At 62.7% G+C, this 108399-nt stretch carries 114 protein-coding genes and 3 tRNA genes (2 of these 117 only partly in view); 61 read left to right on the top strand and 56 right to left on the bottom strand.

Translation table 11 applies throughout. The annotated features are described in order from the left end of the window. From AC1D1L_RS08870 to AC1D1L_RS08845, 6 genes are all read left to right on the top strand, one after another. On the top strand, positions 1–58 hold the final stretch of the coding sequence (locus tag AC1D1L_RS08870) for a hypothetical protein (RefSeq protein ID WP_477340526.1). The gene continues 227 nt to the left of window position 1, outside the view; 58 of the gene's 285 nt are visible here — the last part of the coding sequence; the start codon falls outside the window, past its left edge; its stop codon occupies positions 56–58. Between the two features lie 81 nt (positions 59–139). After that, on the top strand, positions 140–508 hold the full coding sequence (locus AC1D1L_RS08865) for a hypothetical protein (RefSeq protein ID WP_477340525.1): 369 nt from the start codon (positions 140–142) through the stop codon (positions 506–508). A gap of 3 nt (positions 509–511) precedes the next feature. After that, positions 512–808 (top strand): hypothetical protein, encoded by a 297-nt coding sequence (locus tag AC1D1L_RS08860; RefSeq protein WP_477340523.1) that lies wholly within the window; start codon positions 512–514, stop codon positions 806–808. Next, the gene (locus AC1D1L_RS08855) at positions 809–1054 is read left to right on the top strand and encodes a hypothetical protein (protein ID WP_477340521.1); all 246 of its coding nucleotides are present in this window, start codon (positions 809–811) and stop codon (positions 1052–1054) included. 35 nt (positions 1055–1089) lie between these two features. After that, positions 1090–1797 carry a hypothetical protein gene (locus tag AC1D1L_RS08850; RefSeq protein ID WP_477340519.1) on the top strand — a complete coding sequence of 236 codons (708 nt, stop codon included), beginning with the start codon at positions 1090–1092 and terminating at the stop codon, positions 1795–1797. Between the two features lie 278 nt (positions 1798–2075). Continuing rightward, positions 2076–2387, top strand: coding sequence for a hypothetical protein (locus AC1D1L_RS08845; RefSeq protein WP_477340518.1), 312 nt, complete (start codon positions 2076–2078; stop codon positions 2385–2387). Here the strand turns inward: AC1D1L_RS08845 and AC1D1L_RS08840 are convergent. After that, positions 2384–2686 carry a hypothetical protein gene (locus tag AC1D1L_RS08840; protein ID WP_477340516.1) on the bottom strand — a complete coding sequence of 101 codons (303 nt, stop codon included), beginning with the start codon at positions 2684–2686 and terminating at the stop codon, positions 2384–2386. The genes AC1D1L_RS08845 and AC1D1L_RS08840 overlap by 4 nt on opposite strands. Positions 2687–2737: 51 nt before the next feature. Next, positions 2738–2989, bottom strand: coding sequence for a helix-turn-helix domain-containing protein (locus AC1D1L_RS08835; RefSeq protein WP_477340514.1), 252 nt, complete (start codon positions 2987–2989; stop codon positions 2738–2740). A 265-nt stretch (positions 2990–3254) separates the two neighbouring features. Between AC1D1L_RS08835 and AC1D1L_RS08830 the strand changes: the two genes are divergently transcribed. Beyond that, entirely contained in the window at positions 3255–3641 is a 387-nt protein-coding gene (locus AC1D1L_RS08830) for a hypothetical protein (protein WP_477340512.1), read from the top strand. Continuing rightward, positions 3638–3871: a hypothetical protein gene (locus tag AC1D1L_RS08825; RefSeq protein WP_477340510.1), complete on the top strand. Its 234-nt coding sequence runs from the start codon at positions 3638–3640 to the stop codon at positions 3869–3871. Before AC1D1L_RS08830 ends, AC1D1L_RS08825 begins: the two co-directional genes overlap by 4 nt. Before the next feature lie 135 nt (positions 3872–4006). Here the strand turns inward: AC1D1L_RS08825 and AC1D1L_RS08820 are convergent. Beyond that, a tRNA-Pro gene (locus tag AC1D1L_RS08820) sits at positions 4007–4083 on the bottom strand. 144 nt (positions 4084–4227) lie between these two features. On the opposite strand from AC1D1L_RS08820, the gene AC1D1L_RS08815 reads away from it, so the two are divergent. Both AC1D1L_RS08815 and AC1D1L_RS08810 read left to right on the top strand, forming a co-directional pair. After that, positions 4228–5196 carry a glycosyltransferase family 8 protein gene (locus AC1D1L_RS08815; RefSeq protein WP_477340508.1) on the top strand — a complete coding sequence of 323 codons (969 nt, stop codon included), beginning with the start codon at positions 4228–4230 and terminating at the stop codon, positions 5194–5196. Positions 5197–5244: 48 nt separating this feature from the next. Beyond that, entirely contained in the window at positions 5245–6228 is a 984-nt protein-coding gene (locus tag AC1D1L_RS08810) for a glycosyltransferase family 8 protein (protein WP_477340506.1), read from the top strand. Positions 6229–6263: 35 nt separating this feature from the next. Here AC1D1L_RS08810 and AC1D1L_RS08805 read toward each other — a convergent pair whose 3' ends face one another. The 4 genes from AC1D1L_RS08805 to AC1D1L_RS08790 form a co-directional block, all read right to left on the bottom strand. After that, positions 6264–7571 carry an O-antigen ligase family protein gene (locus tag AC1D1L_RS08805; RefSeq protein ID WP_477340765.1) on the bottom strand — a complete coding sequence of 436 codons (1308 nt, stop codon included), beginning with the start codon at positions 7569–7571 and terminating at the stop codon, positions 6264–6266. 5 nt (positions 7572–7576) lie between these two features. Then, on the bottom strand, positions 7577–9112 hold the full coding sequence (locus AC1D1L_RS08800) for an undecaprenyl-phosphate glucose phosphotransferase (protein ID WP_477340504.1): 1536 nt from the start codon (positions 9110–9112) through the stop codon (positions 7577–7579). 85 nt (positions 9113–9197) lie between these two features. Then, entirely contained in the window at positions 9198–10328 is a 1131-nt protein-coding gene (locus AC1D1L_RS08795) for a glycosyltransferase (protein ID WP_477340502.1), read from the bottom strand. 7 nt (positions 10329–10335) lie between these two features. Beyond that, positions 10336–10899, bottom strand: coding sequence for a polysaccharide biosynthesis/export family protein (locus tag AC1D1L_RS08790; RefSeq protein WP_112561792.1), 564 nt, complete (start codon positions 10897–10899; stop codon positions 10336–10338). 264 nt (positions 10900–11163) lie between these two features. Here AC1D1L_RS08790 and AC1D1L_RS08785 point away from each other — a divergent pair, with 264 nt between their 5' ends. Then, the gene (locus AC1D1L_RS08785; RefSeq protein WP_477340500.1) at positions 11164–13380 is read left to right on the top strand and encodes a GumC family protein; all 2217 of its coding nucleotides are present in this window, start codon (positions 11164–11166) and stop codon (positions 13378–13380) included. A 120-nt stretch (positions 13381–13500) separates the two neighbouring features. Here the strand turns inward: AC1D1L_RS08785 and AC1D1L_RS08780 are convergent, their stop codons facing one another. The 6 genes from AC1D1L_RS08780 to AC1D1L_RS08755 form a co-directional block, all read right to left on the bottom strand. Continuing rightward, positions 13501–14337: a GNAT family N-acetyltransferase gene (locus AC1D1L_RS08780; protein WP_477340498.1), complete on the bottom strand. Its 837-nt coding sequence runs from the start codon at positions 14335–14337 to the stop codon at positions 13501–13503. 3 nt (positions 14338–14340) lie between these two features. Continuing rightward, positions 14341–15087, bottom strand: a complete 747-nt coding sequence (locus AC1D1L_RS08775; RefSeq protein WP_477340763.1) for an aspartate/glutamate racemase family protein — start codon at positions 15085–15087, stop codon at positions 14341–14343. Positions 15088–15089: 2 nt separating this feature from the next. Further along, a complete protein-coding gene (locus AC1D1L_RS08770) occupies positions 15090–15908 on the bottom strand; it encodes an ABC transporter permease (protein ID WP_477340496.1) in 819 nt (272 codons plus the stop codon). Between the two features lies 1 nt (position 15909). Then, on the bottom strand, positions 15910–16824 hold the full coding sequence (locus AC1D1L_RS08765; RefSeq protein WP_477340494.1) for an ABC transporter permease: 915 nt from the start codon (positions 16822–16824) through the stop codon (positions 15910–15912). Between the two features lie 83 nt (positions 16825–16907). Beyond that, positions 16908–18197, bottom strand: a complete 1290-nt coding sequence (locus tag AC1D1L_RS08760) for an ABC transporter substrate-binding protein (RefSeq protein WP_112561348.1) — start codon at positions 18195–18197, stop codon at positions 16908–16910. A gap of 34 nt (positions 18198–18231) precedes the next feature. Further along, positions 18232–19320 carry an ABC transporter ATP-binding protein gene (locus tag AC1D1L_RS08755; RefSeq protein WP_477340491.1) on the bottom strand — a complete coding sequence of 363 codons (1089 nt, stop codon included), beginning with the start codon at positions 19318–19320 and terminating at the stop codon, positions 18232–18234. A gap of 264 nt (positions 19321–19584) precedes the next feature. Between AC1D1L_RS08755 and AC1D1L_RS08750 the strand changes: the two genes are divergently transcribed. After that, positions 19585–20298, top strand: a complete 714-nt coding sequence (locus AC1D1L_RS08750; protein WP_112561350.1) for a GntR family transcriptional regulator — start codon at positions 19585–19587, stop codon at positions 20296–20298. Positions 20299–20301: 3 nt separating this feature from the next. On the opposite strand, the gene AC1D1L_RS08745 is transcribed toward AC1D1L_RS08750, so the two are convergent. Beyond that, complete coding sequence (locus AC1D1L_RS08745) at positions 20302–21531, bottom strand: GNAT family N-acetyltransferase (protein ID WP_477340489.1); 1230 nt, start codon at positions 21529–21531, stop codon at positions 20302–20304. A gap of 92 nt (positions 21532–21623) precedes the next feature. On the opposite strand from AC1D1L_RS08745, the gene AC1D1L_RS08740 reads away from it, so the two are divergent. Next, entirely contained in the window at positions 21624–22682 is a 1059-nt protein-coding gene (locus AC1D1L_RS08740; protein WP_477340487.1) for a polysaccharide deacetylase family protein, read from the top strand. Positions 22683–22730: 48 nt separating this feature from the next. Here AC1D1L_RS08740 and AC1D1L_RS08735 read toward each other — a convergent pair whose 3' ends face one another. Continuing rightward, positions 22731–22946, bottom strand: coding sequence for a DUF2842 domain-containing protein (locus tag AC1D1L_RS08735; protein ID WP_142868027.1), 216 nt, complete (start codon positions 22944–22946; stop codon positions 22731–22733). Between the two features lie 257 nt (positions 22947–23203). Between AC1D1L_RS08735 and AC1D1L_RS08730 the strand changes: the two genes are divergently transcribed. Further along, entirely contained in the window at positions 23204–24295 is a 1092-nt protein-coding gene (locus AC1D1L_RS08730) for a COX15/CtaA family protein (RefSeq protein WP_477340485.1), read from the top strand. A gap of 137 nt (positions 24296–24432) precedes the next feature. On the opposite strand, the gene argC is transcribed toward AC1D1L_RS08730, so the two are convergent. Both argC and speB read right to left on the bottom strand, forming a co-directional pair. After that, positions 24433–25359, bottom strand: coding sequence for an N-acetyl-gamma-glutamyl-phosphate reductase (gene argC, locus AC1D1L_RS08725; protein ID WP_477340483.1), 927 nt, complete (start codon positions 25357–25359; stop codon positions 24433–24435). Between the two features lie 49 nt (positions 25360–25408). Then, positions 25409–26410, bottom strand: coding sequence for an agmatinase (gene speB, locus AC1D1L_RS08720; RefSeq protein ID WP_352560339.1), 1002 nt, complete (start codon positions 26408–26410; stop codon positions 25409–25411). A gap of 277 nt (positions 26411–26687) precedes the next feature. On the opposite strand from speB, the gene AC1D1L_RS08715 reads away from it, so the two are divergent. Beyond that, positions 26688–27740 carry a glycerophosphodiester phosphodiesterase family protein gene (locus AC1D1L_RS08715; protein WP_477340480.1) on the top strand — a complete coding sequence of 351 codons (1053 nt, stop codon included), beginning with the start codon at positions 26688–26690 and terminating at the stop codon, positions 27738–27740. A 179-nt stretch (positions 27741–27919) separates the two neighbouring features. Here the strand turns inward: AC1D1L_RS08715 and AC1D1L_RS08710 are convergent, their stop codons facing one another. Then, positions 27920–28789 (bottom strand): aldo/keto reductase family oxidoreductase, encoded by an 870-nt coding sequence (locus AC1D1L_RS08710; protein WP_477340478.1) that lies wholly within the window; start codon positions 28787–28789, stop codon positions 27920–27922. Between the two features lie 91 nt (positions 28790–28880). On the opposite strand from AC1D1L_RS08710, the gene AC1D1L_RS08705 reads away from it, so the two are divergent. After that, positions 28881–29780, top strand: a complete 900-nt coding sequence (locus tag AC1D1L_RS08705; protein WP_352591147.1) for a LysR family transcriptional regulator — start codon at positions 28881–28883, stop codon at positions 29778–29780. Between the two features lie 254 nt (positions 29781–30034). Here AC1D1L_RS08705 and rpsI read toward each other — a convergent pair whose 3' ends face one another. The 3 genes from rpsI to AC1D1L_RS08690 form a co-directional block, all read right to left on the bottom strand. Then, positions 30035–30517, bottom strand: a complete 483-nt coding sequence (gene rpsI / locus AC1D1L_RS08700) for a 30S ribosomal protein S9 (RefSeq protein WP_112561361.1) — start codon at positions 30515–30517, stop codon at positions 30035–30037. A 1-nt stretch (position 30518) separates the two neighbouring features. Then, positions 30519–30983, bottom strand: a complete 465-nt coding sequence (rplM, locus tag AC1D1L_RS08695) for a 50S ribosomal protein L13 (RefSeq protein ID WP_112561362.1) — start codon at positions 30981–30983, stop codon at positions 30519–30521. Positions 30984–31205: 222 nt separating this feature from the next. Continuing rightward, on the bottom strand, positions 31206–31670 hold the full coding sequence (locus tag AC1D1L_RS08690; RefSeq protein ID WP_477340476.1) for a PaaI family thioesterase: 465 nt from the start codon (positions 31668–31670) through the stop codon (positions 31206–31208). A 153-nt stretch (positions 31671–31823) separates the two neighbouring features. Between AC1D1L_RS08690 and AC1D1L_RS08685 the strand changes: the two genes are divergently transcribed. The 7 genes from AC1D1L_RS08685 (at position 31824) to AC1D1L_RS08655 (ending at position 37044) form a co-directional block, all read left to right on the top strand. Beyond that, positions 31824–32645: an enoyl-CoA hydratase gene (locus tag AC1D1L_RS08685; RefSeq protein WP_477340474.1), complete on the top strand. Its 822-nt coding sequence runs from the start codon at positions 31824–31826 to the stop codon at positions 32643–32645. 3 nt (positions 32646–32648) lie between these two features. Next, positions 32649–33071 (top strand): VOC family protein, encoded by a 423-nt coding sequence (locus AC1D1L_RS08680; RefSeq protein WP_477340472.1) that lies wholly within the window; start codon positions 32649–32651, stop codon positions 33069–33071. 9 nt (positions 33072–33080) lie between these two features. Continuing rightward, a complete protein-coding gene (locus AC1D1L_RS08675) occupies positions 33081–33857 on the top strand; it encodes an AAA family ATPase (protein ID WP_477340470.1) in 777 nt (258 codons plus the stop codon). Between the two features lie 7 nt (positions 33858–33864). After that, complete coding sequence (locus AC1D1L_RS08670; RefSeq protein ID WP_477340468.1) at positions 33865–34626, top strand: GNAT family N-acetyltransferase; 762 nt, start codon at positions 33865–33867, stop codon at positions 34624–34626. Next, positions 34623–35144 (top strand): CoA-binding protein, encoded by a 522-nt coding sequence (locus tag AC1D1L_RS08665; RefSeq protein WP_477340466.1) that lies wholly within the window; start codon positions 34623–34625, stop codon positions 35142–35144. Before AC1D1L_RS08670 ends, AC1D1L_RS08665 begins: the two co-directional genes overlap by 4 nt. Positions 35145–35325: 181 nt before the next feature. After that, on the top strand, positions 35326–36606 hold the full coding sequence (locus tag AC1D1L_RS08660; protein WP_477340464.1) for an O-acetylhomoserine aminocarboxypropyltransferase: 1281 nt from the start codon (positions 35326–35328) through the stop codon (positions 36604–36606). Between the two features lie 90 nt (positions 36607–36696). Next, positions 36697–37044: a cupin domain-containing protein gene (locus tag AC1D1L_RS08655; protein WP_477340462.1), complete on the top strand. Its 348-nt coding sequence runs from the start codon at positions 36697–36699 to the stop codon at positions 37042–37044. A 3-nt stretch (positions 37045–37047) separates the two neighbouring features. On the opposite strand, the gene AC1D1L_RS08650 is transcribed toward AC1D1L_RS08655, so the two are convergent. Together AC1D1L_RS08650 and AC1D1L_RS08645 are read right to left on the bottom strand one after the other, a co-directional pair. After that, the gene (locus AC1D1L_RS08650; protein WP_477340461.1) at positions 37048–37767 is read right to left on the bottom strand and encodes a transporter substrate-binding domain-containing protein; all 720 of its coding nucleotides are present in this window, start codon (positions 37765–37767) and stop codon (positions 37048–37050) included. Then, positions 37764–39026, bottom strand: coding sequence for a cytochrome P450 (locus AC1D1L_RS08645; protein WP_477340459.1), 1263 nt, complete (start codon positions 39024–39026; stop codon positions 37764–37766). The genes AC1D1L_RS08650 and AC1D1L_RS08645 overlap by 4 nt, the downstream gene beginning before the upstream one ends. Positions 39027–39129: 103 nt before the next feature. Between AC1D1L_RS08645 and AC1D1L_RS08640 the strand changes: the two genes are divergently transcribed. Continuing rightward, positions 39130–40224: an NAD(P)/FAD-dependent oxidoreductase gene (locus AC1D1L_RS08640; protein ID WP_477340457.1), complete on the top strand. Its 1095-nt coding sequence runs from the start codon at positions 39130–39132 to the stop codon at positions 40222–40224. A gap of 1 nt (position 40225) precedes the next feature. Here the strand turns inward: AC1D1L_RS08640 and AC1D1L_RS08635 are convergent, their stop codons facing one another. Next, positions 40226–40816: a hypothetical protein gene (locus AC1D1L_RS08635; RefSeq protein ID WP_477340455.1), complete on the bottom strand. Its 591-nt coding sequence runs from the start codon at positions 40814–40816 to the stop codon at positions 40226–40228. 315 nt (positions 40817–41131) lie between these two features. On the opposite strand from AC1D1L_RS08635, the gene clpP reads away from it, so the two are divergent. From clpP to AC1D1L_RS08615, 4 genes are all read left to right on the top strand, one after another. After that, the gene (gene clpP / locus AC1D1L_RS08630; protein WP_192253416.1) at positions 41132–41761 is read left to right on the top strand and encodes an ATP-dependent Clp endopeptidase proteolytic subunit ClpP; all 630 of its coding nucleotides are present in this window, start codon (positions 41132–41134) and stop codon (positions 41759–41761) included. A 294-nt stretch (positions 41762–42055) separates the two neighbouring features. After that, positions 42056–43330, top strand: a complete 1275-nt coding sequence (clpX, locus tag AC1D1L_RS08625; RefSeq protein ID WP_023682305.1) for an ATP-dependent Clp protease ATP-binding subunit ClpX — start codon at positions 42056–42058, stop codon at positions 43328–43330. A 274-nt stretch (positions 43331–43604) separates the two neighbouring features. Next, positions 43605–46016, top strand: coding sequence for an endopeptidase La (lon, locus tag AC1D1L_RS08620; protein WP_477340451.1), 2412 nt, complete (start codon positions 43605–43607; stop codon positions 46014–46016). A 301-nt stretch (positions 46017–46317) separates the two neighbouring features. Beyond that, positions 46318–46590 (top strand): HU family DNA-binding protein, encoded by a 273-nt coding sequence (locus tag AC1D1L_RS08615; protein ID WP_112392385.1) that lies wholly within the window; start codon positions 46318–46320, stop codon positions 46588–46590. Positions 46591–46698: 108 nt separating this feature from the next. Here AC1D1L_RS08615 and AC1D1L_RS08610 read toward each other — a convergent pair whose 3' ends face one another. Continuing rightward, complete coding sequence (locus AC1D1L_RS08610; RefSeq protein ID WP_477340761.1) at positions 46699–47721, bottom strand: aldo/keto reductase; 1023 nt, start codon at positions 47719–47721, stop codon at positions 46699–46701. A 176-nt stretch (positions 47722–47897) separates the two neighbouring features. On the opposite strand from AC1D1L_RS08610, the gene AC1D1L_RS08605 reads away from it, so the two are divergent. The 3 genes from AC1D1L_RS08605 (at position 47898) to AC1D1L_RS08595 (ending at position 49767) form a co-directional block, all read left to right on the top strand. After that, positions 47898–48464, top strand: a complete 567-nt coding sequence (locus AC1D1L_RS08605) for an SIS domain-containing protein (RefSeq protein WP_477340449.1) — start codon at positions 47898–47900, stop codon at positions 48462–48464. 5 nt (positions 48465–48469) lie between these two features. Next, a complete protein-coding gene (locus AC1D1L_RS08600; RefSeq protein ID WP_436259656.1) occupies positions 48470–49213 on the top strand; it encodes a creatininase family protein in 744 nt (247 codons plus the stop codon). 71 nt (positions 49214–49284) lie between these two features. Continuing rightward, a complete protein-coding gene (locus AC1D1L_RS08595) occupies positions 49285–49767 on the top strand; it encodes a hypothetical protein (protein WP_477340447.1) in 483 nt (160 codons plus the stop codon). A gap of 31 nt (positions 49768–49798) precedes the next feature. On the opposite strand, the gene AC1D1L_RS08590 is transcribed toward AC1D1L_RS08595, so the two are convergent. From AC1D1L_RS08590 to AC1D1L_RS08580, 3 genes are all read right to left on the bottom strand, one after another. Next, complete coding sequence (locus AC1D1L_RS08590) at positions 49799–50716, bottom strand: carbohydrate ABC transporter permease (protein ID WP_112561378.1); 918 nt, start codon at positions 50714–50716, stop codon at positions 49799–49801. Positions 50717–50725: 9 nt separating this feature from the next. Continuing rightward, positions 50726–51841, bottom strand: coding sequence for a carbohydrate ABC transporter permease (locus AC1D1L_RS08585; RefSeq protein WP_477340445.1), 1116 nt, complete (start codon positions 51839–51841; stop codon positions 50726–50728). A gap of 97 nt (positions 51842–51938) precedes the next feature. Next, positions 51939–53603, bottom strand: coding sequence for an ABC transporter substrate-binding protein (locus tag AC1D1L_RS08580; RefSeq protein WP_352591096.1), 1665 nt, complete (start codon positions 53601–53603; stop codon positions 51939–51941). A 274-nt stretch (positions 53604–53877) separates the two neighbouring features. On the opposite strand from AC1D1L_RS08580, the gene AC1D1L_RS08575 reads away from it, so the two are divergent. Genes AC1D1L_RS08575 through rbsK form a run of 3 tightly spaced genes read left to right on the top strand, consistent with a single transcriptional unit; the run spans position 53878 to position 56359 of the window. Continuing rightward, positions 53878–54930, top strand: coding sequence for an ABC transporter ATP-binding protein (locus AC1D1L_RS08575; RefSeq protein ID WP_477340443.1), 1053 nt, complete (start codon positions 53878–53880; stop codon positions 54928–54930). A gap of 42 nt (positions 54931–54972) precedes the next feature. Then, the gene (locus tag AC1D1L_RS08570; RefSeq protein WP_112561382.1) at positions 54973–55425 is read left to right on the top strand and encodes an RbsD/FucU family protein; all 453 of its coding nucleotides are present in this window, start codon (positions 54973–54975) and stop codon (positions 55423–55425) included. Positions 55426–55429: 4 nt separating this feature from the next. Next, the gene (rbsK, locus tag AC1D1L_RS08565) at positions 55430–56359 is read left to right on the top strand and encodes a ribokinase (RefSeq protein WP_477340441.1); all 930 of its coding nucleotides are present in this window, start codon (positions 55430–55432) and stop codon (positions 56357–56359) included. 25 nt (positions 56360–56384) lie between these two features. On the opposite strand, the gene AC1D1L_RS08560 is transcribed toward rbsK, so the two are convergent. Continuing rightward, positions 56385–56708, bottom strand: coding sequence for a hypothetical protein (locus AC1D1L_RS08560; protein WP_477340439.1), 324 nt, complete (start codon positions 56706–56708; stop codon positions 56385–56387). 325 nt (positions 56709–57033) lie between these two features. Between AC1D1L_RS08560 and AC1D1L_RS08555 the strand changes: the two genes are divergently transcribed. Continuing rightward, a complete protein-coding gene (locus AC1D1L_RS08555) occupies positions 57034–57282 on the top strand; it encodes a hypothetical protein (RefSeq protein ID WP_477340437.1) in 249 nt (82 codons plus the stop codon). A gap of 125 nt (positions 57283–57407) precedes the next feature. Here the strand turns inward: AC1D1L_RS08555 and AC1D1L_RS08550 are convergent. Further along, positions 57408–57484 (bottom strand) — tRNA-Asp (locus AC1D1L_RS08550). A gap of 217 nt (positions 57485–57701) precedes the next feature. Between AC1D1L_RS08550 and AC1D1L_RS08545 the strand changes: the two genes are divergently transcribed. Next, a tRNA-Val gene (locus AC1D1L_RS08545) sits at positions 57702–57777 on the top strand. Between the two features lie 123 nt (positions 57778–57900). Here AC1D1L_RS08545 and AC1D1L_RS08540 read toward each other — a convergent pair. After that, positions 57901–58518, bottom strand: a complete 618-nt coding sequence (locus tag AC1D1L_RS08540) for a hypothetical protein (protein WP_477340436.1) — start codon at positions 58516–58518, stop codon at positions 57901–57903. Between the two features lie 313 nt (positions 58519–58831). On the opposite strand from AC1D1L_RS08540, the gene AC1D1L_RS08535 reads away from it, so the two are divergent. Beyond that, positions 58832–59458: a M15 family metallopeptidase gene (locus AC1D1L_RS08535; RefSeq protein WP_477340434.1), complete on the top strand. Its 627-nt coding sequence runs from the start codon at positions 58832–58834 to the stop codon at positions 59456–59458. A gap of 98 nt (positions 59459–59556) precedes the next feature. Here the strand turns inward: AC1D1L_RS08535 and AC1D1L_RS08530 are convergent, their stop codons facing one another. The 6 genes from AC1D1L_RS08530 to AC1D1L_RS08505 form a co-directional block, all read right to left on the bottom strand. Beyond that, positions 59557–59757: a hypothetical protein gene (locus AC1D1L_RS08530; protein ID WP_477340432.1), complete on the bottom strand. Its 201-nt coding sequence runs from the start codon at positions 59755–59757 to the stop codon at positions 59557–59559. 172 nt (positions 59758–59929) lie between these two features. After that, positions 59930–60700 (bottom strand): SDR family oxidoreductase, encoded by a 771-nt coding sequence (locus AC1D1L_RS08525; protein ID WP_477340430.1) that lies wholly within the window; start codon positions 60698–60700, stop codon positions 59930–59932. Between the two features lie 13 nt (positions 60701–60713). Continuing rightward, a complete protein-coding gene (locus AC1D1L_RS08520) occupies positions 60714–61709 on the bottom strand; it encodes an ABC transporter permease (RefSeq protein WP_142868064.1) in 996 nt (331 codons plus the stop codon). Positions 61710–61877: 168 nt separating this feature from the next. Beyond that, entirely contained in the window at positions 61878–62918 is a 1041-nt protein-coding gene (locus AC1D1L_RS08515; protein ID WP_477340428.1) for a sugar ABC transporter substrate-binding protein, read from the bottom strand. A gap of 41 nt (positions 62919–62959) precedes the next feature. Beyond that, positions 62960–63724, bottom strand: a complete 765-nt coding sequence (locus AC1D1L_RS08510) for an ATP-binding cassette domain-containing protein (RefSeq protein ID WP_477340426.1) — start codon at positions 63722–63724, stop codon at positions 62960–62962. Beyond that, positions 63721–64887: an ROK family transcriptional regulator gene (locus AC1D1L_RS08505; protein WP_477340424.1), complete on the bottom strand. Its 1167-nt coding sequence runs from the start codon at positions 64885–64887 to the stop codon at positions 63721–63723. Before AC1D1L_RS08505 ends, AC1D1L_RS08510 begins: the two co-directional genes overlap by 4 nt. Positions 64888–65097: 210 nt before the next feature. Here AC1D1L_RS08505 and AC1D1L_RS08500 point away from each other — a divergent pair, with 210 nt between their 5' ends. Continuing rightward, positions 65098–66279, top strand: a complete 1182-nt coding sequence (locus tag AC1D1L_RS08500) for a M24 family metallopeptidase (protein WP_477340422.1) — start codon at positions 65098–65100, stop codon at positions 66277–66279. A gap of 46 nt (positions 66280–66325) precedes the next feature. Here AC1D1L_RS08500 and AC1D1L_RS08495 read toward each other — a convergent pair whose 3' ends face one another. The 6 genes from AC1D1L_RS08495 to AC1D1L_RS08470 form a co-directional block, all read right to left on the bottom strand. Continuing rightward, the gene (locus AC1D1L_RS08495) at positions 66326–67081 is read right to left on the bottom strand and encodes an ABC transporter permease (protein ID WP_477340420.1); all 756 of its coding nucleotides are present in this window, start codon (positions 67079–67081) and stop codon (positions 66326–66328) included. After that, on the bottom strand, positions 67078–67878 hold the full coding sequence (locus AC1D1L_RS08490) for an ABC transporter ATP-binding protein (protein WP_477340418.1): 801 nt from the start codon (positions 67876–67878) through the stop codon (positions 67078–67080). Before AC1D1L_RS08490 ends, AC1D1L_RS08495 begins: the two co-directional genes overlap by 4 nt. Positions 67879–67946: 68 nt before the next feature. Further along, positions 67947–68975: an ABC transporter substrate-binding protein gene (locus tag AC1D1L_RS08485; RefSeq protein WP_477340759.1), complete on the bottom strand. Its 1029-nt coding sequence runs from the start codon at positions 68973–68975 to the stop codon at positions 67947–67949. A gap of 87 nt (positions 68976–69062) precedes the next feature. Then, positions 69063–69500, bottom strand: coding sequence for a VOC family protein (locus tag AC1D1L_RS08480; RefSeq protein WP_112561397.1), 438 nt, complete (start codon positions 69498–69500; stop codon positions 69063–69065). 2 nt (positions 69501–69502) lie between these two features. Continuing rightward, positions 69503–70246 carry a FadR/GntR family transcriptional regulator gene (locus AC1D1L_RS08475; RefSeq protein WP_112561398.1) on the bottom strand — a complete coding sequence of 248 codons (744 nt, stop codon included), beginning with the start codon at positions 70244–70246 and terminating at the stop codon, positions 69503–69505. Then, the gene (locus AC1D1L_RS08470) at positions 70243–71679 is read right to left on the bottom strand and encodes an FAD-binding oxidoreductase (protein ID WP_477340415.1); all 1437 of its coding nucleotides are present in this window, start codon (positions 71677–71679) and stop codon (positions 70243–70245) included. The genes AC1D1L_RS08475 and AC1D1L_RS08470 overlap by 4 nt, the downstream gene beginning before the upstream one ends. 189 nt (positions 71680–71868) lie before the next feature. Between AC1D1L_RS08470 and AC1D1L_RS08465 the strand changes: the two genes are divergently transcribed. After that, positions 71869–72159, top strand: a complete 291-nt coding sequence (locus tag AC1D1L_RS08465; RefSeq protein WP_352591749.1) for a ribbon-helix-helix domain-containing protein — start codon at positions 71869–71871, stop codon at positions 72157–72159. Beyond that, complete coding sequence (locus AC1D1L_RS08460) at positions 72146–72472, top strand: type II toxin-antitoxin system RelE/ParE family toxin (protein WP_477340413.1); 327 nt, start codon at positions 72146–72148, stop codon at positions 72470–72472. The genes AC1D1L_RS08465 and AC1D1L_RS08460 overlap by 14 nt, the downstream gene beginning before the upstream one ends. A gap of 51 nt (positions 72473–72523) precedes the next feature. On the opposite strand, the gene AC1D1L_RS08455 is transcribed toward AC1D1L_RS08460, so the two are convergent. Further along, entirely contained in the window at positions 72524–73801 is a 1278-nt protein-coding gene (locus AC1D1L_RS08455) for a M23 family metallopeptidase (protein WP_477340411.1), read from the bottom strand. Positions 73802–73944: 143 nt separating this feature from the next. Beyond that, the gene (locus tag AC1D1L_RS08450) at positions 73945–74412 is read right to left on the bottom strand and encodes a peroxiredoxin (protein ID WP_192253484.1); all 468 of its coding nucleotides are present in this window, start codon (positions 74410–74412) and stop codon (positions 73945–73947) included. Between the two features lie 94 nt (positions 74413–74506). On the opposite strand from AC1D1L_RS08450, the gene AC1D1L_RS08445 reads away from it, so the two are divergent. Next, positions 74507–77890: a hypothetical protein gene (locus tag AC1D1L_RS08445; RefSeq protein ID WP_477340409.1), complete on the top strand. Its 3384-nt coding sequence runs from the start codon at positions 74507–74509 to the stop codon at positions 77888–77890. Between the two features lie 6 nt (positions 77891–77896). Here the strand turns inward: AC1D1L_RS08445 and tyrS are convergent, their stop codons facing one another. Continuing rightward, positions 77897–79150, bottom strand: a complete 1254-nt coding sequence (gene tyrS / locus AC1D1L_RS08440; RefSeq protein WP_477340407.1) for a tyrosine--tRNA ligase — start codon at positions 79148–79150, stop codon at positions 77897–77899. Between the two features lie 267 nt (positions 79151–79417). On the opposite strand from tyrS, the gene AC1D1L_RS08435 reads away from it, so the two are divergent. Genes AC1D1L_RS08435 through AC1D1L_RS08420 form a run of 4 tightly spaced genes read left to right on the top strand, consistent with a single transcriptional unit; the run spans position 79418 to position 83009 of the window. Then, positions 79418–80152 (top strand): glycosyltransferase family 2 protein, encoded by a 735-nt coding sequence (locus tag AC1D1L_RS08435; RefSeq protein WP_477340405.1) that lies wholly within the window; start codon positions 79418–79420, stop codon positions 80150–80152. Then, positions 80145–80480 (top strand): lipid-A-disaccharide synthase N-terminal domain-containing protein, encoded by a 336-nt coding sequence (locus AC1D1L_RS08430; protein WP_112561406.1) that lies wholly within the window; start codon positions 80145–80147, stop codon positions 80478–80480. The genes AC1D1L_RS08435 and AC1D1L_RS08430 overlap by 8 nt, the downstream gene beginning before the upstream one ends. Before the next feature lie 55 nt (positions 80481–80535). Beyond that, positions 80536–82179: an ArnT family glycosyltransferase gene (locus AC1D1L_RS08425; RefSeq protein WP_477340403.1), complete on the top strand. Its 1644-nt coding sequence runs from the start codon at positions 80536–80538 to the stop codon at positions 82177–82179. 8 nt (positions 82180–82187) lie between these two features. Then, positions 82188–83009: a phosphatase PAP2 family protein gene (locus tag AC1D1L_RS08420; protein WP_477340401.1), complete on the top strand. Its 822-nt coding sequence runs from the start codon at positions 82188–82190 to the stop codon at positions 83007–83009. Here the strand turns inward: AC1D1L_RS08420 and AC1D1L_RS08415 are convergent. Both AC1D1L_RS08415 and AC1D1L_RS08410 read right to left on the bottom strand, forming a co-directional pair. Then, positions 83003–83653: an FMN-binding negative transcriptional regulator gene (locus AC1D1L_RS08415; protein ID WP_477340399.1), complete on the bottom strand. Its 651-nt coding sequence runs from the start codon at positions 83651–83653 to the stop codon at positions 83003–83005. The genes AC1D1L_RS08420 and AC1D1L_RS08415 overlap by 7 nt on opposite strands. A 157-nt stretch (positions 83654–83810) precedes the next feature. Next, positions 83811–84485 carry an alpha/beta hydrolase gene (locus AC1D1L_RS08410; RefSeq protein WP_192253503.1) on the bottom strand — a complete coding sequence of 225 codons (675 nt, stop codon included), beginning with the start codon at positions 84483–84485 and terminating at the stop codon, positions 83811–83813. Positions 84486–84725: 240 nt separating this feature from the next. On the opposite strand from AC1D1L_RS08410, the gene AC1D1L_RS08405 reads away from it, so the two are divergent. The 7 genes from AC1D1L_RS08405 to sufA all read left to right on the top strand — a co-directional run bounded on the left by AC1D1L_RS08405 (position 84726) and on the right by sufA (position 91887). Beyond that, on the top strand, positions 84726–85889 hold the full coding sequence (locus AC1D1L_RS08405; RefSeq protein WP_477340397.1) for a cysteine desulfurase family protein: 1164 nt from the start codon (positions 84726–84728) through the stop codon (positions 85887–85889). A gap of 188 nt (positions 85890–86077) precedes the next feature. Further along, on the top strand, positions 86078–87595 hold the full coding sequence (sufB, locus tag AC1D1L_RS08400; protein WP_023700863.1) for a Fe-S cluster assembly protein SufB: 1518 nt from the start codon (positions 86078–86080) through the stop codon (positions 87593–87595). 27 nt (positions 87596–87622) lie between these two features. Next, positions 87623–88378, top strand: coding sequence for a Fe-S cluster assembly ATPase SufC (gene sufC, locus AC1D1L_RS08395; RefSeq protein WP_023694111.1), 756 nt, complete (start codon positions 87623–87625; stop codon positions 88376–88378). Between the two features lie 19 nt (positions 88379–88397). Beyond that, positions 88398–89666: a Fe-S cluster assembly protein SufD gene (sufD, locus tag AC1D1L_RS08390; protein WP_477340757.1), complete on the top strand. Its 1269-nt coding sequence runs from the start codon at positions 88398–88400 to the stop codon at positions 89664–89666. Positions 89667–89760: 94 nt separating this feature from the next. Continuing rightward, a complete protein-coding gene (locus tag AC1D1L_RS08385) occupies positions 89761–91002 on the top strand; it encodes a cysteine desulfurase (protein WP_477340395.1) in 1242 nt (413 codons plus the stop codon). Positions 91003–91007: 5 nt separating this feature from the next. Then, positions 91008–91400 carry an SUF system Fe-S cluster assembly protein gene (locus AC1D1L_RS08380; protein WP_192253517.1) on the top strand — a complete coding sequence of 131 codons (393 nt, stop codon included), beginning with the start codon at positions 91008–91010 and terminating at the stop codon, positions 91398–91400. Between the two features lie 106 nt (positions 91401–91506). Beyond that, positions 91507–91887 carry a Fe-S cluster assembly scaffold SufA gene (sufA, locus tag AC1D1L_RS08375; RefSeq protein ID WP_477309263.1) on the top strand — a complete coding sequence of 127 codons (381 nt, stop codon included), beginning with the start codon at positions 91507–91509 and terminating at the stop codon, positions 91885–91887. Between the two features lie 137 nt (positions 91888–92024). On the opposite strand, the gene AC1D1L_RS08370 is transcribed toward sufA, so the two are convergent. Then, positions 92025–92522, bottom strand: a complete 498-nt coding sequence (locus AC1D1L_RS08370; RefSeq protein WP_477340393.1) for a GFA family protein — start codon at positions 92520–92522, stop codon at positions 92025–92027. 91 nt (positions 92523–92613) lie between these two features. On the opposite strand from AC1D1L_RS08370, the gene AC1D1L_RS08365 reads away from it, so the two are divergent. After that, positions 92614–92937 carry a TfoX/Sxy family protein gene (locus tag AC1D1L_RS08365; RefSeq protein ID WP_477340391.1) on the top strand — a complete coding sequence of 108 codons (324 nt, stop codon included), beginning with the start codon at positions 92614–92616 and terminating at the stop codon, positions 92935–92937. A 199-nt stretch (positions 92938–93136) separates the two neighbouring features. On the opposite strand, the gene AC1D1L_RS08360 is transcribed toward AC1D1L_RS08365, so the two are convergent. Together AC1D1L_RS08360 and AC1D1L_RS08355 are read right to left on the bottom strand one after the other, a co-directional pair. Then, positions 93137–94054, bottom strand: a complete 918-nt coding sequence (locus AC1D1L_RS08360) for a pseudouridine-5'-phosphate glycosidase (protein ID WP_477340389.1) — start codon at positions 94052–94054, stop codon at positions 93137–93139. Between the two features lie 70 nt (positions 94055–94124). Next, a complete protein-coding gene (locus AC1D1L_RS08355; RefSeq protein WP_477340387.1) occupies positions 94125–95069 on the bottom strand; it encodes a carbohydrate kinase family protein in 945 nt (314 codons plus the stop codon). 381 nt (positions 95070–95450) lie between these two features. Between AC1D1L_RS08355 and recA the strand changes: the two genes are divergently transcribed. The 4 genes from recA (at position 95451) to AC1D1L_RS08335 (ending at position 101310) form a co-directional block, all read left to right on the top strand. Then, positions 95451–96551 (top strand): recombinase RecA, encoded by a 1101-nt coding sequence (recA, locus tag AC1D1L_RS08350; protein WP_112561417.1) that lies wholly within the window; start codon positions 95451–95453, stop codon positions 96549–96551. A 274-nt stretch (positions 96552–96825) separates the two neighbouring features. Continuing rightward, complete coding sequence (gene alaS / locus AC1D1L_RS08345) at positions 96826–99492, top strand: alanine--tRNA ligase (RefSeq protein ID WP_477340385.1); 2667 nt, start codon at positions 96826–96828, stop codon at positions 99490–99492. 10 nt (positions 99493–99502) lie between these two features. Continuing rightward, positions 99503–100834 carry an SDR family oxidoreductase gene (locus AC1D1L_RS08340; protein ID WP_477340383.1) on the top strand — a complete coding sequence of 444 codons (1332 nt, stop codon included), beginning with the start codon at positions 99503–99505 and terminating at the stop codon, positions 100832–100834. Beyond that, positions 100831–101310, top strand: a complete 480-nt coding sequence (locus AC1D1L_RS08335) for a DUF2269 family protein (protein WP_477340381.1) — start codon at positions 100831–100833, stop codon at positions 101308–101310. The genes AC1D1L_RS08340 and AC1D1L_RS08335 overlap by 4 nt, the downstream gene beginning before the upstream one ends. Before the next feature lie 4 nt (positions 101311–101314). On the opposite strand, the gene AC1D1L_RS08330 is transcribed toward AC1D1L_RS08335, so the two are convergent. From AC1D1L_RS08330 to AC1D1L_RS08320, 3 genes are all read right to left on the bottom strand, one after another. After that, the gene (locus tag AC1D1L_RS08330; RefSeq protein WP_477340379.1) at positions 101315–101896 is read right to left on the bottom strand and encodes a demethoxyubiquinone hydroxylase family protein; all 582 of its coding nucleotides are present in this window, start codon (positions 101894–101896) and stop codon (positions 101315–101317) included. 20 nt (positions 101897–101916) lie between these two features. Next, positions 101917–102531, bottom strand: coding sequence for a glutathione S-transferase family protein (locus AC1D1L_RS08325; RefSeq protein WP_477340377.1), 615 nt, complete (start codon positions 102529–102531; stop codon positions 101917–101919). A gap of 74 nt (positions 102532–102605) precedes the next feature. Then, positions 102606–103817, bottom strand: coding sequence for an NADP-dependent isocitrate dehydrogenase (locus AC1D1L_RS08320; protein ID WP_477340375.1), 1212 nt, complete (start codon positions 103815–103817; stop codon positions 102606–102608). A 219-nt stretch (positions 103818–104036) separates the two neighbouring features. On the opposite strand from AC1D1L_RS08320, the gene AC1D1L_RS08315 reads away from it, so the two are divergent. The 3 genes from AC1D1L_RS08315 (at position 104037) to murI (ending at position 106516) form a co-directional block, all read left to right on the top strand. After that, a complete protein-coding gene (locus AC1D1L_RS08315; protein WP_352559777.1) occupies positions 104037–104885 on the top strand; it encodes an RNA methyltransferase in 849 nt (282 codons plus the stop codon). 79 nt (positions 104886–104964) lie between these two features. Continuing rightward, positions 104965–105567 carry a DUF805 domain-containing protein gene (locus AC1D1L_RS08310; RefSeq protein WP_477340373.1) on the top strand — a complete coding sequence of 201 codons (603 nt, stop codon included), beginning with the start codon at positions 104965–104967 and terminating at the stop codon, positions 105565–105567. Between the two features lie 148 nt (positions 105568–105715). Then, positions 105716–106516 carry a glutamate racemase gene (gene murI, locus AC1D1L_RS08305; RefSeq protein WP_112561425.1) on the top strand — a complete coding sequence of 267 codons (801 nt, stop codon included), beginning with the start codon at positions 105716–105718 and terminating at the stop codon, positions 106514–106516. On the opposite strand, the gene AC1D1L_RS08300 is transcribed toward murI, so the two are convergent. After that, entirely contained in the window at positions 106513–107895 is a 1383-nt protein-coding gene (locus AC1D1L_RS08300) for an RNB domain-containing ribonuclease (RefSeq protein ID WP_477340371.1), read from the bottom strand. The two genes, murI and AC1D1L_RS08300, sit on opposite strands and share 4 nt — an antisense overlap. Positions 107896–108056: 161 nt before the next feature. Here AC1D1L_RS08300 and AC1D1L_RS08295 point away from each other — a divergent pair, with 161 nt between their 5' ends. Continuing rightward, positions 108057–108245, top strand: coding sequence for a DUF3008 family protein (locus AC1D1L_RS08295; RefSeq protein ID WP_192253547.1), 189 nt, complete (start codon positions 108057–108059; stop codon positions 108243–108245). Between the two features lie 77 nt (positions 108246–108322). Here the strand turns inward: AC1D1L_RS08295 and AC1D1L_RS08290 are convergent, their stop codons facing one another. Continuing rightward, positions 108323–108399: the end of a hypothetical protein gene (locus AC1D1L_RS08290; protein ID WP_477232759.1), read on the bottom strand. Its footprint extends 133 nt past the window's final position; the window shows 77 of its 210 coding nt (coding positions 134–210); the start codon falls outside the window, past its right edge; its stop codon occupies positions 108323–108325.

The raw sequence follows: 108399 nt of genomic DNA, 5'->3' as shown, positions 1-108399 counted from the left end.
CGATGAGAATGCGCCGGACAAAGCTGCAGTGACCTCCCGGGGGGGCCGATCGACCTAATTTGCGAGCAAAACCGCCTACCGGTCCCGAGGGTTTTCTTTCACGAAATGGAGCAAAACATTGGTGAGGCAAAAAAACTAAATGGCCAAAAACCTCAAACTGGTGGCTGACAACACGCCTTCGACCATGAGCCCACCCAGGCCGCTCGGGGTCCATGGCGAGCGTCTATGGCGAAGCGTTCATCTGCAGTACGGCATCGAGGACGCCGCCGGCATCGAATTTTTGCTGACGGCCTGCCAGGCGCTCGATCGGGCCGAGGCGCTGAAGGCGCAGATTGACGCCGATGGCGCCGTCATCCGAACCAAGGCCGGGCTCAAGGATCATCCGGGCTTGAAACACGAAACAGCCGCACGCTCCCTCTGCATTCGCACGTTGGCCAGGTTGGGGCTGGATCTGGAGCCCGTTCGCGCTGGTCCTGGCCGGCCTTCCGGCGGCGGATGGGAAGGCTAGTGCATGGCAACGAAGCGCAAACCCCTGCGGCGCCGGCAGACTGGCGGCGAGGCTGAATACAAGGCCTGGCATGAGGCCTTCACCTGCGGCTGTGACGGGTTTGGCGATCTGGAAGAGTTTGGCGTGTTCGATCCTGTCCATCGCATCATTCCAGTGTTCGAAATGCCCGCGGCTAAAATTGCCTTCCGCGTGATCGCCGCCGAGGCCTGGAAGCGTTTCGGAGCACGTTTCATGGCCGAATGGCAGCCATCGGAATTCCGAGACACGCCTTGGGCGCTGGACGAATTTGGAGCGCCATAAATGGCAACGAAACGCACACCGCTTCACCGCGACATCAAGCGCCGGATCACTCCCGCCGCGATAGACGCGTTCACGGCCGGCGACCGCCTGGGCCTCTACAACGCTTTGAACCTCAAGCCGTGGCAGCCGAATCCATTTGAATGTGACGGTCCGGAGCCGCCAGCGTGGGCAAAGGGCACGGCCTGGGCAGCAGATTGGCCGATGATGTGGAAAATCCGGCAGGATCTGGAGGCGGCGAGCAAATGATGATCGCCGGCCACGCCACAGAAAGGTGAAACACGATGCTGCTTTCAAGCGGATCTTTCTTCAACGGCACCGGTGGCCCACCTCCCGCGCCGCCAATGGTCTACAGCTTCGAGGGGTACACGCTCGATAACTCCAATCTCACCACATACACATTCAATACCAAGAACGTCGGTGCAGCCGGAGCCGGTCGCGTGATCGCCATAGCCGTCCAGTCTCGCCCGACGAGTATCGGCACTCCCCGGACCGTCTCTGGTGTTACCTGCAACGGCAACGCCATGACGGCTGGCCCGCAAGTCGTGGGCGGCAGCAACGGCCAAGGCACCTTGGCCTGGTTCTATCTCGTAGAGCCCACGGGGACCACGGCCAACTTCGTCGTCACCTTCAGCAATGGCACCCAGAATTGCGCAATTGCGACGCACCGCCTTTTCCCCGCCAGCAGCACTCCCGTTGACACCGCATCTGTCTCGGGAGCGACACCTTCGACCATGACTGATCTTGAGGTCAAGACAGCCGGGCTGGCCCTCATAGCAGTCGACACAGGTCGTGCGGGAACACCTTCACTGGACTCCAGCTCGTGGAACGGAGTGGACACCCCGGTCCACGATCTGACCGATCAGTTGAACGACCAAAGTGGCTGCCTGAATATCTTCTCGATTCCGACGACAGAGAACGACACCGGTCGGGACTTCACCGCAGCGGACGCCGGGCAGACCGTGATCATAGTCGGCATCTCGTTCCAGTGAGATCAGCCGGCGAAGAGCGTCCCGACCCTGCCGCTGCCGACGAGCTAGGATGCCGGCAATCGGCTCCATCCGCGTTCTTTAGCGCGATCAGACCACAGAGAATAATCGTCGCCACCAGGATCAACGCCCACGACACAACGCCGCGCGTAAGGCCTCTCCTGCGACCGCGCAGGGCCTTGTCTCGCCAGCGTTTGGCCTCATCAGCCCCTATGTTTAGTTTATCCATTGCCGTCTCCCCAATGGGCCAGAATGCGACTCATGCCGGTTGGTGTCCAGCCGTGCCTCACCTCGACGCGCTGGCGAGGCTGCAGGCGCCGCGCTATATCGGCCGCATGGGCAAGGGCTGGACGTTCCAATCTCTGATCGATGACAAGATGTCGGTGACGGCGTACTGCCATAACCGGGCATGTCACCATAAGCAGGCGCTCGATCTGGTGAAGCTTCGCGACCGTTTTGGCCCAGACGCTCCGGCCATGGAGTGGGATATCAGGCCTAAGCTTCGGTGCAAGAAATGCAACGGCAATGACGTCGGGCTGATCTATACGCCCGACACGAGTCCGACCGGATACGGCAAGGCCAAAGGCGGCTAGTCGACCAGATCGCGCAGCGGCTTCTTGCGTGTTGGCGGCCGATGTTTCTCTACCAGTCTCACCTTGTCCAGGGCGACCGTCACCAGCGGCCGCAGGGTGATTGTTACCGTTTCGTCATCGATGCGCGTGACCTCGCCGGTCAATTCGATCTGCTGGCCGCGCTTCACCTTTGAGGAATTGCGGATCGAATGCGGGAAGTTATAGGACGGAATCGAAACGCTAACGGTGTCGTCATCGACCCGCCGCCGCACGATGGCTGTTACTGCCACCAGATCACCAATGCCAATTTCCCGCGCCATGCGGAAGATTCTGGCGCAGGCAATGCCTTAGTCAAGCGATAGCTAATATAATTAGCCGGAACCGTCCTGGCCACCCTTCCGCAACCTCACCCCGGCGCCGCCGCCATTCTCAGGGATGAACTCGACGCCGGCAGATTCGAGCGCGGCGCGGATGGCGCCTAGGTTGTTGACTGACGGGACACGGCGCCCCTTCTCGAAGTCGCGGATCGTGCTCTGGCTCAGGTTCGAACGGTCCGCCAATTCCTGTTGCGACCAGTCGACCAATCCCCGCGCTGCTCGCGACTGTGAAGGCGTCATCGTCATTCCCGCTGCATCTCCTGTTCCGCGAAATCCGTCTAGCATAAACGAAATTCGTTGACACGACGAATGTTTAACGGTTTACAAGAACTGTAAACGCTTTTCGTTGAAAGGACGATATAATGCTGAACACACCTGTTCCGGCACCTGGCGGAGCTATGCCCGCCTTCTGCCGCGTCATCCGCCTGCGCTTCGCTCTCCTGCTTTTGCGAACCGCGAACCGACTTTCGGACCGTGCCGACCGCATCATCAGCCGAGAGGAGGATCGGCGATGAACGCTCACGCCTCTCTAAAGCCCCTTGGGATGCCGAAGGGCATGGACCCTCGCCAATGGCGCCAGTCAGTACAGAAGCGCCTGAACGACCACCTTGACCGCGCCATGAGCCTGATAACCGCGCTCGACTTGATGGAGGTCGATTGCGATCTGGAGGAAACGGCAGACGACGAGCCGTCGCTCGGCTGGACGGAGCGCGGCGGATCAGGCTTGGCGTCATACAGTGCGCCGAACCTTCCGGCCGGTGACGTGCTCGACCTCGAAATGGACAACTGCGACGACGAGGACACTCACGACGCGGAGGCGTATTGCCCCGAGGACTACGGCGAAACGACCATGTGGCCGGATGATCTGACCGATCAGACTGTGCTGGTGTCGCTATGACCGGTAACCGCTTCGTAGACCAAGGCGACATGACTGCCGAGCAGATTATTCAGACCAGCTTTGATCTGCTCGCGATATTGCACCTTCTCAGAACCGCAGCGGATGCGGCGGCGGGAGACAGTATGTCATCAGAGGTGAGTGCTTCGATTGCTCGGGGGCTGACTCTGGCCATTGAACTTCATGCGCCTCTGCATGACGCTCTCGAAACCCATGAGGGCACCAAGGGCTGAACAAACTCGCAAGGTTTGGAGTTTGAAGCCCGCTGCCTCACGGTGGCGGGCTTTTTGTTACCCTTGCCGTTACCCTGGGCTAAAATTTCGGGAAATCGAGAGTTGGACTTTTGGGGGTAAGTCCTTGTTTTATAATGGTCGGAGTGGCCGGATTCGAACCGACGACCCCTTGACCCCCAGTCAAGTGCGCTACCGGGCTGCGCTACACTCCGGACCGCGCAAAGCCATATATTTTCAAGGGTTATGGTGCAAGCGCTAAAACGGCGCGTTGGACCGGAAAAGTCGCCAGGCATCCGGCCTTGTCGACGCTACGCCAAGGCGATATGGCTCGCCCATATCGATTAGAAGGATTGCGCGTGGCCAATTCCTGTTTTTTTCTTGCGGCTGACGCCAACTATTTTCCGTATGCATGCTTGGCGGCGCGCAGAATTCTGGACGTTTCGGGAGAAGCAACGCCAGGCTTCATCCTGCATGTCGGTCCACGCGATACCGATATGCGTGTTGCTGATCGCCTGCTGAAGAACAGCCTTCGCATAACGGACGTCTCGGCGTTGTTTGCGCAGGCCGGCCATACTTTCCGGCCGAGCAATGTCGGCACTTTTGTGCGGCTTTTCGCCGACCAATTGCCTCAGTTCACGGACTACGACCGAATCGCCCATGTCGATTGCGATGTTCTGTTCAATCGGGATATCGGTGACCTGGTGGGCCAGACTTTGAATGCGCCGTTGTTGGCCGCCCATGACGATTATATGTACTTCCGCCCGGGCTACCGGCAGAAGTTGTCGATGCAGCCGGGAGCGCCTTACTTCAATGCCGGTATCATTGTCTTCAATATGCCGTTGGTGCGTGAACAGGGCCTCTTGCACCGCGCCAGGGACGTGGCCGTTGCCGGGCAGATGAACGACCAGAACGCGCTGAACATCGTCTTCGAGGGCAAGTGGCAGACGATGCATCCGAACTGGAATTTGATGTCCAACGATACGAAGGAATTTCGGTTCGCCCAAGCCTATGCACGGCATTTCGCCGGCGGCAAGCCGTGGGGGAGCCAGGTCGACGTGGAGCCCGAGGCGCTTGCAGTCTGGCGCGGTCTGGCAAGGGATACACCCTGGCTTCAGCCCTTTATGCAGCGCATTCCCTTCGAGAGGGGTGTCATGAGGCGCTTCGCCCGCAAGTTCGACGGCATCATGGGGATGCTGCCGAACAAGGATCGGTATCGGCGGCGCGCAAGGTATGATGGCAGCAAGGTGCATAAGATGTATGCCGAGCATGCCCTTGCCGGTGCGATGGCCGTGCAATTTCCCGAAGTACTCGGCGGTTTCGCTTGAGATATCCGCGACTTCAATCCGTAAGGCGCAGGGCAGGAGAATTAGACTGTGTCGCAAACGTCATGCTTCTTTTTCGCCGCCGATCAAAGGTATTTTCCGTACACCTGCTTGGCAGCGCGCCGTGTCTTGGATCTATCCGGCCCAGTCGACGGCTTTATTTTGCACACCGGCATCATTCCCAGTGAAGATCGGTCTGCCGGCGAGCGTTTGCTCGGTGGGAGGATCAGCATCATCGACGTAACGAAGTTCATGGAGGCGACGAACTTCAATCGCGGAACGCATCCCACCCTTGCGACCTACATCAGGCTGTTCGCGGACAAATTGCCTGAATTCGAGCCATATGACCGCATCGCCTATTCCGACGCCGACGTGCTCTTCAACCGATCGATAGCCGATCTCTGCAACACACCGCTCAACGCGCCGTTGCTGGCCGCTCACGACGAGCAGACCTACTTCGACGCGAAGTACAGGCAACATCTGCCGATGCAGCCCGGTGCGCCGAAATTCAATGCTGGCGTTCTTCTCTTCAACATGCCGCTACTCAGGGCTGAGGGGCTCCTGGAGCGTACGCGGCAGCTGGCGTCGGAACATGTCTACGGAATGGATCAGGGCGCGTTGAACGTGGCCTTCGAAGGCCGGTGGCAGACGATGCATCCGTTCTGGAACGTGATGACCAACTACAGCAGCCAGATCCCGTTCCGCAGGTCCTACGCCCGTCACTTCGCCTGGGGCAAACCTTGGGAGCCTCGCCCGGTCGGTGTCGAGGTCGACGCCATGGCGATCTACCGCGATCTGGCGAAAGGCACGCCCTGGGCCGGCCGCTTCAGCCGCAGCTGGCCGATCAAGCGAGGCATATTGAAGAACCTCGGCCGCAAGTTCGACGCCATCAGCGGCATTTTGCTGAACGACGAGAAGCGCAAACGCAGGGCGAGGTTCGACGCGGAAAAGGTCAGTGCCATCTTTGCCAGCCACGCCGACAATTCGATGCTGGCCGTGCAATACCCCGAACGGGTCGCCGGCATCGCGAGGTAGGTGAAATATCTCTGCAATCCGTCAGCAGGGCGGAGTCATCCGAACTCGGCGGCTTTCCCATCGATTCGGATTGTCTCCGCCATCAATTCCCTCTGATGCCGGTATTCCAGCGCAATCGCGCCCCAGATCAGGCCGAGCAGCAGGTAGACGTGGCGCCAGTGGTCGATGTCGATGAAGGTGCCGAGCCCGATATTGCCGATGAAGGCGACATAGGCGCACAGCAGATAGGGCTGCCAGGGCCGGTCGCGCAAAAGGATGCGGAAGCCGGCGGCTATCGTCCACAAAGTCAGCGACAGGAATGAGACGAAGCCGAGCCAGCCATAGTCCATCAGCGTCTTCAGCCAGATGTCGTGCGTGTCTTCGCCAAAAATGGTGCCGAACACCAGCGGTCCGATGCCGAGCGGATGCTCGAGCGCCATCTGGAAGCCGATCGTGTAGCGGGCGAAACGGCCAAGCCGCGCCGTGTCGTAGCTCTGTTCCAGCTGGGCGCGGCTGGAAAACATCTCGCTGACGCCGGGCAGCTGCAGGATGACGATCATGGCGACCACCAGCAGCGTGACAGCCGCAATGGTCATGATGACGACGCGCAGCCGGAACTTGCCGCTGTTGCTCTGCAGGAACAGGGCGCCGGTGAGCAGGATCGCCGAAACGGCGAACATCCCCCAGGCGCCGCGCGAAAACGAAAAGAAGATGCCGGCGGTGATGATCAGCAGCGGCACCGCCAAAAGCGGCATGCGCGCGATCGACCCGGTCAACATGAGATAAAGCAGGTAGATGCCGGGCAGCACCAGGAACGGTCCGAACACGTTCGGATCCTGGAAGGCGCCCTGGGCGCGGTCGTATCTGGTGAAGATGTCGGCGCCGGGGAAGGCGTGGAAATAGCCGGCAATACCAAGCAGCGCTGTCGCCACGGCGGAGACGACATAGGCGATGAAGATCAGCCGGTAGAGACCAGGCTGCACTGCCGTCACCGAAGAGAAGAACACCGCGGTGAAGGCGAGGAACAGCGAGACGGCGAGATAGAGTGGCGTGTTGGCGAGATCGGCCATCTGCGTCATTGCGATCATGCCGCCGATGTTCATCGTGATCAGCAGCACAAGCAGCGGCACGGCAGCGCGCGATATGCGCAGGCCAAACAGCGCCCACACGCCGATCAGCCCAACCATGAAGAGATCGTAAGGCGCCGGTTCGTCGATGACGAAGCCCGAGAGGAAGACGCCAAAAAACACCGCGCCTGAGGATATCAGCGCGATCAGCTTGGCGTTGACCGCCGATGGCGGCAATGTGTTGACCRCCGATGGCGGCAACGTGTTGACCGCAGCCTGCGGCACATCATGGGAAATCGCGCTCAATAGGCGTTTTCCGTGTTGAGCAGCCGCAGCGGCGTCAGGAGCAGGATGCGCAAGTCGAACAGCATCGACCAATTCTCGATGTAATAGAGGTCGTACTCCGTGCGCATGCGGATCTTTTCATTGGTGTCCATCTCGCCGCGCCAGCCATTGATCTGCGCCCAGCCGGTGACGCCGGGCTTGACCTTGTGGCGGGCGAAATAGCCGTCGACCACCTCGTTGTAGAGCAAATTGTGCGATTGCGCGGCGATCGCGTGCGGGCGCGGACCGACCAGCGACAGCGAGCCGAGCAGCGAGTTGAAGAACTGCGGCAGTTCGTCGATCGAGCTCTTGCGGATGAAGCGGCCAACCCGGGTGACGCGCGGATCGTTCTTGGTCACCGTCTGCTTGGCGCTCGGGTCCGAGCTGTCGGTGTACATGGAGCGGAATTTATAGACCTCGACGATCTCGTTGTTGAAGCCGTGCCGCTTCTGCTTGAACAGCACCGGCCCCTTGCTGTCGAGCTTGATGGCGAGGGCCGTCACCAGCATCACCGGTGAAAACAGGATGATGCCGACCAGCGAAAAGACGATATCGAAAGCGCGCTTGGCGACCGAATCCCAGTCGTTGATCGGCCTGTCGAAGATGTCGAGCATCGGCACCGAGCCGATATAGGAATAGGCGCGCGGGCGAAACTGCAGCGCATTCGAATGCGCCGAGAGCCGGATGTCGACCGGCAGCACCCAGAGTTTCTTCAGCAACTGCAAGACTCGCGTTTCGGCAGTAAGCGGCAACGACACGATCAGCATGTCGATGCGCGCGATGCGGGCGAATTCCATCAGCTCCGAAATGGTACCGAGCTTGGGGTAGCCTGCCACGATCGGTGGCGAGCGCTTGTCGCCGCGATCGTCGAAGATGCCGCAGATGCGGATGTCGTTGTAGGGCTGCTTTTCGACCGAGCGGATCAGCATCTCGGCCGCCTTGCCCCCGCCGACGATGACGGCACGGCGTTCCATGCGGCCGTCCCGCGCCCAGCGCCGGATCAGCTTCGACATCACCAGGCGCAGGACAAACAGCAGAAGCAGGCCGATGACGAACCAGGTGCCGAACAGCAGGCGCGAATAATCCTCCGACATCTTCATGATGAAGGCCGTCAGCGCCATCAGCGCGAAGGTACCGGCCCAGACCGCCAGCACGCGGCCGAGGTTGGAGATCGGCCGCATCAAGGCGGAGATCTGGTAGCAATCGCTGACGTCGAGCAACACGACGGCCAGGAACGAGGCCGCGGCGATGGTCAGCGGATATTGCCAGGCGAGGTAAGTGAAGAAGCCGACAAAATGAAAGTAGAGCACGAGCCCCGACAGGAACAGCAAGGCGAATTCGACGATGCGCAGCACGCCGCTGACCATGACCGGCGACATCGTATCGCGCCGGTATTGCGAGGCAACCTGGCGGGCAACATTGTTCATGCCGCCGGGCGTGGGGCTCTCGGCAGGACCGTCGAATTTGCGCACCGCATCGGCCGAAAAGCGGCGCCTGGGGTCGGTCTCGTTCATCGGGTTTCCCGCAAGCTTCCGCCATGACCATAGCAGAAAGAGAGCTAAAAAAACCTTGAGACAACCTGTGGTTTTGGGAGGTAGCCTATTTGCTGAGCGCGGCGAAATAGGCCTTTTCGATTTCGGCAGCCATCACATCGGCGCCGAAGCGCGCCTTGAGGCTGGCGGTGTCGGGCATGGCGCGCCGATAGGCGTCGAGATCGCCTAGCGCCTCGCCCATCTTGTCGCCGAGGTCGCGCGAATCGGGACGGATCAGGGCAGGGGATCCCTCACCGAAGATTTCGGGTATGCCGCCGACGGCGGTGGCGATCATCGGCCTGCCGGCGGCCAGGGTCTCCAGCACGATATAGGGCATGGCTTCCGCGCGCGACGGCACGACCACGAGGTCGGCCAGTGCAAAGGCGTCCCTGGCTGGCATTGGCGGCAGGAAGCGAACCTGTTTTTCGAGCCCAAGCCGTTTCACCTGCGTGTGGTAGCGTGGCAGGTCGTCGCCGTCGCCAACCATGACTGCGGTCAAGCGACGCTCGAGCTGCGTGCCGACCAACGCCAGCGCGTCGATGAAGATGTCCGGGCCTTTGAGGTCACGCATCATGCCGATGTAGAGCAGGTCAGCGGCATCAGGCGCGGTTACCACCGGCTCGAACTCCGCAGCGCGCAGGCCGTTATAGACCAGTGCGTTCGGGATCGGCGGCTCGCCGACCTTCCGCCGGTAGGTGCGTCGCTCATAGTCGGAGACGAACAGCAGGCAGTCGGTGAAGCGCGCCATGAAGCGCTCCAGCGCGAAGAACAGCTTCCCGGTCGTCGTCGTTTCGTCATAGTGGAGGGAGCCACCATGCGGCGAATAAAGGCGGGCTACGCGAGACCTTGATACCCGCAACAATGAGCCGAACAGACGGGCATAGGCGCCACCTTTGGCGCCGTGCCCGTGCAACACGTCCGGCCGCAATTCCTTGATGATTCGATAGGTACGCCAGGCCGAGGCGAGGTCGCCCGGTCCAACATGGCGCTGCATTGGTGTGCGATGGATACCCAGCGCCAGGCTGTCCTTCATCTGGTCGAACAGGTGTTCTTCGTATTCGCCGCCAGTGGTCGAATCGCAGACGATGCCGACAACGTGCCCAGCGGCGAGCTGTGCCTCCGTCAGGTCGCGCACATGCCGGAAGATCCCGCCGACGGGTGAGCGAAAGCAGTGGACGATCCTGAGCTGGTCCGCCACGTTGATGTCAGAACAGGCGTTCGCGAACGTAAACGGTATCGCCAGGCAGCAAGGGGTCGGAGGTGACCACCCTGCCGGTCATCACCTTGCCGTTGATGTCGCGGGTGATATCGACGCTTTCCTGGTTGGCACGCGGCGAGAAACCGCCAGCAATCGCAATCGCCTTCTGCACGGTAAGCCCCGGCACATAGGAATACTGGCCGGCAGCACCCACTTCGCCCATGACGAAGATCGGCCGGTAGCGGTCGATCTCGACCGACACATCGGGGTCGCGCAGATAGCCCTGGCGCAGTTTGTCGGCAATCTCTTTTTCCAGCTGCTGGGCCGTGTGGCCACGTGCCGGCACGGCGCCGACGAGCGGGAAGGACATGTAGCCGGACTGGTCGACGCTATAGGTGTTGGTCAGCCCGTCCTGCTCGAACACGGTGACGCGGACACGGTCGCCGGCGCCGAGCCGGTAGGGCTGGTCGAGCACTTCGTGGAAGGCCGCCGGCGTCGGCCGGTAGCTGGAGCAGCCGGCGAGCATCGACACGGCCAGCAGAGCGCGAAACAGACCAGCAGCGCTTTTCATGATCGGACACATACCTTCGTCGCTGTGGCCGCCATGATGCGGCGGCAAACCTTAAGGATCTGGGTTTGTTATCATCCTGTTAGGGTTAATGGCCGGTAAAGGGATGCGGCCGATTTGGCGGCAATTGACAAAAGCCGAGTAGTTTCACGGCCTTTGTTTGCCTGCTGTCAGCAAACCCTAATGGGTGCTTACCGCCATCTTAACGGCTGAGTTACCATAGCTGTTTACGGTAACGTCTAGACTCATGTTCCGGAGCAGGAATGCATGTCCGTTCAGTCCGCGGCCGCAGATGTCGATGTCGACCTGAGACAGCTCTTCGCCAGTCTGGCCAGGAACTGGCTGCGCATCCTTGTGGTCACGCTGGTGGTGACAGGGCTGGCGTTCGCCTTTGCCTCGCTGGCAACCCGGCACTACAAGGCCCAGACGCAGGTGGAGATCGTTCCGCGTGAATCCGTCTATACGCGGCCGCCCAGCAACAACGACACCGACAAGCCAATTCTCGATGAACAAGGCATCGCCACTCAGGTCCAGATTATTTCCTCCAACGAGATCCTGAAGCAGGTCGCTGAAAAGCTTGGTCTGGAAAAACTCCCCGAGTTCGACGATGCGCTCGACATGTCGCCGTTGAGTCGGGCTCTGGTCCTCTTCGGCTTGAAAAGCGACCCAATGGAAATTCCGGCGGAAGAGCGTGTCCTCAAGAAAATGCACGAGAAGCTCAACGTCTATGGTGTCGAGAAGACGCGCATCATTGCCATTGAGTTCTCATCGGAAAACCGCAAGCTCGCGGCCAAGATACCAGATGCCATTGCCGCCGCCTACATCGCTGGGCAAGGGGCGGCCAAACGCGAGTCGAACAACGCCGCTGCCGATTTTCTGGCGCCGGAGATCGCAGACCTGCAACAGCAGGTCAGGGTTGCCGAGGACAAGGTCGCTGACTACCGCGCCCAGTCCGATCTTCTGATGGGCGGCAACAATTCGGTGCTGGCGACGCAACAGCTGTCCGAACTGTCGAGTGAACTGATGCGCGTGCGCGCCAACCGCGCTTCGGCGCAAGCGACCGCCGACAGCGTGCGCAAGGCATTGCAGGGCGGCGGCTCGCTGGATGCGGTGCCGGAGGTGCTATCGTCCGATCTCATCCAGCGCCTGCGCGAGCGCCAGGTCGAGTTGAAGACCAACATCGCCGATCTCTCCACCACCTTGCTCGACAATCATCCGCGCATCCGTGCGCTGAAATCGCAGCTCGCCGATCTCGACGGCCAGATCCGCATCGAAGCGCAAAAAATCATGAAGGGGCTTCTGACGCAGGCGCAGACCGCGCAGGCTCGCGAAAACCAGCTCATATCAGATCTCAATACGCTGAAGGCCGCATCGGCGCGCGCCGGGAAGGAGCAGGTCGAACTCGACGCGCTGCAGCGCGATGCAGCCGCTAAACGTCAGCAACTTGAACTGTACCTGACCAACTATCGTGAGGCGGCTTCGCGCCAGGATCGCAAATATCTGCCGGTTGACGCTCGGATAGCCTCAAAGGCCTCGGTGCCGTCAGAACCCTATTTCCCCAAACTCGTCCCGATCGTCGGCGCCGCTTTCGTCGGCTCGCTGCTGCTGATGTCGATCATCACGCTTCTGCAGGAGCTGTTTTCGGGCCGCGCCATGCGTCCGGCTCCCGGCACCCGATATGAGCGCATCGAACAGGTGGCAATGCCAGTCGCGTCGGTGCCGGTCGTCGAGCCGAAACCGGTGGCAGCTAAGACCGGGGAGGCGGAAGACCGGCCGGCGGACATGGAGCATGAACTGGAGCCGAAGGCGGTTCCCGAGTCTGCCCCCGCAGCGGGGGAAGAAGCAGCGGCCGCAGACGCGGAACCCGAACCGGTGCGCTCCAGGCTTGGCGAGATCGATGTCGAGAAGGCGGCGGAAAAGCTGATCGCCAGCGGTGCTGCGCGCGCCATCTTCGTCTCGCCTGAAGGCGATGAGGCCGCGGCCTCGGCTGTGCTGGTGGCACGCGAAGTCTCCGACGCAGGCCTGCGCGTGCTGCTGCTGGACCTAACCGCATCGGGTGCGGCCTCGCGGCCGATGCTGGACAGCGGACTGTTCCCCGGCATTACAAATTTGCTCGCTGCCGAAGCGCAGTTCGGCGACGTCATCCACGCCGACCTTTATTCCGACTGCCATGTCATTCCCGTCGGCACCGCCGACCCGGTCCGCGCCATGCGCGCCGCCGATCGGCTGCCGATCATCATGCAGTCGCTGACCACCGCCTATGATCTGGTCATTGTCGAATGCGGACCGGCCGACGCGCACAGCATCAGCCGACTGGTTGGCGACAGCACCGAGGTCTTCCTCTCCATGCTGCAAGCGGACGATGAGGTGGCGCAGGCCGCCGTCAAGCTGATTGAGAGCGGCTATCCCGACCTCACTCTGGTGACGCCGATTGGCCTTGAGACGCCGGGACACCCCGTGCCGGGACGACGTAGCGCCGCCTGAGACATCAGACACTTCTACTTAGGCGGCGCTTCTACAGATTGGATCGTCCATCGCGCGCCGGTTCCCAAAAACCAAAGCCGTCAGCCGCGTCTCGCCAAGCCTGTCAGGCTGCGCCTGGATCTACCCTAACTCCAGGGTCGTCACGCCAAATATTCGGCGCGAGTCGACCTTCGGAGGCGTGCCTTTGTACATGCGGGTGGTGGTGAAGGTCGGCCTGAAACCAATCGCTGCAAGCGCCGTAGTGAAATCGATATTGTCGGCTGGAACGTCGATATGCAGGTCGCCGCCTTCGCATGCACCAGCCAGACTGCCCAACAGTTGCATCGCCGTCTCGGTGTCGTCGGCAAACAGCGGGCCGACCTTGTAACCCGAACGGCAGGGACGAGCCACGGCGTAGCCTATGGTGCCGAGCGAACTGATCGCGGCGAACCCGACATGCGGTGGTTGCGACCAACGGTGCAGGAAGGCCCGCCGAGGTGCGGGAAAACAGCGGGCGTCATAGGCGATGATGTCGGGCACCAGTTGCGTGCTTATCGTGCGCACCCCATCGCTTCGGACGGACGGTATCGCGGTACGGCCGCTGAAGCGGATCGTTTCGTAAGCTGGCCTGAATCCCTTACGCCGATAGTTGGCCAACTGTGCTGCGACGCCGTCGAGGCCGACTGTTCGGCCGGCCAGCCTGGCCATGCCGGCGCCCCAGACCGCTTTGCCGTGGCCTTGGCCGCGCATATCTGGTCGGCAGATGTAGAGACCGATGAAACCGAAATTGCCGCCATAGGCGACAGCCGAGATGGCGGCCACCAACTCGTTGCCGACGAAGGCGCCGATGAAGCCTTCAGGGTCGGTTGGCTGAAACGCGGCGGCATCGTCGAGGCCAGGGTTCCAGCCTTCGGCGGCCGCCCAGTCGATAAGAACGGCCAGTTCTTGCAGCGACAGCGCACGGATGGTCGGCTTCATGGCTCACTCCGCGGAGATAGTTCCGGGCGAGAAGGATTTCAGCACGCCGCGATAGGACTTGGCCAGCGGGCTGGCATAGGCACCGCGCTTCGAGGTCGACAGCCCCAATGCGATCAGCGCCTCGGCCTGCTTGACCGCCGCGCCGACGCCGTCGATGACCGGCAGGTCGAACTCGTCCTGCAATTGGTGGGCCAGGTCGGCCATGCCGGCGCAACCGAGCACGATGGCCTCGGCGCGGTCCTCCTCAATGGCACGGGCGATCTCGCCGCGAAGTTTCTCGACGGCGCCGGATGTACTGTCTCCAAGGGAAAGCACGGGAATGTCAGCGGCGCGCACGCGGGCACGCCCGGCCATGCCGTAGCGCTGCACCAGGCCCTCGACAGGGACACGCGAGCGTTCGGTGGTCGTTACGACTGTGAAGCGCTGGGCAATGTACGAGGCGACACTGAGTGCGGCCTCACAGATGCCGATGACCGGAATGGAGGCCATGGCACGTGCCGCGTCCAGGCCCGTATCGTCGAAACAGGCAATGATGGCGGCCTGCGCGCCGGCACGCTCACCGGCAGCGATTTCCATCAGCAGGCCAGGCACGGCGAGCGCCTCGTCGTAATAGCCCTCGATCGAGGCCGGACCCATGGAGGAGGTGACGGCCACCACCTCTGTCCAGGCGCCGGCGACGCCGCGCGCGGCTGCCGCGATCGTCTCGGTCATGCTCGCCGTCGTGTTGGGGTTCACCACCAGTATCTGCACAATCAAACCCTGGCCCGCCTGCGGCCGACATAGAGGATGGCACCCAGCGTCGCCAGGATCACCAGGAAGGAGAACACGGTGGTCACCGTGCCCAGTGCGTAGAGCACCGGCGTCGTGACATTGGTGGTCATGCCATAAATCTCGAGCGGCAGCGTGTTGAAGGTGCCCGACGTCATCAGCGTGCGGGCGAACTCGTCATAGGACAGCGTGAAGCCGAACAGGCCGACGCCAATCAGGCTCGGCGCGATCATCGGCAGCACGACATGGGCGAAGGTCTGCCAGGAGTTGGCGCCCAGGTCACGCGCGGCTTCCTCATAGGCGGGCGAGAAGCGGTTGAAGACGGCGAACATGATGAGCACGCCGAAGGGCAAGGTCCAGGTCAGGTGCGCGCCGAAGGCTGACGTGTACCAGGCCGGTCGGAAGCCGATCTGCTGGAAGACGACGCCGATGCCGAGCGAAATGATGATCGAGGGTACGACGAGGCTGGCGACCGCCAGGTAGAACAGCGCGGTGGCGCCGCGAAATTTCTGCCGGAAGGCGAGCCCCGCCAGCAGCGACACCACAACGGTGACGACCATCACCATCAGGCCCAGCACCAGTGAGCGCTTGAAGCTGCCGCCGAAATCGCCGACCGCCTGGCGCTCGAACAGATTGGCGAACCAGTGCAGCGACACGCCATTGAGCGGGAAGGTGAGGCCGCCGGTCTCGCCCTGGAAAGAAAGGATCAGGATCGCCGACAGCGGACCATAGAGGAACAGGACGAACAGAATGAAGAAGGCCGCAAGCACATAGAATTCGAGGGTGCGTTTTTCGTGGCTCACCTCAAAGCTCCTTGCGGATGTCGACGATGCGCAGGATGCCGGCGACCATCAACAGCACCAACACCAGCAACACCACGGCATTGGCGGCGGCGGCAGGATATTGCAGCAGCGACATCTGGTTCTTCATCATCAGTGCGACCGACGCGCTCTGGCCGCCCGACATCACCTGCACGGTGGAGAAATCGGCCATCACCAGCGTAACGACGAAGATGGTGCCGATCGCCATGCCGGGCTTGGCCAGCGGAATGATCACGTTCCACAACACCTGCCAGCCGGACGCGCCGGCATCACGCGCGGCCTCGAACAGCGAACGATCGATCCGCATCAGCGTGTTGAAAATCGGCGTTACCATGAACAGCGTATAGAGATGCACCATGGCGAGCACGACCGCGAATTCGGAATAGAGCAGCCATTCGATGGGTTTCGGCACCAGCCCCAATTGCACCAGCGTCGAGTTGATCAAGCCGTTGCGGCCAAGAACCGGGATCCACGAGATCATGCGGATGATGTTGGAGGTCAGGAACGGTACAGTGCAAACCAGGAACAGCACCATCTGCATGGCCGTGGTGCGGATGTGGAAGGCAAGGAAATAGGCCACCCAGAAGCCGATGAACAAGGTCAGCGCCCAGACGATGGCAGCGAACTTGATGGTGTTGAGATAGGTCTTCCAGGTGACCCAGGAGCCAAGCACGTCTGAATAGTTCGTCGTCAGGAAATCCGGATACATGGCGGCGAAGTCGTAATCCCAGAAGGATACGACGGCGATCATGATGATTGGCAGAAGCAGGAACGCGCCTAGGATGAGTGCCAGCGGTGCCGACTGCAAATAGGGCGTGACGGCGCTGAGCGAGAAGCGGCCGCGCTTAGCGGGCTTGGCGGCGGCGGTTGTCACAGGCTGCTCGAGAGCCACGGTCATGTGGAAAATCCTCGGCGTGATCGTGATGACTCGCGATCCTTCGCGGCGCGAAGGATCGCAACATCACAGTGAACGCGTCCGCTTTACGCCGCGATGAACTCGTTCCAGCGCTTCACCATGTAGCGGTCCTCGTCCATGACCGAGTTCCAGCAGGCGACCTTCCCCATGCGTTCCTCGAACGAGCCGCCGTCGCGCACGGCGCCGGCCTTTTCCATGACTGTGCCGTCCGGCGCCTTGATCTCGCCCTTGGCGGGCTTGCCCTCGATCCAGTAGCCCCATTCGTCCTCGGACATGAACTTCTTGGCCGAGACCATGTTGGCGGAATAGTAGCCCTGACGATTGAGATAGCCGCCGACCCAGCCCGACGTGTACCAGTTGATGTATTCGTAGGCCGCGTCGAGCTCGGCGCCCTTGAGATGGGCGGCAAGGCCAAGGCCGCCGCCCCAGGAGCGGTAGCCTTCCTTGAGCGGCTGGAAGCGGCAGGCGATGCCCTTGGAGCGCACCGCGGCGACGGCCGGTGACCACATGGACTGGATGACCACTTCGCCCGATGCCATCAGGTTGACGCTCTCGTCGAACGACTTCCAGAAGGCGCGGAACTGGCCGGCCTGCTTGGCTTTGATCAGGAAGTCGATCGTCTTGTCGATCTCTTCCTTGGTCATGTTGCCCTTGTCGGCATATTTTATGTTGCCGGTGGCCTCCATGATCATGGCCGCATCCATGATGCCGATGGACGGGATGTTGAGGATCGCGGTCTTGCCCTTGAAGGCGGGGTCCATGATATCGGCCCAGGTGGTGATGTCGCGACCGACGAGGTCGGGCCGGATGCCCAGCGTGTCGGCGTTATAGATCGTCGGCACCATGGTGAACCAGTTGGTGGGGGCCTTGGCGAAGGTCTTTGAGTCCTGCGCCTCGACATAGCCGACCGTGTGCGGCGCGGTGCCCTGGGCAATGACGCTGTCGGGGGTCAGTTTGCCGGTTTTGAACAGCGGCACCAGCTCGTCGTAGTATTTCAGCTTGCTGACATCCATCGGCTGCAGCACGCCGCTCGGGAATACCTTCTTGCAGATCCAGTATTCGATGTCGGCAATGTCGTAGCTGTCGGGCTGGGTGACGGCGCGCTGGGCGGCGGCGTCGGAATCGGTCGCCGTCATCTCAAGCGTGATGCCGAGGTCGGCCTTGCACTTGTCGGCGATGGCGTTGAGGTTCGAGACGCCGGTGCCGAACTGGCGCAGCGTGATGTTGGACTGCGCCCAGATGGTCGGGAAGCCGGTGATGACGCCGGAGCCGGCGGCGAGGCCGACGGCGGCGGCGCCGGTCTTGAGCAGCGAGCGGCGCGAAATGCCAGTCTTGGTTTGCGGTGTGTTTGTCATGCTTATTCCCCTGTTTTGTTTTGCTTCGTTGAATTCATGAATGAAGGCGCCCGAGGACGATGGCGTCCTCGGAATCCCAGGCGAGCGGTACGGCGTCGCCAATGGCGACGGGTTTGGCGAAAAAGTCGGAATCGTCGACGATGACCGTGAAATCGTCGATGCCGGCTCCGGCCACCGACAGCTTCACCGTGGCGCCGCGATATTCGATGTTGGAGACGATGCCGGTGAAGCCGAGGCCGGGCGAGGGTGGCTCGCCGATGCGCACATGGTCGGTGCGGATCGCGATTTCGATCGCGGCCCCTGCTTCCTGGCCTTGTCCGCAGGCAGCGAGCGAGCCGCCGCCATTGACGTCGAAAACGACCATGCCGTCGCGCGCGCCGCTGACCCGGCCGGAGATGACATTGTGGTCACCCATGAAGCGCGCGACGAAGGCCGTGGCCGGGCGTTCGAACACGTCGCGTGGGGGTGCCGCCTGTTCGATGCGGCCGTCATTCATCACCACGATCAGGTCCGCCAAGGCCATGGCCTCCTCCTGGCTGTGGGTGACGTGGACGAAGGTGATGCCGAGCGAAGTCTGCAGCTTCTTCAACTCGGCGCGCATGCGGATTTTCAGGAACGGGTCGAGCGCCGACAGCGGCTCGTCGAGCAGCAGCGCCTCAGGGTCAGTGATCAACGCGCGGGCGAGTGCGACGCGCTGCTGCTGGCCGCCGGAAAGCTGCGCTGGGCGGCGCGTCGCATAGGCCTCCATCTGCATCAGCTTGAGCATGTCGAGCGCCTTGGCGCGGCGCTTTTCCTTGTCGACGCCCTTCATCTTCAGGCTGAAGGCGACATTGTCGATGAGGTCGAGATGCGGGAACAGGGCATAGGACTGGAACATCATCGCCGTGCCTCGCTTGGCGGGCGGCAGGTCGGTGACGACGGTGTTGCCAAGCCGGACATCGCCCGACGAAATGCTTTCGTGGCCGGCGATCATGCGCAGCGTCGAGGTCTTGCCGCAGCCGGAGGGCCCGAGCAGGCAGCAATAGGTGCCGGCCGGTATTTTCAGGCTGATGGCCTCGACGGCAGTCGTCGTTCCGTACACTTTCGAAACGGACACGATGTCGATCTCGGCGGCTTTGGACATTCAGGCTTCCCCGTTTGGTCGCATTAACCAAAGCATCATGCGTGCCAATTTGCGGGTCAGCGGCCAAGCGATTGAATTGTCTGAAAAATCAGGCTTCGGCAGTGTTGCCTGTCTGGCGAGCTTCCTTGTGCGTTGCACAAATTATGGGCGATTGTTCGCGATTTGCACAGGAATCGTATGCAATCTTTTTTAGCTTCGTGTCCACTTTGCCTCTCGTGTGCAGACGATGAGTCGCGCTAGAAGGGGGCGGGAACCATCATCGCCATGAACATTGCCGATCAGATCTATTCCGCAGCCGACAGCGCCAATCAGGATCGCGCCCAGGCGATCCGCGATAATCTGCGCGACGCCATCGTCGACCGACGGCTGGCGCCGGGCACCAAGCTGTCGGAAGGCGAGGTCGGCACGCTGTTTGACGTCTCGCGCACCGTCGCGCGCGCGGCGCTGCAGATGCTGTCCTTCGAGGGGTTGGTGCGTACCGAGCGAAACCGCGGCGCCTTCGTTGCCAACCCGTCGCCCGAGGAAGCGCGCCAGGTGTTCGCCTCCCGCCGGCTGATCGAGCCGGGCCTTGCCACTGCCGCCTGCGGGCGGGTCACAGCCACAGATATCGCCGCGTTCCGCGCCCAACTCGATGAGGAAGGCCGCTTCATCGCCGAACGCGGTCCGACCGCGCGGCGCTCCGAAATCAAGGCGTCAGGTGATTTCCATCTGCTGCTGGCCTCGGTCGCCGGCAACGCCATCCTGCAGCGCTTTATGGAGGAATTGGTTGCGCGCTCCTCACTGGTTATCGCCCTTTACGGCCGCTCTGGCGTGTCAGCCTGCGGGCATAGCGAGCACACGGGGATTGTCGGTGCGCTGGAGAGCGGCGATTGCGGGTTGGTGAGCCGTCTGATGCTGCATCACATCGACCACATCGAGGCTGATCTCGATCTGCGTGTCAGGGCCGGTCCCGCGCTGCGCGAAGCTCTCAATTTCTGACGGCTAGTTTTCGTCTTCCGTGGTGGCGGGCGCCGCCTGTCCGGCCGCCTTGCGGCGCAGCATCTTGGTCAGCTTCCAGATCGTCGGGCTGTTCTTGATGAAGGCTTTCGCCCGCGCGCCTTGCCGCAGCGCCGACGCGAGGGCGCCTCCCTTCAGTGTCAAGGGCACCAGCACCTCGAAATGCTGGGTCTCAATATCGCACCAGAGGCGCTTATAGGGCTCGTCGCCGACCGAGAAATCATAGACTTCGAAACCCGTCTCGCAGGCTTCCTGGATGTTGTCGAAGAACAGGAAGTCGCCGGGGCTGGTGTGGCCGAGATCGTCCTCGGCGATGGCTCCGAATTCGCAGATCAGGCGCTTGCCCGAGCGGCTCGAGCCGGTGATGGCGCGCAGCTTGCCGGCCACTTCCAGCCCATGCAGCACAAAGGCCGGTTTCTCCTCAGCCAGCGCGCCGGCGAACAAAGCGCGGAAGAAGGCGCGCACCTCCGGGTCGCCGAAGACATTGGCAATGCCCATCTTGGCGAAGCGGAATTCCTTCATCTCGAAGAAAGCATCGAGCAGCCTGTTCACCTCTTCCGTCGTCCGCGCTTCGATGCGGCGATGACTGCCGACAGCCTCGAACTTGCGCGTCTGCGAACGGTGCTTCTTGCGTTTGCGCTTGCCGCTCGCGCGGGAGAGCAAAGCATCGAAACCACCATCGAGGTCGACGGCGAGCGACAAATTGGGGCTGGGGAAATGCGCGAATGCCGCCAACGGATTGGCAACACCATCGAGATCGGGCAGCAGCCTTTCCAGCGCAACGAGGTCGATGTCGGAACGCGCCTTGCCGATCGCCGTCACCAGCTTGCGGATCGCCCCGGCATCAGTCTTTGCCAGCCAGGCTTCATCGGCGGCGGCGAAATTGCCGTTGGCATGACGGCCGCCCATGAAGCGGGCGACGCGGAGTGGACCAGTTCGTGTGATTTCCAGTGCCAGCGAGAAGACCGGCCGGTCCTCGATTTTCAGCGTGGCGACGACGGCATCGGGATTGGCCTGCGCTGTCCAGGCGCGGGCCCAGGCGGCGCTCTGCGCCGGCGCAAACAGCGCGGAACGGCAGAATTCCCCGTAAGAGGCGAGCGCGGCAGCGTCGGCGATCGACACCGACAGGCTGGTCTGGTCGGCAGCCGTTGCGCGCGCGGACGCCTTGCTAGCGGCGAGCCGATTGCCGTCAAATGACGCGGTGGCGTCAACCATACCTCAATCCTTAAGGCGTATTCGTCGCGATCAGGGAGTTCGCGTCGGCGCGTTCCGTGCTTGGATTGAGCCTAGGCGCAAAAGGTGAATGAATGATCGACGGCGGGGAGGCAGTTCGGAAACTGGCGCTTAACATCGCCCGCTTTACCGGCCTTGCACCGCTGGCCAAGCCCTTCGTCGGCGGCATTGGCGCCATCCTGATGTTGCACCGGGTCACCGCCACGCCGGAGAAGCCCGACGGCGTTAACCGCCACCTCAACATCGCCCCGCGTTTCCTCGACACTCTTGTCGCCGACATGAAGGCGAGGGGCTATGCCTTCGTCACGCTCGACGAGGCGATCGAGCGCATCAAGGCCGGTGGCAAGGACGGCCAGTTCGCTACCATCACCGCCGACGACGCCTATCGCGACAACATGACCGAAGCGCTGCCGGTGCTGGAAAAGCACGACGCGCCGATCACCATCTATGTCGCGCCGGGCCTGATCGACGGCAGCGCCGACCTGTGGTGGGACGTCGTCGAGGACATCGTCAACGCGCGCGACCGGCTGACGCTGGCGACGCCGAAGGGGCCGGTGACGATCGACTGCTCTACCCACGGCAGAAAACTTCAGGCCAATGCCCGCCTGCACGCCTATCTGACGCTGGAAGTCCGCGAGGAGGACCAGCGCGCTGTGCTGCGCGATCTCGCGCGCTCGAACGGCATCGAACTCGATGGGTTGCGCTCAAGCACACTGATGACCTGGGACGATATCCGCGCCATGGCCGGGCACAGGTTGGTGACGATCGGCGCACACACGGTCAACCATCGCAATCTGAAGCGGCTCGACGAAGCCGATGCGCGCCATGAGATCGGCGACGTCAGGCGCCAGCTGCAGGCGCAGCTCGGCGAAGAGCCGCGCCATCTCGCTTACCCCTATGGCTATGCAAGCGCTGTCGGCTGCCGCGAAGTCGGCTTTGCCGGCGACGCCGGCTACGCCTCGGCGGTGACGACCCGCCATGGCGTGCTGCATGCCGAGCATGCCGGCTTCCTGCACGCACTGCCGCGCATCTCGGTCAATGGCCGCTATCAGAGCGTCGCCCATATCCGCACCATGCTGTCGGGGGTGACGACGCCGCTGGCCAATGCCGGCAAGATGGTTGTGACGATCTGAGATGGTGGTGACCATCTGAGATGGTGGTGACGATTAGGCCGAGCGCTTTCAGCCTTTCGGCCGCGGCTCCAGGATCAGCCATTTGATGATGCCCATCGCCGGCAGCACCCAGAACAGGCCGCTGAACAGGAAGAACAGGAAATGCACCAGCGGGCCGGATTCCGATAGTTGGGCAACGGCGATGATCGACGCGACCAGCGCGTAGATGATGACCAGCGCCACCAGCAGGAAGGTTCCGATCAGCTTTTTCAGGCGGATGGGCATGAGGCGTTCTCGTTGATCGCCTTCGCTTAGGCCCAACGGGGCGCCTGTGCAACCCGCCAGAGCAATTCCAGGAAAAGTGTGAAACGGTTTTCCGTCCGGAATTGCGCCGATAAACCAAAAGATAGAGCGGTTCGCCGTTTCCGTGAAACGGTGAAACGCTCTGCTTGCGGCGCGACGGCGTGCCGCGCCGTTCGGTCTTGTCAGCCGGGTTGCGATGGTTCACCAATCCGCCATTTGCAACCTGCCGGGACAAACACATGGCCGCCATATCAGCTGCCGCGCCGTACACGGCCCGCGACCGCGACCTCAACAACCGGGCGCTGGTGCGCGGCTGGCTCTATGTCGTGCTTTTGGTGCTGTTTGCGCTGGTACTGGTCGGCGGCGCCACAAGGCTCACCAATTCCGGCCTGTCGATCACCGAATGGAAGCCGATCCATGGTGTGATACCGCCGCTCAACGATGCCGAGTGGCAGGAGGAATTCCAGCTCTACCAAAAAATCCCGCAGTATGCCGAACTCAACAAGGGCATGAGCCTGGACGCGTTCAAGTCGATCTTCTGGTGGGAATGGGCGCACCGAATCCTTGCCCGCAGCGTCGGCCTGGTCTTCGGCCTGCCGCTGCTGGTCTTCTGGGCGACGCGCCGCATCGAGCGCGGCCTTGGGCCAAAGCTGCTCGGCATTCTGCTGCTCGGCGGACTGCAAGGCGCCATCGGCTGGTGGATGGTGGCCTCCGGCCTTGTCGACCGCGTCTCCGTCAGCCAGTACCGGTTGGCGACGCATCTGACGCTTGCCGCACTGATCTTCACCGCCACCATGGTGGTCGCGCGTGGGCTGGCGCCGCATTCCGAGCCCGCCGCCGACCGGTCGACGCAAAGATTGGCCGGTTTCATCGTGCTCCTGGCTCTCATCCAGATCTATCTCGGCGGCCTGGTCGCCGGGCTCGATGCCGGCCTGAGCTACAACACCTGGCCGCTGATGGACGGCAAGATCATCCCCAGCGACCTGCTGCTGCTCGAACCGGCCTGGCGCAATTTCTTCGAGAACCCGAAGACGGTGCAGTTCGTTCACCGGCTGGGCGCCTATACCGTCTTTGTCGTGGCACTCTGGCACATGATCGCGACACGGATGGGCCAGCCGGGAACGACGCATGCGCGACGCGCGACGCTGCTGTTTCTGCTGGTGCTGGTCCAGGCTTCGATCGGCATCGGTACGCTGTTGATGCAGGTGCCGTTGCACATGGCGCTGACCCATCAGGCCTTCGCGCTTATCCTGCTGGGGTTTGCCGCCGCGCACTGGCGCGGCACAAAGGGCGCCTATCCGCTGCCGCACGAGATAGAAGTCAGAAGCTGAGCCGCACCTTCCGGATCCCTTCGGCTACCGACAACTCGCGGTTTTCATCGACCGCATTCTCGTCTTCGTGGTGCCAGGCGGCCGACAGGCAACCCCAGATAGAGCGGTTCGCCGTTTCCACGAAACGGTGAAAGGCTCTAGAGGCCGAGCATCAGGTCCATGTTCTGCACGGCCGCACCCGAGGCGCCCTTGCCGAGATTGTCGTAGACGGCGAGCAGCAGCGCCTGTGCCCGGTCGTCATTGGCAAAGACATAGACCTTCATGCGGTTGGTGCCGTTGTAGACTTCCGGATCGATCTCCGGCATGCGCTCGAGATGCGCATAGGGCGCGACCTCGACCACGCCGCCATCGATGGCCGCGAAGTGGTCGGCGATCGCTGTATGCAGTTCGGCACCGGTCGGCACATGGTCGAGGCCGCCGAGTTGCAGCGGCACCACCGTGATCATGCCTTGCGCGAAATTGCCGACCGCCGGCTGCATGATCGGATCATGCGAGAGTTTCGCATAGGTCCTCAGCTCCGGCACATGCTTGTGCTGCAGCGTCAGCCCGTAGGGCAGGAATTCCGAGGCATCCTCGCCCTTGGCGACATACTCCTCGATCATCGGCCGGCCGCCGCCCGAATAGCCCGAAATGCCGTTGACGGTGATCGGAAAATCTGGCGGCAGCAGCCCGGCCGTCAGCAGCGGCCGCAGCGTCGCGATCGGCCCTTGCGGCCAGCAACCGGGATTGGCGACGCGCTTGGCCCCGGCGATCTTTTTCGCCTGACCCTTGTCCATTTCGGCAAAACCGTATTCCCAGCCTTCGGCGACGCGATGCGCTGTCGACGCATCGATGACCTTGGTCGTGTCGTTGGTGATCAGCGAAACGCTTTCTTTGGCGGCTGCGTCCGGCAGGCACAGGATCGCGACATCGGCGGCATTGAGGAACTCGGCGCGCGCCGCCGTTTCCTTGCGGCGCTCGGTCGGGATCGAGATGATCTCGAGGTCGCCGCGCTCGGCAAGCAGCGCCCTGATCTGCAGACCGGTGGTGCCGTGTTCGCCGTCGATGAAGATTTTCGGTTTCATATCCCAGAATATTCCCTGCTAACTCGTCAAATTCCCTGCTAGTTCAAACCTATATGCCTTGGCCGTGGTTTGCCGCGCCATGGTTGCCATTGTTCAACTCTTCGGCCCGCGCCTTTCGTTCGGCCACCAGGCCGAGATAGTGCATGGCCACCATCGAGCCGGCGATCGCCGTTATATCGGCGTGATCATAGGCCGGCGCAACCTCGACGACGTCGGCGCCGACAATATCGACTTGGCCGAGCTGGCGCAGCGTCGACAGGATTTTCGCCGAGGACGGTCCGCCGGCAACCGGCGTGCCGGTGCCGGGCGCAAACGCCGGGTCGAGGCAGTCGATGTCGAAGGTGAGATAGGTCTTCCTGCCGCCGGTGCGGTCGACGATGGCATAGGCGATGTCGGAAGCTCGCATCTCCTCGATCTCGTGGCCGTAGAGGATCTTGATGCCGAACGTATCGGGCGCATGGGTGCGGATGCCGATCTGGATCGAACGATCAGGGTCGATAATGCCTTCATTGACGGCACGGCCGACGAAAGAACCATGATCGATCCGCTTGCCGTCGTCCGGCCAGGTGTCCTGATGGGCGTCGAACTGCACCAGCGCCAGCGGCCCGTGGATGGCGGCATGCGCCTTGAGCAGCGGCCAGGTGACAAAATGGTCACCGCCGAGCGAGAGCAGGAAAGCGCCCGATTTCAGGATCTTCGCCGCTTCGCGCTCGATCGTGCCTGGTGTCTTCTGGTGATTGCCCGAATCGAGCAGGCAGTCGCCATAGTCGACGACCGAGAGATGCTCGAACAGGTCGCGCGAGAACGGATATTGCGGGTCGTTGTCGAGGATCGCCGAAGCGCGGCGGATCGCCTGCGGCCCAAAGCGCGCGCCCGGCCGGTTGGTCACGGCGGCGTCGAAAGGAATGCCCCATACGACCGCGTCCGCGCCCTTTACATCCTTGGTGTATTTGCGCCGCATGAACGACAGCGCGCCGGCATAGGTCGGCTCGAAGGATGCCCCCGTCTTGGAGCGGGCGGTGAAGGCGTTGTCGATGGTCTGGTTCGCCATTACGGGTCCTCTTTGTTCATCGGGCTGCCACAACTACAGAACCGGCACGCAAGATGCCAGTCACAGCTTGGCGAAACGACGTGGCGCTCCAACGGGGCGACAACAGCACTGTGTCGCCAAGGCGCAAGGCCCTTCTCGATCCTGCTCTAGCGCGCTGCTGGCATGGTTTCAGCACGACTTTGTTGCAGCGGCGCGACAATCCACTAGCCGGCTTCGTTCACCTGGATGTCACCGACGTCGCCTATCCCCGGGTCGATCCGGCAAGGAGCGATTCTCGATGCGGACCATATGCCTTCTGTTTTGCGCAGCACTTGCCGCCTTCACCGGCGAGGCCCAGGCAAGCGAAACCCGCGCCAGGCAAATCCTCGACCGCTTCGAGCACGCCAACCAGTGGCGCGACCATGTCTTGGTCGCCGCGCATCGCGCCGGCAGCATGCAGGCCGGCAAGACGCTCTATGCCGAAAACTCGCTCGCCGCCGTCGAAGGCGCGATCGCCATCGGTGCCGAAATCGTCGAGGTCGACATCCGGCGCTCGAAGGACGGCGAATTCGTCGTCATGCATGACAGCTGGCTCGACCGAACCACGACTTGCAAGGGCGAGGTGACCAACTACACGCTGGCCGAGCTCAGACACTGCAGGCTGGTGGTCGAAGGGACCGGTGCCGTCGCCAATGAAACAGTGTCGACGCTGCGCGAAATGCTGCTGGCGACCAGGGATCGGATCCTGATCAACCTCGACAACAAGCTCGATGTCCAGGCTCTGCCCGGAATGATCGCCATCGCCCGCGATCTCGGCATGACCGAGCAGGTGATCGTCAAGGAGAACCTGTGGAACCAGCAGCGGATCGACACGGTCAAGGCGGCGCTCCGTGCTGCCGGCGGCGGCTTCCAGTTCATGCCGATCATCGCCGACGACGCGGTGCATGACGCCGCCTTTGCCGAGCAGGTCGGCAAGGCTTTTGCGCCCGGCGCGATTGAGCTGATCAACTGGCGGGCAGGGGCGCAAACGCTAACCGAGACCGGGGGCCCGCTGTTCAGCACTCGCATGCGGGCGGTGTCGGTGCGGGGCGGCTGGCACATCTGGGCTGACACTTACGCCATCGTCAACAAGCTGGGCGGCTTCCTCTCCGGCGGCCGCGGCGACGAACTGGCGGTCGCGGCCAGCCTGCCGGCTGAGACCTACGGTTTCTGGGCCGAACGCGGCGCCACCATCATCCAGACCGATGAACCGAAGGCAGCGATTGCGTGGCTAGCGGCGAATGGGTTTCGCGTGCCTTATGCGGATGAGGCGCGGCCGGCCGAGCCGGCGAATACGGCGAGTATCAATTAGAGCGACGGTCGACGCTGCTGATCTCCCCCCTTGTGGGGGAGATGTCCGGCAGGACAGAGGGGGGCGTCGCGCGTGGAGCGCTAACCTTCATCTGCCGCAGGAGGTCGAGTCCGGTCGGACCGACCCCCTCTGTCGCCTTCGGCGACATCTCCCCCTCGAGGGGGGAGATTGCTCGCGCCTCACGCCGCCTTGGCGACCCCATCCAACTCGCTCAGCACATCAACCGACAGCTTCAGCTCCGCCGCCGCCAAATTCTCCCTCAAATGCCCAACCGAAGATGTCCCCGGGATCAGCAGGATGTTCGGCGAACGCTTGAGCAGCCATGCGAGCGCAACCTGCAACGGCGTGGCGCCAACCCGCGCCGCCACATCCGACAAGGTCGACGACTGCAGCGGGCTGAAACCGCCGAGCGGGAAGAACGGGGTGTAGGCGATACCGTCGCGTGCCAGCTCGTCGATCAATCCGTCATCGTCCCGGTGCGCCAGATTGTACTGGTTCTGCACACAGACGATCTCGGCGATCCCACGGCCTTCCTCGACCTGCGCTGGGGTGACGTTGCTCAGGCCGATATGGCGCACCAGGCCCTTGCGCTGCAACTCGGCAAGCGCCGTCAGCTGCGCTTCGATCGAGCCCTCGGTCGGGCCCATCCCGAACATGATGCGCAAATTTACGACATCCAGAACCTCAAGTCCGAGATTCCTGAGATTGTCGTGCACGGCCTGCTCGAGTTCCTTGGGTGAATTGGCAGGCAGCCAGGAGCCATCGCTGCCACGCCGCGCCCCGATCTTGGTGACGATGACCAGATCGTCGGCATAGGGCGCCAGCGCTTCGCGGATCAGCTGGTTGGTGACATGCGGGCCATAATAGTCGCTGGTGTCGATGTGGTTGACCCCGGAGGCCACCGCTTCGCGCAGCACCGCAATGGCCGCGTCCCGATCCTTCGGCGGACCGAAAACGTGCGGGCCGGCAAGTTGCATGGCGCCGTAGCCGAGCCGCTTCACGGTGTGGCTGCCGAGGGTGAATGTGCCGGACTTTTGGATAGTGGACATGCTCGATCTCCTTTGAGGAGGCGAAGATAGACGCTGCTCAACCTCGGGATAATAAGGTACAATCCGCACAGCTTGTGCGGAATGGCGAACAATGATGGACCTTGGCGATCTGAACTCATTCGTGGCGGTGGCGCGTGCCGGCGGTTTTCGCGAAGGGGCTCGCGCCAGTGGCGGCAGCGCGTCGGGCTTGAGCGAGGCGGTGCGCCGCCTGGAGACGCAGCTTGGCGTCAGGCTGTTCAACCGCACGACACGCAGCGTTGTTCCGACCGAGGCCGGCCTCAGCCTCTTGGGACGGCTTGGCCCGGCACTGTCGGAGGTGGAGGCGGCGCTCGACGTGGTCAATGGGTTTCGCGACAGGCCGGCCGGTTCGCTGCGCCTCAATGTGCCGGTCAGCGCCGCGCGGCTGATATTGCCTGACATCATTCCGGGCTTCCTCGCCGCTTATCCCGGCATCCGGCTCGAGGTGATCGCCGATGAGAACTTTGTCGACGTTCTGGCGGCCGGCTGTGACGCGGGCATCCGCTATGACGAGCGGCTGGAGCAGGACATGATTGCGGTGCCTATCGGACCGCGCGTCCAGCATTTCGCCACGGCTGCCAGCCCTGCCTATCTGGATCTTCATGGACGGCCGCAACATCCGAGCGACCTGCTTGGCCATTCTTGCCTGCGCGGCCGCTTTGCAAGCGGTGCGATGCTGCCGTGGGAATTTGAGCGCGACGGCGAAGTGGTGCGGGTCGACACGACGGGGCCGTTGATCGTGCGGATCGGCGGCGCGAGCGACCTTGCCGTCCATGCGGCGATTGCCGGCAGCGGCATCGTCGCGCTCTTCGAGGGCTGGCTTCGCCCTCACTTCGAGAGCGGCGCCCTCGAGCCCGTCCTCGAACCGTGGTGGCAGAGCTTTTCCGGACCGTTTCTCTATTATCCGGGACGGCGCTTGGTGCCGGCGCCGCTGCGGGCGTTCATCGATTTCGTCAAGGCCGGTAAGTTCTGAGACTTGAACCGAAGCCGGCGCCACCCGGCGCTGCGCGCCGACCTCCCCATCGAGGGGAGGTAGGGCGTCAGGCCCCTTGCACTACCGTTCCGTGCCCTGCCACCTTATTGAATGGCATCGGGCGAAACTGCTGCGACCTTCTACCTCCCCTCGATGGGGAGGTCGCGCCGAAGGCGCGGGAGGGGTGACTGCCGAGACCCCAAAACAAAAAGGCCGCCCGGAGGCGGCCTTTTCGACATGGAAGCTCGATACGCTTAGCGCTTCGAGAACTGGAAGCTACGGCGGGCCTTCGCCTTGCCGTACTTCTTGCGCTCGACGACGCGGCTGTCGCGGGTCAGGAAGCCACCCTTCTTCAGCACGGCGCGCAGTGCCGGCTCGTAGTAGGTCAACGCCTTGGAGATGCCGTGACGAACCGCACCGGCCTGGCCGGACAGGCCACCGCCGACGACAGTGGCGACGATGTCGTACTGGCCGGCGCGGTTGGAGGCGATGATCGGCTGGTTGAGGATCATCTGCAAGACCGGACGCGCGAAATAGGTCGCGAATTCCTTGTCGTTGACGACGATCTTGCCGGAACCCGGCTTCACCCAGACGCGCGCAATGGCGTTCTTGCGCTTGCCGGTGGCATAGGCACGGCCCGACTTGTCGAGCTTCTGGACATGGACGGGAGCAGCCGGCTGCGTGTTGGTGTTGCCGGTAGCCGTTCCGAGTTCTGCGAGCGAGGAAAGCTCAGCCATCTTACGAAGCCTTCTTGTTCTTGGCGTTCAGCGCGCCGACGTCGAGGGTGACGGGCTGCTGGGCGACATGCGGATGTTCCGTGCCTGCATAGACGCGGAGGTTCTTCATCTGGCGACGGCCGAGGGGCCCGCGCGGGATCATGCGTTCGACGGCCTTCTCGACGACACGCTCGGGGAAACGGCCCTCGAGCAGCTGGCGCGCGGTGCGCTCCTTGATGCCGCCGGGATGACCGGTGTGCCAGTAATAGACCTTGTCGGTGAACTTCTTGCCGGTGAACACCACCTTGTCGGCATTGATGACGATGACGTTGTCGCCGTCGTCGACATGCGGGGTGAAGGTGGGCTTGTGCTTGCCGCGAAGATGATTGGCGATGACAGTGGCGAGACGGCCGACGACGAGACCCTCGGCGTCGATCAGCACCCACTTCTTCACCACATCCGCAGGCTTCTGCGAAAAGGTTGCCATGGATTTCTGCTTTCGGTTAGGACCTACCCAAACGATCGGGAAGGCGTTTCTTGTTGCTTGGATTGGCAAAAGGCACTTGCCCGCCGCCAATAACAAAACGGCGGCCTTTGCGGGCCGCTGCTTCGGGAGGGCTTATAGGCGAGGGGACTTTGCGCGTCAAGGCGCAGGAAAAGCTCGTCATCGCCAAAAACATAGTAAAAACAACTATTTGAGTAAAAGGTATTATTTTACCACATCATTTATTCGCTTCGGCGGGATCGAATAGGTGCCCGTTGCATGCGCCACCGTGTGTCCGTCTGGTCCGGCAACGATGTCGATGTCGAACACCATCAGGCTCTTGCCCAGCTTCAGGATGCGGCAATGGCCGTCGATCGGCCCGGCCTCGGCCTTGCGCATGAAATTGATGTTGAGGTTTACGGTCACCGAGAGCGCGTCCGGCCCGGCATGGCTGAGCACGCAGACATAGCCGCCAATGTCGGCCAGCGTGAACAGCGAAGGGCCTGAGACGGTGCCGCCTGGCCGCAAATGCCGCTCGTTTGCGTTGAGCCGCACCATGCAGCCGCCGGGGAAAACGTCGATCGCCTCGTATGAAGCGAATTCGTCGTTGAGCTGTGGGTAGACGCTGGCCATCAGTGCATTGACTTCGGCCGCATTCAGCACCGGTTTGAGATTGTCCTGGGCGGGCATGTCGGTCTCTCGTTCTATGCCGGGCCTGTATGAACGCAATGGCGCGTTTCTGGCAACACCTTCAGCCCACTGGCGCAAGCGATGGGTGTTGATGAAACCCGATCCGATATTAGATAGTCTGGCGGCGCTTAGCGGAATCGCGGAGACCTTATAATGGCCGAAATCCTTGCCATCAAACCTGCTGCCATAGACGGGCTGGTCGCCGCGAGGCTGGACAAGGGCGTACTGCGCCTGACGCTCGCCAACCCGCCCGCCAATGCCTTGTCGCTTTCCGTCATGGCGGCGCTGAGCGCTGAACTCGATCAGGCCAAGGCCAACAAATCCGTCCGCGTCATTGTCTTGGCAGCGGCCGGAAAAGTCTTCTGCGCCGGCCACGACCTCAAGGAAATGACCGCGCGCCGCGCCGACGCCGACAGGGGCAAGGCCTTCTTCGAGCAGACATTTTCGGCTTGCGCTGCGTTGATGCAGCAGATTGTGCGCCATCCCTTGCCGATAATTGCCGAGGTCGATGGCCTTGCCACCGCGGCCGGACTGCAGCTGGTGGCCAGCTGCGACCTCGCGATTGCTTCGCATGAAGCGACCTTCTGCACGCCGGGCGTCAATATAGGCCTGTTCTGTTCGACGCCGATGGTGGCGCTGTCGCGCAACGTCTCGCGCAAGCAGGCGATGGAAATGCTGCTGACCGGCGAGACCATTGATGCCGCGACGGCCAAGGAGTTCGGCCTCGTCAACCGCGTCGTGCCGCGCGAATACCTGAATCAGATCGTCACCAAATACGCGCAAACCATTGCTTCCAAATCATCTCTGGTGATCAAGACAGGCAAGGAGGCCTTTTACGCGCAAGCCGAGATGGGCTTGGCCGACGCCTATGCCTTTACCGGACGCACCATGGTCGAGAACATGCTGGCGCGCGACGCCGAGGAGGGCATCGGCGCCTTCATCGGCAAGCGCAAGCCGGAATGGACGGACGACTAAAACATGGAACCGCGCATCTCCATCATCACCATCGCCACCGACGATCTCGAGCGAGCCGTGCGCTTTTATGAGGGCATGGGCCTCAAGCGTCATGCCGGCATCACCGACGGCGTTGCCTTCTTCCAGATGGGCGGCGCCATCCTCGGCCTGTTTCCGCGCCCAAGCGCCGAAGAAGATTCAGGCATCACCTTCGCCAAGGCGCCGTCGGCGGTTTACCTCGCCTACAACACCCGCTCCGACGCCGAAGTCGACGAGGTGCTCGCCATGGCGGAAAAAGCCGGCGGCAGGATCGTCAAGCCAGCAGGGCGCGCCTTCTGGGGCGGCTGGTACGGTTATTTCGCCGATGCCGACGGCCATGTCTGGGAAGTCGCGCACAATCCGGCCTTTCCGATCGCGGATGACGGCACCATCTCGCTGCCAGACTGATCGGTCCGCATGGCCTATCGCAAGCAACTGACGCGACTGAAGGCGCCTTATCTCAAGCGCATCTTGCTCGACCCCGAGCGGGTGGCTGATTGGGGAAAATACCCGTGGAACCTGCCACTGTTTCGCGGCCGTGAATTCGAGCTCGAATTCACCACACCGATCACCATCATTGTTGGCGAAAACGGCACCGGAAAATCGACGCTGCTCGAAGCCATCGGGGCGCTCGCCGGCTATGACGAAGCCGGCGGCGGCAAGGGCTACAGGCCGGTCGACCATTCCCGTGCCATCGACAGGAGCGGTGCTGGGCTGGTCAACAGCTTTCGTTGCCATTGGCTGCCGAAGGTTACAGCCGGTTGGTTCTTTCGCGCCGAATCCTTCTATTCTGTTGCCCGTTACCTCGACGAGGCGGCCAGAGAATCCGGCGGGACGCCGCCGGATTTCCTGTCCTGGTCGCATGGCGAGGGATTCATCCGCTTTTTCGAGGAGCGCTGCCGCCGGCAAGGCATCTACATTCTCGACGAGCCCGAAAGCGCGCTGTCGCCCTCGCGGCAGATCGAGCTGCTGAAGATGCTGCGGCACATGGACCAGTCGGGCACGGCGCAAGTGATCATGGCCACGCATTCGCCGCTGCTGATGGCTTGTCCCGGTGCGCGGCTGTTTCGCATCAGCCGCTTCGGCCTCGACCCGACCGATTTCAGCGACACCGATCATTTTCGCATGATGCGCGACTTCTGCACCGACCCGCAGGCGTTTATGGAAGAGGCGCTGCGGGAAGACGACGAGTGACATGCCGATGAGCCAAGCTGAAAAGGATCTGAACTGGCGGAGCGAACAGGCTTGCCGCGAAGCCTGGCCAGCGGCGATTGAGACCACCGTCGACGGTTTGCTTCTCAGGCGCTCCGGTGGCCGGACCCGGCGCAGCAATTCGGTCAACCCTTTGCGGGGAAAGCGCGGCCGGCCTGAGAGCGTGCTCGATGTAGCCGAGGCCTTCTATGCCGATCAGGGCCAGACACCGCTCTTTCGGGTTCCTGGCATCGCCGCCGAAATGGACACGCTCCTCGACCGCCAAGGCTACGATCTCGAGGGCGGAACCATCCACCTCTATGGCGGGATTGATGAATTGGTGGATATCAGCGACGAGCACGTCACCGTGTCGCCGACGCCCAGCGAGGACTGGTTCGCGGCACGGTTTCGCATGGGCGCCTATGACGATACGGATCGCCGCGTCTTTCGCGAGATGCCTGGGCTGATCATCGGCGACAAGGCGTTCGTATCCTGCGAGCGTGACAGCGAAATTGCCGCCTTGGCCTATGGCGTCATCCGCGATGGCCTGCTTGTGGTGGAGTCAGTCGAGACCGACAGCCGCTTCCGGCAGCAAGGCCTTGGCCGCAGGACGGTCGGCAGCTTGATCGGCTGGGCGCGGCGGGCAGGGGCCACAGCGGCCTGCCTGCAGGTCGTCGCCGACAATGCGCCGGGCCGCGCACTCTATACCTCGCTTGGGTTCACCAAAGAACTCTACCGCTATCACTACCGCAGGAAGGCGATTGCCGGATGAACCACGACGCCTACGACAATGCCTATATCGGCGGCATCCTCAATTCGGTGAAGACCATCGCCATGGTCGGCGCATCGGCGAACGACGTCCGGCCGAGCTTTTTCGTCCTGAAATATCTGCTGGCCAAAGGCTTTTCGGTGTTTCCGATCAATCCCGGACAGGCCGGCAAGGAAATCCTCGGCCGCATGACCTATGCCAGCCTTGCCCATCTGCCAGAGCCGGTCGACATGGTCGACATTTTTCGCGCGTCGGCGGCGGTGCCCGGCATTCTCGATGAGGTGCTGAAGCTGAACCCTTTGCCAAAAGTGCTCTGGATGCAGCTAGGCGTGCGCAATGACGAGGCGGCGGCGCGCGCCGAAGCGGCCGGCATCAAGGTGGTGATGAACCGCTGCCCCAAGATCGAATATGGCAAGCTATCGGGCGAGATCGGCTGGACCGGTGTTAACTCGGGTGTGCTGTCATCTAAGAAGCCGCTGATGCGGTCGGGATTCCAGAGTTTTGGCGTGCGCCAGAAATAGACCGCGATCCCGAAAGCCATGCTCGGTTCCCAGGCGAGCAAAATTATTCCGGGAAGCGATGAAGTTCCCCGCGCGTTCATCGTAGATCGCTTGCCGAAAGGTATTTTCTTCTTTGCATTCGTGGCTGCGGTTCGCCAAGAATGCCCACGATTTTCAGAAGGTTCAGGAGAGGGAGGTTTCGATGACCCGTACGCCCGGTTTCAACACGCTCGCCGTCCATGCCGGCGCCAAGCCCGACCCGGCGACCGGCGCACGCGCCACGCCGATCTACCAGACGACCTCCTTCGTCTTCGACGATGCCGACCACGCCGCCTCATTGTTCGGGCTGAAGGCCTTCGGCAACATCTACACCCGCATCATGAACCCGACCCAGGCGGTGCTGGAAGAGCGGATCGCAGCACTTGAAGGCGGCACGGCAGCACTTGCCGTCGCTTCCGGCCATGCCGCGCAGGTGCTGGTGTTCCACAATCTGCTGACGCCCGGCGACAATTTCGTCGCTGCGACAAGGCTTTACGGCGGCTCGATCAACCAGTTCGGCCATGCCTTCAAGAATTACGGCTGGGAAGTGCGCTGGGCCGACACCAATGACATCTCGACCTTCGAGAGCCAGATCGACGACAAGACCAAGGCGATCTTCATCGAGAGCCTGGCCAATCCGGGCGGCACTTTCGTCGATATCGAAAAGATCGGCGACATCGCCCGCAAGCACGGCCTGCCGCTGATCGTCGACAACACGCTGGCCTCTCCCTATCTGGTGCGGCCGATTGAGCACGGCGCCGACATTGTCGTCCATTCGCTGACCAAATTCATCGGCGGTCACGGCAATTCGATCGGCGGCGCCATTGTCGATGGCGGCACCTTCGACTGGTCGAAGTCGGGCAAGTACCCGATGCTGTCGGAGCCGCGCCCCGAATATGGCGGTATTGTCCTGCATGAAACCTTCGGCAATTTCGCCTTCGCCATCGCCGCGCGCGTGCTTGGCCTGCGCGATCTCGGCCCGGCGATCTCGCCTTTCAACGCGTTCCTGATCCTGACCGGGCTGGAAACCTTGCCGCTCAGGATGCAGCGCCATTGCGACAATGCGGTCACCGTCGCCGGCTGGCTGTCCAACCACCCCAAGGTCGCCTGGGTGAACTATCCCGGCCTGCCCAGCGACAAGAACAATGCGCTGCAGAAGAAATACGCGCCGCTCGGCGCCGGCGCTGTCTTCACCTTCGGCCTGAAGGGCGGCTATGAGGCCGGCGTCAAGTTTGTCGAGGCGCTTGAACTGTTCTCGCATCTGGCCAATGTCGGCGACACCAAGTCGCTGGTCATTCACCCGGCCTCGACCACGCACCGCCAGCTTTCCGACGAGCAGAAGGTCAAGGCCGGTGCGGGTCCGGACACGGTCCGGCTCTCCATCGGCATCGAGGATGTCAACGACATCGTCGCCGATCTGGAACAGGCTCTGGCCAAGGTTTGATCTTTACCCTCCCCCTTGTGGGGAGGGTCGGCGCGTAGCGCCGGGGTGGGGGTGAGCCGGCGCAAGCCAGCTCTTTCATGGAGGCAATTCTTGTCCGCGCATTACCAGACAATATCGATCGACAGCGTCGACGCCGAGCATGGCGCGCCGGCGCCGGATCGCCTGATTGCGGGCGATCCGAAATTCCGCACATGGAACGTCGAGGAGCGCGACGGCGGCCTCTACGCCGGGATATGGGAAGCCACGCCCGGCAAGTGGCGCATCGTCTATGACGAATGGGAGTTCTGCCACATCCTGTCCGGCGTTTCGGTGATAGCCGAGGATGGTGGTAAGGCGCGCACCGTGCGCGCCGGCGACAGTTTCGTGCTGCGGCCGGGCTTCAAGGGGACCTGGGAAGTGCTCGAGACCACCCGCAAGGAATATGTGATCAGGCTTTAACGGCTAGCGGCCGGCCCACAGCAGCCGGTCAATATCATCGTCGGAAAAACCGTATTGGCTCATCATCTCCCGGTGCCACGAGCTGCCGAGCAATTCATCCAGGCACCGATCCACCTTTTGACGTAGCGCGGCATTGTTCTTGGCCAGCGCGAAGGCGCCGGCGGCAGGCTGCTTCTCGGATGCCGGAACATCGACGACGTCGAGCCGAGCATCGGGTTCGCGGGTGATGTAACCTCGATGCGCCATGGCGACACTGGCATAGGCCTGCACTGCACCCTGCGCCACGGCCTCCGCTGCTTCCGCCTGTGTTGCGAATGTTTTGATCCGTCCGGGGGGAACGCCGTTCTGCAGTGCGGTTTGATGCTGAATCTGGTCTGAGATCACGGCCAATATCGCCGAGGGGCTCCGGGCGAGCGAGCGGTAGCCCGCCAACCCCAGCGGATCGCCCTTCGCGACCATCAGCCCGTCAGGCAATGCCCAGATCGGTCGCGTAAAGTCGACGAGCTTTCGGCGCTCGTCCGAGATGAACAGGCCTGTGGTCATATCCCAGCGGCCTTTGGCCACTCCGGGCAGCAAGTCGGCGAACTCTGTCTCGATGGGCGAGAAATCCGCCAGCTCAACCATCTGGCCAATCTTCTCGGCGAGCTTTGCGTCGCAGCCGCCGAGCTTGCCGGAAGCATCGGTGAAGCAGAAAGGAGGTTCCTGCAGGAAGGCGAATCTCATTTCGCGTTGCCCTGGAAAGTCACCGCGAGCTTTTCCAGCCCGTGGAAGTGATAGCTGTCGCGGAAGCGCGGCGCCTCGGCCAGGCGCAACTGCGGCCGCCGCTCGAACAGCGTTTTCAGCGACACCTGCAATTCCAGCCGCGCCAGCGGCGCGCCGATGCAGAAATGGATCCCGGCGCCGAACGAGACGTTCTTCTGGTCGGCGCGGCCGGGCCGGAAGACCTCGGGTTCGGCAAAGGCAAGCGGGTCATGGTTGGCCATGCCGAGCAGCAGGCCGATCGTCTCGCCCTGTTGTACGACAACCCCCGATGTCACCTCGATCTCATGATAGGCATAGCGGGTGAACATGTGCAGCGGCGCATCGAAGCGCAGGCATTCCTCGACCGTGGCCGCGGTCGCCTCCGGCGAGGTGAAGAAACGGCCAGGATCGCCGCCTTGCGCCAGCAATGAGCGCACGGCGTTGCCGGTCTGGTGCACCGTTGCTTCGTGGCCGGCATTGAGCAGCAGGATGGCGGAGGAGACCAGTTCATCTTCGGAGAGCCTCTGGCCATCCTCCTGCGCGGCGATCAGCAACGACAACAGATCGTCGCCTGGCTGCTTGCGCCGCTTGGCGACATAGCCGCGCAAAAAGTCGGAAAAATCGCGCGCGGCGCGATTGGCCGTTTCCTCGATCTCGCGTGTGCGGCTGTGCATGTACATGGCCACCATCTGGTGCGACCAGTCGAGCAGTTGCGGCCCCATTTCGACCGGCACGCCAAGCATTTCGGCAATGATGGTGATCGGCAAGGGCGAGGCGAAGGACGGCAGCAGATCGACCTTGCCGGGTTCGAACCGGTCGATAAGCTCGTTGGCGAGCGCTTCGACGCGGGGTCTCAACCGTTCGACCTGCCGCGAGACGAAGGCGCGGTTGACCAGTGTCCGTAGCCTGGTGTGCACCGGCGGCTCCAGCTCCAGCATCGAATTGGTCTCGATGCCGTCGAAGGCGGCAAGATGCGAGCGATCCATGCCGACGCCGCGCCTGTCGGGAACACCGGTCGGGCTCTGCCGGCCGAAGCGGCGGTCGCGCAAAAGCCGGTTGACGTCGTCGAAGCCGCCAAAGCACCAGAAGCCGAATTCTTCCCAGAAGAAGGCGTTCGATGCGCCATGCAGGAAGGCGTAGGCGTCGTAAGGGTTCTGGAAAAACGCCGGCTCATGCGGATCGAGCCGAAGACGGCGCGCGGCTGGATCAAAGGAGAGGTAGGGCGGCATGGATTTGGTCATGCCAGACCATTAGCGCGGCTTGCCAGCTTGGTGCCAGACCGTATGTTGCCCACCCAAAGCCAATGGATTGAGCCAGCCGAACGGGCTGCGGAAAGACGGTTCGATGAATGTGATCGTGGTGGGTGCAGGCATTGCCGGGCTTTCGACGGCATGGTCGCTCGTCAAGGCGGGCCATAGCGTTTCCATCGTCGAACAAGGGCCGATCCCCAATCCGCTCGCCGCTTCGGGCGACCATCACCGCATCATCCGCCGCGCCTACCTGGCCGGGGCAGGCTATGGCAGGCTGATCGATGAGGCCTATGCGGCCTGGGACGAGATGTGGGTCGATCTCGCGGAAAGCCATCTCGATGTCAGGGGCTTCCTCTGCGTTTCGCGCGAGCCGGGCGACAAGGCCGAGGAATACCGCGAACAGGCGAATTTCGCGTTCGAACTGCTTGAACCCGAGGCAGCTGTCGAACGCTGGCCGTTCCTCGAACCGGGTTCGATCCGCTACGCCTATGTCTCGCCCGAAGGCGGCGCGCTGCATTGCCGCAAGATCGCTTCTGGCCTGGCCGAATGGCTGCGGACAAACGGCGCCAACGTCTATGAAAACGCCATGGTTGTGAAAGTCGACGCCGAGGTCGGCCATATTGTGCTGGCCAGCGGCGAAACCATGCAGGCCGACCGTATCGTCGTCACCGCCGGCGCCTGGGTGCTGAAACTGTTTCCGGAACTCGGCGGCGACTTGAAAACCTTTCGCAATGCGCTTGCCTATGTCGAACCGCCGGCGGACCTCAAGGCGGCATGGCAAGCGGCCCCAATCTTTTTCGATGTCGGTGGCGGCACCAACGGCTACATGATCCCGCTGTCGCGCGGCGCCGGCATGAAATTCGGTTCAGCCCTGCACAAGGTGCCGACCAGCGACGCCGATTGGAACCGCGAGCCGGTACCGGGCGAGGGGGAGGCGATCCGCAACCTGTTTTCGCCGCCGATCGCCCGCATCGGGGAGTACAGGGTGACCGACGTCGTCACTTGCGCCTACACCTTCACGGCGGACGAGAAGTTTTTTGCACACGAGAAAGGCAGGTGCCTGGTCGTCTCCGCCTGTTCCGGCCATGGCTACAAATTCGGCGCCGCAGTCGGCAGGCGCGTCGCCGCCGCGCTTGGAGATGGCGATATTGTCGGTCTTAAGAAATGGCTGCGGGCAGAAGTGGCCTAAGCTAATCCTGGCAGTGCCTCGCAATATGCACGCGACGCCAACTGGTTGAGCCTTCCTGCACCACCACCCGGCGCGCCACCCGCTGGTATGACGGCGCAATCTCAGTGATGTGCCGCCGCTCGGGCCGCACCAGCACTTCATGCGCAACGCTCTCATATTCGGCCGGCAGCACGACCCGGCGGGTACGCGCGGGTTCAATCTCTACCGTTTCGGCGACACGCGCATAACGGGCCTTGCGCCAGATCTTGCACAGCACCCGGCGGCCATGGATGACGCGCCACTCCCAGGCATAGCCGCCATCGTCGACCTTGACCGTGTGATAGACGGTGCGGGTGATGGCCGGCACGACCTCATAGGTGACGCGGGGTGGCGCGATCTGCTCGACGCGCTCCATCGTGCCGTAGATCGGCGGGTCGTAATCGACCAACTGCCCGCCGGGGCTGACCATGACGTCTTCATAGACGGTGTCATAGAGCGCCGGCCTGTGCACCGGCTCGTAGCACTCGACGGCGCGGCCGCCGGCGACCGCTTCGGACACCATGCCGAGACCGGCAAGGCCGGCAATGGCCAAGGAAGCTGTTTTCCTGATCATGACACTCCCCCTGTTTGAACGCGAAAACGCAGGTTCAACGTTGAATTGTAGGGTATGGTTCTCCTGGGGAAAGCGGTTTCACCGCATTTCGTTAAGCAATGCGGTTAAGGAATTGCTACACCCGAAAACACGGCCGGCCGCGTTTGGGCTCCCTTGCGCGGAAACCTTGATTCGACTTAACCAGATGGCTAGGAGAAGGCGGCCTTGCGCTAGGGTGAGCCGGCATCCTATTTACATCCTAACCGTCCAGAACCGATTCTGCCCGATTGCTCATATTCCCGGCGCCGGAATCCCCATCTCCAAAAAGGGATAGTCATGAAGAACCCCGTCGAAACCTACATGAACCTCGTTCCGATGGTGGTCGAGCAGACCAATCGCGGCGAGCGGGCCTACGACATTTTCTCGCGCCTGCTGAAAGAGCGCATCATTTTCATCACCGGCCCGGTCGAAGACGGCATGGCGACGCTGGTTTGTGCACAGCTTTTGTTCCTCGAGGCCGAGAACCCGAAGAAAGAGATCAACCTCTACATCAACTCGCCGGGCGGCGTGGTGACCTCGGGCATGGCGATCTACGACACCATGCAGTTCATCAAGCCGGCGGTGTCGACGCTGTGCATCGGCCAGGCGGCGTCGATGGGCTCGCTGCTTCTGACCGCCGGCCACAAGGATATGCGTTTTGCCACGCCGAATGCCCGCATCATGGTGCATCAGCCTTCCGGCGGCTTCCAGGGCCAGGCGTCCGACATCGAGCGCCACGCCCAGGACATCATCAAGCTGAAGCGCCGCCTCAACGAGGTCTATGTCAAGCACACCGGCAAGAGCTACGAAGAGATCGAAAAGACGCTTGACCGCGACCATTTCATGACCGCCGACGAAGCCAGGGATTTCGGCCTCATCGACAAGGTCATTTCGTCGCGCGAGCCGGTCGAAGGCGTCGCCGCATAAGGCTGCATGGCAGTTGGATGGCGGGATAACACGCTTTTGCTGGGATTTGCGGCATTTCGGCCACAATTGGCTGTTCCCTCGGCGGATGGGATTGCCTACGTTAATGCTATGTTGATTTTCGACGGCTTAGCTTTGGGTGGGGTTGTCGCGAATCATTGCTACGTTTTCTGATTTGTGTTTCGTAAGGATTGCGTTGCGGGAGCCGGGACACTGGCGGCGGCGAATTCCCGCGATAGATAGAATATGCGCCGTTTCAGCCAGACCATCGGCGGGCGGCGATGAAAGGACAGGAAAATGAGCAAGGTCGGCAACAACAGCGGTGATTCCAAGAACACGCTTTATTGCTCGTTTTGCGGCAAAAGCCAGCACGAGGTGCGCAAGCTGATCGCCGGCCCGACGGTGTTCATCTGCGACGAGTGCGTCGAGCTCTGCATGGACATCATCCGCGAGGAGAACAAGACCTCGATGGTGAAGTCGCGCGAGGGCGTGCCGACACCGCAGGAGATCCTCAAGGTCCTCGACGACTATGTCATCGGCCAGCCCTACGCCAAGCGCGTACTGTCGGTGGCCGTGCACAACCACTACAAGCGCCTGGCACATGCCGGCAAGAACAACGACGTCGAGCTGGCGAAGTCCAACATCCTGCTGATCGGCCCGACCGGCTGCGGCAAGACGCTTCTTGCCCAGACGCTGGCCCGCATCATCGACGTTCCCTTCACCATGGCCGACGCCACGACGCTGACCGAAGCCGGCTATGTCGGTGAGGACGTCGAAAACATCATCCTGAAGCTGCTGCAGTCGGCCGACTACAATGTCGAGCGCGCCCAGCGCGGCATCGTCTACATCGACGAAATCGACAAGATTTCGCGCAAGTCCGACAACCCCTCGATCACCCGCGACGTTTCGGGCGAGGGCGTGCAGCAGGCGCTTCTGAAAATCATGGAAGGCACGGTCGCCTCTGTGCCGCCGCAGGGCGGCAGGAAGCATCCGCAGCAGGAGTTCTTGCAGGTCGACACCGCCAACATCCTGTTCATCTGCGGCGGCGCCTTCGCTGGGCTGGACAAGATCATCTCGGATCGCGGCAGGAAAACCTCGATCGGCTTCGGCGCCATCGTCGCTTCGCCCGAGGATCGTCGCACCGGCGACGTCTTCCGCCTGGTCGAGCCCGAGGATCTCCTGAAGTTTGGCCTGATCCCTGAGTTTGTCGGCCGTCTGCCTGTCCTGGCGACGCTGGAAGACCTCGACGAGCCGGCGCTGATCCAGATCCTGACCGAGCCGAAGAACGCGCTGGTCAAGCAGTATCAGCGGCTGTTCGAGATGGAGAGTGTCGACCTGACCTTCCACGAAAATGCGCTGTCGGCGATCGCCAAGCGTGCCATCGAGCGCAAGACAGGCGCCCGCGGCCTGCGCTCGATCATGGAAGCGATCCTGCTCGACACCATGTTCGAACTGCCCGCGCTGGAAGGCGTGCGCGAAGTGGTGATTTCGGAAGAAGTGGTGACCGGCAGCGCCCGGCCGCTCTACATCTATTCCGAGCAGAAAGAAAAGAAGGGCAACGTCAGCGCCTGACATGGCATCTGGCCCAACCTTTTTATGGAACGGCGCCCCTTGGGCGCCGTTTTGCTGTGGTGAGGTATCAAGCCTAGTGCTGGAGTGGACGAACGGCCCGTGTTGACCCTTGATCTTTGCCCCTTGTGCATCCAACTAACACTGGAAGGCCGTGGTGCCGAATTCTGTGCTGTAAAACTCCCGTCACAAACGGTGGTAGGCGGAACGACCCACGGTCGTTAATATGAGATTCGCGGTTGGCTCAATTAGCGGCCGCGACATGAAAGGTTGGACAATGGCCAAAATATCCAAGGCTCCCAGCGACGGCGTCTTCGCAGTCCTCCCACTGCGCGACATCGTGGTGTTCCCGCACATGATCGTTCCGCTCTTTGTCGGGCGTGAAAAATCGATCAAGGCGCTGGAAGAGGTTATGGGTCAGGAAAAGCAGATCCTGCTTGCCACCCAGATGAATGCCGCCGATGACGATCCCGAGCCCGATGCGATTTTCGACATCGGCACGCTCGCCAATGTGCTGCAATTGCTGAAGCTGCCCGACGGCACCGTCAAGGTGCTGGTCGAAGGTGCTTCGCGTGCCAAAATCGTCTCGTTCACCGACCGTCCGGACTTCCACGAAGCCCGCGCTGCCGCGCTGGTCGAGCCGGAAGAGGAAGAGGTTGAGGTCGAGGCGCTCGCCCGTTCGGTCGTCACCGACTTCGAAAACTACGTCAAGCTGAACAAGAAGATCTCGCCCGAAGTGGTGGGCGCTGCCAGCCAGATCGACGACTATTCCAAGCTCGCCGATACGGTTGCTTCGCATCTCGCCATCAAGATCCCTGAAAAGCAGGAGATGCTGGCCACGCTTTCCGTCAAGGAGCGGCTGGAAAAGGCGATGGGTTTCATGGAAGCCGAAATCTCCGTCCTGCAGGTAGAGAAGCGCATCCGCTCGCGCGTCAAGCGCCAGATGGAGAAGACGCAGCGCGAATACTACCTCAACGAGCAGATGAAGGCGATCCAGAAGGAGCTCGGCGAAGGCGAGGACGGCCGCGACGAAGCCGCCGAGATCGAGGCGCGCATCAAGAAGACCAAGCTCTCCAAGGAGGCCCGCGAAAAGGCGGAAGCCGAGTTGAAGAAGCTGCGGACGATGTCGCCGATGTCGGCTGAATCGACCGTCGTGCGCAACTATCTCGACTGGATCCTGTCGATCCCGTGGGGCAAGAACTCCAAGGTCAAGCAGGACCTGGCGTTTGCGCAGAACGTGCTCGACACCGATCATTTCGGCCTCGACAAGGTCAAGGACCGCATTGTCGAGTATCTCGCCGTGCAGAGCCGCCAGAAGAAGCTGAAGGGGCCGATCCTGTGCCTCGTCGGCCCTCCCGGCGTCGGCAAGACCTCGCTCGGCAAGTCGATCGCCAAGGCGACCGGCCGCGAGTTCATCCGCATGGCGCTCGGCGGCGTGCGTGACGAGGCCGAGATCCGTGGTCACCGCCGCACCTATATCGGTTCGATGCCCGGCAAGGTCATCCAGTCGATGAAGAAGGCCAAGAAATCCAACCCGCTCTTCCTGCTCGACGAGATCGACAAGATGGGCCAGGACTTCCGCGGTGATCCGTCATCGGCCTTGCTCGAGGTGCTCGATCCCGAGCAGAACTCGACGTTCATGGACCATTACCTCGAGGTCGAGTACGACCTGTCGAGCGTGATGTTCGTAACGACGGCGAACACGCTGAACATTCCTGCGCCCTTGATGGACCGCATGGAGATCATCCGTATCGCCGGCTACACCGAGGACGAGAAGATCGAGATCGCCAAGCGTCACCTGATGCCCAAGGTGGTTCGCGACCACGCGCTGCAGCCGAAGGAATTTTCGGTCAGCGAGGACGCGATCCGCGGCATCATCCAGACCTACACCCGTGAAGCGGGTGTCAGAAGCCTCGAGCGCGAGCTGATGAAGCTCGGGCGCAAGGCGGTGACCGAGATCCTGAAGACGAAGAAGAGGACGGTGAGCATCACGGCGGCGAACCTCGCCGACTACCTCGGTGTTCAGCGCTTCCGCTTCGGTCAGGTCGAGTCTGACGATCAGGTCGGTGTCGTCACCGGTCTTGCCTGGACGGAAGTTGGCGGCGAACTGCTGACGGTCGAAGGCGTCATGATGCCCGGCAAGGGCCGCATGACGGTGACCGGCAATCTGCGCGACGTGATGAAGGAATCGATTTCGGCGGCGGCCTCCTATGTCCGCTCAAGAGCCGTCGATTTCGGCATCGAGCCGCCGCTGTTCGACAAGCGCGATATCCACGTGCACTTGCCGGAGGGCGCCACGCCGAAGGACGGACCGTCCGCAGGTGCCGCCATGGCGACAGCCATTGTGTCGATACTGACGGGTATTCCGGTTCGGGCCGATGTGGCGATGACTGGCGAGATAACGCTTCGGGGCCGCATCTTGCCGATCGGCGGCCTCAAGGAAAAGCTGCTCGCCGCACTGCGCGGCGGCATCAAGAAGGTGCTGATCCCGGAAGACAACGCCAAGGATCTGGCGGAGATTCCGGACAATGTGAAGAACGGCATGGAGATCATTCCGGTCTCACGCGTCGGCGAGGTTCTGAGGCACGCGCTGGTGCGCATGCCGGAGCCGATCGAGTGGGTCGAGCCGGTCAATCCGCCGGCCACGACCGACAGCGCCGACGATGCTGGAAAGTCGCTTGCACACTAGAGCGCCGCGCGTCCACTTGGACGCGCAAAGGACGCTCTAGCACTCTAGAACTGGCGCATGGTCCTTTCCGAAAACCGGCTAGGCTTTTCGGGGCCATGCGTTAGAAAATACTAAAGGTGCAGTGCACAAATGGAAAGCCGGGCCTTGAGCCCGGCTTTTTCATGTGAAAAACCCACCTTTTCCGGGCTTTTTCGAACTTTTTCCGCGCTTTTCGACTTGGTTGCGGCAACGCTTCTTTCTAAAGTCCGTTTCCTGCCGGATGAGTCGAAGAGTTCCGGTTTTCTCATGGAAGGGAATTTTTATGAACAAGAACGAACTGGTTTCCGCTGTCGCTGAATCCGCGAGCATTTCGAAGGGTGACGCACAGTCGGCGGTCGATGCGGTGTTCTCCGTCATCACTGGCGAACTGAAGAAGGGCGGCGATGTACGGCTCGTCGGCTTCGGAAATTTCACCGTCTCCAAGCGTGCGGCGTCGACTGGCCGCAACCCGCAGACTGGCGCGGAAGTGAAGATTCCGGCGCGTACCGTGCCGAAGTTCTCGGCCGGCAAAGGCCTCAAGGACGCGGTCAACTAAGACCATTTTTTCTTTTCAGAGAATCTTGAAAAGCCGGGTTCGCCCGGCTTTTCTTTTGCCTCGATGGCAACGCGACACGGCAGGCCGTCAGCTCGCTGAGGCGAGCCTTCAGCCCACCGGCGCGTCGGCCCTCATCAGGCCCTCCTGCTTGAGATCGACCCAAAGTGCTGCGGGCGGCTTGGCGTCGAGCAGTGCGCGGTTGCTTTCAACCTCGGCCGGCCGCTGGCCGCCGGGGATGACCGACACCACGGACGGGTGCAGCAGCGGGAACTGCAGCGCCGCCTCGATCAGCCTGACGCCGTGGCGCTTGCAGACCGCCTCGATGCGGCCGACGCGATCCATGATGTCGTGTGGCGCCTCGGAGTAATTGTAATAGGCGCCTGGCTTCGGCCCGGTCGCCAGTATGCCGGAATTGTAGGGGCCACCGAGCACGATGCCGATGCCGCGCTTCTCACAGAGCGGCAGGAAGGTGGCAAGCGCTTCCTGCTCGAGCAGCGTGTAGCGCCCGGCCAGCAGGAACAGGTCGAAATCGCTGCGCTCGGCCAGCGTCTGGCAGACCTCCCATTCGTTGATGCCGCCGCCGAACGCCTTGATCACACCCTGGTCGCGCAGGGCAAGCAGTCCGTTGTAGCCCGAGGCCATGAACTCCTCGATACGCTGGTCGGACGCTTCCTTGCTGCCATGGGTGAAGATGTCGAGGTCATGGACGAAAAGGATGTCGATGCGGTCGACGCCCAGCCGTTCCAGCGATGCCTCGAACGAGCGCATGACGCCGTCGTAGCTGTAGTCGTAGATTTCGCGGCGCGTCGGCGTGTCGAAGAACTTGCCGATGCCGGTGCGCTCTTCCGGCGGGCAAACGCGTAGCAGGCGGCCGACCTTGCTCGACAGCACATAGTCGTCACGGCTTTTGCCGCGCAGGAAGGCATTGAGGCGTGTTTCGGCGAGACCTAAGCCATAGAGCGGCGCGGTGTCGTAGTAGCGGCAGCCGGTCGCCCACGCCGCCTCCAGCGTGGCATTGGCATCCTCGTCGGGGACGGCGCGGTAGAGGTTGCCGAGCGGCGCGCTGCCGAAGCCGAGTTCGGTGAAGTCGATGCCGCCATTGCCGATGCGGTCGAAATGCCGTGTCTTCATGTCGCTTGAGATTTCCTGGATTGATTTGTCTGACATGACACTATCACGCCGGTGGCACAGCAAAAGCCGCGGCGGGTGTTGGACACGCATTTTCGCGGTGATAGCATGAACAAAAACAAGCCTTTCCCGGCAAATGCGCAACCGGAAATCCCGGCCACAACCCTGGCGGAACCCTGATGACGAATGCCGGCTCGGATATGTTCGCGACCGCCCTGCAAGAGCTGGGCGCCGTGCTGGCGCGCGTCGACGAAGCCGGCATCGACACTGCTTGCGCAACGCTTGCCCGCGCGCAAAAAATCGTCGTCTATAGCTGCGGCCGCGAGGCCTTGCAGCTCAAAGGCCTCGCCATGCGGCTCTATCACCTTGGGCTCGACGTGTCGGTGGTCGGCGACATGAACACGCCACCTCTTGGCCCGGGTGATGTCTTCTTGGTCAGTTCCGGTCCGGGCGAGACCACGACGGTGCTGACCTTGATGCAGGTCGCCCGTGACGCCGGCGCGACGGTGCTGCTGCTCACCGCCGAGGCCGGGGGCAGTGCGACCGCACTCGCCGACTTCACCGTGCTGATCCCGGCGCAGACCATGGCCCGCGACCAGGGGCCGCAAAAGACATCGCTGCTGCCGATGGGCTCGGTCTTCGAAGGCGCTTTGTTCCTGCTGTTCGAGGTGATGGTGCTGAAGCTCAAGGGGCTGACCGGCCAGTCGTCCGAGGCCATGCGCGCGCGCCACACCAACTTGGAGTAGGCGCGATGCGCTACGAATTGATGCTGCCGCACCAGATCCGCAAGGCGATCGCCGAGAACTGGCCGGTCGCCCTCCCGCTCGGCGTGCTAGAATATCACGGCGAGCACATGGCCGTCGGCATGGACACGCTGGCCGTCATCAAGACGCTGGAGCTCTACGAAAAGGAAGCCGACATCGTCATCCTGCCGTCCTTCTACTACGGCGCGGCGAGCTATGTGGTGGCAGCACCCGAAGGCAGCGGTTCGGTGCAGGTCGGGGGCAATCAGCTGGCGCCGTTTGGCGAAGAGCTGTTCTACAGCCTGCTACGCATCGGCTTTCGCAACATCCACGCGATCATCCACCACCAGACCGAGAATTTCGCGGCGGGGATGCCGACCGATCTCGCCTTCAAGACTGCCGGTCGCCAGGCGATCTTCCGCTTCCTCGAAAAGCAGCGCGGCGAGGGCTGGTGGGGCTCGAACGAGATGGCCGACTATTATGCCGAGCACGCCGCCGGCGAAAATTTCTTCAACTGGGTGCAGGTGCATCCGCTGATGTCGGCCGCCATGAACGGCAAGTACCCGTTCGACCATGCCGGCATCGGCGAGACCTCCCTGATGCTGGCGCTGTGCCCGGAAGCAGTCGATGCCGGACATTTCGCAGACAACACGAGCTGGTACACGGCAAGTGCGCCGGAGGCGTCCGCCGAACTCGGGCAAAAGGGTGTCGCCATGATCCTCGATCACCTGCGCGCCATTTTGAAGCCCTGACCATCTGCCGCCTTTTGGGGTCGTTACGGCTTTTTCACCTTCAGCCGCCATCGTCGGCTTGGAGCCATGGCATGGACGAGATCAGCAGGGACGGGCGGTTGCGGCACGACATTCCGATGCATGTCGCCAAGCGCCTGTTTCTCGGGCTTGCCGGCCTGTTCTGCATTGTCATGCCGACATGGGAGCTCTATCGCGGCGTCTGGCCGTTGAGCGTCGCCAGCCCGTTCTTTCTCTTCATTATTTTCGGCGCCTATGCCGTCGGCATTCCGCTTGTATATGCGGCCATCTTCAGCCCGGCGGTGCGCTGGATAGTCCGCCGCGGGCGTATCGACATCGTGCTGCGCAACCCGATCTTTCTGCGCCGGCATCATGTGCTGCCGGGCGACATAGCCAGCTTCAGTCTGCGGACAATCGAATGGGACAGTGGAGGTCCAACCTACACGGTCGTCCTGACGACGGTGAACGGCGAGCGATTTGAGACGCGAGACTTCAGCACCGCCAAGACCGCGGAGATGTTCCGCGACCGGATAAAATCGGTGCTCATTGGGGCATAAGCGGCCTTGCCGCGCTGCCCTGTATTGGATCCTATTTTACCGCCCCAGCCGTCATGCCCATGATAAGATACCGCTCCAGCGCAATTCCGATCACCGCCAGCGGCGCGATCGCGGCGGTGGCGAGCGCTGCCATCGACCACCAGTTGATGCCTTGCGAGCCGGTCTGGCTCGCCACCATGACCGGGATGGTCTTGGCATCGGTCGAGGTCAGCAGGGCAGCGAAAAAGTACTCGTTCCAGCACAGCACCATTGCCAGGATGAAGGCGGCGACCATGCCGGGGAGCGCAATCGGCATGACTATGCGGAAAAAGGCGCCCCAGATCGACAGCCCATCGACCAAGGCGGCTTCCTCGAGCTCGACGGGGATCGAGTTGAACTGGTCGCGCATGATCCAGATCACGATCGGCAGCACCATCAGCGTGTAGAGCAGGATCAGCCCGATGCGGGTGTCGAGCAGGCCGACCTCGCGGTAGAGCACCAGGAAGGGCAGGGCCAGCACCACCGGCGGCAGTATCAGCTGCGACAGGAAGAAGAACGAGATGTCCTCGTTCTTGAACCAGGCGAACTGGTAGCGATAGCGGGTCAGCCCGTAGGCGGCGAGGCTGCCGATGATGATGGCCAGGCTCGACGCACCGACCGAGGTGATGACCGAATTCATGAAGCGCTTGAGGAACTCGTCGCGCACCGTCGAGGTCCGGAAGATCGAGTCCGGCGACAGGCCGAGCGAGCGCCAGCCCTTCCAGTCCGGCTGGAAGTCGACGAACGGGATCAGATGGCCCTGGGTGACGTCCACGGCCGTCTTGAACGAGGTCGAGATCGTCCAGTAGATCGGGAACAGGCAGATGAAGGCCCAGAACGCCAGCGCGCCATAGATGAACACGCGATTGGCCAAAAAGCCCACCGGCGAGCGGATTTCGGAAGCGACATAGTCGGTGGTCTGGACGCTCATTTTCCCTTGTCAGTTCACGTTGCGCACGAAGCGGTTGGCGAATTTCAACAGCCAGGTCACGAACACGACGATGATGACGAGATAGGCCATCGCCAGCATGGTGCCGTAGCCGACATTCGAACGGTCGCGGTATTCGCGGTAGATGAAGCTCGACACCGAATCCGTGGCACCGCCAGGGCCGCCGGAGGTGACGGTGATGATGATGTCGGCGAGCTTCAGCTTGAAGATGATGCGCAGGATCACCGCCGTCACCGATACCGGCAGCATCAGCGGGAAGGTGACCTGCCAGAAGGTCTGCCATGTCGTGGCGCCATCGACGCGCGCCGCTTCAAGCACCTCGCGCGACATCGCCTGCAGGCCGGCGAGCAGCATGATCATCATGAACGGGATGAAGGTCCAGGCGTCGAGCACCATGATCGAGATGCGGGCGGTGATCGGGTCCGAGAAGAAGGCCGGGTTTTCCCAGCCGAGATAGCGTGCCAGCGTCGCGGCCGGCCCGAACCGGTATTCCATGATCGATTTGCCGACCATCCACGACACCGCGACCGGCGACAGCATCAACGGCATCAGGAAGACGACGCGGAAGAATTTGCGTGCCCGGATCTGCGCGTTGAGCAGCAGCGCCAGGCCAAAGGCGATCGCATATTCGACCAGCACCGCGAGCACGTAGAGCACCATGTTGAACAGCGCGTTGCGGTAGTACGGGTCGGCCAGCATCTGCCAGAAATTGTCGAGCCCATTGAATTTCCGGCCGGTGATGGAGGAGAGGTTCCAGTCGGTCAGCGCGATGTAGAAGCCGAACAGCGTTGGAAAGATCACCATGGCGATGGTGAACAGCAGCGCCGGCAGCAGGAACAGCGCGCGCTGGCCATTTTCGCCGCGCGTCAGCACCTGGCCGGCGCCGAGCGCCACACCCCACAGCACATAGGCGTAGACGATGGGGCGCCAGGTCTCGAAACCGAGCGTAGTGATTTCACTCTTGTAGAGGATTTCCAGCGCGATCACCGCCAGCAGGCCAAGCGTGGCGGCGGCCATCAGGGCAAAACCCGCCCGCTTGCGGCTTGGCGAGATCAGATCGGCTGGACCGGCGTCTGCCGGCCATGCATTGGTGGTCTGGTCAGCCACGCGTCCCGTCCGTTCAAAACTATGCCTGCGACCGGCCCGAGCCGGTCAGGTCCGGCGGGTTGTGCACCGCCGGACCCTTGTTCACCATACGATCAGCCTACACGCCAAGCGAGGCCTTGTAGAGCTTGATCTGGTTCTCGCGGCCGAGTTGATCGGTCAGCTTCTCCCAGGCGGCGGCAATGGCGTCAGCGCCTTCCTGCGCCTTCATCTTGCCGGCAAAGGTGTTGGCCAAAATGTCCTCGGCAGCGCTGTAATACTGGAAGATGCCGGGGATGCGCGGCTCGATCGCCGCGTTCGGATGGTTGTAGCTGTCGGCTTCCGACTTGAGATACGAGGTGATGAACGCCTCGTCGTAGCCGGCCGCCACCCATTCCGGAATGTTGAAATGGCTTTTGCGGTAGGGCTGGAAGCCCGACGGATACGCCGCGCACCAAAGCGACAGGTCCTTGCCGCCGAGATGTGCAGCGGCCGACCAGGCCGCCTTTTTCTTCTTTTCGTCGCTGTCGACGCGGGCCATGACATAGACGCCCCAGCCGAGATAGGCGCAGTTCGGTGAAAAGTTCGGGCCGCTCGCCAGCGTGTCCCACTTGCCGGTCTTGGAATTGTAGACATCGTCCGAGCCGGGCAGGATCGAGAAGCCGACCGTGTCGCCGATGACCGAGGAATCGTTGGTCTTGGCGTTGGAGCCGATGTCGCCCCACCACGGGATCATCGAGCCGGTACCGGCGAGGAACTGACTGAAGCCTGTCGTGTTGGGATCGGCGTTGATCTGGTCGGCCGGTTCGAAAGGTAGCGCGTCGATCACATCCTGGATGGCACGCACCCAGGCCGGATTGTTGATGCGCGGCTTCATCGTGTCGGAGTCGAACAGCCAGGCCTTGTCGTCGGGGTGCTTGGCATAGGCGCTGGCGCGGCTGCCAAGGAAGTAGAAGCCGAACCCGCCCCAGGCCTTGGGCGCGTCGAGATAGCCGTAGACGTCCTGGCCGTTGAACTTCTGGCCTTTGAGGAATTTGGTCACGGCCTGCACCTGCTGCCAGGTGGTCGGCACGCCCCACGGCGTTGCGTTGCCGGCGGCTTTCCAGGCGTCGGCGAGACCCTTGTCGGAGAAGACATCGGTGCGATAGTTGAAGTTGTGCGCGTCGCCGTCCACGGTCACGCGATACTGCTTGCCGTCCCATGTGCCGACAGGCGGCTTCAGATAGTTGACCAGGTCGTCCATGTCGATTTGCGTCTTGACCCAGTCCGGCATCTCGGAGGCCAGCCCCTTGCCGCAGACGTCGCCTTCGAAGGGCGCACCCATCTCGATGACGTCGAAGTCGACGGTACCGGTGGCGATCGACTGTTGCAGACGAGCGCCGTAATCGGCCTGTGCCAGATCGATCCAGGTGAACTTGGCCCCGGTATAGTCTTCCCACGCCTTCAAGAAGCCGCGGTACAGCACATTGTGCAGGTTCTGGTTGTTGAGGCCCATGAAGGTGAGTTCGACACCGGCGAACTCGCCTTGCTTGACACTGGCCTTGGTGGCGCCAAGGCACATCTCGCCGACCTTCTGGAAGTCGGCGTCGGTTGGTTGACCCTTGCCGACGCCAGGGACCTGCAGGATCTGCGCGCGCAGATCATCGGCGGCGAAAGCTGGACGCGTCAATGCGCCGAGACCCGCGCCGGACGCAGCAGAGAGCGCGGCCATGCTGGCCGCTCCCTTAAGGATATCACGCCGGGTCGCACCCGCGCGGACGAGTTTTTCGTACAGACCGACTCTCATCTATTCCTCCCAGAACACAGTCGTGAATTGAAATGCCAATCTCTCGGGCGCCGAAACGTCGGCAGTTCTCCTTATCACACGGGGACGTGGGACCCCAGCCTGCGTCGCCTGGAGCTCCGATTTTCGGGAAAAATTCCGACTGTCGGATTGGCACTCGCCACTATTCGCGTAATCGATTACCTTGTCAACACGAATGACTTTTTATCTATAAGATACTGACTTGCCCTTGCCGTTGGCAATGGCTAGCTTCACCGCAAACGATAAAGGGGGGACGATGGCTCAAGTCGCGATCACCAATGTGGCCAAGGCGTTCGGAACCGTCAAGGTCCTGCACGAGGTCAGCGTCGAAATCGCTGATGGCCAGTTCGTGGTGCTGGTCGGCCCGTCGGGCTGCGGCAAGTCCACGCTGCTCAGAATGGTGGCCGGGCTGGAAACCGTCTCCGGCGGCACGATCGCCATCGGCGAGCGCATCGTCAACAATCTGCCGCCGGCCAAGCGCGACATCGCCATGGTGTTTCAGAACTACGCGCTCTATCCGCACAAGACCGTCGAGCAGAACATGGCCTTTGCGCTGAAGCTGCGCAAAACCGACCCGGCCGTGGTCGCCGAGCGGGTCAAGCGCGCCGCCGACATCCTCGACCTCAATCCCTACCTGAAGCGCTATCCCCGCCAGCTCTCCGGCGGCCAGCGCCAGCGCGTCGCCATGGGCCGCGCCATCGTGCGCAACCCGCAAGTGTTCCTGTTCGACGAGCCGCTCTCCAATCTCGACGCCAAATTGCGCGTGCAGATGCGCACCGAGATCAAGGAACTGCACCAGCGGCTGAAGACCACCACCATCTACGTCACCCACGACCAGATCGAGGCCATGACCATGGCCGACAAGATCGTGGTGATGCGCGATGGCCGCATCGAGCAGGTTGGCGCGCCATTGGAATTGTTCGACCGGCCGGCCAATCTGTTTGTCGCCGGCTTCATCGGCTCGCCGTCGATGAACCTGCTCAAGGGCGTGGTGCGCAAGGGCGACAAGGTCGAGATTGCGGGCACGCTGTTCCCGATTGCTGCCGGCAGCGCCGCCAGGGAGGGCCAGGCCGTCGTCTATGGCGTACGGCCCGAACATCTCGAAATCCATCCCGATGGCGTGCCGGCGAAGATTTCAGTGGTCGAGCCGACCGGTTCCGAAACGCTGGTCTTCCTGCGCTTCGGCGACGGCGAGATGGTGGCGCTGTTTCGCGAACGCCACGACTTCAAGCCCGGCGACATGCTCAATCTCAAGCCACGCCTCGACCAGGTCCATCTCTTCGACGCTGAGACCGGCAACCGGCTCTGATTTCCAATCGACTTTTGACCAACCTGTTTGACGAGGACTGCCATGCTCAAAGGGATCAACCCATTGCTCAATGCCGATGTGCTTCAAGCGCTGCGGGCAATGGGGCACGGCGACGATCTGATCATCGCCGACACCAATTTCCCCGCCGATTCGGTGGCGCGCCAGACCGTGCTCGGCAAGCTGCTGCACATCGATGCGCCGGCGGCCGATGTGGTCAAGGCGGTGCTGTCGCTCTATCCGCTGGACACTTTTGTCGACGACGCGGCTGCCCGCATGGAGATCGTCGGCAACCCCAACGAGATTCCTCCGGTGCAAAAAGAGGTGCAAAAAGAGATCGACAAGGCCGAGGGCAAAGCCTGGCCGATGATTTCGGTCGAGCGCTACGCCTTCTATGAACGCGCCAAGAAGGCTTATTGCGTCATCCAGACCGGCGAGCGCCGCTTCTATGGCTGCTTTGCCTTCCGCAAGGGCGTCGTGCCGCCGGATGCGGAGTAGCACAATGGCGTCCGGCAAGCCTGTCGTCATACTGGGCGTCTTCGTCGCCGATACCGCCTACCGCGCCGATCGCCAGCCGCGCATGGGCGAGACCATTCTTGGCAATTCCTTCAAGCTGGGGCCGGGCGGCAAGGGCTCGAACCAGGCGGTGGCAGCCGGCAAGCTCGGCGCCGACGTCACCTTCCTGACGCGGCTCGGCGTCGATGCTTTCGCCGACATGGCCAAGGCGACCTGGAAAGATGCCGGCGTGAAATCCGCCGTCATCGATACGCCGCAGAGCTATACGGGTGCCGCCTATATCTTCATCGAGGAAACGACCGGCAACAACGCCATCATCGTCAGTCCCGGTGCGGCGATGCTGATCTCGCCTGAAGACATCGAGGCCAATGCCGGCCTAATTGGCGGGGCCGGTGTCTTCGTCACCCAGCTCGAGCAGCCGATCGACGCTGCACTGCGCGCCCTCGAAATCGCGCGCGGGGCAGGGGTGACCACCGTCCTGAACCCGGCGCCGGCGGCAAAACTGCCGGATCGCATCTACACGCTGTGCGACTACGTCACCCCCAACGAGACCGAGGCCGAGGAACTGACCGGCATCAGGGTCGCCTCCATCGACGACGCGCGCCGCGCCGCCGACAGCCTGCTCCAAAAGGGCGTCGGCTCGGTCATCATCACGCTCGGCGAAAAAGGCGCGCTGCTGCACACAGCGAACCGTTCCGACCACGTCCCCGCGGTCAGCGCCGGCCCTGTGGTCGAAACCACGGGTGCGGGCGATGCCTTCAATGGCGGCCTGGCCGCGGCGCTTGCCAAAGGCGTGGAACCGCTGCAAGCGGTCCGCTTCGCCTGCGCCGTCGCCGGCATTTCGGTGACGCGGCCAGGCACGGCGCCATCCATGCCGACATTGCAGGAGGTCGAGGCGCTGCTGGCGAAGGTTTGATCTCGACCACGTCCCATATAGGGCCTTACCAGTCTGGATCGTCGTCGAGCCAATAGGCATCAAGACAGCCGAATTGGCGCGGCATGCCAAGACGCCGTTTGGCGTCAAAAGCCATCTCCGAACGAGTCCACTGTGAATTGCTCTCTGTCACATCGGGCACGATTGTGTACCCATCCGCGATCAACCGCAGCCTCATTTCCTCGAAGTGCCTTTTGAAACCATTGTTGATGCGGCTTTGCGGGTAGCGCCGTCCCTGCATGCATTCCTGGCTCAGGATGCCGGAATACATCTGGGCGCTGATCGTTCTCAGTGCGTCTTCGGAGATCTGCTTGTTGGTGTCCTTGGACAAGCATCGGCCTGCCGACGCTACCAGCGTCGCTGCCAACAAGCCTGCCAGAAACCGCGCCACCTTGGTCCCTTCCGGTCAGGGTGGCATATTAGCCACAGATAATGTTAATCGGCAATCCGGTCTTGCGCCATTGGCATAGATGTCCGGTAATGGGTCACCGTGTCTGGCACCGCAATTGCACTGTCAGCAACGCCGGGGGCATCCATCGCTCCTGGCAAGCCGGGGGGCGATTGGGGCCCGCTGCTTCTCAAAATGAAGCGGCGGGCTCTTAGGTGCCGATTTAAAAAGCCGCCTGAATCGCCGAAACATTGGGTGCTGGGCCATTATGTATTTTCCGCAATTTCTGGTGGGCATGTTCGCAACGTCGTTCGTCGTTGCGATCTGGGCCGACGTGGCAACTGGCTCCGTCTGGAAGGCGCTCGGCTGGGCTGTTCTTGCAATGGTTATTCTTCAGCTTGGATACGTCGGCCTCGTCGTCCGCCTGATCTACAGGCGGGAATCGGAAGGCATCGAGGGAAATGCTGCGAGCGGGGCTCGAGCCCGCGACCTCCGGGGTGACAGGCCGGCACTCTGAGTTGCACCGGGCGCTGCCATTGATCGCTGCAAGGCGATCGATCTGAATTAATGCATCCAAGGAGACATTTTGACATCAACGTCGACATTTCTCCGGCACCAAGGATCGTGACCCTTGAAGAGAAATGGCGCGAGTGACGGGGCTCGAACCCGCGACCTCCGGCGTGACAGGCCGGCACTCTAACCAACTGAGCTACACCCGCGCATAGACGAGCACGTGTCAGCCGTGTTCGTCGTTGGGGCGGTGGATAAGGGGTTCGCCACCGGGTGTCAAGCGCACCTCGACAGCATAACAGCAAACAGGAGAAGGTTTTTTGACAGGCGGCACTTTGCCCGGGAAAACCGCTATGCGGCTAAGCTCACGCCTGCTCATTTGGCCTTGCGAAGCCGGGTCTGACCGCTTAAAGGTCCGGCCGGAGCGGGCGATTAGCTCAGTTGGTAGAGCGCTTCGTTTACACCGAAGATGTCGGCGGTTCGAGCCCGTCATCGCCCACCATATCCCGCACGCCGGCCCACGCCTCGACGTCCATTGCCTTCATGTTCGCAACTCAGCTGCGTATGACCGATAGCGAGGACGCGGCCACATTCGGCCGCGCCCGCCTTTCCGCCGGTGTGCTACCTACTGCCTGATGTAGCAGGTCTTCTTCGCCCGGGGAGCGGGATCCTCGTCAAAGGCGTCGTTGCTGCAGCGCACGCCGTTCCTGAAAACGCCTTGCGTGAACTGACCGCGCGCTCCGTATCTCACCAGTTTGCGGCCACGGAAATCGCAGTACTGATTCTCCCTGGCGCAGGCCACCCACCTGCCGCGGCCCTGGCCGTAGTCGTCGTCGCCGTAATTGTCGTCGTCATTGTCGCCATAATCGTTACCGCCGCCGCGCCTCACGATATAGCAGGCCTTGTCGCGGCCGGGCGCGGGATCGCCAAAGACGCGGTTTGAACAGGGCACGGCGGGACGGTCGAAAAAGCGGGAGGTGGTCTGGCCGCGCGCGCCATAGACCACTTCGGCTGGATAGGGCAGGCGGCAGATGCCACCCTCGTCAGCGCATCGCTGCATGCGCTGGGCCGATGCGGTGGCCGGGAAAAGAATAGAGGCGGCCGAGACAAGGCCAACCAGGCAAATGAATGTGAACGCCATCCGGATCAGGGCGCTGGAGGTTTTTGACACGATTTGTCTCCCTTTTTGATTCACGCGCCATCTTACAGCAGCCTTGCCAAACGCAAGATGAACGAAAGCCATTGCCAACAGCCGGCATGAGCTGATTTCCCGTTTTCTGGCCAGGGAGCTGCCGCCATCATTCCGGATTTGATAAGGGTCCTGGTCAGCAATCGATTGGCTCTCCGGAGAGGCAGGACAATGATCGACGATCCCAAGCGCCTGCTGCTTCAGCTAATGATCGTGTTGGCAATTTGTGGCACCGGGCGTCTCGCATATGCGACAGAGGCCGGCGACGGTGTCGACCAGACCGCGGCCAAAGCGGCCTTGCTCAAGGCCTATCCCGGACTTTTCACCATCTCGGGCAATATCCTGACCCTGGACCGACGGCACCACGATGGTGTGGGACGACGGCAAGGCGCGCGACGCCGAGGCGCTGCTGGAGAGCCCCGACATCGAAGACATGTTTCGCTACGTCTATCCGACGGCAGCGGAGGGCGCGCTGGTCCCGGTGGAGGATTTCGATCCCGGTCGCATCCGCAACGAATCCTTCTTCGAGAAGCTTTACGGGGCAAGCGCCGCGGAAGTGGGCAAGCACATCGCCAACGTCAAATGGCTGCCGAAACTTGCCAAGAAAACCGTGCAGGTCACCAGGATTTTCGGCATCAACGACCGGTTGGGCAAGGTCTCGGATGCTCTGGAGGCGATGCCCGCGGAGCTAAGCCGTTACGGGCTCAAGCCTGGTGGCGGCTTCGTCTGGCGGCCCATCGCCGGCACCGACCGGTTGAGCGTCCACTCTTTCGGCGCGGCCTTCGATATCAATGTCGGTTTCTCCGACTATTGGTACAATAACAGAAACAAAGCCGACCCGAAGGCCCACATTCCGTTCAGGAACCGGATTCCACTGCAAATCGTGGAACTGTTTGAGAAAAACGGCTTCATCTGGGGCGGGCGCTGGTATCACTACGACACCATGCATTTCGAGTACCGGCCCGAATTGCTGCTGTACAAGAAACCCGGCTGATCGCGCTGGCAGTCAACCGTAAGGAGCATGCGCCGGGCCGAAACCCGCCGATGTCGCCTTTATGCGTGTCAATAACGAAGTCCCAGGTTCGTGGCGACTTACCGGCCGTTGGCGGTCGCGGCACTACAAATCCGGCGAAGATCGGCACGGATGTTTTCGGAGTTCAGCAACTCGGCGGCTTCCGGAAAGCCCTCGGCCAGCAACGTGGCAACAATCTCGGCCGGCGACTGGTGGAAACCATCCTCAGCCAAAGCATGCGCCCGCTGGTAGATATGGCTGGTTCTGGTCTTGTCTGCCATTCACAAGTACCTCCCTTGATCGGCACTTGATGAACAACTTTTGAGAAGTATTCGGGTTCCATGCAACTTAGAAGGGAAGTTGGATCGCCGACGCAGGGAACGCGTATCTTTCGCTGAAATGACCTCTTGTCGCCAGGAGCGCTGCCTGGTCCGTTGTGCGTCAATGCAAAGATCAAGGCGGCAGCAGCCGGAAATCCTTGCCCTCGGGCAGCAACTGGCCGCCGTCGACGACGATGGTCGTTCCGGTGATGTAGCTGGCATCGTCGGAGGCGAGGAACAGGAAGGCGTTGGCGACGTCGCGCGGGCTGCCGAGGCGGCCGAGCGGGATCGAATCTTCCATGTTCTTGATGTAGGCGGCGCCGCGATGCAGCTCGATCGCCTCGGTCAGGATGTTGCCGGGCTCGACGCCGTTGACCGTGATGCCGTAGCCGGAAAATTCCAGCGCCGCCGAGCGGATGAAGCCGTTGATGCCGGCCTTGCTGGCGGCGTAATGGCCGTGGCCGGGGCTGGTGACATGCGGGCCGGTAATCGACGAGGTGTAGAGCATGCGTCCATAGCCTTGCGCTTTCATTGGCGCCAGCGCCGCCAGCGTGGCGTTGAAGGTGCCGCGCAGATTGACCGCCATCACCCGGTCCCAATCGTCCGGGCTGGTGTTTTCGATGAGCTGCCAGGGATAGATGCCGGCATTCTGCACGACGATGTCGAGGCGATCGTGATGGCTCAGCGCCAGCGCTACCGCGGCTTCGGCATCGGCCATCAGCGAGATGTCGGTGCGAATGAAGGCAGTGCCGAGCTCGTCGGCGGTCGCCTGGCCTGCCTCGGCCTCGCTATCGGCCAGGATCAGCCTTGCGCCTTCCTCGGCAAAGCGCTGCGCAATGCCCTTGCCGATGCCGCGCGCGCTGCCGATGATCAGCGCGACCTTGTCTTGCAGCCGTCCGCTCATGCGAGCCGTCCTTTCATGCGAGTCTTTGGCGAATGGTTTGCTTGAAGGCGTCGAGCAGCACGGCGGCGAGCACCAGCAGGCCGTGGATCACCTGGGTAAAATTGGCTGGCAGGCCCATCAGGTTGATCGCTGTGTTGATCGAGGACAGCAAAAGCACGCCGGCATAGACACCGGGCAGAGTGCCGACGCCGCCTTTCAGGCTGACGCCGCCAATGACGACGGCGGCAAAGGCGTTGAACAACAGCCCGGTGCCGAGATTGGCGGTGGCGCCGGAAGTGCGGATGGCGAGCAGCCAGCCGGCCAGCCCGGCAATGGCGCCGGCAAGCACGAAGGCGATGACCAGATTGCGGTTGACGCGGATGCCGGCACGGAAGGTCGCGGTCTCGTTGCCGCCGATCATCACCAGGTGGCGGCCGAACGGCGTCTTGGCCATGATCAATGAGAAGAGAACGAAACAGGCGACGGCGATCCAGGCGGTCAGCGGCAGGCCGGCGAGGCGCTGGATGCCGAACCAGCGTATGGCCGGCGCCAGATCCTGCGCCGAGCGGCCGCCGGAGATGACCAGCACAAGGCCGCGCACCCAGATGTAGGATGCCAGCGTGATGATGAAGGCGCTCATCTTCACCTTGACCACGAGATAGCCGTTGAAGGCGCCGATGATGCCGCCGACGACCAGTGCAATGAGCAGCGAAACCGGAACCATCAGCCATTGCGGACTGAGCTGTATGCCCATGCCGATGCCCGACGAGCAGAACAGGATGCCGACCGTCATGGCGCTGAGCGCCGCCACCGATTCCACCGACAGGTCCATGTGGCCGGCAATGATGACAAGCGACAGGCCGATCGACATCACGCCGAGCACGCTCGAAGCCTCGATGATGTTGGCGAAGATGCCGAGCTGGAAATAGTTCGGGACGAAGATGGAAAAGACGATCAACACAAAGACCAGCATGAACCAGACGAGGTTGTCGAGGACGAACTCCAGGGCTTTGCGGGTGCGCGGGTTCATGGGCTGATCCGGTTGGCGCCTCCCCCAAGAAAATCAAGTTGGGAAATCAAATTGACTTTGTCGGGCTAGGGCGCGGCTTCAAATTCGCCACAGCGTCCTTGTCAGACGCGGCGTTGTGAAAGGGCAGGCTCCGGGCGGCCTAGGCGGCCCGGAGCGCTTGGCAAGCGACTATTCGACCGACTTGATCGTGTCCGTCGGCGGCTTCTGGTTGCCCCAGAAGGCCGGGTTGTCGACGTTTTCCTTGGTGATGGCGGCACCCGGGATCTTGATGTTCGGGCCCCAGGCTTCCTTGGTCACGGTCGACTTCAAGCCGAGCACGTCATACTCGCCGGGCTTGATTTCCTGCTTGCCGGCGATCTTGTCCATGAACATGGCGACGGCAGCAGCCTGCGCGTAGAGCGGTTGCTCGACTTCGACATTGAGCCAGCCCTTGCGGATCAGGTCGAGGCCAACCGGAGCGCCGTTGGAGCTCATCAGCATGACATCGCCCGGCTTCTTGCCGGCAGCCTCGAGCGAGGCGACGGCAGCGACCGAGAGATGCGCGGCATGGCTGAAGATCAGGTCGATGTCGGGGTTGGCCAGCATCTGGTCGGCAACGATGGTGCCGGCGTTGCTGGCTTCCCACTGCATGGCGGGCAGCGAGATGATCTTGACGTCCGGGAACGCCTTCATCTTCTCCTCAAAGCCTTTCTGGATGTCGAGCGTGTAGGGATCGCCGGGATCGCCGAGCACCTGCAACACCTTGCCCTTCACCGAACCGTTCTTGGCTTTCAGAAGCTTTTCAGCCTGCTCGGCTGCGACGTAGCCGATCTCCACGGTGCCAGCCACCGAGGTGAAGTCGGACGGGGTCGAGGTGATCTGGCGGTCGAACTCGACCACCGGGATGCCGGCGGCACGGGCTGCTTCGATGGACGGCTTCAGCGCATTGAAATCGACGGCGGCCAGGATGATCGCCGCAGGCTTCAGAGCAATGACGTCGTTCATCTGGGATTGCTGCGCGTCGGTCTTGTTGTCGGCGTTGAGTGTTTTCACCTCATAGCCGACCTGCTTGAGGAACAGCTCCAGCGCGCTCACCGAGCCGGTCTGGAATTCATCGAGCAGGGTCGGAACCATATAGTAGACGGTGCCCTTGGTCTGGGACATTGCCGGCGTGAGCGAGGCAAGAGCCAGTGCCAGGATACCGAAGACAAGAACCAATATTCGCTTCATGTCGTTCGCTCCTCTTTTATACCGGACCCCTCTTTTGTCCCTCAACCTGCCGGTCCGGCACCGGCAAGCGTCTCACCGGTGATCATGTTGATCACCGCATCGGGACTTGTTTTGTTGCGTGCGACATCGCCGGCCACGACGCCTTGCCGGATCACCACGATCCGGTCGGCGACCTGGAAGGCCTGCTGCATGATATGGGTGATGATGACGACGCCGATGCCCTGCTTGGCCACCTGGCGGATCATCTCGAGGCCGCGCCTGGTCTGTTCTACGCCGAGGGCCGCGAACGGCTCGTCGAGCAGCACGAGCTTGCCGCCCCAATGCACGAAGCGGTTGAGCTCGATCGCCTGGCGCTGGCCGCCCGAGAGGTGCTCGACATTGGTGCGCAGCGACGGAATGCGCGTGCCCGCACTGGCAAGTGCCTTGCCGACGACGGCTTCCATGGCGCGCTCGTCGAGGATCGGAATGCCGAGCACCTTGCGCGTGATCTCGCGGCCCATGAAGAAATTGGCGACGACATCGACATTGGTGCAGAGCGAAAGGTCCTGGTAGACGGTCTCGATGCCGGCAGCCTTGGCCTCGGCCGGCGTTTTCGCCAGAAATTCCTTGCCCTCGAACAGCATGCGGCCGGAGCTCGGCTCGAGGCCGCCGGCGATGATCTTGACCAGCGTCGACTTGCCGGCGCCATTATCGCCGAGCAGTGCCACGACCTCGCCCTTGCCGATCGAGAAGCTGATGCCTCTCAGCGCCTGGATGGCGCCGTAATTCTTGGTGACGTTTTCGAGTACCAGCAGCGGTTCGGTCATGCCGCCACTCCCTTGCTGTGCATGAGGTCTGACCTGCGCTCGCGCTCGGCGATGAACATCTGGCCAAACCGCGGCGACAACACACCGGAGACTGCCAATGCGGCAGCGCCCCGCAGCACCGAATGCTGGCCACCGGTCGCCACCGTCACGCGCGGGGTCTTGCGGTCGCGCCGCGCCGAGACCGAGTTGGGAAGCTGTCCTGCCGCTCCGACCAGCTTTTCGAGCAGGTCGGTGGGTGCAAGCCCGCCGAGGATGACGGTTTCGGGATCGAACACATTCTCGATGGTGACGATCGTGTTGCGGAAGATCGGCGCAACTTCGGCCACCCATGCGGCGTCGCTGATGTTGCGGCGGCGACGTGCTTCGAGCGAGAGATACCGTTCGAGGCAGCCATGGTTGCCGCAGGGACAGAGTTCGCCGCCGGGAACGGCGGGGATGTGTCCGATTTCGCCCGCATTGCCCCAGGCGCCGCGCATCACCGCGCCGTCATGGACGATGACGCCGCCAAGGCCGACGCCGAAATAGAGGTAGTAATATTCGGAATAGCCAGCCCCAAGGCCATAGAGGCGCTCGCCCATGGCAGCTGCCGCCATGTCGGTCTCGAAGAAGGCCGGCAGCCCGGTCGATGCCGCCAGCCGCTCCGGCAGCGCGACATCCTTCCAGCCGGCCATGGTCGTGGGGCCGACGAAGCTCATCGATTCCACGCCGAAAGGCCCGGGCAGCGCCATGCCGATGCCAAGCACGCGGCCGCCGGGCCGCAATGCGGTCAGTTCGGGCACCATGACGCCGATCAGGTCGAAGGCATGGTCGGGCGTTGCATGCGGCGCCTCGCGATGCGTGCTTTCGATGACATCGCCGCTGAGATTGATCAGAGCGGCGTCGATGCCGAGCGGGGTGAGGTGGATGCCGACGGCATAGCCGCCTTCAGGGTTGATACGGAGCGTAGCCGGCGGCAGTCCGCGCCCGCGCGGCTCTTCGCGCAGCGACAGCACATAGCCGTGCTCTTCGAGCTCGCGAACGATGGTCGATACGGTCTGGACGGTGAGGCCGACGCGGCTGGCAATGTCGCCGCGGGCAATGGGGCCGTGCAGGCGGATGGACTCCAGCACGATGCGCCGGTTGTAGGGCCGTCCGAACTCCTGGTTGGTTCCCCGCAGTGCCATTTCCCTCTCCTTAGGAGAGACGAGACTTGCACAGGCAATTTATTCAGTCAAATGGAATTCAAAAATAATTTGTGACGGTTCCGGACGCGGTGCAGGACCTGTCCCATGCGCTGCGCTGGCCGATTGCAGCCGGGTTAAAACCACCGCAATGGTGAATGACGTCAGGCGGGCGCGGGGCTTCGCCCGGCCGATGACCCGCAGGGAAAACCGATGATCGAATTGCCTTTTGCGCGCGACGAGTACCAGCAGCGGCTCAAAAAAATCCGCGCCGAGATGGCCAGGCGCAGGATCGAACTGCTTATCGTCAACGACGTCGCCAACCAGCATTACATCACCGCCTATGACGGCTGGTCGTTCTACACGCCGCAAGTGGTTCTGGTTCCGATCGATGAGGAGGCCGAGCCGGTCTGGATCGGGCGCGCCATGGATGCGGCCGGCGGCCTGCTGACGGCCTGGATGAAGCCTGAGAATGTGGTTGGCTTTCCCGAAGACCATGTCCAGCGCGCCGATCGTCATCCGATGGACTGGATCGCGGCCTGGATCGTCGCCAAGGGCTGGGGCGGCAGACATATCGGCATCGAGCTCGAAGCTTACTATTTCTCGCCAAAGGCCCATGCCCGGCTCATCGCCGGATTGCCAAACGCGAAATGGCAGGACGCCGATCTCCTGGTGAACTGGATCCGTGCGGTCAAATCGGCGCCCGAGATCGCTTATCTGCGCAAGGCGTCGACGCTAGCCGAAGCAGCGGTCGCACGAGCCTTCGAAGTGATCGTGCCAGGCGTGCGCGAATGCGATGCGATCGCCGCCATCCAGGCAGCGCAGATTGCCGGCAGTCCTGATTTTGCCGGCGACATCACGGCACTGCCGCCGACGATCCTCGGCGGCGAAAATGCTTCGGCGCCGCACATCATGTGGAGCGACAGGCGGTTCGGGAAGAACGAGACGATCGCGCTGGAGCTCGCCGGCGTCTGCCGCCGTTACGCCGCCGGGCTCGCCAGGACGATGCAGCTCGGCAACACGCCGACGCGTGTCGCCGACACCGCAAAGGCGGTGATCGAAGGCATGGATGCGGTGCTCGATGCGGTGAAGCCGGGCACATCAGCCGAAGCGGTTGAAGCCGCCTGGCGCAAGGTCATCCAGCGCTACGGGCTGAAGAAGGAATCGCGCATCGGCTACTCCATCGGCGTCGCCTATCCGCCGGATTGGGGCGAGCACACGATCAGCCTTCGGCCCGGCGACAAGACGGTGCTGCAACCCGGCAATGTCGTGCATTCCATTCTCGGCATGTGGATGGATGGCTGGGGCATCGAGGTCAGTGAGACCATTCTGGTGACCGAGACCGGCAATGAGACGCTCACGAAATTTCCGCGAGACATCCATGTCAAATCCTGACCGGCAGGCTGTGATGGGCGGCACCGCGATCCTGCCTGCCGGGCGATCAGTATTTTATCGCCCGGCGCTCGATCAGCACGACGAGGCAAAACAGGACGATCGACAGGCCCGATGACAGCACGATCGCCGCGTAGAGGCGGTCCGACTGGTAATTGAAGGACGCCTGGATGATCAGTGCGCCGAGCCCTTTGTCGGAGCCGATCCATTCGCCGACAATGGCGCCGATCACGGCGGTCGCCGAGGCTATCCTGAGCGATGAGAACAGCATCGGCAGCGCGCGGGGCAGCCGCAGGCTCCAGAAGACTTCCCAGCGTGTCGCCGACAGCACGCGGAACAGCTCGTGCTCGTTGCTGCTGGCCGAATCCAGGCCGCGGATCATGTTGACCAGCGTCGGGAAGAAGCAGATCACCGCCGCAATGACGATCTTCGGCGTCATGCCCAGCCCGAAGATCAGCATGATGATCGGCGACAGCGCCAGGATCGGAATGGTGTTGAAGAACAGCACGATCGGAAAATAGGCGGCCTGCAGCACGCGGTTGTGTACGAACAGCACCGCCAGCAGCACGCCGGCGAGATTGCCGATGGCAAAGCCGGCCAGCGCCTCGATCAGCGTCGGCCAGAGATTGCCGAGCAGCAGGGAAAAGCTCTTCTGGAAGACGCCGAGTACGGCTGTGGGCGTCGGTACGATATAGGCCGGAACGCCGAGCCAGGGCAGCAGGAACTGCCAGGTGAACAGAATGGAGGCGGCGCCCAGGACGGGCAGCGCAATCGCCAGCGCGGGTGGCAAAGGCTCCTGTCTCATGAGGCCAGTTCCAGGGCTTTGCGTAATTCAGCCATGGCAGCGACGATTGCGGGGTCTTCGCGCGTGCAGCGATTGCCGTCCTGCTTGAACGGCCGCATGTCCAGGTCCTTGACCAGCCGCCCCGGATTGGCGGCGAGCACGATCACCCGCTCGCCGAGATAGGCCGCTTCGGCAATCGAATGGGTGACGAACAGGATGGTCGTGCCGGTGCGCCGCCACAGCGCCAGCAACTCGTCATTGAGTCGGTCGCGGGTGATTTCGTCGAGTGCGCCGAACGGCTCATCCATCAACAGCAGCTTCGGTTGTCCAAGCAGGGCGCGGGCGATCGCCACGCGTTGCCGCTGGCCGCCGGAAAGCTGATGCGGCAGGCGCTCGCCAAAACCGCCAAGCCCCATCAGCTCCAAAAGTTCCTCTGAGCGGTCTTCGATCTGGCGCGTCAGGCTGCCTTGCCCGACGCCGAGCGGCAGACGCACATTGTCGCGCACGCTGCGCCAGGGCAGCAGTGTCGAATCCTGGAAGACGAAGCCGACATCCCGGCGCGAGCGCACCGCATGCGGCGTATCGCCAAGCACGCTGATCGTGCCACCGAGCGGGTCGAGCAAATCGGCAACGACCCTGAGCAAGGTCGACTTGCCGCAGCCCGATGGTCCCAGGATCGACAGGAACGAGCCGGCCGCGACGGTCAGGTCGAGGCCGGAGAGCACTTTGACGGCCGCATGCCGGCCGCCATAGCCGACATCCAGCCTCTGAGCCTCGATAGCGATCGCCGTTAGATCAGCATGACGTTTGATCGTCATACTGATCTAACGCTTTGCTGGAGCATGATCTTTTCCAAAACCCGGTTCCCACTTTTTGGGATCATGCTCTAGGCCGCGGGCGCGTCGAGCTTGGGCCGGTCGGCGGCCGACAGTTCGAGGATCTTGGTGGTGTAGACGTCAGCCGCGGCAGGCCGGCCGTTGGGGTATTGCCCGACCTTGTCCAGCAGCGCCAGCTGCTCCTCGATTGAGGCCGGGTCGAAAGTTCCCCAGCCATCCTTGGCCGTCGCGCCATCGAAGGAAAGCTTCAGCACCAGATTGACGGTCTTTTCTTCCCAGCCGAGATCCATTTCCGGATAGGCGGCGACCATTTTCTTCACCGCTTCCTGCGGATTGGCATGCACCCAGCCCCAGCCCTTGCCGACGGCGCCGATGAACTTGGCCAGCGTCTCGGGATCCTTTTCGATCGCCGCGTCGGTGGCGAAATAGACGTCGGCGTAGGAACTCAGCCCGAGATCGCGAACCAGAAGGTCGATGCGGTCGTCGCCGACGACGCTCAGCGCCTGCGTGTTGGTGATCCAGCCGCCGATGGCGTCGACATCGCCGCGCACCAGCGGCGCCTTGTCGAAGCCGACATTGACGACCGTGACGTCAGCGGGGTCGATGCCGTTCTTGGCCAGGATCTCGTCGATGACGAAGCGCGCCGTCGGCTGGATGCCGATTTTCTTGCCCTTGAGGTCGGCAACGCCACGGATCGGCTCGGCCGGCTTCGAGGTGAAGGCATAGGGGCCGGTGCGGAAGCCGCAGGCGATGATCTTGACCGGCACGCCGCTGGCGCGCGCGGCAAAGAGCTGCGGCGTTTCGGAGAACTGGCCGAGCTGGGCCGAACCCGAGACCACTGGCGGCACGGTCGCGGAATTCGGACCGCCCGGGCTGAACTCCACGTCGAGGCCGGCGTCTTTGAAATAGCCGTTGGCGACGGCGGCGATGTCGCCGATCTGTCCGTTCGACACCAGCCAGTCATACTGGATGACGACCTTGCCGGCCGCCTTGGCGCCCGGCGTCAGCACCAGCTGCATCCCGGCCGATGCGGCTGCCACGGCGGCGATGCCGGATGTCACGAAGCTGCGGCGGTTCATGTTGTATCGCTTGTTCCCACTCATTTTTCGCTCCTGTTGCAAGCGTTGCTCTGTTCATTGCGCACCGCTCCCACGGCGCGCTGTCGTCTACGGCTGTTCGTCGTGGTAGTCGCCGGGGCCGCCGTCGAGCCAGGCGTATAGTTCCCAGAGTGTGTCGTCCGGGTCGGTGAAATAGGCGCAGCGCGCGTTCCAGACATAGTTTTCCGGCGGGCCGTGGAACGGCACGCCCCTAGCGTTGAGCTCGCCGTGCAAACGGTCGATATCGGCTGGCGTATCGAGCTTGACCGCCACGCAAACCTTGTGCGCATGACGCGGCGATCTGAGCTTCGACACGCCGGTATGCTGGCTGATGTGGTCGATCTCCCACGCCGCGAGCGTGACGCCCTCGCCATGAAAATCGGCAAAGCCTTCGGCGCGGCGGCGCAGCCGGAAGCCGAGTTTGTCGACATAGAAATCCACGGTCCGGCCGATGTCCTCGACCAGCAGGCAGACATCCGAAATCGCGTAAGCGCCTCCGAGCGGCATGGCTAAATCCCTTTGCTGGCGGGCAGGCGCCGTGCGGCCGGCAACTTGACGCCGACGCGCTCAGCCGCACCGATGATGTGGGCGCGCATGGCCGCTTCCGCCGCTGCGGGATCGCCGGCAACCAGCGCCTCGTAGATGCGCACATGCTCGCCGACATTGATCTCGACCAGATCGTGCAGCGGGTTGGTCTGCCGCGCGTAGTGGATCGAGCGGCGGATCTGTTCGCAGACGAAGGAAATGAAGGTGTGGATGTAGTTGTTTCCGGTGGCGCGCGCGATCTCACGGTGGAACAGAAGATCGGCGTCGATGCTGCCTTCTTCCCAGCGTTCCTCGCCGCTCATGCGGTCGAGCGCCGCCTTGATGGCGTCGAGATGCTCCTGGCCACGCCGTTCGGCGGCAAGCGCTGCGGATTCGGCTTCGAGGATGCAGCGCAGCTCGAACAGCCGCTCCATGTTCTGGCCTTCTTTGAGCGCCTCGCCGTCGATGCGGATCGACGCCCGCTGCTCCGGCGCCAACACGAAGGCGCCGATGCCTTGCCGCGCCTCGATCATGCCGTCGGCCCTGAGCTGCGCGATCGCTTCGCGCACGACATTGCGGCTGACGCCGAATTTCTCCGAAAGCTCCTGTTCCGTCGGCAGCCGTGTGCCCGGACTGAGGTCACCCGATTCGATCTCGCGGCCGAGGAAGGTCGCGACGCGGTGTGGCAGCGTCTCGACGGTGCCGATGGCAGCCAGTCTTTGCTTCATGGAGGGGTCTCCGTTGCCGGCAGAAGGCAGCCGGGGTTCATCAGCCCTTGCGGGTCGAGTGCATTCTTCAGCGTGCCGATAAGCCGGCGATGAGCAGGCGCCAGGCCGGCCATGAAGGTGCGGTGGCGGGTACGGCCGATGCCATGCTCGGCGCTGATCGAGCCGCCGAGCGAATTGGCGATCCGGTAGAGCCCGGCGGTGATGTCAGTGCCTCGGGCGCGGGCCTCGCACTCGTCGAGGCCTTCCGGCGGCAACACGTTGAAATGGATGTTGCCGTCGCCGGCATGGCCATAGGCCAGCGGCAGCCATCCCCGATGATCCTGCGCCACGAAGCGGCGGGCCCGACCGATGAGGGCAGGGATGTCCGAAATCCTCACCGAAAGATCGGTGCGCACATGATAGCCACGCTTGGCCTGGCCCTCGACCAGCCCTTCGCGGATGGCCCAGAAGGCTTTTGCCTGGGCGCTGCTTTCGGCAAGCGCGGCATCGATGACTTGACCACTTTCCATGGTCTCGGCCAGGAAATCGACCAGAAGGGTGCGCAGGTCGATCGCAGCACTGGCCGACAGTTCGATCAATACATGGACGGGCGCTTCGACCGGCGACACCATGTTGACGTCGATCAAGCGCGCCAGCGCGATGCATTCCGAACCGATGATCTCGAAGGCCGACATCAAATCTGCGGAGGCACGGCGGGCCTGCCGGAACAGCGCGATCGCCGCTTCGAACGAGGCAAGGCCGAGATAGGCGGTCTCGGTCCGGACCGGTTTTGGAAACAGTTTCAGTTCGACGCCGGTGATGATGCCGAGCGTCCCTTCCGAACCGATAAACAGCTGCTTCAGATCGTAGCCGGTGTTGTTCTTGCGCAGGCCGGAAGAGCCGTTCCACAACTCGCCGTCCGGCAGCACCACTTCAAGGCCGAGGATGAGATCGCGCGCCATACCGTAGCGCAGCACGTTGATGCCGCCAGCGTTGCTGGCCGCATTGCCGCCGATCTGGCAACTGCCCTGGGCGCCAAGCGTCAGCGGAAACAGGCAGTCCTGTTCGTCGGCAGCGTCCTTCACGGCCTGCAGGATGCAGCCGGCATCGGCCTGCAGCACGAAATTGTCGGCGTCGACGCGGCGGATGGTGTTCAGCCGCTCCAGGCTGACGACCACTGAGCCGGCGGTCTCGATATCGATCGCGCCCGCCACCAGGCCGGTATTGCCGCCTTGTGGGATGATGCCGAGCCCGAGCGAGGCGCAGAGCCGCACCACCGCCTGGACCTCGGCCACCGAAGCCGGCCGCAGCACGGCAAGTGCTTCGCCATGATGATCGCCCGACCAGTCGCCGAGATATTTCGCCATGCCCGCGGCATCGACGGTCATGCCGTTCGGCCCGACAGCGTCCCGCAGGGCACCGAGAAGGTCTGGCGAAAGGGCATGCATTGTCATGAAGTGCCTGTCTGGATATGGGGTGATACATATCATCCTACAACTTCGAGTCAATGCGCTTCTTGTTCTCACCCTGGCGTATAAACGTGTAACGGTAGCCATAGCGCGCATACGCTAGGCCACAAATTTCTGGCGTCTGGTCGGAATTTATCCTACCTTGTGGAGTGGAAATTTAGGGAGCCCCTAATCATGAACAACGCCGAAAAAGTCAGCGTTACTATGGCTCGTGAGCAGATGCAGGCTATCCGAGAGAGTGTGGAGGCTGGCGAATTTGCCACCACCAGCGAGGCTATGCGTGATGCCGTGCGGGTGTGGCAGCGGCAACGCATAGAGGACGCCGAGCGCCTGGAGGCTATGCGCGCCCGAATCCGTCGCTCCATCGATGATCCACGCCCCAGCCTGACTTTGGAGGAGGCCGAGGCCGAGATGGCCCGCTTCATGGAAAGCGAGGCCGCTGGCTCCCCTAATGCGACGCGCTAAGGTCACGTTGCGGCCCGAAGCACTCGCCGATCTAAAGGCAATCTATCGCTCCATAGCGCTTGCCAGCCAAAGCCATGCTGTTGCCTCCGGCTTTATCGGCAGAATTCTCGGCCGGTGCCGCAGGATTGGCGATGTACCGCACGGCGGCCGACCGCGTGACGACCTTCAGCCGGGGTTGCGTACGGTGCCCTTTGAGCGCAGCGCCGTAATCGTCTATCGAGTCGGAAAAACCGTGGAAATCGTCAATGTGTTCTACGGCGGCCGTGACTATGAGGCAGCATACCGGCGCCATGACGAAAGCGCCGAGGATTAGCCTGGCGTATAAGTATAGTGCCAAGTCGCGCTGACGCGAATGAATTGGCCCTTAAAGATATTGCTCGACCTTCTTGCCCACGGCCAGGAAGCGGAGCGGGTCGATGGCCTCGCCATTGTGGCGGACCTCGTAGTGCAGATGCGGGCCGGTGGAGCGGCCGCTGCTGCCGGTCTTGCCGATAATGTCGCCGGCGGCGAGCTTCTGACCGACGGCCACATCGATTTCGCTCAAATGCCCATAGCGGGTGGCAAAGCCATTGCCATGGTCGACCTCGACCATGCGGCCATAGCCGCCGTTCCAGCCTGCCTTGGTGACGACGCCGGCCGCCGTGACCTTGGCCGCCATGCCGATCGGTGCGCGGAAATCCATGCCTGAATGCAGGGCTGCAGTGCCAAGGATCGGGTCGGTGCGAACGCCGAACGGGCTGGTGACGGAATGGCCGGGCGCGGGGTTGGCGAGCGGCAGCCGCCGCGCCTCTTTCTTCAACTGGTCGAGCGTATCCAGCGCCTCGTCGAGTTCCTTGACCTTGCTGTCGAACATCATCGAGGAGTCCAGCGGGATCAACGGTCCGCCGACATCGCTTTCGTTTTTGCCGAAATCGCTGTCGACCGGCAGGCCGGCTGCCTCGAGTGCCTGGGTGATGGCATCGGCGTTCTTGTAGGCATTGTCGGCAAGCGTGGCGATACGGGTGAGCTGCTGGCTCTCGATGGCCTTGAGCGATTCGTTGATCGAGACGAACAGTTTGTCGGCACGGTCCGCCGCCGTTTCGCTGGGCAGCGGATCGGAGCGGGTCGACCACAAAGAGAACGGCCTGGTATCGCCCGAGCCGAGGCTGGCGACCGAATAGGCCAGGGGCTCGCCGCCGGTCAGTTCGGCATGCTCGTCGGGCTTGGCGGCCGCATCCGCGACAGGCGGCGTTCCGACTTCATTTTCCGCCCGTTCGAGAATCGGCCCGAGGCGACCATGGCGTTGGCTGAGCTGGCTCTGCCGATCGAGCAGTTCGCTGACTTTGGTTTCCATCAGTTTCTGGTCGAGAAGCTGGCGGCTGGTGATGCGGTCGACCTGGGCGCGCAATGCCGAGATGCGATCCTCATAAGCCTGCTGCATGCGCGCCTGCCGCGCCGTGGTGGCGCCGATCAGATCGTCGCGCAGCACTAGGTAGGAGGTTGCCAGCAGATAGCCGATGGCGATTGCCGCCAGTGCCGAGCCAAGAAAGGCGACGAGCCACGGCCGAATGGTGAAATGTCGGATTTCATTGCCCCGCGCAATAATGACCGTATGGGGCTCCTTGCGCCTGCCGAAGACCGCTGACTGACCGGTTGGGTTCACGGGACCAAGCTTTCGTTACGACACCAACGAAGCCTGATTACACATTATTAGGGTTAACAAAGCTTTGCCGTGGTGCCGGCCGGCAAGGATTGCGCGCAAAACGAGTGGCGGGTTGCGGGCAGGGTGGTGAGATCGGCGGCGTGTCAGAGCGCGCGCACCGCCTCCAGCACCGCTTCGGCATGACCTTTTACCCGGACCTTGCGCCAGATGCCGGCAATCCGGCCGTCCTTGCCGATCAGGAACGTCGCTCGTTCGACGCCCATATAGTTGCGGCCATACATCGTCTTTTCGACCCACAGATTGTAGGCCTCGATCACTTTGCGCTCCTCGTCGGCAACCAGGTCGACCGTGAGATCGTATTTGGTTTTGAATTTGTCGTGCTTCTTTACGCTGTCAGGCGATAGGCCGATCACGACGGCGCCGGCCTTTTCGAACTCCGGCTTCAGCTGGGAAAAGCTGATCGCCTCATTGGTGCAACTTGTGGTGTCGTCCTGCGGATAGAAGTAAAGTACGACGGGTTTTCCCCGCAACGCGGCAAGGCTGAGCGAGCCGCCGCCATCGCGCGGCAGGTCGAATTGCGGAGCAGCGTCGCCAATGTCGAGATCAGCCATATCGATGCCCTTGTTTGAGGTTACGCGCCAGGCTGCATCGTTATAGTGTCGAGCGGGGATTCGTCCACGATCGAATTCGTAAACGGAAAATTGCGTGGATCAGGAAGAACCGCAGCCCGAGAAAATCCGGTTCAGGCGTGACGAGATCACCGACCTGGGGACTTTCCCGTCTGCCTGCAGCGTGCCGCCGCTCGGCAAGGCGCGGATCGGCCGTGGCTTTCGCATCCTTGCCCGCCTGTTTGCCGGCGTCGCAGCCTTGGTGCTGCTGGCCGCCGCCGCCGTCTATGTCATCGGCGCCACCGGAATCGGCAGCGAGCGGCTGCGGGCGGAAGCCGAAGCGGCGATCGAGAAACTCGCCGGTCTCGACGTCAAGGTCGCCGTCGGTCCTGCCAGCCTGACGCTTGACGGGTCGAGCTTCATTGCGTTGCAGGTGAGGGATGTCAGCGTCAAGACCGCCGACGGCAAGCCGATGGCCGACGCCGGGCGTGTGCGTTTCGGCATCCGACTGATACCGCTGCTCTCGGGCGAGGTGCGGCTGACCAGCGCCAGGATTTCCGACGCCCACATTGTCACCGCGGCAATGCCGTCGGGCGGCGACTGGACAGCCGAGCTGCGCAATCAAGACGGCCTCATCGATCCGGAAAAGCTGGCCGCCGCTGTCTTCGGTCACGTCAACCATGCGCTCGATGCCGTGCGCGAGGATTCGATGCGCCGGATCGATCTCAAGAATGTCGCGTTCGAACTGCCCGAGGCCGGCTCGGTCAAGCTGGTCAACATCGCCAATGCCACCGTGCTGCAGTCGGGCCCGGGCAGCATGGAGTTCTCCTCCGAGGCGGATATCGATGGCCGGGCGCTCACGGTCACCGCTGCCGCCACCCGCGATACGACCTCCCTGCGGGTCACTGCGTTGAATGCGGCCATCGACATGGCGGCCATTCCACAGACAACGCCAGAGGCAGGTGGGAAAACCGGCGCGATCGCTTTGAAGCTGACGGGGACCGAAGGCTCGGGCGAAAGCGATTCCCGGCTGACGGCCTCGCTGTCGCTAACCGGTTCGGTGCTCGACCTCGGCACACGCGGGCTGTTGCCGGCCGATGTCGATGTCGACGCCACGCTTGTCTCCGGATCCAACAAGATCGATGTCGGTAGGCTGGTTTTGAAGACCGGCCGTTCGACTTTCAATTTCGCCGGTTCGATCGGGCCCAAGCCGGCGACCGGCGCGGCCGGTGAGGAGCCTTCCTACCGCTACGACCTGACCAGCGACGGCTCGACGCTGGCGCCGGCGGAATCGCCCGAGCCGGCACTGAATTTCTTCGCCCGCATCGCCGGCGTCTATCAGACGAGGAGCCGCAAGCTCGTCGCCGAGCAGATCGGCGTCAGGTCGGGATCGGGCAGCGAGGTGCTGGGCACAGCCGCACTTGCCTTCATAGACAACGGGCCGCCAGGCATTTCGCTGTCGCTCAACGTCCACGACATGCCGGTCTCACACGTCAAGCAATTGTGGCCCTGGTTTTCCGCCAAGAATGCCCGGCTGTGGGTGCTGCAGAATCTGTTTGGCGGCCGTGTCGTCGACGCCAGCCTGCAGTTCCAGGTCGTGCCGGGGCGGCTCGGCAACGGCGTGCCGCTTTCGGCTGACGAGGTGTTCGGCCGGTTCCAGGTCGAGGGCTCGCGCTTCGACACCGCCGGCCGCATCCCGCCGATCCGCGATGCCATTGGCGTGGTTTCCTTCCACGGCAACGATGTCGACATAGCTCTGTCTTCGGGCAGCGTCTATATGCCGAGTGGCCGCACCGTGGCGGCAAGCAATGGCACGCTGTCGGTGAAGGCGGCGAACCACCCGCCAGTGATCGGCGCGCTCGACATCGACGTCGCCGGCGAGGCGCCGGCCATCGCCGAACTCGCTTCCTACGAACCGATCAACGCAATGCGACATGTCGGTATTGCGCCGGACGACCTGTCCGGCACGGTGACCGGTCACGTCAAGGCCGACATTCCGCTGCAGTCCGGTGTCGACACCTCGAAGCTCGATTGGCTGGTGACGCTCGACTACAAGGACCTGTCGCTCGCCAAGCCGTTCGAAGACCAGACGATAACCGAGGCCGATGGTTCGATCGAAGTCGGGCCCGACAAGGCGGTGATCTCGGCCGACGCGAAGCTGAACGGCATTCCGGCTGAACTCGATCTGATCGAGCCGCTCGGGGATGGCGGGCCGCCGCGCAGCCGCAAGGTGGCGCTTGTGCTCGACGACAAGACACGCGCCACCGCCATGCCTGGCCTGTCGCCGCTGATTTCGGGAACCATCAAGGTGGCGATCGACAAGAGCGGCGACGGCAGCCAGAACGTCGCGGTCGACCTGACCAGCGCCAGGCTGGATATTCCCTGGGCAGGCTGGAGCAAGGGGCCGGGCATTCCCGCCAATGCCACTTTCACCATGGCGAAGTCGGGCGATACGACAACGCTGTCCGATTTCGACCTTGATGGAAAGAGCTTTTCGGTGGAGGGCGATGTCGTCCTGATCAAGGGCGCGCTGTCTTCGGCGCGCTTCAGCAAAGTCGCTTTGAACAGGGGTGACGACGTCGCGGTGACGGTGAAGCGGTCGGGCAAGGGCTTTGCCGTTGACGTCAGCGGCAATGCGCTCGACGCCCGCTCGCTGATCAAGCAGTTCACCTCCGACGTCGATACCGCCACCAAGACCACCGGCACGGATGCGGTTTCGGTCAGCGCCGATGTCACTTCGCTGACCGGGTTCCACGACGAGGTCCTGTCCAATCTGAAGCTCGACTACAGCGCCGCCGGCTCCAAGGTGAACGGCCTTAAGGTCAGCGCCACGGCAAGTTCAGGCGCCGCCATCACCATCAGCAACACCGCAGGCAATGGCGCGCGCGCGCTCAACATGAAGTCGGCCGACGCCGGCGCCATATTGCGCTTCCTCAACATCTACGAGCACATGGAAGGCGGCTCGATCACGCTGGCGCTCAGCGGCGCGGCCGACGGGCCGATGCGGGGTCAGGTCGACTCAAGCAATTTCTTCATCGTCAATGAACCGAAGCTCGCTTCGATCGTATCGACCACGCCGGCGGGCGACAGCCGCAGCCTGAACGAAGCGGTCAAAGGCAAGATCGACACTTCGCGGGTAAAGTTCGAGCGCGGCTATTCCGAGATCGACAAGGGTTCAGGCTATCTGAAGCTGGCCAATGGCGTGCTGCGCGGCCCGCGCATCGGCACCACCTTCCAGGGCACGCTCTACGACCAGAACAACAATATGGACATGACCGGCACATTCATGCCGGCCTATGGCCTTAACCGCATCTTCGGTGAATTGCCGCTGGTCGGCGCGCTGCTCGGCAACGGTCGCGACCGCGGCCTGATCGGCGTCACCTACCGGCTCAAAGGCAACGCCAACAAGCCGGTGCTGGACATAAACCCGCTATCGGTGATCGCGCCAGGCATTTTCCGGTCGATCTTCGAGTACCGCTGAGGCCCGTCAGGTTGGCCGCACCAGAACGTGTTTTTTCTTGCCCAATGAAAGCTTTGCGACGTTTTCCGGACTGAGATCCCGAGGTGTCACCATCCTGCGGTCATCCGATATTGGCTGGTCGTTGAGGCGCACGGCGCCGCCCTGAATGTGACGCCGCGCTTCGCCGTTGGACCCGGCGAGGCCCGCGGTGACCAACAGCGACAGGATGCCGATGCCGGCTTCGAGCGCTGCGCCGTCGACCTCGACAGTCGGCAGGGTTTCGGCGGTCACACCTTCCTCGAAAGTCTTGCGAGCGGTCTCCTCTGCCGCTTGTGCCGCTTCGCGGCCGTGCACGATCGCCGTGGTTTCCGTCGCCAGCACCTTCTTGGCCTCGTTGATCTCGGAGCCGCCAAGGGCGGCCAGCCGCGCGATCTCCGACAGTGGCAGGCGGGTGAAGATCTTCAGGAAGCGCTCGACGTCGGCATCCTCGGTGTTGCGCCAGTACTGCCAGAAATCATAGGGCGAGAAGAGGTCGCCGTTCAGCCACACCGCGCCCTTGGCCGATTTGCCCATCTTGGCGCCTGACGATGTCGTGAGCAGCGGTGTGGTCAACGCATAGAGCTGCGGCGTGCCCATACGGTGGCCGAGATCGACGCCGTTGATGATGTTGCCCCACTGGTCCGAACCGCCCATCTGCAGCCGGCATTCATGGCGGCGGCTGAGCTCGACGAAATCGTAGCCCTGCAGGATCATGTAGTTGAATTCGAGGAAGGACAGCGACTGTTCGCGCTCGAGCCTGAGCTTGACGCTGTCGAAGGTAAGCATGCGGTTGACCGAGAAGTGGCGGCCGACATCGCGCAGGAACTCGACATAGTTGAGCTTCATCAGCCAGTCGGCATTGTTGACCATGATGGCGTCGTTGCCGGTGTCACCGAAGCGCAGGATGCGGCCAAAAATGCGCTTGATGCCTTCGATGTTGGTGGCGATCGCCTCCGGCGTCAAAAGGCTGCGCTGGTCGTCGCGGAAGGACGGATCGCCGATCATCGAGGTGCCGCCGCCCATCAGCGCGATCGGCCGATGGCCGGTCTCCTGCATCCAGTAGAGCATGGTCGCCGATATCAGATTGCCGATATGCAGGCTGGTCGCGGTGGCGTCGTAGCCGACATAGGCGGTCACCGTTTCCTTCGCGAAAAGTTGATCCAGCCCGGTCTCGTCCGAGATCTGATGGATGAAACCGCGCTCGCTCATGACGCGCAGGAAATCGGATTTGAAGGCAGACATTGTTTCTTCCTGAAAGCGCCGGACCCCAACTGCCCGGCGTGATACGAACGCGGGCGTTTAGCATCCAAGCGGCCGAAGCAAAAGTGGTTTCCGGTTTGCGTCCGCAGAGACGGCATATGCTGGGCTGCCGCGCGCGCTTGCTTCATCGTGCCGGCTGGCGTAATGAGGCGCCGCGCCAACGGGTTCATGCAACCTTCGATCCGCTGGAACGGCACCGCACGGCATCCGCCAAAATGCCATATCCTGTGACAGAGCCCGACGCGACATATGCCGGACGCATTGATATCCATCGTCATTCCCTGCCGCAACGAGGCGGCGAACCTGCCGCTTCTGATCGATGAGATCGAGGCCGCCATGACCGGACGCGACTTCGAAATCATCGTCGTCAATGACGGTTCGACCGACGATACGGCTTCCGTGCTTGCCGCCGAGGCAGCCAAACGCCCGTTTCCGCTTCGTCAGCTGCGCCATGAAAAATCCGCCGGCCAGTCGCTTTCGGTGCGCTCGGGCGCGTGGGCGGCGCGCGGCGCCATCGTCGCAACCATCGATGGCGACGGCCAGAACGACCCCCAATATATCCCCGTGCTGGTCGACGCGCTGCGCAAGGCGGGGCCTGATTTCGGCGCCGCGCAAGGGCAGCGGCTGAAGCGCCGCGACAGCAAGATCAAGCAATTGGCGTCGCGTTTCGCCAACTGGCTGCGTGGCGCGATCCTGCATGACGACACCCGCGACACCGGTTGCGGCCTGAAGGCGATCCACACCGATATCCTGCGCAAACTGCCGTTCTTCGACGGCACGCATCGCTTTGTTCCGGCGCTGGTCATCCAGGAAGGTTACCGCGTCGTGCACTGCGACGTCGTCGACCGCTCGCGGCGCCACGGCAAGTCGAATTACGGCATCTTCGACCGCGGCCTGCAGGGCGTGCTCGATCTCGCCGGCGTCTGGTGGCTTCGGCGCCGGCGCCGCAGGATGCCAAAGGTAGAGGAAATCACGCATGGCTAACGTGTTTCAAGAACTGGCGACCTGGCTGCATCAGGTTTTCATCAAGCAGTTCGACGCCTGGATCCTGCTCGGCTTCGTCGCCCAGTTCTTCTTCACCATGCGCTTCGTCGTGCAGTGGCTCGCTTCGGAAAAGGCCAAGCGCAGCGTCGTGCCGGTCGCTTTCTGGTTCTTTTCGCTGTTCGGCGGCGGCCTGCTGCTGATCTATGCCATCGTGCGCCAGGATCCGGTGTTCATCGCCGGCCAGGCGATGGGCATGTTCATCTATGTCAGAAATCTCTGGCTCATCGCCAATGAGCGCAAGGCGGCGGCGATGACCAAGGTCGATTGAAGAAAGTCTGGGTCGACTGAAGAAAGTCTGGTCAAGGCAGGATCCGGTGGTTGCAATGAACAGGAACTACGTCCTGCTTTTCCTGTTCAGCCTGCTGCTGACGGCCAGTGGGCTGGCTTCGCTGCCGCCGATCGACCGCGATGAGTCGCGTTTCGTCCAGGCCACCAAGCAGATGGTCGAAACCGGCGATTATGTCGACATCCGCTTCCAGGACATGTCGCGCTATCAGAAGCCGGTCGGCATCTACTGGCTGCAATCGGCGGCCGTGACGCTGAGCGGCGAGGGGGCCGGGGCGCCGATCTGGATCTATCGCCTGGTCTCGGCGCTGGGCATCGCCATTGCCGTCGTGGCAATCGCCTGGACAGGCGCCAGTCTTTTCGGCGCTAATGCCGGCCTCGCGGCCGGACTGATCATGGCAGCGATCTTCGCCACCGCCTTCGAAGGCCGCGACGCCAAGACGGACGCCATGCTTCTGGCCTGCTGCGTTGCGGCGCAAGGCGCCCTGGCGCGGATCTACACCGCCTCGCGCCGCAACGCACCGGTGGCTGCCCATCTCTGGTGGATATTCTGGATGGCGCAAGGCATTGCGATCCTGATCAAGGGACCGATCGCGCCTCTGTTGTCGGCGCTGACAGTTGCGGCGCTGTTCGCTTTCGAGCGCGACGGGCGCTGGTTGAAAAACCTGAAAGTCGGCCGCGGCCTTTTGATCGTGCTGTTAATCGCACTGCCCTGGCTCGCGCTGATCACCTGGAAGAGCCATGGCGCCTTCCTGCAGCAAGCGGTCGGCAAGGACATGCTGGGCAAGGTCGCCTCAGGCGAGGAATCGCACGGCATTCCGCCCGGCTTCTATGTGCTGACCTATTCGCTGTTCATGTGGCCGTTCGGGCTGATTGCCGTCGGCGCCGGGGTGCAGGCGCTCAACCGCTTGCGCGACGATCCGCGCCTGCGCTTTTGCCTTGCCTGGTACATCCCGTTCTGGCTGGTGTTCGAGCTGATCCCGACCAAGCTGCCGCATTATGTGCTGCCGGCCTATCCCGGCATGGCGCTGCTGGTCGGCTGGCTTCTGACCCTGCAGCCGGAGGACGCCAATGCGCCGCTCAAGCGCTGGCAGTCATGGCTTTGGTGGTCGACCGCCTTCGGTCTTTGCTTGGTCAGCATCGGCCTGGCCGTTGTCTCGGTCGGCGCGCCGATCTATCTCGCCAAGGCCTTCTCGTGGTGGAGCATTCCGGCCGCGCTTGCCGCGCTCGTCACCGGCTATCTCGCCTTCCCCCGCCGTTTGCAGGTGCCGCTCCCCCGCATCGGCGCGATCGCGGCCGGCGCCGGCGTCACCCTTGGCTTGCTGTTCGGGATGATTGCCCCGTCGCTGAAGCCGATCTGGCTGAGCCCGGCGATCAAGGCCGCGGTCGACGCGAACCGTCCCTGCGACACGACCGTGCTTGCCTCGGCACCATATCACGAACCGAGCCTTGTCTTCCTGGTCGGAACCAAGACGATCCTGACCGATGTCGACGGCGTCGCCGCACACCTGCTCGGCGATCCGGCTTGCGCGCTCGGGCTGGCGCCTGTCGCCGACGAGAAGAAGCTGAGCGACATGCTGGCCGCGCAAGGCAAGACGGCCAACCGCCTCACCGAGATCGACGGCCTCAATTATTCCTCGGGCGACAGGCTGTCTCTTGGCCTCTACCGGGTGGCCAAGTGAAAACCCCCGTGACGCCATCTGTGGTGTTTCGTCGGTCGCGCGACAATCTCCTCGACACGATGCGCATCGTCAAAAGGCGCTTTGCCGTGCGCAGAGCCCACTATCCCCGCATCGCTTGGCCGGTCTGGCTGCTGGCCTGGATCATGCTCGCCGCCGCGGCGTTCGTTCGCCTAGACCGAGCGGCAGGCGTCCTCTGGGGGGAATGGCCGCCTCGTCTTGCCCGGTTTACCGAGTTTTTCACCGTTTTTGGCCTCGGTGGCTGGTATCTTGTCCCGGCAGCTGCCTGCCTTGTTGCCGCCAATCTGACGGATTGGCGAAGCCTTTCCAGGCGATCGCGGATGCTGGTCTACAACTGGACTTGCTTTGCCTTCCTGGTGCTTGGCGGGATTGGCCTGTCAGGCCTTGCGGTCAATGTGCTGAAATACGGCATCGGCCGGGCACGGCCGCTCTATTTCGACAATTTCGGCGTACTGTCACTGCATCCATTCGCCATGAATGCCCGCTTTGCCGCTTTTCCATCCGGCCACGCTACCACCATGGGCGCCGTGTTCGGCATCGCTCTGCTGCTGTTTCCAAAGCGCTGGTACGTCGCCCTGGCAATCACCGCCTGCATCGCTTCCACCCGGGTGTTCGTCGGGGCGCATTACCCAAGCGATACGGTCGCCGGTTTCGGCCTCGGCTGCGCCGTCGCGATCCTGTGCGGGCTTATCCTTGCGCGGCTCGGCTTCATCTTCCGCCGGACACCGGCCGGCTTGCCTGTCCGCAAGACGACCTTTCGGTTGGCAGGCAGTCCACTGAACGTCGCTGCGGACCGGCCCGAAAACTACTGAGACTCAAGCCCGCCATATGATCGAACCAGCCCGGCCATGTCGGGCACGCCGGCGGCTTCCTTCTCCAGCCCTTCAGCGACACCGACGCGATCGGCGACAGGGCGGTTCTGGCTGACCTTCCACTTGCCGCTGATCTCGGCGATCTCGATCTCCAGCCCGATAATGCCTTTGATCTGCGACTGGATGAAGTTTGGCGGCGCATCGGTCACCGCCCAGGGCGCCTCACGCGCGCCTTCCTGCGACAGCGTCAGATCGGAAATCTGCTGCGCGATCCACTGCGCATCGTCGATCACTCTGACCATCCCGCGCACCTGGACGATGGCATAGTTCCAGGTTGGCACGACCTTGCCGGTTTCCCGCTTGGTCTCGTACCAGGACGGCGTCACATAGGCATCGGCGCCCTGGAACACCACCAGCACGGGCGATGCCGGATTGTCGGCCAGCAGGCGCCATTGCGGGTTGGCCTTGGCAAGGTGCGCGCGCAGCTTGCCGTTCGGCCCGGCCTCGGTATCAAGCAGGAACGGGATGGCGTTGGCGATGGGGCCGTCCTGTCCATTTGAAATCAGCAGGCCAAGCGGGTGCGAACGGATGAGCCCGTGCAGGACGTCTTGGCGCGTCTCTACGAAATGAGGAGGTTGGTACATGATCGGTCACGCCCTCTTCGGTTTCCACAACTTGGCATTCTGCACCGTTCAGGCAGGCCGTGCTACATGTCAGGCGTGCCAGACCATATGGATCAGCGTAAAACGGCATCCGTGCCCGTCACGGACACGAATGTGAACGATGCCGGATCCGGGGGCCTTAGCGCAGCCGCTTCGGCCGCGGATCCGACAATTCGCCGGCCAGGCGCCGGTCGAGATAGTCGGCGCATTCCTCGAGCAGCAGCTCGGAATCGTTGGCGAAGAAATGGTTGGCGCCGGGCAAGGTCTTCTGCGTGATGGTGATGCCCTTTTGCGTGTGCAGCTTGTCGACCAGGCCCTGCACATCCTTGGGCGGCGCCACCTTGTCGGCATCGCCATGGATGATCAGGCCCGATGACGGGCAGGGCGCCAGGAACGAGAAATCATAAGTGTTGGGCTGCGGCGCGATCGAGATGAAGCCTTCGATCTCGGGACGGCGCATCAGAAGCTGCATCCCGATCCACGAGCCGAAGGAATAGCCGGCGACCCAGCAGCTCTTGGAATCCGGATGCAGCGACTGCACCCAGTCGAGCGCTGCGGCCGCATCCGACAATTCGCCGGTGCCGTGGTCGAATTCGCCCTGGCTGCGGCCGATGCCGCGGAAATTGAAGCGAAGCGTGGTGAAATCGCGCTTCTGGAACATGTAGAAGAGGTCATAGACGATCTTGTTGTTCATCGTGCCGCCGAACTGCGGGTGCGGATGCAACACGATGGCGATCGGCGCGCTCTTTTCCTTGGAAGGCTGGTAGCGGCCCTCCAGGCGGCCGGCCGGACCGGTGAAAATGACCTCAGGCATAAAATACTCCACGTGGCATAAGAATGCGCGGCGCCCGGAACAACTCTTTCCTCTGGCCTTGACGCAGGGCGAGCGTCTTCTTAGAAGCTAGTTTAGAATTGTTCAAAACTGGATAGCCAGCCGTGACGGCCCGGCCATCCCCGCCGCAAGCCGCGTAAATAGGACGTCTTGCCTTGCAATTTCAAGGAAATAACGCGCTATCCCTGCGGAATGGGTTTTGACGGGATCGATTGAGCGAAAATGGCCGCAGCACGCGCCTATCTCGACTACAATGCCAGCGCGCCGCTCATCACCGAGGCGCGTGAGGCGATGATTGCGGCGCTCGATCTCGTCGCCAATCCGTCGTCGGTGCATGCCGAGGGCCGCGCGGCGCGGCGGCTGATCGAGAACGCCAGGCGCGACGTGGCGGTGCTGGTCAATGCGAAACCCGAACATGTCGTGTTCACCTCCGGCGCGACCGAGGCTGCCTCGACGCTTTTGACGCCGGATTGGCAGATGGGCCGCGGCACTGTGCGCATGAGCCGGCTCTATGTCTGCGAAGCCGATCATCCTTGCCTGCTCAATGGCGGCCGTTTTCCGGCCGCGCAGGTGACGCGGATCGGCGTCGATGCCAACGGCATCGCCAATCTCGCTCAACTGACAGCTGCTCTGGTCACGCATGATAAGGCAGAAGGCCTGCCGCTGGTGGCAATCCATGCCGCCAACAACGAGACCGGCGCCATCCAGCCGGTCGAGGCCATCGCCGCAATCGTGAAGGCGGCTGGCGGCATTCTGGTGGTCGACGCGGTGCAGGCGGCGGGCCGCGTTTCCATCGATATTTCAGCGGGTTACGCCGACTATTTGATTCTGTCTTCGCATAAGATTGGTGGTCCCAAAGGCGTCGGCGCGATTGTTGCCGCGGCCGATCTGATGATGCCGAAGCCGCTGATCAATGGCGGTGGCCAGGAAAAGGGCCATCGCGGCGGCACCGAAAACCTGGCGGCCATCGCCGGCTTTGGCGCCGCTGCACGGCAGGCTCTGGCCGGATTGCAGACCATGGACGGGGTGCGGGTTCGCCGCGACGAGGTCGAGATCATCGTCAAAACACTGGTGCCGGACGCAGAAATCTTCGGAACCGGCGCGCCAAGGCTTGCCAACACGACATTCTTGGCTATTCCCGGCATCAAGGCTGAGACGGCGCAGATCGCTTTCGATCTGGCCGGCGTGGCGCTGTCGGCGGGATCTGCCTGTTCGTCGGGCAAGGTCGGGCCGAGCCATGTGCTGAAGGCCATGGGTTACGGTGACAGCCTCGGTGCTTTGCGCGTGTCCATCGGCCACGCAACGAGTGCCGGCGATATCGAACTGTTCCGTACTGCGCTGGCGGGAATAGCCCAGCGCCGGGCGGGCAGGGAACAAGCCGCCTGAGGCGGCGAAAAGAAATTCAGGCCTCGCGGCCTGGTAGAGCCGTGCGTTGAGAAGTGGCCGGGTGAATTCCGGGTCGAAACGCACTATATGGAACTTACGCCGCTTCCGGTGCCTCCAGGGGCAGCCGTTGGCGATGCCATAGTTTGAAAACTGTCGGGCCTTGACCCCGGCGTGGATGGAGAACGCTTATGCCTGCTGTGCAGGACACGATCGATCGGGTCCGAAAGATCGACGTCGACCAGTACAAATACGGATTCCAGACAGAGATCGCGATGGACAAGGCCCCCAAGGGCCTGAGCGAAGACATTATTCGCTTCATCTCGGCCAAGAAGGATGAACCGTCCTGGATGCTCGAATGGCGTCTGGAAGCGTATCGGCGCTGGCTGACGCTGGAAGAGCCGACCTGGGCGCGCGTCCATTATCCGAAGATCGATTTCCAGGACCTCTATTACTATGCGGCGCCCAAGAGCACGCCCGGCCCGACATCGCTAAGCGACGTCGATCCCGAATTGCTGAAGGTCTACGAAAAGCTCGGCATTCCGCTCAGGGAACAGGAAATCCTCGCCGGCGTGCAGAAGACCGACGCGTCCGATCTCGAGGAGCCCAGCGACAACGTCTACAAATCCGGCCGTGTGGCCGTCGACGCTGTGTTCGATTCCGTCTCCGTCGTCACCACCTTCAAGAAGGAGCTGGCGCAGGCCGGCGTCATCTTCTGCTCGATCTCGGAAGCCATTCGCGAGCATCCGGAGTTGGTGCAGAAATATCTCGGCTCGGTCGTGCCGACCTCCGACAATTTCTACGCCACGCTGAATTCTGCCGTGTTCACCGACGGTTCCTTCGTCTTCGTGCCCAAGGGCGTGCGCTGCCCGATGGAGCTGTCGACCTATTTCCGCATGAACGAGAAGAACACCGGCCAGTTCGAGCGCACGCTGATCATCGCCGAGGAGGGGGCTTACGTCTCCTATCTCGAAGGCTGCACGGCACCGCAGCGCGACGAGAACCAGTTGCATGCCGCCGTCGTCGAACTGGTGGCGCTCGACGATGCCGAGATCAAATATTCGACGGTGCAGAACTGGTACCCCGGCGACGCCGAGGGCAAGGGCGGCATCTACAATTTCGTCACCAAGCGCGGCGACTGCCGCGGCGACCGTTCGAAGATCTCGTGGACGCAGGTCGAGACCGGCTCGGCGATCACCTGGAAATATCCAAGCTGCATCCTGCGCGGCGACGATTCCTCCGGCGAGTTCTATTCGATCGCGGTGTCGAACGGCTACCAGCAGGTCGATAGCGGCACCAAGATGATCCACCTCGGCAAGAACACGTCGAGCCGCATCATCTCCAAGGGCATCGCCGCCGGCTTCTCACAAAACACCTATCGCGGCCAGGTCTCAGCGCACCGCAAGGCGACCAACGCCCGCAACTTCACCAATTGCGATAGTCTCCTGATCGGCGACCAGTGCGGCGCGCACACCGTGCCCTACATGGAAGCCAAGAATTCGACGGCGCAGTTCGAGCATGAGGCGACGACCTCGAAGATTTCCGAGGACCAGAAGTTCTACGTCATGCAGCGCGGCATTCCTGAAGAGGAAGCGATCGCGCTGATCGTCAACGGCTTCGTCAAGGACGTCATCCAGCAGCTGCCGATGGAGTTCGCGGTCGAAGCGCAGAAGCTGATCGGCATCAGCCTTGAGGGCTCGGTCGGCTGACCGGAGAGATATTCAGGAAAGAAAAGAATGCTTGAGATCAAGAACCTGCATGCCCGCATCGTCGATGACGGCACCGAGATTATCCGCGGCCTGAACCTGACGGTGAAAGCCGGCGAGGTCGCCGCCATCATGGGCCCGAACGGCTCGGGCAAATCGACGCTGTCCTACATTCTCGCTGGCCGCGAGGACTATGAGGTCACCGAAGGCGACATCCTCTACAACGGCCAGTCGATCCTCGAAATGGACCCGGCCGAGCGCGCCACGGCGGGCATCTTCCTCGCCTTCCAATATCCTATGGAGATACCGGGCGTCGCCACCATGGAATTCCTCAAAGTGGCGATGAATGAGCAGCGCAAGGCGCGCGGCGAGGAACCGCTGAAAATCCCGGAATTTCTGAAGCGGGTGAAGGAAGCGGCCGCCTCGCTGAACATGGACATGGCGATGCTGAAGCGGCCGCTCAATGTCGGCTTCTCCGGCGGCGAGAAGAAGCGCGCCGAGATCCTGCAGATGAAGCTCTTGGAGCCGAAACTCTGCGTGCTCGACGAGACCGATTCCGGCCTCGACATCGACGCGCTGAAGATCGTCTCGGACGGCGTCAATGCGCTGCGTTCGCCAGAGCGCGCCATCGTCGTCATCACCCACTACCAGCGCCTGCTCGAGCACATCGTGCCGGATAGCGTGCACGTCCTCTACAAAGGTCAGGTGATCAAGTCCGGCGACAAGTCGCTGGCGCTCGATCTCGAAGCCAATGGCTATGCCGGCGTGATCGGCGAAGCCGCGTGAGATGCCAGAGGCCAAGCTGATGAACATGCACTCGACACCCCAGCGCACCCAGGCCGAGACGGCACTGATCGACGCTTTCGGCGAGCGGCTGTCACTGCTGCCGGGCGACGGCGCGGTGACGCTGAAGCGCGACGACGCCATCGAGGCGATCAAGCACGGCTTGCCGACTCGGCGCATCGAATCCTGGCACTATACGGATCTGCGCCGGCTGCTGACGATGGTGCCGGCTTTCGATCCCACAGCCGCCGCCAAGGCGTTGCCGCCCATCGTCGAAGGCTCCGCCATCCTGGCCGTGCTGAACGGCGTCTCCGGCGCGAAATTCCCTGATATCGAAGGCGTGACGGTTCAGCGCCTGTCGGAAAAGCTGACCGACGGCTCCATCGCGCCGGGCCTCGACCCCTATGGCAGCGATGACGCCATCGGCGCGCTGAACACGGCCTTTGTCGCCGACGGCTATTTCGTCGACATCGCCGATGGCGTAGCGCTGGAAAAGCCGATCGAATTGCAGAACCTACAGGCCGGCGGCCAGGTGCATGTGCGCTTTCCCGTGCGTGTCGGCGCGGGCGCCAAGGCTGCTATCGTCGAGCGTCAGGCCGGCGAGGGCGCGGCACTGGGCAGCTCGGTCAGCCAGCTGGTGCTGGGCGAGGGCGCCGAGGTGACCTGGCTGATCGTCCAGGAACAGCCGGAAACGGCCACGCATCTTGCGCAGTTCAAGGCGCATCTCGGCAAGAATTCGAAGCTGACCGTGTTCTTCATGAATGCCGGCGGCAAGCTTGTGCGCCAGGAGATCGTGGTCAGGACGACCGGCGAAGGCGCCGACTTCAAATTGCGCGGCATCAACCTTTTGGCCGGCGACACCCATACCGACGTGACCATGGTGCTCGACCATGCCGTGCCGCACACGACCTCGACGGAAGTGATCCGCAATGTCGTGACCGGAAAGGCGCGCGGCGTCTTCCAGGGCCGCATCAACGTCCATCAATACGCGCAGAAGACCAACGCCAAGATGGCCTGCAACACGCTGCTCCTGTCCGACGACGGCGAGTTCTCGACCAAGCCGGAGCTGGAAATCTTCGCCGACGACGTCATCTGCGGCCACGGCGCCACCGTCACCGAGATCGACCACAACCATCTGTTCTATCTGATGGCACGCGGCATCGACGAGAAGAGCGCGCGGGGGCTTCTGGTCAAGGCGTTCGTCGCCGAAGTGATCGAGGAACTGGATGACGAGGCGCTGGTCGAGGCGCTGGAAGTGCGGCTCGACGACTGGTTTGTGGCGCACGGGTAGCGCCTTACCTTCTCCCCTTGTGGGAGAAGGTGGATCGGCGCGTAGCGCCGAGACGGATGAGGGGTGGGTGACGGAATAAGGCTCTGAAGTTGTAATGGACCAGAAACTCGAAACCACCCCTTATGACGTCGAGGCGATCCGCCGCGACTTCCCGATCCTGTCGCGCGAAGTTTACGGCAAGCCGCTCGTCTATCTCGACAACGGCGCGTCGGCGCAGAAGCCGCAGGTGGTGCTGGATACAATCCAGCACGCCTATTCCCGGGAATACGCCAACGTCCATCGCGGCCTGCATTTCCTGTCCAACGCCGCGACCGACGCCTATGAAAAGGCGCGGGAGACCGTGCGCCGCTTCCTCAATGCGCCGAGCACCGACAACATCGTCTTCACCTCGAACACGACAGCCGCCATCAACACCGTCGCTTACGGCTATGGCATGCCCAATATCGGCGAGGGCGACGAGATCGTGCTGTCGATCATGGAGCACCACTCCAACATCGTGCCGTGGCATTTCATCCGCGAACGCCAGGGCGCCAAGCTGGTCTGGGTGCCGGTCGACGATCTCGGCGTCTTCCACATCGAGGAATTCGAAAAGCGCCTGACCGACCGCACCAAGCTTGTCGCGATCACCCAGATGTCGAATGCGCTGGGCACGGTGACGCCGATCAAGGAGATCGTGCGCATCGCGCATGCCCGCGGCATTCCGGTGCTGGTCGACGGCAGCCAGAGCGCCGTGCATATGCCGATTGACGTCCAGGATCTCGACTGCGATTTCTTCGTCTTCACCGGCCACAAGGTCTACGGTCCCTCCGGCATCGGCGTGCTCTACGGCAAGAAGGACATTCTGCAGGGCATGCGCCCCTTCATGGGCGGCGGCGAGATGATCGAGGAGGTGACGGAAGACATCGTCACCTACAACGAGCCGCCGCATCGCTTCGAGGCCGGCACGCCGCCGATCGTGCAGGCGATTGGCCTCGGTGCAGCACTGGAGTACATGGAAAAAATCGGCCGCGAGCGCATTGCCGCCCACGAGGCCGATCTCAAGACCTATGCGCATGAGCGGCTGCGCGCCATCAATTCGCTGCGCATCTTCGGCGACGCGCCCGGCAAGGGCGCCATCATCTCGTTCGAATTGCAGGGCATTCACGCCCATGACGTGTCGATGGTGATCGACAGGGAAGGCGTGGCGGTCCGCGCCGGCACCCATTGCGCCCAGCCGCTGTTGAAACGCTTTGGCGTAACCTCCACATGCAGGGCATCGTTCGGCATGTATAATACAAGGGCCGAAGTCGACGCTTTGGCCGAAGCGCTTGAAAAAGCGCGCAAGTTCTTTGGATGATGACCATGGATGATGCGAGCCACACCACAGAGACCGCGCCGGAAGCGGCCATCAATCCGCTGGTTTCAGCTTCGACCATTCCGGCCGATGAACTGGCGCGGCTGACCGACGATATCGTCTCGGCGCTGAAGACGGTCTACGACCCGGAAATCCCGGCCGACATCTACGAGCTCGGCCTGATCTACAGGATCGACATCGAGGACGACCGCTCGGTCAAGATCGACATGACGCTGACCGCGCCCGGCTGCCCGGTGGCCGGCGAAATGCCGGGCTGGGTCGAAAACGCCGTCGGCGCCGTCGAGGGCGTCTCGGGCGTCGAGGTCAACATGACCTTCGACCCACCCTGGTCGCCCGACCGCATGTCGGAAGAGGCGCAGGTGGCAGTGGGTTGGTACTGAGGTTGGCAGAGGCTGGCGTACTTGCGCCAGTGGTAAAACTTCACCATTTTAGGTGAAGAATCATTCGGCGGGCCTTGAACCTGCATGGAATGGAAGAGGAAAAAGAATGGGACGCTTCGCCGTCATCACGATGACCGAAAAGGCCGCCGACCGGGTGCGTGAGATCGTCGCCACGCGTGACAATGCGCATGGCATTCGCCTTGGCATCAAGAAGGGCGGCTGCGCCGGTATGGAATACACGGTCGATCTGGTGACCGAGCCCAACACCAAGGACGACCACATCGAGCGCGACGGCGCCCATGTCTATGTCGCGCCTGAAGCAGCCCTTTTCCTGTTCGGCACAGAGATGGATTTCGAGCAGACGACGCTGCGCACCGGCTTCACCTTCCACAACCCGAACCAGAGTTCGGCCTGCGGCTGCGGCGAATCCGTCGAGCTGAAGCCGGCGGATTTGAAGAAGCTGGCCGAAGCGCGCGAGTCGGCCTGACACCTCCTCCTTCTCCCCGTTCACGGGGAGAAGGTGTCACGAAGTGACGGATGAGGGGCAGCGCTGCCCTATCCGAAGTTGGCGCCGCCCCTCATCTGCCTGCCGGCATCTTCTCCCCGTGAACGGGGAGAAGGACCTTACTTCACCCACATCTTCGTCCGCTTGTGCCAGTCGGCGATCGATTCCTCGGGATAGGCGTCGAAGACCTTATCCCTTTTGCCGATCACCGGCTCGACCCAGCTCGCCTTGTATTTCAGCATCAAATGCACCTTTTCCGGCGGCTTCGGCAGCTCGCTGTCGATCGCCGAAGCGAAGGGATGCACCAGATCCGGCCAGGTCGGATCGTAGAGCCACAGCGCCGATCCGCATTTTTTGCAGAAATTGCGCTCGCCCGACGAGATTTCGCACGTTGGATGCTCGTCGTCCTCGATCTCGGCACGAAAGACGCCGAGGCTGCGCTTGCCCCTGATCTTCAGCGTCTTGTAATCGGCGCCGAGATTGATGGCGAAGCCGCCGCCGCCCTGCTGCTTGCGGCAGATCGAGCAGTAGCACAGCATGAACGGCACCGGTGTGTGGCTTTCCACCTCGAAGTGGACGGCATCGCAGCGGCAGGATCCTTTGAGCAGAAGCGGCATGGCAAAACTCCGACGAATCTCGTTCTCAACCTGTCAGCATGGTTTTGGTTGCGGCGATGACAAGGCCAAATCCCGGTGACATGATCGCGGCATGGACAATGAACGCATCGCCGAACTGTTCGAAGGCCTCGGCCCAGTCAGCATCCGACGGCTGTTCGGCGGCAAGGGCATCTATTTCGATGGCATCATCGTTGCCATCGTGCTGCGCGGCGAATTGCTGCTCAAGGCCGACGAGCAAAGCGCGCCCGACTTCGAAGCTGCCGGCTGCAAGCAATGGACCTACACCGGCTCGCGCCACGGCAAACTGGTTGCGATGCCGTATTGGAGCATCCCCGACAGCGCCTTTGACGATCCCGACGAGATGAGGGTGTGGGCGCGCCGGGCTTATGAGGCGGGGCGAAGGGCGGGGAAGTGATTTGACTGCTGCGAGGGCTCACGTCGAGGCCGCCCCCTCATCCGGCCGCTTCGCGGCCACCTTCTCCCCGCTGGGGAGAAGAGGCTTAAGTTAGCGCTGGCACGCTCCTCTCCCCTCGGGGAGAGGTCGGATTGCCCCGAATTGCTCTTTGCAATTCGGTCTCGGCAATCCGGGTGAGGGGGGCCTTGGCCGCGTGAACCTACAATGCCCTGGCGATCCTCGCCGCTAGCCGCGCATTGTTCTCGACCAGCGCAATATTCGTCTTCAAACTCCGGCCGTCGGTCAGTTCCAGGATTTTCCCCAACAGGAACGGCGTCACCGCCTTTCCCGTCACGTTCTGCACTTCCGCCGCTTTCTGCGCGGCCTCGATGTAGCCGGCCATCTCGTCGGCCGGGATCTCGTCATCCTGCGGCACCGGGTTGGCGATCAGCATGCCGCCGCCGAGCCCCAGCGCAACCCGGGTCTTGTAGAAATGCGCAATCTCTTCCGGCCTGTGCAGGGTCAGCGGCGCGCGGAAGCGCGACTGGCGCGACCAGAAGGCGGGCATGGTTTCGCAGCCATGGCCGATCACCGGCACGCCGCGCGTCTCCAGCACCTCCAGGGTCTTTTCGATGTCGAGGATGGCCTTGGCGCCGGCCGAGACGACGATGACCGGCGTGCGCGCCAGTTCGTCGAGGTCGGCCGAGATGTCGAAGCTCTTTTCCGCGCCCTTGTGGACGCCGCCAATGCCACCGGTGGCGAACACTTTGATGCCGACCATATTGGCCGCGATCATGGTGGCGGCGACGGTGGTGCCGCCGGTGCGTCCCTCAGCAACCGCAAAGCCGAGATCGGCGCGCGAGAGCTTCATGGCGTCGCCGGTCATGGCCAGCGATTCGCGCTCGCCGTCCGACAGCCCGATCTTGATGCGGCCGGCGACCACGGCGATCGTCGCCGGCACCGCACCATTGTCCAAAATGATCTTTTCGACATTGGCCGCCATGGCGCCATTGTCGGGGTAGGGCATGCCATGGGTGATGATGGTGCTTTCCAGCGCCACCACGGGGCGCCCGGCGGCGAGCGCCTCGGCCACCGGCGGGTGGATGTCGATGAAGGGGCGGGCGCTTTGCGGGGTCATGACGGTCTCCGGTCCGAAGTGCTGCGCGTCCCCGTAGACGGCGCGCTCCGGCAATGGCAATTCGCCGCCCTCATGCCATTTCCTGTGCGTCGGGCACAAGGGCCAGCGCCTCGTTGAAGGTGGCGGCGGTGAAGGCCGGAACGGCGTCAGCGCTTTCGATGGCGAGCGTTGCCGCGGCCACGCCTTCGCGCAGGGCCTGGCGCAGGGCCAGGCCGCGCAGCAGGGCAGCGATGGTAGCACCGGCCAGCGCGTCGCCGGCGCCGGTGACGTCGGCGACCTTTCTGGGGGCCGGCGGCAGGATCGAAAAGGCGCCGGCTTCGTCGAAACCCAGCACCGGGCCATCGCCCGCCGTCACCACGCCACTCCTGAGGCCGCTGCAGCGCAAACCGTCGACGGTCTCTCGCTCGGTGGCATTCGCGCCGACACCGGCCAGCACCATGGCCTCGCGCCGGTTCATGAAGACCTGCGCGAGCTCCTTCAGCACCGGGATCAGCCGCACCACCTTGGCCGGCGAAATGGCGATGGCATAGACCGGCTTGCCGGCGGCTAGGCCCACCAGCCGCTCCAGCGCCGATGACGGCAGATTGGCGTCGCACAGCACCGCGTCGGCCTCGGCGACCACCTCGCGCACCTTGGAGCGGCGGATCTGCTTGGGGAACGCCAGATCATAGAGCGCCATGTCGGCAAAGCCGGTGATCAGCTCGCCGTCACGGTCGATCAGCGCCGTATAGCTTGGCGTGGTGCGGTCGAGGAACACCGCCGACAGATCGGCGATGCCGGCTTCAGCGATGGCACGCGACACCGTCTCGCCCGCCGCATCGCCGCCGCGCATCGACATCAGCGAGGCCGAGACGCCGCGCCGCACGAGGCTGCGCAGCGCGTTGAAGACGCCGCCGCCGACATCCTCGCGCATCGTGCCGGGGTTGGACGCCGCAGGCACGTAATCGCCCGACACCTGGCCGCGCCGGTCGATATGGGCGCCGCCCACCGCCAGGATTTTTGCAGATTTCACCATGCCGGCGATATGACCTTTGTTATTCCTGCCGCACAAGCGTCCAGCAATTCCAGGAAAAGTGTGAAACGGTTTTCCGTCCGGAATTGCGTCAAAAGGAGATAGAGCAGTTCGCTGTTTCCATGAAACAGCGAACTGCTCTAGGCTGTGCGGCGGAGCTTCGCAGGCAAGCCAGCGATTCGGGCGGAGCCAAACCGCCGGACCGTCTGGCCCAATGCGGAAAGCGTCCGAAAACCAAACCACGAGACAAAAAAAGAACAAATCAGGATAAAGATTGTTTTTCAGATATTTGACCCCTCTTGCCAAACGAGAACAAAAAAGGTACAAACTGGGCAGGGATTACGGATTGTCCGGCCTTCATTGACGACCAAGGGGTGATGTATCATGGCTCAGAATTCTTTGCGGCTTGTAGAGGACAAAGCGGTGGACAAATCAAAGGCTCTGGACGCGGCGCTGTCGCAAATCGAGCGCGCCTTCGGCAAGGGCTCGATCATGCGGCTGGGGGCCAATGAGCAGGTCGTCGAGATCGAAACCGTGCCGACCGGATCGCTTGGCCTCGACATCGCGCTCGGCGTCGGCGGCCTGCCGCGCGGCCGCATCGTCGAGATCTATGGGCCGGAAAGCTCGGGCAAGACGACGCTGGCGCTGCACACGGTTGCCGAAGCCCAGAAGAAGGGCGGCATCTGCGCCTTTGTCGATGCCGAGCACGCGCTTGACCCGGTCTATGCACGCAAGCTCGGCGTCGACCTGGAGAACCTCCTGATCTCGCAGCCCGACACCGGTGAGCAGGCGCTGGAAATCTGCGACACGCTGGTCCGCTCCGGCGCCATCGACGTGCTGGTTGTCGATTCGGTGGCAGCACTGACGCCGCGCGCTGAAATCGAGGGCGAAATGGGCGATTCGCTCCCCGGCCTGCAGGCGCGTCTGATGAGCCAGGCGCTGCGTAAGCTGACCGCCTCGATCTCGCGCTCCAACACCATGGTCATCTTCATCAACCAGATCCGCATGAAGATCGGCGTCATGTTCGGCTCGCCCGAAACCACCACCGGTGGCAACGCGTTGAAATTCTACGCTTCGGTGCGCCTCGACATCCGCCGCATCGGCTCGGTCAAGGACCGCGACGAGGTCGTCGGCAACCAGACCCGCGTCAAGGTGGTCAAGAACAAGCTGGCGCCGCCCTTCAAGGTGGTCGAGTTCGACATCATGTATGGCGAAGGCGTCTCCAAGACAGGCGAACTGGTCGACCTCGGCGTCAAGGCCGGCGTGGTCGAGAAGTCAGGCGCCTGGTTCTCCTACAATTCACAGCGCCTCGGCCAGGGCCGCGAGAACGCCAAGCTGTTCCTGCGCGACAATCCCGACACGGCGCGCGAGATCGAACTGGCGCTCAGGCAGAATGCAGGGCTGATTGCCGAGAAATTCCTCGAAAATGGCGGCCCTGAGCGCGGCGAGGACGACGGCTTCGAGGAAGAATCCGGCGCCATGTAAGGCAGTTGCCAGAGTTCGGCCATAAATCCGGTCTATTATCGAATGCTTAAGTAACAGAGTTCTTTAGTAATCGCGTTCCAAACCGCCGGCCTTCGCGCCGGCGGTTTTCGTTTTTGGGCAAGTGTGAAGGCAGCCTTGCAGCTGCTGGATTGGCCCAATTCCGTGTTTCTGGACAGGGTGAAGCCTGCCCGCTAAAAGGCCAAGTCGATCTTCTAAGAAGCAGAGACCAGTTTCCGCCGGCCGTGCCGGCGGTTTTCGCGAAAAGGCAGCAGTCATGAGTGGCGTGAACGAGATCCGGTCGACATTCCTCGACTATTTCCGCAAGGAGGGCCACGAGGTCGTGGCCTCGAGCCCGCTTGTGCCGCGCAACGACCCGACATTGATGTTCACCAATGCCGGCATGGTGCAGTTCAAGAACGTCTTCACCGGCCTGGAGAAGCGGCCCTATTCGCGCGCCACCACGGCGCAGAAAAGCGTGCGCGCCGGCGGCAAGCACAACGACCTCGACAATGTCGGCTACACCGCGCGCCACCTGACCTTCTTCGAGATGCTCGGCAACTTCTCCTTCGGCGACTATTTCAAGGAGCGCGCCATCGAGCTTGCCTGGAACCTGATCACCAAGGAGTTCGGGCTGAACAAGAGCAAGCTGCTGGTCACCGTCTATCACACCGATGACGAGGCGGCTGGCTTCTGGAAAAAGATCGCCGGTTTTTCCGACGACCGCATCATTCGAATCCCGACCTCGGACAATTTCTGGGCGATGGGCGACACCGGACCGTGCGGTCCGTGCTCGGAGATCTTCATCGACCGAGGCGAACACATTTGGGGCGGCCCTCCCGGCAGCCCGGAAGAGGATGGCGACCGCTTCCTCGAATTCTGGAACCTGGTGTTCATGCAGTATGAGCAAGTCACCAAGGAAGAGCGCATCGACCTGCCGCGGCCGTCGATCGACACCGGCATGGGCCTGGAACGTATGGCGTCGATCCTGCAAGGGGTGGAAAGCGTCTTTGAAACCGATCTGTTCCGCCACCTGATCGATGCGGCGTCGTCGGCGCTCGGGCAGGGGCCTGACAAGGAGACGGTCGCGTCCTTCCGCGTCATTGCCGACCATCTGCGCTCGTCCTCCTTCCTGGTCGCCGATGGCGTGCTGCCGTCCAACGAGGGCCGTGGCTACGTGCTGCGCCGCATCATGCGCCGTGCCATGCGCCATGCGCAGCTGCTCGGTGCCAAAGAGCCGTTGATGTGGAAGCTGGTGCCGGCGCTGGTGCGCGAGATGGGCCAAGCCTATCCCGAACTGCTGCGCGGCGAACAGCTGATCACCGAGACGCTGAAGCTCGAGGAAACCAGGTTCCGCAAGACGCTGGTGCGCGGCCTCGGCCTGCTCTCGGAAGCGACCGAAACGCTTCATGCCGGCGACATGCTGGATGGCGAGACCGCCTTCAAGCTCTACGACACCTATGGCTTCCCGCTCGATTTAACGCAGGACGCGCTGCGACAGCGCAGCATCTCGGTCGACCTTGCCGGCTTCACCCACGCGATGGAGCTGCAGAAGGCCGAGGCGCGCAAGCATTGGACCGGCTCCGGCGAGGCCGCCACCGAAACCGTGTGGTTTTCGGTGCGCGAACAGACCGGAGCCACCGAATTCCTCGGCTACGAGACTGAAGCTGCGGAAGGCCTCATCCAGGCGCTGGTCAAGGACGGCAAGACCGTCGACAGCGCCGGCAAGGGCGACGCCGTGGCGGTGGTCGTCAACCAGACGCCGTTCTATGGCGAATCCGGTGGCCAGATGGGCGACACCGGCGTCATCTCCGGCGAAGGTTTCTCGATCGAGGTTTCCGACACGCAGAAGAAGGCCGACGGTCTGTTCGTGCATCTGGGCAAGGTGGCAAGCGGCACCGTAAAAACGGGTGCCGCCGTCGAGCTGAAGGTTGATCATGCGCGCCGCACCAGGCTGCGCGCCAACCATTCGGCGACGCATCTGATCCACGAGGCTTTGCGCGAGGTGCTGGGCACCCATGTCGCGCAGAAAGGCTCGCTGGTCGCGCCGGAGCGGCTGCGTTTCGACATCTCGCACAACAAGCCGATCTCGGCGGAAGACCTCGAAGAGGTCGAGCGCATGGCCAACGAAATCGTCGTCCAGAACAGCCCGGTGACGACCCGCCTGATGTCGGTCGACGATGCCATTGCCGAAGGCGCCATGGCGCTGTTCGGCGAAAAATATGGTGACGAGGTGCGTGTCGTGTCGATGGGCACTGGCCTGCACGGCGCCAAGGCCAACCGGCCCTATTCGGTCGAGCTCTGCGGCGGCACCCATGTTCGGGCAACCGGCGATATCGGTCTGATCCGCGTCGTCTCCGACAGCGCGGTCGCCGCCGGCGTGCGCCGCATCGAGGCGCTGACCGGCGAAGCCGCGCGCAAACATCTCGACGAGCAGGACAGGCGGTTGAAGGCCGTCGCCTCGACATTGAAGATCTCGCCGGCCGACGTGCCGGCGCGTGTCGAGACGCTGCTTGAAGAGCGCAAGAAGCTCGAGAAGGAACTGAGCGAAGCGCGCAAGAAGCTGGCGCTGGGCGGCGGCGCCGCGGCCGGCGCGCCCTCAGAGAACGAGACCGTCGCCGGTGTCGGCTTCCTCGGCAAGGCCGTTTCCGGCGTGTCGCCGAAGGATTTGAAGCCGCTGGCCGATGCGGGAAAAACCTCGCTCGGCTCGGGTGTCGTCGTCTTCGTCGGCGCCGGTGAGGACAACAAGGCAAGCGTCGTCGTCGCCGTCACCGATGACCTTGTCGGCCGCTTCAGCGCCGTCGATCTGGTGCGCGTTGCGTCCGCCGCCTTGGGCGGGCAGGGCGGCGGCGGCCGGCCCGACATGGCGCAGGCCGGCGGCCCGGATGCGTCCAAGGCCAATGATGCGATCGCCGCGGTCAAGGCGGCACTGGAGGCAGCCTGAAAGCCGCCCTATGCCCGATAGCCCCGGCAAGCCCGACAGTCCTGGCAAGAGGGTGCTCGTCCTCGGCGGCTACGGACTGATCGGCGAAGCCGTCGTCGGCCGCCTGCTGGGCGACGGGCATCAGGTCACCGGCTTGGGTCGCGATATCAGGGATGCCGCGCGGCGTTGGCCGGCGGTGCGCTGGACCGCAGCCGACATGGCGCGACTGCTGACCGCTGAAGACTGGCTGCCGCTGATCGCCGGCATGGATGCGGTGGTGAATGCGGCCGGCGCCTTGCAGGACGGCCCGCGCGACCGCCTTGACGCCATCCATCGCGGCGCCGTAACCGCGTTGGTCACCGCCTGCGAACAGGCCGGTGTCAGCCGCTTCGTGCAGATCTCCGCCATCGGTGCCGATCCCACCTCATCAGATGCTTTCTTCAGCACCAAAGGTGAGGGCGACAAGGCCGTCGCAAATTCATCGCTCGAATGGACCATACTGCGCCCGGGCCTGGTGATCGCGCCTGCCGCCTATGGCGGGACGGCCCTTCTGCGCGCGCTTGCCGCCTTTCCCGGGTTTATTCCTGCCGTGATGGCGCGCCGGCCCATCCAGACCGTGGCGGTCACGGACGTCACTGAGGCCGTGTCGCGTGCGGTTGCCGGATCCCTGCCGCCGCGTCTTTCCGTCGATCTCGTCGAAGCCGAGCCGCGCCCGCTCGCCGATGTGCTGTTTGCCTTCCGGGCATGGCTTGGACTGCCGCCGACCCGCCTGGTGCCGATGCCGGCGTTTCTCGGTGGGATCGCGGCTGTCTTTGCCGATGGCCTCGGCCTGCTTGGCTGGCGATCGCCTTTGCGCAGCGCAGCCCTTGCCGCACTGGCGCGCGGCGTGACCGGCAACGCCGCGTCCTGGAGCGAGATTTCAGATCACAAATTGCAGCCGCTGGAAGCAACGCTGGCCTGCATGCCCGCCCATGTTCAGGAGCGGTGGTTCGCCCGGCTCTGGTTGCTGAAACCGGTCGTATTCGGGGTGCTGTCGCTGTTCTGGCTGGTGTCCGGAATTGTCGGCTTTATCAAACAGGATGTGGCCGCCGACATTCTGGTCTCGCATGGCCTGTCGCCGGCGCTCGCGCTCGGGATGGTCCTTGCCGGGAGCGTGGCTGATATCGCTGTCGGGGCCGCTGTTCTCGTGCGGTCCTTGGCGCGCCTCGCACTGATGGGGATGATTGCCATCACGCTGGTCTATCTTGGCGCAGCAACCGCGCTTGCGCCCGATCTGTGGCTCGATCCTTTGGGAGCAATCGTGAAGGCTGTTCCCGCACTGTGCCTTGCCTTGGTGGCCTTGGCGATTTTGGACGAGCGATGAACCTCTGGGTCGACCTCCTGCGCTGGCTGCATATCATCGGCGCCACGGTGTTGTTCGGCACCGGCGCTGGAATCGCCTTCTTCATGCTGATGGCGCAGCGCACCGGCCGCGCCGAACTCGTTGCCCATGTCGCGGACACCGTCGTCATCGCCGACACGATTTTCACCGCGACCGCCGTCATCGTGCAGCCGATCACCGGCGTGCTGCTGGCGCAGGCCGTGGGCTGGCCGCTTTCCGAAGGCTGGATCGTGCTGTCCCTGCTGCTTTATGTCGTGACCGGTCTGTTCTGGCTACCGGTGGTCTGGATCCAGATCCGCATCCGCAACCTGGCGCGGCAGGCAGCCAGCGAAAACGCACCGTTGCCGGCCGAGGAAAAGCGCCTGTTTCGCATATGGTTTGCTTGCGGCTTTCCGGCTTTCGCCGCCGTGCTCGGCATTCTCTGGCTGATGGTCACAAGGCCGGCAATCGGCCTTTAAAACCTTAGCTCTGCTTCGCCGCCTTCAGCGCGCGCGTCATTCTGCTGGAGTCGCCCCAGGTGGACAGCCAGATCAGCAAGTCGGTGGCGACTGAAATCAGCGACCGCAGAAGGTTCATAGCCGGACCGGGTGATTTCAGCTGCTCTTCGGCATGATGGAGGTGGGCAAGCTCTTCCTCGCGGATGGCCAGGATGATGCCGTGCAAGTCCGGGTCGCAGTTGGCCAGAAAGAAAAGCTGGTCGTCGAGATGGCGATGTACCGTCGCTTCGACAGCTGCCGTGCAAGCCCAGATGCCTCGCGGGCCGAGCAGGGCGGTCACAAAACCCAGCAGCCAGCCGCCCCAGCTCCAGAACTGCATCACCCGGCACGGTCGCGACTGCCGCGCCGGCATGGTGGAGCGGAATGCTGCGCAATGTGTGCGCTCGTGCCCAAGCATCTCCGACAGGGAGGGCACGCAATCCGGCCAAAAGCGTTTGGCGACCAGAATCTGGGCCGAATAGATCCTGATCGCGCCGAATTCACCGGCGTGGTTGACCCTGACTATTCTGGCGATGGTGAGCGCGTCCTGGCGGGAAAGGTCAGCCATGGGCGCCCCCCAACCTCATGTCAGCCCGCCGCCAGGCTCGGACGTTTCGCGATGCCGTCCCACCAGGCCTGGATAGCGGCGAAGTCAGCAAGCAGCTTTTGCCCCTCGGGGACCTTGAGGAAATAAGCGATGATGGCTGCCGCATGCAGGTCGGCCAGCGTCAGCTGATCGCCGAGCAGCCACGGCCCGGGCGCTTTGAGGGCGGTCAGTACCCTGAGCACCGTTTCGGCCTGGCGCAGTCCGTTGGCGATCAGCGCCTCGTCGGGCACCTCCTTCTCCAGCCGCTCGACAGCGACGTCCCAGACCATCGACCTGTAGGCATAGGCGTCGAGCATGCCGATGATCTGGTTCATCCGCGCACGGCCGTGCGGGTCTTTCGGCTGCAGCGCCGGGCCGTCGAAGGCCTCGTCGACATAGCGGGCGATTGCGCTGGTCTCGAACAGTCGAAAGCCGTTGTGCTCGAAGGCAGGGATGCGGCCGAACGGGTGATGCTCAAGATACCAGGCCGGAATGCCTTCGGCCGCGAAGATGTCGAGCGGCACGAGTTCGTAGCCGACGGCTTTTTCCGCCAACACGAGGCGGACGATGCGGACATAGACGCTGTAATCAGCCCCGTAGAGGGTCGGCTTGGTCATCGCTCAGCCCTTCGCTCCTGCTCGCGTTGTTCACCCAAAAAGCGAAGGCTCCTCTCGGAGCCTTCGTTGTCGGGTTACGCCATCGCCTTTTGCAGATTCTCGTCGATCTTGTCGAGGAAGCCGGTGGTCGACAGCCAGGGCTGGTCGGGGCCGATCAACAGCGACAGATCCTTGGTCATGAAGCCACTCTCGACAGTCTGGATACAGACCTTCTCCAGCGTGTCGGCAAAGCGCTTCAATTCGGCATTGTCGTCGAGCTTGGCGCGGTGTGCGAGGCCACGCGTCCAGGCGAAGATCGAAGCGATCGAATTGGTCGAGGTATCCTCGCCCTTCTGGTGCTGGCGATAGTGGCGCGTGACGGTGCCGTGCGCGGCTTCCGCTTCCACCGTCTTGCCGTCCGGCGTCATCAGCACCGAGGTCATCAGGCCGAGCGAGCCAAAACCCTGCGCCACCGTATCGGACTGCACGTCGCCATCATAATTCTTGCAGGCCCAGACATAGCCGCCAGACCATTTCAGGGCGGAGGCCACCATGTCGTCGATCAGGCGGTGCTCGTACCACAGCTTCTTGGCCTTGAACTCGGCTTCGAATTCGGCCTCGTAGACTTCCTGGAAAATGTCCTTGAAGCGGCCGTCATAGGCTTTGAGGATGGTGTTCTTGGTCGAGAGGTAGACCGGATAATTGCGCAGCAGGCCGTAATTCAGCGAGGCGCGCGCGAATTCGCGGATCGAATCGTCGAGATTGTACATCGCCATGGCAACACCGGCGCCGGGCGCGTCGTACACGTCATGCTCGATCACCTTGCCGTCCTCGCCGACGAACTTGATCGTCAGCTTGCCCTTGCCGGGGAAGCGGAAGTCGGTGGCGCGGTACTGGTCGCCGAAGGCGTGGCGGCCGACGATGATCGGCTTGGTCCAGCCGGGAACCAGCCGCGGCACGTTCTTCATGATGATCGGCTCGCGGAAGATGGTGCCGCCGAGGATGTTGCGGATGGTGCCGTTCGGCGACTTCCACATCTTCTTCAGCTTGAATTCCTCGACGCGCTGCTCGTCGGGGGTGATCGTCGCGCATTTGACGCCGACGCCCCATTTCTTGATGGCGTTGGCCGAATCGATGGTCACCTGGTCGTTGGTGGCGTCGCGGTGCTCGATGCCGAGGTCGTAATATTCGAGCTTGAGGTCGAGATAAGGGTGGATCAGCTTGTCCTTGATGAACTGCCAGATGATGCGGGTCATCTCGTCGCCGTCGAGTTCGACGACCGGGTTCGCCACCTTGATCTTCGCCATGGAAAGAATGCCTCGCTTTTGGGGAACAAAACGGCCTTGCCCGCATGGCTTTGGCCGGGGATGCGGCCCGTATATCAAAGCCCATTTGGCGGCGCAAACGCCGATCGGCGCTGAACGGGCCGTCCGTGCGACGACCTGGTGTTTTGCAAACGCTTCATTTTGGCGGGTGGATGTGGCAGGGAACGCTGAAAATGCCGCAAACAGCAGTTCATTGAGACCATGTCCGCCGCGCAACCTCCTGAAAACGTCTCCGCCGCCGGCCCGGCGATCATCCTCGTCGAGCCGCAACTCGGCGAGAATATCGGCATGGTCGCGCGCGCCATGGCCAATTTCGGTCTGTCGGAACTCAGGCTCGTCAATCCGCGCGATGGCTGGCCAAGCGAGAAGGCGCGCGCTGCCGCCAGCCGCGCCGACCATGTCATCGATGCCGTTACCGTGTTTGGCGATCTGGCGTCCGCGGTGGCGGATCTCAATTTCGTCTTCGCCACCACCGCGCGTGAGCGCGACGGCTTCAAGCCGGTACGCGGACCGGTCGAGGCGGGCAGGGCGCTGAGGGCTCGTCAGATAGCTGGCCAGCGCACCGGCATCCTGTTCGGCCGCGAGCGGTTCGGCCTCTACAATGATGAGGTCGGGCTCGCCGACGAGATCGTCACTTTTCCGGTCGATCCCGGCTTTTCGTCGCTGAACATCGCCCAGGCCGTGCTGTTGATGTCCTATGAGTGGATGAAGTCGGGCCTGGAGGATGAGACGACGACCAATTTCTCCAGCCCGGAAATGAAGCCGGCGAGCAAGGAAGAGTTGCACGGCCTGTTTGCCTATCTCGAAGGCGCGCTCGAAGCGCGCGGCTATTTCCGCCCGGCGCCGAAGAAGCCGAAGATGGTCGACAACCTGCGCGCTGTCCTGACGCGCGCCGGGTTTGCCGAGCCGGAACTGAAGGTGCTGCGCGGCATCATTTCGTCGCTGGACCGGTTTTCGCCGGCCATGCCGCGCGGCGACGGCTCGCCCGGAGACGATCCGAGACGGCTTCCGGCCGCCGCGCGAAACCGGAAGACAGACCAAGAAGGTTAAGGTCTGTAAGCTTCGAACGTTCGGCGTAACCGAATATTACCTGGTGCTGATCTATTGTTGTGAAAACGGTGGGTCGCTCATGTTCACCTCCAATATCGGCCGCATGCGCTTCTTCTTCTATTCCCTTGGGGTAGCTTTCCTCGAGGCCACGACTGCTCTGGTGTGCATTGTCGGCACGATGGGCTTTGAGGGCTTCATCAACTCCGCGCCTGGTCCGTCGCGGCAAGGAATGGCCGGCGCGGTCCTCATCGTTTCGCTGCTGGCTGTGGTTATGCGCGGCAACATCGCCTGGCGGCGCAGCCGCGACGCCAACGGCAAAGGCTGGATCCTGTGGTCCTACATCGTGTTCTGCGGCATCTACGCCTTCCTGCAGGCCGGCACGCTGCTGGTCATCGATTTCAACAATCCGGAAAGCACCCCCAGCGGTCTGAACCTGCTTGCGCTGTCGATCTTTGGCCTTTGGTGCACGATCCTGGTGGCAAAGCCGGTGGCGGGCAGCAATATCGATGAGCTGACATCGGTTTTCGATTTCGAAGGCACCGTTCCCTCGGCCAGTGGTCGGATGGCCACCAGCGCTACGCCATCCACTACGCGCGCCGCCGCGCCGGTCACTCGCCCGGTGCCATCCGTCCAACCGATGGGTCGGCCAAAGCCCGCGGGCTTCGGCAAGCGTGGGCTGTAGAGCAATCGGAAAGCGGTCTTCGCCGGCTTTGCGCAAAACTTGGGTGAGTTCGCCACTTCAAGACCATGATCGTTGCAGATAGAACGGCATCAGCCACATCACCGGCCAGCCCTTCTGATCTCCAGCCCCTTTCCATGGTCCGACATCAATGAGCGATCGATCAAGCCACCGCCCGATCCTGATGTTCGATTCCGGCGTTGGCGGATTGACGGTGCTGCGCGAAGCCCGCGTGCTGATGCCCGACCGGCGCTTCGTCTATGTCGCCGATGACAAGGCCTTTCCTTATGGCGCCTGGGAAGAGCCGGCGCTGCAGGCTCACATACTCGATCTCTTCGCCAAGCTGCTCGACCGTTTTCAGCCGGCGATTTCGGTCATCGCCTGCAACACCGCCTCGACGCTGGTGATCGATGCGTTGCGCGAAACATTCCCCGGCCATCCCTTTGTCGGCACCGTGCCGGCAATCAAGCCGGCAGCCGAGCGCACCCGCTCCGGGCTGGTCTCGGTGCTGGCGACGCCGGGCACGGTGAAGCGCCAGTACACGCGCGACCTGATCGGCAAATGGGCGCAGAAATGCCATGTCCGCCTGGTCGGCAGCAACAATCTGGCCGGACTGGCCGAGGCCTACATGCGCGAGGGCTTTGTCGACGAAGAGGCCGTGCGCGCCGAGATCACACCGTGCTTCGTCCAGCATGACGATTTGCGCACCGATATCGTCGTGCTCGCCTGCACGCACTACCCGTTCCTGGCCAACCGCATGCGCAAGACAGCACCCTGGCCGGTCGACTGGATAGACCCGGCCGAGGCGATTGCCCGCCGTGCCTTGTCGCTGCTTCCGGCAGTCGACGGGCCGTTGCCGCAAAGCGAGCCCGACATCGCAGTCTTTACCTCGGGAAAGCCGGATTTCGCCATCAGCCGGCTGATGCAGGGTTTTGGATTGAGCGCACGCTAGGCAGGTTGGAAGACAATGCTGCGTTGATCCGGATCAGCCGAAACAAGCCTTAGCGTCAGGCTGTCGCCCTGCCTGAACCCGGATGCCTTCACATTCGCAACGACAGGCATGTTCGAGAGCTGTACGCGCATACGCTGGTCGGCGACGTCGGTGACGACGGCCTTGAACATTTCACCCTGGCGTCCCTTCAGCATCACCGCCTCGGCAAGGTCGATGGCCGCGTGGTTGATCTGCGAGGCGCGGGCATCCGCGCGTCCCATCACCGTGGGCAGTCTGGCAAACGCCTCGGTGACGGCCTGCGGCACCGGCTGGCCGTTGGCGATTGCCAGCGCGCAGCGCACGACGTAGCGGTCTGCCAGCCGCCGCAGCGGCGCGGTGGCATGGGCATAGGTCGCAGCCATGGCCTCGTGCCACGGCACAACGCCTTCCTCATAGGGTTGGTAGGACGCACCGGAACCGGCACGGCGGATTTCCAGCATCAGCGCTGCCTGTTGCTTGTTGCCCGGATCGAGGGTTCGCTGATAGTCGCTTAAACTGGTCGAAGCCGGCCAGGGGAGGCCGAGAGCCTGTGCCGCACTGCGCAGTCTTTGCACCTTGGACGCATCCGGCGGCGCCATCACCCGAAACAGTCCGGTCCGGTGTGCCAGCATGGCGTCGGCAATCGCCATGTTGGCGGCCAGCGAAAGCGCGGCGTTGTTTTGCTCGGATCGCAGCAGCGGCCTGAACGAAAGCTGGAATGTGCCGTCGGCAAGCTGCTCGACTTCCTGCTCGGGCGGGTCGACGCGGGAAGCGCCACGACGCTCTTCGTTTGCCGTCATGCGCCGCGCAATTTCGGCAAAGCCGGTCGGAACGTCGGCGGCCCGCACGCTGTCATAAGCGAGCTTGGCGCGGCTCTGAATGATTGCGCGCTCCGCGCCGTCCAGTCTTACCGCGCCGTCCGCGGCGATCCGAATCGTGAAGACAACTGCCGGACGCGGTCCGCTGGGCAGCAAGCTCGCGGCACCCTCGGCAAGCACCTGGGGATAGAGCCCGGCCTTGCCGTCCGGCAAGTACAGGGTCTCGCCCCGCGCCCAGGCTTCGAGATCCACCGCGTCTCCGTCCTCGACGAACCAGGCTACGTCGGCAATGGCATAGTGCAACAGAAGGTCGCTGCCGCTCGCCTCGATCGAAAAAGCCTGATCGAGATCGGTGGAAGTCGCCGGATCGAGTGTCACGAAAGGCATCGCCGTTCGGTCGGCATGCTGGCTGGGCACCCGTCTGGCCGCCCTGTGTGCCAGGGCCATCACGTTGGGCGGAAACCCGTCCGGCACGTGGAACTCGGTGCGGATTTTTGAAAGGCCGTTAGCGAGTGCCTGCGAGGGATCGGTCAACGATTTCATGGCGCCGTCCTACACTGGCGTTTCGGACACGGGAAGGCCGATTTGCCAGCAGGCGGGCCGGCCATGGGGAGACACGAGCGCGGACCGGGAGTTGGCCGCCAGAGCTGGAACTCTCGCCGAAGCGCAACGTTTCTCCTTCTGGCAGCAAAGGAGGAACCGATATGCCTGCAAAATCACAAGCTCAGCAAAAGGCCGCCGGCGCCGCGCTTTCGGCCAAACGCGGCGAAACCAAGAAAGGCGAACTCATAGGCGCCGCACGCGAAATGTATGAATCGATGAGCGAAAAGCAGCTTGAGGAATTCGCCGAGACCAAGCGCAAGGGGCTGCCCGAGAAGAAATCGACGGACTGAGGCTCGGATATTGTGCCGTCAAAAACAAAAGCCCGCGGCCCAGACCGCGGGCCCTTCACTTCAGGCCGAAGCCGAAACTACCAGCGCCACCAGCAGCGCTTCACCTTGTAGCGGATGACCTTCTTGTGGCCGTGCCGCCAGACGACCTTCTTCT

The organism is Mesorhizobium sp. P2_D6 (genome assembly GCF_056404315.1).
The sequence above is the reverse complement of the archived record's forward strand: the minus strand, read 5'-3'. Positions and strand labels throughout refer to the sequence as shown.

What these genes read in the sequence shown, in the direction of transcription:
- AC1D1L_RS08865 (WP_477340525.1), top strand. Translation starts at nt 140, where the DNA reads ATGGCCAAAAACCTCAAACTGGTGGCTGACAACACGCCTTCGACCATG.
- AC1D1L_RS08860 (WP_477340523.1), top strand. Translation starts at nt 512, where the DNA reads ATGGCAACGAAGCGCAAACCCCTGCGGCGCCGGCAGACTGGCGGCGAG.
- AC1D1L_RS08855 (WP_477340521.1), top strand. Translation starts at nt 809, where the DNA reads ATGGCAACGAAACGCACACCGCTTCACCGCGACATCAAGCGCCGGATC.
- AC1D1L_RS08850 (WP_477340519.1), top strand. Translation starts at nt 1,090, where the DNA reads ATGCTGCTTTCAAGCGGATCTTTCTTCAACGGCACCGGTGGCCCACCT.
- AC1D1L_RS08840 (WP_477340516.1), bottom strand. Translation starts at nt 2,686, where the DNA reads ATGGCGCGGGAAATTGGCATTGGTGATCTGGTGGCAGTAACAGCCATC.
- AC1D1L_RS08835 (WP_477340514.1), bottom strand. Translation starts at nt 2,989, where the DNA reads ATGACGATGACGCCTTCACAGTCGCGAGCAGCGCGGGGATTGGTCGAC.
- AC1D1L_RS08830 (WP_477340512.1), top strand. Translation starts at nt 3,255, where the DNA reads ATGAACGCTCACGCCTCTCTAAAGCCCCTTGGGATGCCGAAGGGCATG.
- AC1D1L_RS08825 (WP_477340510.1), top strand. Translation starts at nt 3,638, where the DNA reads ATGACCGGTAACCGCTTCGTAGACCAAGGCGACATGACTGCCGAGCAG.
- AC1D1L_RS08800 (WP_477340504.1), bottom strand. Translation starts at nt 9,112, where the DNA reads ATGAACGAGACCGACCCCAGGCGCCGCTTTTCGGCCGATGCGGTGCGC.
- AC1D1L_RS08790 (WP_112561792.1), bottom strand. Translation starts at nt 10,899, where the DNA reads ATGAAAAGCGCTGCTGGTCTGTTTCGCGCTCTGCTGGCCGTGTCGATG.
- AC1D1L_RS08785 (WP_477340500.1), top strand. Translation starts at nt 11,164, where the DNA reads ATGTCCGTTCAGTCCGCGGCCGCAGATGTCGATGTCGACCTGAGACAG.
- AC1D1L_RS08780 (WP_477340498.1), bottom strand. Translation starts at nt 14,337, where the DNA reads ATGAAGCCGACCATCCGTGCGCTGTCGCTGCAAGAACTGGCCGTTCTT.
- AC1D1L_RS08765 (WP_477340494.1), bottom strand. Translation starts at nt 16,824, where the DNA reads ATGACCGTGGCTCTCGAGCAGCCTGTGACAACCGCCGCCGCCAAGCCC.
- AC1D1L_RS08760 (WP_112561348.1), bottom strand. Translation starts at nt 18,197, where the DNA reads ATGACAAACACACCGCAAACCAAGACTGGCATTTCGCGCCGCTCGCTG.
- AC1D1L_RS08755 (WP_477340491.1), bottom strand. Translation starts at nt 19,320, where the DNA reads ATGTCCAAAGCCGCCGAGATCGACATCGTGTCCGTTTCGAAAGTGTAC.
- AC1D1L_RS08750 (WP_112561350.1), top strand. Translation starts at nt 19,585, where the DNA reads ATGAACATTGCCGATCAGATCTATTCCGCAGCCGACAGCGCCAATCAG.
- AC1D1L_RS08745 (WP_477340489.1), bottom strand. Translation starts at nt 21,531, where the DNA reads ATGGTTGACGCCACCGCGTCATTTGACGGCAATCGGCTCGCCGCTAGC.
- AC1D1L_RS08740 (WP_477340487.1), top strand. Translation starts at nt 21,624, where the DNA reads ATGATCGACGGCGGGGAGGCAGTTCGGAAACTGGCGCTTAACATCGCC.
- AC1D1L_RS08735 (WP_142868027.1), bottom strand. Translation starts at nt 22,946, where the DNA reads ATGCCCATCCGCCTGAAAAAGCTGATCGGAACCTTCCTGCTGGTGGCG.
- AC1D1L_RS08730 (WP_477340485.1), top strand. Translation starts at nt 23,204, where the DNA reads ATGGCCGCCATATCAGCTGCCGCGCCGTACACGGCCCGCGACCGCGAC.
- argC (WP_477340483.1), bottom strand. Translation starts at nt 25,359, where the DNA reads ATGAAACCGAAAATCTTCATCGACGGCGAACACGGCACCACCGGTCTG.
- speB (WP_352560339.1), bottom strand. Translation starts at nt 26,410, where the DNA reads ATGGCGAACCAGACCATCGACAACGCCTTCACCGCCCGCTCCAAGACG.
- AC1D1L_RS08715 (WP_477340480.1), top strand. Translation starts at nt 26,688, where the DNA reads ATGCGGACCATATGCCTTCTGTTTTGCGCAGCACTTGCCGCCTTCACC.
- AC1D1L_RS08710 (WP_477340478.1), bottom strand. Translation starts at nt 28,789, where the DNA reads ATGTCCACTATCCAAAAGTCCGGCACATTCACCCTCGGCAGCCACACC.
- AC1D1L_RS08705 (WP_352591147.1), top strand. Translation starts at nt 28,881, where the DNA reads ATGATGGACCTTGGCGATCTGAACTCATTCGTGGCGGTGGCGCGTGCC.
- rpsI (WP_112561361.1), bottom strand. Translation starts at nt 30,517, where the DNA reads ATGGCTGAGCTTTCCTCGCTCGCAGAACTCGGAACGGCTACCGGCAAC.
- rplM (WP_112561362.1), bottom strand. Translation starts at nt 30,983, where the DNA reads ATGGCAACCTTTTCGCAGAAGCCTGCGGATGTGGTGAAGAAGTGGGTG.
- AC1D1L_RS08690 (WP_477340476.1), bottom strand. Translation starts at nt 31,670, where the DNA reads ATGCCCGCCCAGGACAATCTCAAACCGGTGCTGAATGCGGCCGAAGTC.
- AC1D1L_RS08685 (WP_477340474.1), top strand. Translation starts at nt 31,824, where the DNA reads ATGGCCGAAATCCTTGCCATCAAACCTGCTGCCATAGACGGGCTGGTC.
- AC1D1L_RS08680 (WP_477340472.1), top strand. Translation starts at nt 32,649, where the DNA reads ATGGAACCGCGCATCTCCATCATCACCATCGCCACCGACGATCTCGAG.
- AC1D1L_RS08675 (WP_477340470.1), top strand. Translation starts at nt 33,081, where the DNA reads ATGGCCTATCGCAAGCAACTGACGCGACTGAAGGCGCCTTATCTCAAG.
- AC1D1L_RS08670 (WP_477340468.1), top strand. Translation starts at nt 33,865, where the DNA reads ATGAGCCAAGCTGAAAAGGATCTGAACTGGCGGAGCGAACAGGCTTGC.
- AC1D1L_RS08665 (WP_477340466.1), top strand. Translation starts at nt 34,623, where the DNA reads ATGAACCACGACGCCTACGACAATGCCTATATCGGCGGCATCCTCAAT.
- AC1D1L_RS08660 (WP_477340464.1), top strand. Translation starts at nt 35,326, where the DNA reads ATGACCCGTACGCCCGGTTTCAACACGCTCGCCGTCCATGCCGGCGCC.
- AC1D1L_RS08650 (WP_477340461.1), bottom strand. Translation starts at nt 37,767, where the DNA reads ATGAGATTCGCCTTCCTGCAGGAACCTCCTTTCTGCTTCACCGATGCT.
- AC1D1L_RS08645 (WP_477340459.1), bottom strand. Translation starts at nt 39,026, where the DNA reads ATGACCAAATCCATGCCGCCCTACCTCTCCTTTGATCCAGCCGCGCGC.
- AC1D1L_RS08640 (WP_477340457.1), top strand. Translation starts at nt 39,130, where the DNA reads ATGAATGTGATCGTGGTGGGTGCAGGCATTGCCGGGCTTTCGACGGCA.
- AC1D1L_RS08635 (WP_477340455.1), bottom strand. Translation starts at nt 40,816, where the DNA reads ATGATCAGGAAAACAGCTTCCTTGGCCATTGCCGGCCTTGCCGGTCTC.
- clpP (WP_192253416.1), top strand. Translation starts at nt 41,132, where the DNA reads ATGAAGAACCCCGTCGAAACCTACATGAACCTCGTTCCGATGGTGGTC.
- clpX (WP_023682305.1), top strand. Translation starts at nt 42,056, where the DNA reads ATGAGCAAGGTCGGCAACAACAGCGGTGATTCCAAGAACACGCTTTAT.
- lon (WP_477340451.1), top strand. Translation starts at nt 43,605, where the DNA reads ATGGCCAAAATATCCAAGGCTCCCAGCGACGGCGTCTTCGCAGTCCTC.
- AC1D1L_RS08615 (WP_112392385.1), top strand. Translation starts at nt 46,318, where the DNA reads ATGAACAAGAACGAACTGGTTTCCGCTGTCGCTGAATCCGCGAGCATT.
- AC1D1L_RS08610 (WP_477340761.1), bottom strand. Translation starts at nt 47,721, where the DNA reads ATGAAGACACGGCATTTCGACCGCATCGGCAATGGCGGCATCGACTTC.
- AC1D1L_RS08605 (WP_477340449.1), top strand. Translation starts at nt 47,898, where the DNA reads ATGACGAATGCCGGCTCGGATATGTTCGCGACCGCCCTGCAAGAGCTG.
- AC1D1L_RS08600 (WP_436259656.1), top strand. Translation starts at nt 48,470, where the DNA reads ATGCGCTACGAATTGATGCTGCCGCACCAGATCCGCAAGGCGATCGCC.
- AC1D1L_RS08595 (WP_477340447.1), top strand. Translation starts at nt 49,285, where the DNA reads ATGGACGAGATCAGCAGGGACGGGCGGTTGCGGCACGACATTCCGATG.
- AC1D1L_RS08590 (WP_112561378.1), bottom strand. Translation starts at nt 50,716, where the DNA reads ATGAGCGTCCAGACCACCGACTATGTCGCTTCCGAAATCCGCTCGCCG.
- AC1D1L_RS08580 (WP_352591096.1), bottom strand. Translation starts at nt 53,603, where the DNA reads ATGAGAGTCGGTCTGTACGAAAAACTCGTCCGCGCGGGTGCGACCCGG.
- AC1D1L_RS08575 (WP_477340443.1), top strand. Translation starts at nt 53,878, where the DNA reads ATGGCTCAAGTCGCGATCACCAATGTGGCCAAGGCGTTCGGAACCGTC.
- AC1D1L_RS08570 (WP_112561382.1), top strand. Translation starts at nt 54,973, where the DNA reads ATGCTCAAAGGGATCAACCCATTGCTCAATGCCGATGTGCTTCAAGCG.
- rbsK (WP_477340441.1), top strand. Translation starts at nt 55,430, where the DNA reads ATGGCGTCCGGCAAGCCTGTCGTCATACTGGGCGTCTTCGTCGCCGAT.
- AC1D1L_RS08555 (WP_477340437.1), top strand. Translation starts at nt 57,034, where the DNA reads ATGTATTTTCCGCAATTTCTGGTGGGCATGTTCGCAACGTCGTTCGTC.
- AC1D1L_RS08540 (WP_477340436.1), bottom strand. Translation starts at nt 58,518, where the DNA reads ATGGCTTTCGTTCATCTTGCGTTTGGCAAGGCTGCTGTAAGATGGCGC.
- AC1D1L_RS08535 (WP_477340434.1), top strand. Translation starts at nt 58,832, where the DNA reads ATGGTGTGGGACGACGGCAAGGCGCGCGACGCCGAGGCGCTGCTGGAG.
- AC1D1L_RS08530 (WP_477340432.1), bottom strand. Translation starts at nt 59,757, where the DNA reads ATGGCAGACAAGACCAGAACCAGCCATATCTACCAGCGGGCGCATGCT.
- AC1D1L_RS08525 (WP_477340430.1), bottom strand. Translation starts at nt 60,700, where the DNA reads ATGAGCGGACGGCTGCAAGACAAGGTCGCGCTGATCATCGGCAGCGCG.
- AC1D1L_RS08520 (WP_142868064.1), bottom strand. Translation starts at nt 61,709, where the DNA reads ATGAACCCGCGCACCCGCAAAGCCCTGGAGTTCGTCCTCGACAACCTC.
- AC1D1L_RS08515 (WP_477340428.1), bottom strand. Translation starts at nt 62,918, where the DNA reads ATGAAGCGAATATTGGTTCTTGTCTTCGGTATCCTGGCACTGGCTCTT.
- AC1D1L_RS08510 (WP_477340426.1), bottom strand. Translation starts at nt 63,724, where the DNA reads ATGACCGAACCGCTGCTGGTACTCGAAAACGTCACCAAGAATTACGGC.
- AC1D1L_RS08505 (WP_477340424.1), bottom strand. Translation starts at nt 64,887, where the DNA reads ATGGCACTGCGGGGAACCAACCAGGAGTTCGGACGGCCCTACAACCGG.
- AC1D1L_RS08500 (WP_477340422.1), top strand. Translation starts at nt 65,098, where the DNA reads ATGATCGAATTGCCTTTTGCGCGCGACGAGTACCAGCAGCGGCTCAAA.
- AC1D1L_RS08495 (WP_477340420.1), bottom strand. Translation starts at nt 67,081, where the DNA reads ATGAGACAGGAGCCTTTGCCACCCGCGCTGGCGATTGCGCTGCCCGTC.
- AC1D1L_RS08490 (WP_477340418.1), bottom strand. Translation starts at nt 67,878, where the DNA reads ATGACGATCAAACGTCATGCTGATCTAACGGCGATCGCTATCGAGGCT.
- AC1D1L_RS08485 (WP_477340759.1), bottom strand. Translation starts at nt 68,975, where the DNA reads ATGAACCGCCGCAGCTTCGTGACATCCGGCATCGCCGCCGTGGCAGCC.
- AC1D1L_RS08480 (WP_112561397.1), bottom strand. Translation starts at nt 69,500, where the DNA reads ATGCCGCTCGGAGGCGCTTACGCGATTTCGGATGTCTGCCTGCTGGTC.
- AC1D1L_RS08475 (WP_112561398.1), bottom strand. Translation starts at nt 70,246, where the DNA reads ATGAAGCAAAGACTGGCTGCCATCGGCACCGTCGAGACGCTGCCACAC.
- AC1D1L_RS08470 (WP_477340415.1), bottom strand. Translation starts at nt 71,679, where the DNA reads ATGACAATGCATGCCCTTTCGCCAGACCTTCTCGGTGCCCTGCGGGAC.
- AC1D1L_RS08465 (WP_352591749.1), top strand. Translation starts at nt 71,869, where the DNA reads ATGAACAACGCCGAAAAAGTCAGCGTTACTATGGCTCGTGAGCAGATG.
- AC1D1L_RS08460 (WP_477340413.1), top strand. Translation starts at nt 72,146, where the DNA reads ATGCGACGCGCTAAGGTCACGTTGCGGCCCGAAGCACTCGCCGATCTA.
- AC1D1L_RS08450 (WP_192253484.1), bottom strand. Translation starts at nt 74,412, where the DNA reads ATGGCTGATCTCGACATTGGCGACGCTGCTCCGCAATTCGACCTGCCG.
- tyrS (WP_477340407.1), bottom strand. Translation starts at nt 79,150, where the DNA reads ATGTCTGCCTTCAAATCCGATTTCCTGCGCGTCATGAGCGAGCGCGGT.
- AC1D1L_RS08435 (WP_477340405.1), top strand. Translation starts at nt 79,418, where the DNA reads ATGCCGGACGCATTGATATCCATCGTCATTCCCTGCCGCAACGAGGCG.
- AC1D1L_RS08430 (WP_112561406.1), top strand. Translation starts at nt 80,145, where the DNA reads ATGGCTAACGTGTTTCAAGAACTGGCGACCTGGCTGCATCAGGTTTTC.
- AC1D1L_RS08425 (WP_477340403.1), top strand. Translation starts at nt 80,536, where the DNA reads ATGAACAGGAACTACGTCCTGCTTTTCCTGTTCAGCCTGCTGCTGACG.
- AC1D1L_RS08415 (WP_477340399.1), bottom strand. Translation starts at nt 83,653, where the DNA reads ATGTACCAACCTCCTCATTTCGTAGAGACGCGCCAAGACGTCCTGCAC.
- AC1D1L_RS08410 (WP_192253503.1), bottom strand. Translation starts at nt 84,485, where the DNA reads ATGCCTGAGGTCATTTTCACCGGTCCGGCCGGCCGCCTGGAGGGCCGC.
- AC1D1L_RS08405 (WP_477340397.1), top strand. Translation starts at nt 84,726, where the DNA reads ATGGCCGCAGCACGCGCCTATCTCGACTACAATGCCAGCGCGCCGCTC.
- sufB (WP_023700863.1), top strand. Translation starts at nt 86,078, where the DNA reads ATGCCTGCTGTGCAGGACACGATCGATCGGGTCCGAAAGATCGACGTC.
- sufC (WP_023694111.1), top strand. Translation starts at nt 87,623, where the DNA reads ATGCTTGAGATCAAGAACCTGCATGCCCGCATCGTCGATGACGGCACC.
- sufD (WP_477340757.1), top strand. Translation starts at nt 88,398, where the DNA reads ATGAACATGCACTCGACACCCCAGCGCACCCAGGCCGAGACGGCACTG.
- AC1D1L_RS08385 (WP_477340395.1), top strand. Translation starts at nt 89,761, where the DNA reads ATGGACCAGAAACTCGAAACCACCCCTTATGACGTCGAGGCGATCCGC.
- AC1D1L_RS08380 (WP_192253517.1), top strand. Translation starts at nt 91,008, where the DNA reads ATGGATGATGCGAGCCACACCACAGAGACCGCGCCGGAAGCGGCCATC.
- sufA (WP_477309263.1), top strand. Translation starts at nt 91,507, where the DNA reads ATGGGACGCTTCGCCGTCATCACGATGACCGAAAAGGCCGCCGACCGG.
- AC1D1L_RS08370 (WP_477340393.1), bottom strand. Translation starts at nt 92,522, where the DNA reads ATGCCGCTTCTGCTCAAAGGATCCTGCCGCTGCGATGCCGTCCACTTC.
- AC1D1L_RS08365 (WP_477340391.1), top strand. Translation starts at nt 92,614, where the DNA reads ATGGACAATGAACGCATCGCCGAACTGTTCGAAGGCCTCGGCCCAGTC.
- AC1D1L_RS08360 (WP_477340389.1), bottom strand. Translation starts at nt 94,054, where the DNA reads ATGACCCCGCAAAGCGCCCGCCCCTTCATCGACATCCACCCGCCGGTG.
- AC1D1L_RS08355 (WP_477340387.1), bottom strand. Translation starts at nt 95,069, where the DNA reads ATGGTGAAATCTGCAAAAATCCTGGCGGTGGGCGGCGCCCATATCGAC.
- recA (WP_112561417.1), top strand. Translation starts at nt 95,451, where the DNA reads ATGGCTCAGAATTCTTTGCGGCTTGTAGAGGACAAAGCGGTGGACAAA.
- alaS (WP_477340385.1), top strand. Translation starts at nt 96,826, where the DNA reads ATGAGTGGCGTGAACGAGATCCGGTCGACATTCCTCGACTATTTCCGC.
- AC1D1L_RS08340 (WP_477340383.1), top strand. Translation starts at nt 99,503, where the DNA reads ATGCCCGATAGCCCCGGCAAGCCCGACAGTCCTGGCAAGAGGGTGCTC.
- AC1D1L_RS08335 (WP_477340381.1), top strand. Translation starts at nt 100,831, where the DNA reads ATGAACCTCTGGGTCGACCTCCTGCGCTGGCTGCATATCATCGGCGCC.
- AC1D1L_RS08330 (WP_477340379.1), bottom strand. Translation starts at nt 101,896, where the DNA reads ATGGCTGACCTTTCCCGCCAGGACGCGCTCACCATCGCCAGAATAGTC.
- AC1D1L_RS08325 (WP_477340377.1), bottom strand. Translation starts at nt 102,531, where the DNA reads ATGACCAAGCCGACCCTCTACGGGGCTGATTACAGCGTCTATGTCCGC.
- AC1D1L_RS08320 (WP_477340375.1), bottom strand. Translation starts at nt 103,817, where the DNA reads ATGGCGAAGATCAAGGTGGCGAACCCGGTCGTCGAACTCGACGGCGAC.
- AC1D1L_RS08315 (WP_352559777.1), top strand. Translation starts at nt 104,037, where the DNA reads ATGTCCGCCGCGCAACCTCCTGAAAACGTCTCCGCCGCCGGCCCGGCG.
- AC1D1L_RS08310 (WP_477340373.1), top strand. Translation starts at nt 104,965, where the DNA reads ATGTTCACCTCCAATATCGGCCGCATGCGCTTCTTCTTCTATTCCCTT.
- murI (WP_112561425.1), top strand. Translation starts at nt 105,716, where the DNA reads ATGAGCGATCGATCAAGCCACCGCCCGATCCTGATGTTCGATTCCGGC.
- AC1D1L_RS08300 (WP_477340371.1), bottom strand. Translation starts at nt 107,895, where the DNA reads ATGAAATCGTTGACCGATCCCTCGCAGGCACTCGCTAACGGCCTTTCA.
- AC1D1L_RS08295 (WP_192253547.1), top strand. Translation starts at nt 108,057, where the DNA reads ATGCCTGCAAAATCACAAGCTCAGCAAAAGGCCGCCGGCGCCGCGCTT.